Below are 113080 nucleotides of genomic sequence, written 5' to 3' on the forward strand. Positions count from 1 at the left end.
ACAGAGTTACGGCGGTCATGGCGAGAGGGAAACGCCCGGCAACATTCCGAACCCGGAAGCTAAGCCTCTCAGCGCCGATGGTACTGCCCTGGAGACGGGGTGGGAGAGTAGGACGCCGCCGGACAACCATTCGCGAAAGGCCCCCAGCCACCAGGCTGGGGGCCTTTCGTCGTTCCCGCACCAGGGCCACGATGGCCATGAGGCCCCTGGGGATCTCATGCTGTCGCGCACGGACCCAGCGCCTGCCCCGCGTCACAGTGACGGAACGGCGCGGAGTGGGCAGGGCGCGGGGGCATCGAGCGCTGCCGGACTCCGGCACGTCTTTGCGCACGAGGTCTTCGTCGCCTCCGCCACCGCGGCCGATACGGTGAGCCGTCGTGTCCACCGCAGGGAGCTCCGGGTCCCGCCGCGCAGCCGCCGCCCTCGGCGCCGCGGCGGTAGTGGCGCTGACCGCCTGCGGCACCGACCCGGCGACGGCGCTGCAGGTGGCCGCGGAGGCGGAGAGGGTGCTCGAGGAGCGGACCGGCGTCCCGGCCATGGTGTCCTGCCCGGGTGAGCTCGCTGCCGAGGCCGGCGCAGAGCTGCGCTGCGTCCTGACGCCCGAGGGGGAGCCCGTGGAGTACGGCGTCCTCGTCACGGTGACCGCCGTCGACGGCGACGTGCTGGAGCTCGACGTCCAGGTGGACGACGAACCGACCGGCTGAGGCCTCAGAGGGCCGCGGCCAGCGCCTCCAGGTCCTCGACCGCGGCGTCGAGGTGCGGGGAGACCCGCAGCACCGGGCCGGTCATCTCCCCCGGTGCCCGCTCCGGACCGATGGCGCTGAGCACGATGCCGTGCTCGGTCAGCAGCCGGGTGCGGGTCTCGACGACGTCGACGCCGTCCGGGGGTCGCAGCGTGGTGGTGGCGGTCGGCTCGTCGACCGGCTCGACCACCCGCCAACCGGCCACGCCGTCCAGGAGTTCGCGGGTGCACCGGCCCAGCGCGGCCAGCCGCTCGCGCACCGCCACCGGCCCGGCCGCCAGGTGCTCCCCGGTGGCGACCACCAGCCCGATGCGTCCGGCCACGTGGGCCTCGCCCGACTCGAACGCCCGCATCGGCGGGATCCCCTCGGGCTCCGGCAGCACCGGGACGAGCTGGGCGGCGAGCGCCGGCCGGACGAACAGCATGCCGACGCCGCGCGGACCGGCCAGCCACTTGCGCGAGGTGCCGTAGACGGCGTCGGCGCCCAGGTCGACGTCGACGTGCCCCAGGGACTGGGCGGCGTCCAGGACCAGCGGCACGCCGGCCTCGCGGCACAGGCCGGCGATCTCGGCGGCCGGCTGCAGCAGCCCGCGGTGGCTGCCGATGTGCGTCAGCAGCAGGAAACGCGGCGGGTCGGTGGCCAGCATCCGCGCCACGCCCTCGAGGTCGGCCCGGCCGAGACCGTCGACGGGCAGCGGTTCGGGGTGCAGCCCGGCCGCGCGCAGCTGCGCGATGTTGGGGGCGTACTCCCCCGGCACGCACGCGACCCGCGATCCGGCGGGGAGGCGCCACCCGCCGAGCAGCGCCACCAGCGCCGCCTGCGCGGACTCCACGAAGGCGACGTCCGCGGCGGCCATGCCCACCAGGCCGCCGAGGATCGAGCGTCCCTGCTGGAGCAGGTCGTCGGCGGTGGCCTCGGCGACGTACCCGCCCAGCTCGGCCTCGTGCCGCGCGTGGTGTGCCGCCGCCTCCAGCGCCCGGTGCGTCTGCCGGCTGGAGGCGGCGCTGTCCAGGTGCCGGCCCGCCGGCCGGGGACGGACGGAGCGCCAGTGGGCGCCCAGGTCCTCGTGGGGCAGGGCTGCGGGGGGCGGGGCGGTCACGGGGCCAACGCTAGGCGACGCAGGTGCGGGGTCAGCTGTCGAGCTGCCCGCGCGCGACCGACACCCCCGAGTGCGTCGGGTCCCCGTCGATCGGCTCCACCGAGACGTCGACGACCGGGTACTCGCCGAGGTCCAGGCCGGCGGGCAGCTCGAAGGTCTGCGTCCCGGGGCGCAGCACCCCGAGCGGCACCATGTCGACGACCTGGGGCTCGATCAGCCACAGCTCGTAGTACTCGCCGTCCAGCGCGGGGGCTTCCAGGTCGACCTGCAGCGCGCGGGAGCCGTCCTCGCGGACCACGACCTCGGCTCGGCCGCTCGCCTGCTCGTCGTTGAGCGGGTCGAGGGCGACTGCGGTCACGGACTCCGTCGCGTCGCCGCCCCGGAGCACGGCGGTGACGCCGGCGCCGAGCACGGCTCCGGCGACGGCCGCGGCGGCCACCAGGACCAAGCCGCGCCGTCGGCTGCGGAACGGGAGGACCTGGGCGCCGACCGGCTCCGGGGTGAGGGAGTCGGGTGCGACCGTCGTGCCGGTCGCGGCGGCGATCGCGGCCCAGACCGACGGCGGCGGCTCGACGGCAGGACCCGGCTCCGCGAGCTCGGGGACGGCGACGGCGTCCACCGCGCGGCGCAGCGAGGTCACCTCCCCCCGGCACCGGTCGCAGGCGGCCAGGTGGAGGGCGTCGTCGTCCGGCAGCGGCTCTCGCAGCGCGGCGAGGGCGAGCTGCTCAGGCAGGCAGTGCTGCACCGTCACCCTCCAATCGGCTCCTCAGGCGTTCCAGCGTGCGGCGGATGTGGGACTTCACGGTGCCCAGGGGAAGCCCCGTGCGTTCGGCGATCTGGGCGTGGGTCAGATCGGCGAAGAACGCCAGCTCGATGATCCCCCGCTGGGGCTGGCCGAGGCGGTCGAGCTCGTCGAGGACCAGCACCCGGTCGGCGACGACGCTGTCCACCCCCGGTCCGTAGCCGGCGACGGGTGCGGCCTGCGCCTGGCTCATCGCGGCGTCGGCCTCCCGGCGCTGGCGCTCGCGACGGGCCCAGGTGTCGGCGATCTTGTGCCGGCAGATGCCGACCAGCCAGGCCGGGAGCGGCGAGGCCTCGGGGCGGAAGCGGGCTCGTCCCGTCCACGCCGCGATGAAGGTCTGCTGGGTGACGTCCTCGGCGTCCGGCCCCGGGCCGAAGGCGCGCACCGCCATGCCGTGGACCTGGCCGGCCCAGCGCTCGTACGCCAGCGCGAGCGCGCACTCGTCGCCGGCGGCGAACCGGCGGCCGACCTCCACGTCGTCCAGGTTCGCGGCGCTGTGCCTCACCGACCCCTGGTCCACGGCCACGACGCTACCGAGAACCGGCCGTCGCAGGGCGACCGCCCCGCTCACGAGACGGGCTCCGCGACGACCACGACGTTGTCGCGGTAGCTCCGCAGCTCGGGGAGGAACGGTCCGCCGCAGGTCACCACCACCAGCCGCGGCGGCCCGTCGCGGCCGAAGATCCGGTCCACCGGCAGGGCCTGCTTGGTGATCGTCTCCCGGGACATGACCTGCCACCGGGTCGGGGTGCCGGTGGCGTCGGTGACGACGATCTCGTCGCCGACCTCGGCGTCCCGCAGGGGCGCCAGTGCGCCCGGGCCCTGCTCGCGGTCGTCGACGTGGCCGCCGAGGACGGCGGACCCGCTGGCCCCGGGAGGCGGTCCGAAGCGGTACCACCCCACGCGGGAGACGTCGTCCGGCAGCTCCATCTGCCCGTCGGCCGCAACCCCGAGTGCGTCGACCGGGGCGTCGATGCCGAGCTCCGGGACGGTGAGCCGGGTCGGAGCGGGCGCCGGCGTGGCAGCGACCGGCTGTGCTGGACGCGTGGGTACGGAGGGGAGCAGGCCCGCCCCGGCCCCGGGGGATGGGGGTGCGGGGAGGGCCTGCTCGACCGGGACGCCCGCCGCCGCCTCCGGCCCGGTCAGCGCCCAGGCGGTGGGGGCGCCGACGGCCAGGGCGAGGCCCAGGACGGCTGTGGCGGCGGCGGGTCGCACGGGATCTCCTCGATCAGCCGCGGGTGCGGGCGAGGCGGAGGGCGCCGGCACCGGCGGCGACGAGGCCCACCACCGAGAGCGCGGCCACGGCCGGGAGCGCGCCGTCCTGGTCGACCAGGCCGGCCGAGCCTCCGGGAACGCCGGTCGGCATCGAGTGCATGCCGCTGATCGTCTGGACGGCGAGCTCGTAGCCGGCGTCACCGTTGCCCCAGGCGTAGACGATGGTCGAGGTGCCCTCCGCCAGGGTCAGGTCGGCCGGGCCGATGGCGACGGTGTCGGTGCCCGCGAGGACGACGTCGGCAGTGATCGTGCCCGCGGGAACGGTGAGCGACGCCTCGTCGGGGTTGGTGAGCCCCTCGACGACCGGGGTGCCACCGGCGCGGACGTCGACGGCCGGGGCGGCGGCGGTGTGCCGGACGGTGACCCGCGCCTGACCGGCCGGGATGGCGGAGGTGTCGTTGACGAACGGCGTGAGGACCGGCGTGCCGTCCTCCTTCAGGTGCGCGACCACGGTGGCGTTGGCGCCCGCCGGGACTGCCACGCCGTTCGCCGACAGCAGCGGTGCGCCGGACCCGTCGGCGGCGTCGGCAGGGAAGATCGCCAGGTCGTAGGAGCCCGCAGGGAGCTGCAGGGGGTCGGTGAGGGTGCCCGGCTGGAAGTCGTCGATCAGACGCTCGCCGTCGGCGTAGACGTCGACCGGGGTGTCCGGGATGGCGTGCAGGACGGAGACGGTGGCGGTGTCGGCGGCGGTCGCCGGGGTGGCGACCAGGACCAGACCGCCGGTGATGGCAGCCGCGCCGGCGGCGCTGCCGAAGGTGCGCAGGGTGCTCACGAGATCTTCCTTCCGGAGGGGGGGACTGCCTTGTGACCACCTCTTCCAGGGGACCGTCCGGCGCGGATGCAGTTGAGTGTTGAACTTTTTCGTTCGCCGGGTCGGGGATCAGCCGACCGTCCGGCCTGGCCGGCGAGCCACCGGCCGGGCCGAACCGGCAGGATGGCCGGGTGCAGGACCGCGACCGTGACGCCGAGGGCAGGGCGCGCAACGCCCGGCCGCGTGACGCGCTGGGCCGGCCGCTGCCGCACGGCGCCGTCGGCGAGGACCGGGCGCCCGAGGGGATCGTCCGGGAGCCGCAGGTGGCGCTCGCCGAGGCGCAGGCGCTGCTCGACGCGGGCCGGCCCTTCCACGCCCACGAGGTGCTCGAGGACGCTTGGAAGTCCGCGCCGGAGGACGAGCGCCGGCTGTGGCGCGGGCTCGCCCAGCTCGCCGTCGGCCTGACGCACGCCGCACGCGGCAACGACCCGGGCGCGACGACGCTGCTCGAGCGGGGCGCGGGCAACATCGAGCCGTACGCCGATCGCCGTCCGCACGGGGTGGACGTGCCGGGACTGGTCACCTGGGCCCACCGGCTGGCCGCGGAGCCCGCCGGTGGGCGCGATCCCGCCGCGGGCGCGCCCCGGCTGCTGGGCTGACGGTCAGCCCGCGCGGACGCGGGCGTACCGGTCCAGGGCCACCTGCCGCTCGTGCGCGTGGTCGACGACCGGCTCGGGATAGCCGGCCGGGATCCCGCCGGGCGCCGTCCACGGCTCGTGGACGTGCTTCGGGTCGAGGTCGCGCAGCTCGGGCACCCACCGCTTCACGTAGGCGCCGTCCGGGTCGAACTTCTTGCCCTGGGTGATCGGGTTGAAGACGCGGTAGTACGGCGCGGCGTCGGTCCCGGTGCCGGCGACCCACTGCCAGCCGTGGTTGTTGCTGGCCAGGTCGCCGTCGACCAGGTGCTGCATGAAGTGGCGGGCGCCCAGCGTCCACTCCTGGTGCAGGTCCTTGACGAGGAAGGAGGCGACGATCATCCGCACCCGGTTGTGCACGTACGCCTCCCCCAGCAGCTGGCGCATGCCGGCGTCGACGATCGGGAAGCCGGTGCGGCCGGCCTGCCATGCCGCCACCAGCGCGTCGGCGTCCGGGCCGCTGTCGTAGCCCATGGCCTGCAGCTCCGGGCGCAGGTACTCCCGGGCCGACTCCGGCCGGTGCCACAGCACGTCGGCGTAGAAGTCCCGCCAGGCCAGCTCGTCGGTGTAGCGGCGCACGGACTCGGTCTGCTCCGCGGCGGCCAGGTCGGCCAGCAGCGTGCGGGGGTGGATGCAGCCGTACTTCAGGTAGGCCGACATCCGGCTGGTCCCCTGGCCGGCCGGCACGTTGCGCCCGTCGGCGTACCCGAGCAGCCGCTCGTCGCGGAAGCGCTCCCACGCCGCCAGCGCCGCGGCCTCGCCGGCCGCGGGCAGCTCGACGTCGCCGACGTCCGGGGCGGGTCGCAGGTCCTCGGAGCGGACGCCGGTGCGCCACCGGACGCCTCCGGGTGTGGACGCCGGCGCGCGCCAGCCGTGCTCGCGCCAGGCGCGGGCGAAGGGTGAGTAGACGCGGAACGGCGTCCCGTCGCGCTTGGTGATCCGGCCCGGCGTCACCGCGTAGGGCGAGCCGGTGCGGACCAGCGGCACGTCGCCCAGCGCGCGCTCCACCGCGTCGTCCCGCTGCCGCCCGTACGGACCGGCGTCCGCGCTGACGTGCACCGACGTCGCCCCGACCTCGTGGGCCAGCTCCGGCAGCACCCGCGACGGATCGCCGTTCCGCAGCACCAGGGCGCCGTCGAGGTCGGCGTCCAGCGCCCCCAGGCAGTCGAGCAGGAAGCGGCGGCGCGGCTCGCCGGACGGACCCCACAGCCGGTCGTCGAACACGAACACCGGGACGACGTCGCCGTCCGCGGCCGCCGCGAGCAGCGCGGGGTGGTCCCGCAGTCGCAGGTCCCGCCGGAACCAGAGCAGCGCGGTGGGCACCCGGCCGAGCGTATGGAGGTTCTGGGCAGCCCGCTCGCCGGAGAAGCACCCGATCGGGGACGGCGGGAGGGTCCGATCCGCGCGATCATGGTCGCCATGCCGGAGCTGCCCGAGGTGGAGGCGCTGGCGGCGTTCCTCCAGGAGAACGCCGTCGGCCACGTGCTCGCGCGCGCCGACCTGGCCGCCGTCCAGGCGATCAAGACCTTCGACCCGCCGCTGTCCGCGCTCGGCGGGCTGGAGATCACCGGCGCCGGGCGGCACGGCAAGTTCCTCGACCTCGACGTCTCCGGTGTGCACCTCGTCGTGCACCTGGCGCGGGCGGGCTGGCTGCACTGGCGGGAGAACCTGCCCACGGCACCGCCGAAGCCCGGCAAGGGGCCGCTGGCGCTGCGGGTGCACCTCGACTCTGTCGACTCCCCGCCCGCCCGAGGCTTCGACCTCACCGAGCAGGGCACCCGGAAGGGGCTGGCGATCTACGTCGTCCGGTCGCCGTCGGAGGTTCCCGGGATCACCCGGCTCGGGCCCGACGCCCTCCAGGTCGACCGGGAGGACTTCGCGCGGCTGATGGCCGGGCGCAGCGGCCAGCTCAAGGGCGCGCTCACCGACCAGACGCTGATCTCCGGCATCGGCAACGCCTACTCCGACGAGATCCTGCACGCCGCTCGGCTCTCGCCGTTCAAGGGTGCGGACAAGCTCAAGGACGACGAACTGGTCCGTCTCTTCGACGCGATGCGGACGACGCTGACCGAGGCGCTGGAGCGGCAGCGCGGGCAGAAGGCGGCCACGATGAAGGGCGAGAAGCGCTCGGGCCTGCAGGTGCACGCCCGCACCGGCCTGCCGTGCCCGGTCTGCGGCGACACCGTGCGCGAGGTCAGCTTCGCCGACACCTCGCTGCAGTACTGCCCGACCTGCCAGACCGGCGGCAAGCCGCTGGCCGACCGGCGGATGTCGAAGCTCCTCCGCTGAGGCGCAGCCCGGGTCCGGTCAGCCACCGGAACCGGCAGCGAGCCGGTGGAGGAGGTCCGCGGTGCCCGCTCCGTGCTCCCGCAGCAAGGCCTCCAGCTGTGCCGCCGTCCCGCGCCCGTTGACGTCGGCGGTCGCGCCGTCGGCGATGTCGTGCAGCGCCGTGCGGGCCTGGTCGGCGGGCAGGCCGAGGTGGTCGCCGGCCTGGTGCGCGGCATCGGCGGCGGCGTGGAACATGGCCTGGACCGCCCCGCTGAGCTGCTCCGGGCCCAGGTGCAGGTCGGTGGCCAGCGCGACCAGCCCGGCGACGGCCGGCGACACGCCCCCGTCCGCCGTCGGCCGGTCTCCCTCGAGGACGGGCGCCGCCGGCACGCCGGCTGGGTCGGCGGGCTGGGGGCGGTTCCAGAGACGGCGGAGACTGCGCATGCCGACAGTCTGGCCAGTTCCCCCGGGAGCGGCGCGCCGGTGCAGGGGCGGCTCAGGCGCCCGGGAGCAGCGCGACCAGGCGGGAGAGCGTGCGGGCGAGCACGCTGCTCCCCACGCCGGCGTCGGTGTTCGATCCCTCGGGAGCGGAGCCGACCGCTGTCCACCAGTCGCGCAGCGGCGGCGGGTCCAGCACGTCGATCCGCTCACCCGGCTGCGGGATCGCGACCTCGATGCCGCGGGGGCCGGCGGCCGCGAGCAGCCGCTGCACCGGCTCGGCCCAGCGGTGGAAGGCGAGGTTGAACGTCGCCCAGTGGATCGGCAGCAGGATGCCGCCGCCCAGGTCGCCGTGCGCCCGCACGGCCTCCTCCGGGTCCATGTGGATGGCGTGCCAGGCGTCGTTGTAGGCGCCGATCGGCAGCAGGGTCAGGTCGAAGGGGCCCAGCCGGGCGCCGATCTCGGCGAAGGCGGGCGTGTAGCCGGTGTCGCCGCCGAAGAAGACCCGGTGCCGCGGCCCGGTGACCGACCACGACGCCCAGAGCGTGGTGTCCCGGTGGAAGTAGCGCCCCGAGAAGTGCCGCGCCTCGGTGCAGGTGAGGGTCAGCCCGCCGATGCGGTGCTCGCCGTCCCAGTCGAGCTCGACGATCCGCTCGTCAGGGACGCCCCACTTGCGCAGGTGCTCGCCGATGCCCAGCGGGACGACCCACGGGGCGGTCTGCGTGCGCAGGAGCGCCTCGACGGTGGGCAGGTCGAGGTGGTCGTAGTGGTCGTGCGAGATGAGCACCGCGTCCACCGGCGGCAGCTGGTCGAGCTCGACGGGCGGCTCGTGCAGGCGGGTGGGCCCGAACACGGGGGACGGCGAGACGCGGTACCCCCAGACCGGGTCGAGCAGCACCCGCTGCCCGTCGACCTCCAGCAGCGCGCTGGCGTGCCCGAACCAGGTGACGGCGAGCTCCGCGGGCTCGGCCGGCAGCTCGGCGGTGGCCAGCGGGATGGGTCCGCCCGGCAGGCCGACGTGGCGTTCCTCGTGCCACTGCCGGAGGAGGCCGTCGCGCGTGTTGGCGGGGGAGAGCGCCGGCGTCGGCATCCGGTTGTGGAACTTGCCGTCGGAGAACTGCGGGGAGCCGGCCACCACGCGGCGCAGCCGGCGGCGATGGGCGCCGAGCGCTCGGGGGAGCCCCCAGGCGGCGGCGGTCACGAAGCCCACCGGCCCGGCGAGGACGGTGGCGACGGCGGCACGGCGGAGTGAACGGGACGGCACGGTTCCAGTGTCCCAGCCGCAGCGCCGAGCGCTCCTGTGGAGCCGACGACGTCCGCTTGATGATCAGGTCTCCTGGTCGTCGATGGTCCTCCCTCACGGTCGACGGTGAGGGAGGACCCAGAACGATCAGGAGACCTGATCACGACGGGTCAGGCGGCGATGGCGGCCACCGGGGCGGTGCGGGCGGCACGACGGGCCGGCAGGACCGAGGCCAGCAGCCCGGCCACGGTGGCGACGGCGACGATGACGGCGATCTGCACCCACGGGACGTCGAGCACGATCGTGCCGAGCTCGCCGAGCACCGAGGCGGCCCCGATCAGCCCGTAGGCCCCGCCGATCAGGACGCCGAGCACGGCCGCGACACCCGCCACGAGCACCGCCTCCCACGCCAGCAGGCCGCGCAGCTGGCCGCGGGTGAGCCCGAGAGCGCGCAGCAGACCGTTCTCCTGCCGCCGCTCGACCACCGACAGCGCCAGCGTGTTGCCCACCCCGATGAGCGCGATGACCACGGCCACGCCGAGCAGGCCCGTGACGACCAGCAGCAGGGCGTCGAGGATCTCGTCGATCTCGGCCCGCATCGTCACCAGGCCGGTCACCTGGGTCTCGGGCGACGCCTCGGCGACGACGTCGGTGATCCGGTCGACCACCTCCAGCTGCCGTTCCGGGTCGCTGTCGGCCAGGCGCAACCAGACCTGTCCGAGAGCGGCGTCCGGGGACAGCGCCCGGAGCTCGTCGGCGTCCAGCAGGAGCGGGTTGTCGGCGTCGATCACCCGCACGGTGAACTCCCGGACCGGGACCTGCGCGCCGGGGTCGCCCCCGCCGAGGGCGACCCGATCGCCGTCGCCCACGTCCCACACCTCGGCCAGCCACTCCGGCACCGACGCCTCTCCGGCGCCGGGCAGGACGAGGTCCTCGGTGGACCGCAGCGCGGCGGCGGCCTCGGCGCGGTCGACGCCGAAGGCGCCGGTCGGCTCGCCGTCCGGACCCGTGACGCTGCCGGCGAGGACCGAGGCGCTGCGCTCGACGCCCTCGGTGCCGGTCAACGTGCCCACCAGGGACGCCGGGAGCTCGCCGGCGAAGCCCTCGACCACGACGTCGGTCGGGAACTCCGCGGCCAGCCCGGCCTGGGCGGTGGCCCGCGTGGACGCCGCGCCCACGACGAAGGCGCTGGTCAGCGTGACGCCGATGAGGAGCGCCGTCGCGGTGGCCGCCGTCCGCCGGGGGTTGCGGGTGGCGTTGCCGGACGCGAGCCGGGCCGGGACCCCGCCGAGACGCCCGGCCAGCCGGCCGGCGGCCGCCACGACGGGCGGCACCCCGCGCTGCGCGAGCAGGACGACGCCCAGGAAGCTCAGCACGCCGCCCGGGAGCGCGATCAGCACGTCCCCGGCCGTCACGCCGACCGCCATGAGGCCGATGCCCGGCAGCAGGAGCAGCAGCCCCAGGACCAGTCGCAGGACGCCCGGCCGCGAGCGCAGCGGCGCCTGGTCGACGGGGCGCAGGGCGGCCAGCGGGGCGACGCGGGTGGCGGCGCGGGCGGGGGCCAGCGCGGCCAGGAACGTCACCAGCGTGCCGACCAGCACGCCGGCCAGCGGCGCGTACCAGGGGACCGAGAGGCCGGCGAGGGGGATCGGCGCCTCGGCGCCGCCCACGAGCGCGGAGACCAGTGCGGCCAGGCCGATGCCCGCGGCGGCGCCGATCGCCGAGGAGACCAGCCCGGTGACCAGGGCCTCGCCGAGCACGCCGCGGCGCACCTGCCGGGCGGTGGCGCCCACGCAGCGCAGCAGCGCGAGCTCCCGGGTCCGCTGGGCGAGGAGGACGGCGAAGGTGTTGGCGATGACCAGGCCGGCGACGACGACGGCGACCGTCCCGAAGACCAGCAGCACCGCGGTGAGCGCCATCGCGTTGCCGAGCATGTTCGCCGCGGCCTCGTCGGCGCGCTCGGCGCCGGTCAGCACCTCGACCTGCCGGGCGCCCAGCGCGGTCGCGGCGTCGGAACGGACCTGTTCGTCACCGGCACCGGGGGCGGCGGCGACCCGCAGCTCGACGGGGTCGACCGCCCCCCACTGCCGCGCCTGGTCCGGGGTCACGAAGGCCCGGCCGTACAGCCCGGCCTGGGGGTCCCCGCTGAGGTCGACGATCCCGGTGACGGTCGCCTCGGAGGCGATCTCCGCGCCGGTCTCGTCGAAGCTGGTCACGGTGAGGACGTCGCCCACCTCGGCACGGGCGCGCTCGCTGACGGCGACCTCGCCGGGTCCGTCGGGCAGGGTGCCCTCGGTCATCCGCTGCCAGCGCAGCGCGGCGTCGTCGGCCACCGATTCGACGAAGAGGTACTGGGCGCCGCCGCGGCCGGGGACCCCGGCCTGGACCGACGTCTCGTAGGACGGGGCGACGGCGGCGACCGAGTCCAGGCCGGTGAGGGTGTCGACGTCGTCGACCAGGGACGTGCCCTCGGTGGAGGTGACGACCGCCGCGGCACCGACGTACTGCGCGCCGACCGCGGCCAGCACGGTGCTGCGGGCGGTCGCGTTGAGCACGAGCGTGGCGACCACGAAGCCCACCGCGATGACGATGGCGAGGGTGGAGGCGACCAGGCGCGCGGCGTGCGCGCGCAGCTGGGCGAGCAGGACGGAGCGCATGGCGGTCAGGCCCCCAGCCCGCGCAGCGCGTCGAGCACCGTCTCGGCCGTGGGGTCGGTCAGCTCACCGGCGAGGCGGCCGTCGGCGAGCAGCACCACGCGGTCGGCGTAGGCGGCGGCCGACGGGTCGTGGGTGACCATGACGACGGTCTGGCCGGTCTCCCGGACGCTGGAGCGCAGCAGGCCCAGCACCTCGGCGCCCGAGCGCGAGTCGAGGTTGCCGGTCGGCTCGTCGGCGAAGACGACGTCGGGGCGGGGGAGCAGGGCGCGGGCGATGGCGACCCGCTGCTGCTGACCGCCGGAGAGCTCGTGCGGCCGGTGGCCCAGCCGCTCGCGCAGGCCGAGGCGGGCGACGACGTCGTCGAACCAGCCGGAGTCGGGCCGGGAGCCGGCCAGCTGCATGGGCAGCACGATGTTCTCCCTCGCGGGCAGCACCGGGAGCAGGTTGAAGGCCTGGAAGACGAAGCCGATCCGCTGGCGGCGCAGGGCCGTCAGGGCGTCGTCGCGCAGGCCGGTCAGCTCGGTGTCGCCGAGCCACACCTGGCCGGCGGTCGCGGTGTCGAGGCCGGCGAGGCAGTGCATGAGCGTGGACTTGCCGGAGCCCGAGGGGCCCATGATCGCGGTGAACCCGCCGCGGGCGAAGGCGACGTCGACCCCGGCCAGGGCCTGGACGGCGGTCTCGCCCTTCCCGTAGGTCTTGCGCAGCCCGGCGGCGCGCACGGCGACACCTGCCGGTGCGGCGGCCGGCGGCTCGCCGGGGACGGTCATGACGGGGACGGACACTGCGGACCTCCGCGGAGCAGGTGATCGGGACGTGATCACGCTGCCGCCCGACGCTGTCCTCGCGCGTCGGCGCCGGGGCTGATCTCCGCCGTCATCCCCTGGTAGGACGGGAGGCGCTGGAACGGCCCCGTCCAGAGGTGAGGGGGACGGGGTCCTTCGTCAGGCGTCGCGGAGCAGGTCCGCGGGGGCGACCAGGCCGGTCCGGTAGGCGAGGACGACGGCCTGCACCCGGTCCCGCGAGCCGGTCTTGGCCAGCACCCGCCCGACGTGCGTCTTCACCGTCGCCTCGCTGACGAAGAAGTGCGCCGCGATCTCGCTGTTCGACGCTCCCAGCGCCATCTGCTCCAGCACCTCGCGTTCACGGGGGGTGAGGTCGGCGAGGGTGCGGTCGTCCACCGGGGCCGCCGGCGTCGCGCCCCTCAGCATCGGCGCCACGTGCTGCAGCAGCCGCCTGGTGGAGCTGGCCGCGATCACGGAGTCCCCGGCGTGCACGGTGCGGACGGCGGCCAGCATCTCCTCCGGGGCGGCGTCCTTGAGCAGGAACCCGCTGGCCCCGGCGCCGATGGCGGCCACCACGTACTCGTCGAGGTCGAAGGTGGTGAGGACGACGACCCGCGGCGGCTCGGGCAGCGCCGTCACCTGCCGGGTCGCCTCGATGCCGTCGGTGCCGGGCATCCGGACGTCCATGAGGACGACGTCGGCGCGGGTGCCCGCCAGCAGCTCCACCGCGGCTGCGCCGTCGCCGGCCTCGCCCACCACGCTGAGGTCGGGCTGGGAGTCGATGACCATCCGGAACCCGGCCCGGACCATCTGCTGGTCGTCGACGAGGACGACGCGGATCGGCTCGCTCATCGACGGGAACCGTAGGGCAGTGCGGCGTGCACACCGAAACCGCCGCCGTGCCGGGGGCCGGCCTCCAGGCGCCCGCCGTGCAGCGCGGCCCGCTCCCGCATCCCGCGCACCCCCTGCCCCTGGCCGTCGGAGTCCACCATCGCCGCCGAGGCGCCCCGGCCGTCGTCGAGCACGGAGAGCTCGAGCGCGTCGGGCCGCCACTGCAGCCGCACCCAGGCGCGCGAGGCCGGGCCCGCGTGCTTGAGCACGTTGGTCAGCGACTCCTGCACGATCCGGTACGCGGCCAGCTGCGGGCCGGCGGGCAGCGGCTGCGGCTCGCCCTCGACGATCAGGTCGACGTCCAGGCCGCTGGCGCGCACGTCGTCGACCAGCGCCGGGATCGCGGCGACGTCGGGCTGCGGGGCGTACTCCTCGGTGCCCCCCTCGCGGAGCACGCCGAGCAGCGAGCGCATGTCGGTGAGCGCCTGGCGCCCGGTGGCGGCGATGGCCTCCAGGGCGCCGGTCGCGGCCTCGGGGTCGGCCTTCCCGGCGTACCGGCCGCCGTCGGCCTGGGCGATGACCACCGAGAGGGAGTGCGCGACGACGTCGTGCAGCTCGCGCGCGATGCGTGCCCGCTCGGTGCTGGCCGCCAAGCGCATCTCCTGGTCGCGCTCCAGCTCGAGCAGCCGGGCCCGCTCCTCCAGCGAGGCGAGCTGCTGCACCCGGGCGCGCCGCAGGCGGCCCAGCGACCAGGCCGCGACGACGGAGACGCCGATCGCGGCGGTCGTCGGCACCACCGACGAAGCCAGCCCGTAGTCGAAGAACCGCAGTGCGGCCAGGCCGGCGCCGAGCAGGCCGATGCCGAGCCCCGCCCGCGCCGCCCAGCGGGGTGCGTAGGCGGCCAGCGCGTAGATCATCAGCAGGACGGCGACGTTCGCGACCAGGAAGTCGGGGGCGATCATCAGCTCGAGCAGGCCCGCGGCCACGACGACGGCGGCGGCCGGCACCGGCGCCCTCCGCCGCCAGGCGAGCGGAGCGGTGAGCAGCACGCCCACGACGAAGGCGGCGGCGGTCCCGGACCAGTAGGTGTCCGCGGTGATCAGGACCGTGAGGAAGAAGACCGCCCCGGCGAAGGCGACGTCGACGGCGAACGGATGCGTGCGCGTCCACTGCGTCAGGCGGTCGAGGGGGCGCTCCACGGCGTCGACCCTAGGAGGAACGGCGTCCTTTCTCGTCGACCCGCAGGGGGAGATGCGGGTCCTACCGCGGGTGGAGGGGGTAGGACGGTGCCGTGACCTCCCCGGGACCCGAGGACGAGGGCGGCGACGCCGCCTGCTGGCTGCGGCGGGTCTGCCCCGCCTGCGGGCGGATCGCCGACGAGGACCCGCCCACGCGCTGCCCGGCCTGCGGTGAGGTGCTGCCGGCGGAGTGACGCTCGGGCGGCCGGGTGCAGCACATGTCCCGCACCCTGGTCGGACGACACGGCCCGATCGGGTGGCGGGTGCCGACGACCGGGCGTCTACCGTGCGCAGGGTCACCTTTCCCGCGTCCCCGGCGGGCACCGAGACGTGGGGGAGGAGGACCGGGAACCGGGTGCCAGCGCTCCCGGTGCCCCGACCGACGATGCGCGATCTCTGGCGGTGGCTGCGCCCCGGCCACCTGGGCACCGAGGCGGAGCTGGCGACCTTCCGCACGCTCCACTCCGCCTCCCGCAGCGCGCCCGAGCTGCGCGCCGGCCTGACGACGGAGTCCGCCGAGCGCGCCGTCCGGCACCTGCGCGACCTGCTCGGCGTCCCCGCCGTCGCCCTCACCGACACCGTGTCGATGCTGGCCTGGGACGGCCGGTTCGGGCACCACGAGCGCGACACCGCGGCCCTCGCCGCGTTCGTGCTCGAGTCCGGCAACACGGTGGTCCGCGATCGGAAGGACTTCGCCTGCACCGACGCCGGCTGCGGCCTGCGGCAGGTGGTGGTCAGCCCGCTCGTCGTGGAGGACCGGGTCGTCGGCACGCTGCAGGCCTTCACGTCGTCGGCGTCCGCCGGGCTCGTGCGGGCCGCGACGGAGGTCGCGCGCTGGGTCTCGGGGAACCTCGAGCTCGCCGAGCTCGACGCGTCCCGCACCCGGCTGATGGAGGCGGAGGTCCGGGCCCTGCGGGCGCAGATCAGCCCGCACTTCATCTACAACTCCCTCACCGCGATCGCCTCGTTCGTGCGGACCGATCCCGAGCGGGCGCGGGAGCTGCTGCTGGAGTTCGCCGACTTCACCCGGTACTCCTTCAGCCGGCACGGGGAGTACACGACGCTGGCGGAGGAGCTGCGGTCGATCGAGCGCTACCTGGTCCTGGAGAAGGCGCGGTTCGGCGACCGCCTGCAGGTCACCCTGCGGGTGGCCCAGGAGGTGCTGCCGGTCGCCGTCCCGTTCCTCTGCCTCCAGCCGCTGGTGGAGAACGCGGTCCGGCACGGCCTGGAGCGCAAACCCGGGACCGGGAGGGTCACCATCATCGCGGCCGACCAGGCCGGCGAGTGCCTGATCACGGTGGAGGACGACGGCGTGGGCGAGGATCCCGAGAAGGTGCGGCGGGCGCTCGCCGGTGACGTCTCCGTCGACTCGGTCGGCCTGGGCAACGTCGATGCCCGCCTGCGCACGGCCTTCGGCGACGAGTACGGGCTGGTGGTCGAGACCGCTCCCGCCGCGGGCACCAGGGTGATCGTGCGGGTGCCGAAGTTCGCCCCGGGGGTGCGACCGTGACCGGCGACCGGCTGACCGTGCTCGTGGTCGACGACGAGCGCCCCGCGCTCGAGGAGCTGCGCTGGCTGCTCGAGCGGGACGGCCGGATCGAGACCGTGCTGGCCAGCGACTCGGCCACCGAGGCGTTGCGGCTGCTCCAGGAGCGGAGCGTGGACGCCGTATTCCTGGACATCCGGATGCCCGGGCTCAGCGGTGTCGACCTGGCCGGGGTGCTCTCCCGGTTCAAGGTGCCGCCCGCGGTCGTGTTCGTCACCGCCCACGACGACTACGCCGTGGACGCCTTCGAGCTGGGCGCCGTCGACTACGTCCTCAAGCCGGTCCGCGACGACCGGCTGGCCGAGGCGGTCCGCCGGGTGGTCGGCGCGCGGGCCGGTGGCTCCGCGCCGGCCGACGACGACATCGCCGTGGAGCTGGGCGGGGTGACGAGGTTCGTGCCGCGCTCCAGCGTGGGCTACGTCGAGGCGCAGGGCGACTACGCCCGCCTGCACACCCCGACGGGCAGCCACCTGGTCCGGGTGCCGCTGACCACGCTCGAGGAGGCCTGGAAGGACGCGGGCTTCGTCCGCATCCACCGGTCGCTGCTGGTCGCGCTGCAGCACGTCGAGGAGGTGCGCATGGACGCCGGCCGGTGCACGGTGGTCGTCGGCGGGGTGGAGCTCGGGGTGAGCCGCCGGCACACCCGGGAGCTGCGCGACCTGCTGGTGCGCCGGGCGCGGCCGGGCACCTCGGGACGGGGGTGACAGGTGTCGGACAGCCCGCCCCGGCGGGTGCGCGTCACCAGCCCGCGCACCGTGGCCACCCGCGCCCAGCGGGTCCCGGCCGCCCGCGAGATCGACGCCCAGACGATGCTGGGCGAGGTCTACATGTCCTCCCTCCTGCGCTCCCAGCTGCGGCTGGCGCTGCTGGCCCTCGCCGCCGTCGGGGTGCTGGTGGGCGGCATCCCCCTGGTGTTCTGGCTGTTCCCCGACCTGACGAGCGTCGAGGTGCTCGCCGTGCCGCTCCCGTGGCTGCTCCTGGCGTTCGCGGTCTACCCGTTCCTGTTCGGGATCGGCTGGCTGTACGTGCGCGCGGCCGAGCGGAACGAGCGGGACTTCGCCGACGTGCTGGAACGGTCGTGACCCGCCTCCCCGGCCGGCGATGACCGCCGCGGGCTACAGCGTCCTCGGCGTGACGGCGGTCTTCGTCGCCACGCTGGCGGTCGGCGCCTACGGCTGGCGGTTCTCCCGCACCACCAGCGACTTCTTCGTCGCCTCCCGCACCGTGCGCCCAGGGCTCAACGCCTCGGCCATCGGCGGGGAGTACCTCTCCGCCGCGTCCTTCCTCGGGGTCGCCGGGCTGGTGCTCGCCTTCGGCACGGAGATGCTCTGGTACCCGGTCGGCTGGACCGCCGGCTACCTCGTCCTGCTGGTGCTCGTCGCCGCGCCGCTGCGCCGGTCCGGCGCCTACACGCTGCCCGACTTCGCCGAGAGCCGGCTCGAGTCGCGCGGGGTGCGGCGGCTGTCCGCGCTGCTCGTCGTCGCCATCGGCTGGCTGTACCTCATGCCGCAGTTCCAGGGGGCCGGCATCGCGCTCGCGTCCACCACGGGGACCGGCTCCTGGCTCGGCGGCGTGCTCGTCGCGACGGTGGTGCTGGTCAACGTGCTGTTCGGCGGCATGCGGAGCATCACCTTCGTCCAGGCCTTCCAGTACTGGCTGAAGCTCACCGCGCTGCTGTTCCCGCTGCTGTTCATGGTGGGGATCTGGATGGGTGACGGCGCCGTCTCCCCCGCCTCCGTCGACGTGGGCTCCGGGAGCACGCCCGGGGATGCCTGGGAGTCGCCGCTGGCCGGGCCGGGGGAGCACCAGCTCTACACGACGTACTCGATCATCGTCGCCACCTTCCTCGGGACGATGGGGCTCCCGCACGTGGTGGTGCGCTTCTACACCAACCCCGACGGCGGCGCGGCCCGGCGCACCACCCTGTTCGTCCTGGCCCTGCTGGGCGTCTTCTACCTCCTGCCGCCGGTGTACGGCGGCCTCGGCCGGCTCTACGCGCCGGACCTCATCGCCGACGGCCGCACCGACTCCGTGGTGCTGGAGCTCCCGGCCCGCATGCTCGACGGCACGCTGGGGGACCTGCTCTCCGCGCTGACCACGGCCGGGGCGTTCGCGGCGTTCCTGTCGACGTCGTCCGGGCTGACCGTGGCGGTGGCCGGCGTGATCAGCCAGGACGTGCTGGGGCGCCGGCTCGGCGGGGTGCGGGCCTTCCAGGCCGGTGCCGTCGTCGCCGTCCTCGTCCCGCTGGGTCTGGCCCTGGCGTCGCAGGGGCTGGGGGTGGCCCAGGCGGTCGGTCTGGCCTTCGCCTTCGCCGCGTCCACCTTCTGCCCGCTGCTGGTGCTGGGCATCTGGTGGCGCCGGCTCACCGGCGTCGGGGCGATCGCCGGCATGCTGGTGGGCGGCGGTTGCGCCGGCGGGGCGGTGATGGCCACGCTGCTCGGGGTGGCACCCGGCGGCTGGACCGGGGCGCTGCTCGGCCAGCCGGCCGCCTGGACCGTTCCCCTGGCCTCCCTGGTCATGGTGGGTGTCTCCCTCGCCACACCCCGGCGGCTCCCGCCGCACGCCGCGCGCACGATGGTCCGGCTGCACACGCCGGAAGCCGTGCAGCTGGATCGGGGCACCCTGCCCCGGTGACCCGGTGCGCTGCCCTGATCGCCGCGCCGCGGCCCTGACCGCTCGTCCCGCCGTACCTGCCGTACGGCGACGGCCGGTCACCTTTCGGCGCACACCGGGGTGAGGCAGCCCACTCCTGGCGTCGTCGCCCCTAACGTGACACCGCTCACACGCTGTCCGCAGGGCTGCGAGCGACCACCCCGATCCCGCCAGGAGGACGCACCTTGACCGAACCCACGGAACGGCGCCTGCTGACCCCGGAGGAGTACCTGCAAGCCCAGAACTCCCCCGAGTTCGCCGAACTGAAGAGCCGGTTCCGCCGGTTCGCGTTCCCGATGACCTTCGCGTTCCTCGCCTGGTACCTGCTCTACGTCCTGCTCTCGACGTACGCGCCGGACTTCATGTCCACCCCGGTCTTCGGGAACGTCAACCTCGGCATCCTGCTCGGCCTCGGCCAGTTCGTGTCGACGTTCGTGATCACCCACCTGTACGTCGCGCACGCGAACAAGCGCACCGACCCCATCGCCGACGAGATGCGCGAGCGGCTCGAGCGGCACGACTTCGCGCCGGGTGACGGAACCACGCCGCACGAGACCACCGGAGGGGCCACCCGTGCCTGACCTGCTCGCAGCCGACAGCACGATCGGCAACCCGACGATCAACATCGCCATCTTCGGCGCCTTCGTCCTCGTGACGCTGGCCATCACCTTCAAGGCCAGCCGCAACAACAAGAGCGCGGCGGACTACTACGCGGCCGGCCGGAACATCAGCGGCACCCAGAACGGCCTGGCCATCGCGGGTGACTACCTGTCGGCCGCCTCGTTCCTGGGCATCGCCGGTGCCATCGCCGTCTTCGGCTACGACGGCTTCCTGTACTCCATCGGCTTCCTCGTGGCGTGGCTGGTCGCGCTGCTGCTCGTCGCCGAGCTGATGCGCAACACCGCGCGGTTCACGATGGCCGACGTCCTGGCCTTCCGGATGCGGCAGCGGCCGGTCCGCATGGCTGCGGCGATCTCCACGCTGGCGGTCTCGCTCTTCTACCTGCTGGCGCAGATGGCCGGCGCCGGTGGCCTGGTCACCCTGCTGCTGGGCGTGACCGGCGAGGCCGCGCAGGCCGTCGTCGTCACCGTCGTCGGCGCGCTGATGATCTTCTACGTGCTCGTCGGCGGCATGCGCGGCACCACCTACGTGCAGATCATCAAGGCCACGCTGCTGATCCTCGGTGCGCTGGTCATGACCATCTGGGTGCTCGGCAAGTACGGGTTCAACCTGTCCGCGCTGCTCGGTGGGGCGCAGGACCTGGCCGTCGAGGGCCGCGAGGTCACCAAGCCCGGCGCCCAGTACGGCGCGACGGAGGTCTCGAAGCTGGACTTCGTCTCGCTCGGCCTGGCCCTGGTGCTGGGCACCGCGGGCCTGCCGCACGTGCTGATGCGCTTCTACACGGTGCCCACGGCCAAGGACGCCCGGAAGTCGGTCGTCTGGGCCATCTGGCTGATCGGCATCTTCTACCTGTTCAGCCTGGTCATCGGCTACGGCGCCGGTGCGCTGGTCGGCCCGGAGCGCATCCTCGGCGCCCCCGGTGCGGTCAACGCCGCGGCCCCGCTGCTGGCCTTCGAGCTGGGTGGCACGGTGCTGCTGGGCATCATCGCCGGCGTCGCGTTCGCCACGATCCTCGCGGTGGTCGCGGGTCTGACCATCACGGCGTCGGCGTCCTTCGCGCACGACGTGTACGCCTCGGTGATCAAGAAGGGTCAGGTGAGCGGCAACGGCGAGGTCAAGGTCGCCCGCATCACCGCCATCGTGATCGGCGCGATCTCGATCGGGCTGGGCATCCTGGCCCTGCAGGCGGGCCTGAACATCGCCTTCCTCGTGGCGCTGGCCTTCGCCATCGCGGCGTCGGCGAACCTGCCCACGATCATCTACACGCTGTTCTGGAAGAAGTTCACCACCCAGGGCGCGCTGTGGTCGATCTACGGCGGGCTCATCGCGTGCCTGACGCTGATCATCTTCTCCCCCGTGGTCTCCGGTGCGCCGGTGAACCCGGTGACCGGGAAGAGCCCGTCGCTGTTCCAGGACGTGGACTTCTCCTGGTTCCCGCTGAACAACCCGGGTCTGGTGTCCATCCCGCTGTCGTTCTTCCTCGGCTGGCTGGGCAGCAAGCTGTCGAAGGACCGCGGCGACGAGCTCAAGAACGCCGAGCTCGAGGTGCGTGCCTTCACCGGCATCGGGGCGGAGAAGGCCGTCGCTCACTGAGTGCGTTCGTCCGCTGGGGGCCCATTCCTCGATCCGTCGGGGGGTGGGCCCCTTCGCGTGTCGTGGGTGCCGCGGTGCGGTCGCCACCGCCGCGCTGCAGCGCGGCGGTCGTGGCGCTCAGGCGGCGGCCGCGGGGGCGGGTTCGGGCGCGACGACGGCGGGGGCGACGACGACGGCGGCGCGCTGCCGGTGCCGCAGCGCCCAGCGGGCGGTGAGACCGGCGAGGACGACGACGCCGCCCAGCGTGGGGCGCCCGGGATGGGCGAGGGCCACGGCGATGGCGGCCGCGTAGACCACCGACAGCAGGACCGCGGGCAGCGGCAGGTGGGGCAGGCGGAGGTGCGCGAACGGGTGCACGGCGATGACCTTCCGGGAGGGACGGGCCCGCCGGGCCGGCGGCCGCACCCGCGAGGGGCGGCCACCGGCACGGCGACGGCGCGGTGAGGAGCAGCTCGGTGCCTAGGTGAGCAGGTCCTTGGCCTTCTGGAGCACGTTCTTGGTGTCCGACTGCGGCGTCCCGAACAGGCGCGGGTCGCCCGGGGGCAGGATCGGGGCGTCGGCGGTGGCCTCGATCGGGCGGGCCGAGAAGGTGCCCCGACCGTCGATCGAGGGACCGGAGGCCCAGCGGCCGGCAGCGGCGTCGGGACCGTCCGAGGCGTCGATGAAGACGTAGCCGAGGTCGCCGACCTCCTCCTCCAGCGGGAAGGCCTCGGGCACCGGGACGTTCTCCAGCCCGTCGGCCTTGAGCTCCTCGAGGGCCGCGAGCCACTGCTGCTGGTGGTAGTGGTCCCGGGTGACGAGGAACCGGAGCATGTCCTTCACGCCCGGGTCGTCGGTCATGTTGTAGAGCCGCGCCACCTGCAGCCGGCCCTGCATCTCGGCCGTGGCGTTGTACATGAAGTCCGCGTACAGGTTGCCGCTGGCGGTCACGTACGCGCCGGTCCACGGGTTGCCCATGCTGTCCATGTACGAGGCGCCGGCCCCGTTGGCGATGGCGTGCTGCGGGTTGTGCTGCCCGTAGCCGGCGGCGGCCTCCTTGGTGCGGTCGGCCGAGTCCGGCTTCAGCGGGATGTGGTCGAGCAGCCGGTCGATCATCGTCACGATCATCTCGACGTGGGCGAGCTCCTCGGTGCCGATGGCGAGGAGCAGGTCCTTGTACTTGCCGGGGAGCCGGCAGTTCCAGCCCTGCAGCAGGTACTGGGTGGCGACCGTCATCTCGCCCCACTGGCCGCCGAGGACCTCCTGCATCTTGCGGGCGAAGTCCGGGTCGGGGCCGTCGGGCTTGGCCTCGTACTGCAGAGCGTGGGTGTGCGTGAACATCTCGTGCTCCCTGCTGCGTCGTCGCGCCGCCGCTGCTGCGGTGACACCAGGGAGATGCCCCCGCCCGCTGGCCCGCCCGTGCCGACCCCTGGCCCGCGGGGGCCTACCTGTCGGGGAGCTGGATCGTGAGCGTGAACGCCGCGCGGCTGCCGGCCCACACGATCCGGCCGCCGAGCTCGCGGGTCTGCCGGCGCACCGACCAGAGCCCCAGCCCGGTCAGGTCCAGCGGCGGCTCGGGCCTGCTGAGGTGGCCCACCACCCGGCCGGTCGGGACGCCGGCCTGCGTCAGGGACAGGTCGACCCAGCCGCGGCGCCGGCCCACCCGCAGCAGCACGGGGCGCCCGGCGCCGTGCCGGTGCGCGTTCTCCAGCAGGTTGGTGAGGATCCGGCCGACCCGGGCATCCGCGACCCCGACCTCGTCGGCGCCGTCGGCCATCTCGACGGACAGCAGCGCCCGCGGCAGCCCGGCACTGGCGACCGCCGCCTGGAGCACGTCGCGGAGCAGCCGTGTTCCCGCCCGGGGTGGAGCGCCCGCCGTGGCGTCGGCCGTGCGCAGCATCGAGGAGAGGTGCGCCGTCTGGGCCCGGGCCAGGTCGAGCAGCTCCCGGCCGCCGTCCGGCAGGCGGTCGAGGCTGCCCAGGACCGCCTCCAGGGAGGCCAGCGGGCTGCGCATGTCGTGGCACAGCGCGCGCAGGACGGCGTCCTCGGTGCTGGGCGGCGGGGTGGGCGTCCCGCCGCGCCGGGGGCGCGGAAGATGCGCGCGGAGCACGCGGGCGAGATCGTTGAGCAGTCCGTGGCTGGGCTTCGACGTCGGGACGTCAGGAGCGAGGGTCACGGGCACCTCCTCACGAGGACCGGTCAGCAACGCCGGGGGACGACGGGCGACAGGGGAGAAGTGTCGGAGACCGACGGCGCGCTCACTGCTGAACGCGGAACACCGGTGGACGTCGTGGTCGTGGACGACCACCCGCTGTTCACACGGGGCCTGACCCTGCTGCTGCCGGGACTGAGCGGCGGCAGGGTGCGCGTGGTGGGGACGACGGACGACGCCTCGGCGGCGGCCGCGCTCGTGCGGCGCCACCACGCGGACGTGGCGATCGTGGACCTGCACATGCCGCCTCCCGGGGGGACCAGGGCGATCGCGGCGATCCGGCGGGCCGACCCGATGGTGCGGGTGGTGGCGCTGTCGGGGCTGGCCGAGGCCGACGCGGCGATCGAGGCGCTGCGGGCCGGGGCCGCGGGCTTCCTGCCGAAGACCGCCGACCCCGAGCACCTGGTGCTCCCGCTGCTCGCCGTCCTCGACGGCTGGTCGGTGGTCCCCGAGGCGCTGCTGCGGCAGCTGCTGGCCGACGCGACCCCGGCCGGGGACAGCGTCGCGGACAGGCTCACCGCGGACGAGCGGCGGCTGTGGCGGCTGATCGCCGAGGGCACCAGCACGGTGGACATCGCCACGACGCTGCACGTCTCGGAGCGGACGACGAAGCGGCTGGTGGCGCACCTGCTGCGCCGGCTGGACGTGGCCACCCGGGTGGAGGCGGCCGCGCTGGCCGGACGGGAGGGGCTGGGGAAGGACAGCGGTCCGGGGCGGCAGGCCGGTGGCCTGGCGGGGTGACCGGCACGCGATGTCATCGCCGCCCCGCTACCCGGGCCGGTGATCGTCACGCGCGGAGGAAGGAAAGGTTCACCTACCTCTGGTTCGCCGGGTCCAGGGCGCGGGCCCAGGACCCGCTGGCTGCCGCGGTGAAGGACGGCGTCTCGGCCGCGGCCATGTCCACCGCCGCGTAGCCGCCGCTACCCGCGCCCACGCACGCGGTGACCGTGGCCAGGCCGGCGCGGCGCTGGAACCACGACTGCCTGACCTGCCAGCCGATGACCGCGCGGCGCTCGAGCACGATCTGCTCGCGCACCAGCCAGCCGCGCCGGACGCTGAACGAGCGCGGTCCCGCGGCGTGCCCGAGCGCGGCGTAGAGGCTCCGGGCCAGCAGCACGCCGAGCACGGTGACGACGGCGCCGGCGATCGCGAGCTCCCAGTGGCCCGTCCTCGCGCCCAGCACGAGCCCACCCGCCGTGACGGCGAGGCCGGTGACCAGGGCCCGGATGATGCGTCGTCGTCGGGCCGCGGCGGGGTGGGCTCGCAGCGGGCCAGGGTCCGCGACCAGCAGGGAGGCCAGCGACCACGCCTCGTCCCGCGGGCCGAGCGGCAGCAGCTGACCGCGCCGTGCGGCGTCGGCGAGACCGGTGACCAGGGCGGTCGCCCTCCCGGCGCCGACCAGCCGCATGCCGAGGCCCTCGGAGACGCTGACCCCACGGACCCGGTCGATCTCCAGCTCGGTGTGCCGGCGGGTGAACAACCCGCGGACGGCCACGAGCGAGCTCCCGCGCCGGGTCAGCCGGAAACCCCAGTTGACGATCGCCGCGCCGATGACCGATCCGGCGACCAGGAGCAGCAGCGCGCCTCCGACGACGCCCGCCGCCACGGCCCAGGCCGCCGCGGGGAGCTCGACGTCGAAGAGGTCGCCCACCGGGTCGCCGGGGACGTCGTCGAGCACGCGCGAGAGCGCACCCAGGGCGGCAGCGGGGAGAGCGAGGTAGCTGCCCACCAGCGGCGCGTAGAGCAGCCAGCGGTTGTCCCAGCGGGAGAGCTCCTCCTCGACGGGCTCCGGGGAGGGCTCGTCGGCGGGCGTTCCGCGGTGGGTGAGGACGGCGACCCGCAGCCGGTCCCCTTCTGCGCGGGAGACGCCGTCGACCACGACCTCCTCGTCCTCGCCCGCGGCGCCGGCGGCGGCGTCGACGCGCACCCGCACCAGGCCGAACAGCCGGTGCAGGAGCGGGGCCTCGACCTCCACGCCGCGGATGCGGTCGTTCGGCACGGTGCGCACCGAGCGGGAGAGCAGCCCCCGGGTGATGACGACGGAGCTCGGCCCGTCGGCGTAGGAGAACCGCCACCAGGACAGCGCCGCGGCGGCCAGCGAGAGCACGGTGATGCCGACCGCCATCAGCGCGATCGTCGTCAGCCCGCCGCCGAAGCCGAAGCCCGCCACGATCGGGATGAGGATCGGGACCAGCTGCCGGGCCTGCTTGAACGTGACGGTGTGCACCAGCACGATCCGCGACGACGTGCGGCGGATGCCGGGCGCGACGAGCGGCGGCGTCACGTCGCCTGGTCGCGGACCAGCTCGGCCCGGCGGGCGAGGTCGTCGGCGACGCGCTGCGCCATGCCGTGCTCCAGGTGCCAGATGCGCACGGTGCCCTGGCTGGACGCGGTGAGGACCGCGACGGTGGCCAGCCCGAACATCTGCTGCAGCACGCCGCGGGTCACGTCGACGGTCTGGATGCGGCTGATGGGCACCAGCGTCCAGGTCTGGGTGAGCCAGCCGGTGCGCGTGTAGGCGGCCTCGGCGGTGATCTCCCAGCGGTAGACCCGGTGCTTGACCCACGGGCGGATGCCCACGGCGACCACCGTGTGCAGGGCGGCGGCGATCGGCAGCACCCAGCGCAGGACCGGCACCGGGCCGCCCGCCGATGCGGGGACGAACAGCAGGAAGGCCCCGGCGCCGAGCCAGAGGATCACCGTGCTGATGGCGCTCTCGACCGTCCACAGGCCGATCGCCGAGCGCGGGAGCTCCCAGGCGGGCTCGCGGACGGCCGGAGCCGGGACGGTGGTCATCGACTCCCATGCTGCCAGTCGCGGGTGGGCGCCGGTGTGGCTCCGTCCGGGTGGTGGTGCGGCACTCGACTGGCCGACGGTGGCCCGTTCTGGCTGGGTGGAGCCGTGAGTGGCAGCGTTCTCGCGGTCCCGGCCGGCGACTTCCAGCCCGTCGTCGGCATCCCGGTCATCGTGGTCTGCGTTCTGGTCATCGGCTACAAGATCTGGAAGTACCTCCGGGAGTAGCGCGTCGACGCCGGGCGGGATGGCAGTCGGACCCGTGAGGTCCGGTCGGCGCCGTGGAACCATGGGAGGCGTGATGCCGCACCAGATCCCGACCGTGTCCGCCGCCGAACTGCCCCAGGACGCCGTCGTCCTCGACGTGCGCGAGGACGACGAGTGGGTGCACGGACACATCGAGGGCGCCACCCACATCTCGATGGGCGAGGTCCCGGCCAAGCTCGACGAGCTGCCCGAGGGCGACCCGCTCTACGTGGTCTGCCGCAGCGGCGGCCGGTCGGCGCGGGTGGCCGCATGGCTCAACCAGAACGGCTTCGACGCGGTGAACGTCGGCGACGGCATGGGTGCGTGGGAGGCGGCCGGTCGGCCCATGGTGAGCGAGACCGGCCAGCCCCCCTTCGTGCGCTAGTCCCCAGGGCCGAGATGGCCATTTCGGCCCCTGAGGGACATCAGCTCGGGAGCTGATACTCCGCGAACTTCGTGCGCAGGTCCTTCTTCGAGAACTTGCCGACGCTGGTCTTGGGCACCTCGTCGATGAACTCGACGGCGTCGGGCATCCACCACTTGGCGATCAGCGGCTTGAGGTGCTCGAGGATGTCCTCCTCGGTCGCCGTCTCGCCCTCGACCAGGACGACGGCGGCCAGCGGGCGCTCGTCCCACTTCGGGTGCGGGACGCCGATGACCGCGGCCTCCTTCACCTTCGGGTGGCTCATGATCGCGTTCTCCAGGTCGACCGAGCTGATCCACTCGCCGCCGGACTTGATCAGGTCCTTGGTGCGGTCGGCGATCCGGATCGAGCCGAAGGAGTCCATCGCGGCGACGTCGCCGGTCTTCATCCAGCCGTCGGCGGTGGAGAGCTCCACGCCGGCGTCGGGGTTGTAGTAGTCCTGGGCGCACCACGGCCCGCGCACCTGCAGCTCGCCGGTGGCCTTGTCGTCCCAGGGCTGCGGCTCCAGCGTCTCGGAGTCCACGATCCGGGCCTCGACGCCGAGGAACGGGATGCCGGCGCGGGCGCGCTGCGCGGCCTTGGTCTCGTCGTCGGCGTCCTCGTAGCGCTTCGGCAGCACGCCGGAGGAGGCGACCGGGTGGGTCTCGGTCATGCCCCACGCCTGCAGGATCGGGATGCCGACCTGCTCCCGGTAGGCCTCGCTGAGCGCCTTGGGCACCGCGGAGCCGCCGCAGCCGATGTCGCGCAGCTTGTGCGGCTTGCCGGCGAGGTGGGGGAGCACGCCCTGCCAGATGGTCGGCACACCGGCGGTGAAGGTGACGCCCTCGTCGACGATCAGCTTGGCGATCGCCTCGGGCTGCATCAGCGCGCCCGGCATCACCAGCGAGGCACCCGCGGCGGGCCCGGCCTGCGCGATGCCCCAGGCGTTGGCGTGGAACATCGGCACGACCGGCATGGCGACGTCGTTGATGCCCAGGCCGAAGGCGTTCGGGGCCATCACGCCCATCGTGTGCAGGAACGTCGAGCGGTGCGAGTAGACGACGCCCTTCGGGTTCCCGGTGGTGCCGCTCGTGTAGCACATCGAGGCGGCGCGGTACTCGTCCTCGACGTGGAACTCGACCGGCTGGGCCTCGGCCAGCAGCGTCTCGTAGTCGAGGACCCGGGCGTCGTCGGGGATCTCGTTGTCGCCGCCGTCGTCCATGACGACGACGTGCTTCACGGTCTCCATCGTGTCGATGAGCGGCCACAGCAGCGGCAGGACCGTGCGGTCGACGAAGACGACCTCGTCCTCGGCGTGGTTGGCGATGTACGTGAGCTGCTCGGGGAACAGGCGCACGTTGAGCGTGTGCAGAACCCGGCCCGTGCAGGGGGCGGCGAAGTAGAGCTCGAGGTGGCGCTGGCTGTTCCAGCCGAAGGTGCCGACCCGGCCGTCGGCGCTGATGCCGAGGGTGTCCAGGACGCCGCCCAGCCTGCGCGTGCGCTCCGCCCACTCGGCGTAGGTGGCGCGGGTGACTCCGCTCGGGTTGTTGGTGACGATCGTGCCGTCGCCGTAGTGCTGCTCCACGTGCCGGAAGATCGCGTCGATAGTGAGGGGGTAGTCCTGCATCAAGCCGCGCATGGCCGCATCGTGCCAGTGACCGCGCTCACCTTCCAGGCGAGGCGCTGCGGCTCACGCGGTGAGGACGACGGGCAGCGTCTGCAGCCCGCGGATCACGAACTCGGGACGCCGCTGCGGCTCTCCGCCCAGCTCGATCGCCGACGTCCGGTCCAGCAGCGCGCCGAACGTGGCCTGCAGCTCGACGCGGGCCAGCGGGGCGCCGATGCAGAAGTGCACGCCCGCGCCGAAGGAGATGTGCGCATTGGGCGTGCGGCCCACGTCGAGCGCGTCCGGGTCGGCGAAGACGGCGGGATCGCGGTTGGCGCTGCCGAGCAGGGCGGCGATCTTCTGCCCCTCCCGCACGGTGATCCCGCCGATCTCGACGTCCTCGGTGGCGGTGCGTTCGAACAGCTGCAGCGGCGAGTCGAAGCGCATCAGCTCCTCTATCGCCGTGGGCAGCAGGGTCCGGTCCTCCCGCAGCCGGGACAGCTCGTCCGGGTGCTGCAGGAGGGCGGCCAGCCCGTTGCCCGAGACGTTCACCGTCGCCTCGTGGCCGGCGTTGAGCAGCAGGATGCAGGTGGTGACCAGCTCGTCCTCGGTGAGCCGGTCGCCCTCGGCGTCGCGGACGCTCACCAGGTGGCTGACCAGGTCCTCACCCGGGTTCGATCGCCGCTCGGCCGCCAGCTCGCGCAGGTAGGCGACGAACTCCGCGGCGGCGCGCTCGGCGGACTCCTCGACCTCCGCCGTCCGGCCGTACTCGTACATCTTCACGATCGCGTTGGACCACGGCCGCAGCAGCGGGCGATCGGCCGCGGGCACACCCAGCAACTCGGCGATGACGGCGACGGGCAGCTCCTCGGCCATGCCGGAGAGGAAGTCGACCGGCTGCGTGCCGCTGGAGCGCTCCACCAGCCCGTCGGCCAGCTCGCGGGCGAGCTCCTCCACCCAGGGCCGCAGCCGCTCGACGTGCCCGCGGGCGAACGCGCTGGTGATCAGGCGCCGCAGCCGGGTGTGGTCCGGCGGCTCCATCTCCAGGATCGCGTTGCGGTGGATCAGGTTGAAGCTCTCGAACCGCTGGGCCGGCTGCTTGTCCGACCAGATGCGGCCCAGGCGTCGGTCCCGGAGCACGGCGTTGGCCTCGGCGTGGGTGAACGCCAGCCACAGTCCCAGCTCCTCGTGCCACTGCACGGGCGCCTCGGCCCGCGCCTCGGCGAAGGCGGGATACGGGTCCGCGACGAAGGAGGCGGCCCGGAGGTCGAGAGGAGGCACGCACCCGACCCTAGTGAGAGGGCGCCCTCGCCCCCGCCGCTCGCACGCGCGCAGCGGGCCCCTGCGAGGGGGCCGCCTACGCTGCATCCCATGGCTTCCCGCAAGCGAACGTCCGCCCCGGCCGCGACCGAGGGCGTCAACCCGAAGGCGCCGTGCCCCTGTGGCTCGGGTCGCCGGTACAAGCACTGCCACGGCTCGGGCTACGCCCCGCCGGTCACCCGGCCGTTCGAGGGCCTGCCCGGCGAGGCCGACTGGGTGGCGCTGCGGGAGCTGGTCCCGGCGGCGACGGCGACGCTGAAGACGACGGACGGCCGCGAGATCACCCTCGCCAGCGTGCTGCCCGGCGGTGCACCGGCGCTGGTGCGGGCCAACGGCGAGATCCTCGTCGGCGCCCAGCTGGCGGCGTCGTCCGACGACGTGAGCCGGGACCTCGGCACGGCGGTCGCCGCCGCGCTCGAGGCGCCCAAGGGCGCTCCCGTCGAGCCCGGCCCCATCGGCGGCGCCGGATCGGCCGGTCCGCGGCTGCAGGAGGTGCTCGACCTCTCCGCCCCGCTCGAGGTGCAGGTGCACGACAGCTTCGACTTCTGGCTGGAGGGCACCGAGCCCGGCGCCGCGGCGCGGGCGGGCCTGAGCCAGGCCAACGAGGCGATCCTGCCGACCGTCCGGCTCGAGGGGCTGGAGGCCGCCTACTGGGTGCGCCCCGGCAACGAGCGCGCGCACCTGCGCTGGGTCCGTCCGGAGAAGGAGGAGCAGCTCCTCGACGCGCTGGCCCGCCTCTCCGCCGCCGAGCAGATCCTCCTCGGCGAGGGCACCCGGTACGCCGGTGCCTTCCGCGCCCACGGCCTCGTCGTCCCGGTGTGGGACCTGCCGGCCGACGTCCCGGCCGAGGACTGGGTCGGTCCGGCCACGGAGTTCCAGACGCGGCTGGAGAAGGCGCTGGCCACCACCACCCCGCTGAACTCCGACGAGCGCCGTGCGCGGGCCGGGCTGCTGTCCCGGCAGATCACCCTGCGCTGACCGCACCTCGAACGCGATCGGCCTCTGCCCACCGTGGTGGGCAGAGGCCGATCGCATCAGGGGGAGGTCTCCCCCCGGGTCAGCTCTCGCGGCGGGCGACACCGATCACGGTCAGGGTGCCCAGGGCGACCAGCGCAGCCCCGGCCACGATGAACGGCTCCGCCTCGAAGCCGGTGTAGGCCAGCTTCGGAGCGGCGGTGGGCGTGTGGCTCACCAGCGCGGTCTCCTGCTCGCACCCGACGCCGTCGTTGTCGTGGTCGAGGTGCGAGCCGTAGCCGGGCTGGCCGGCGTAGACCGGCGCGGCGCCGCGGGCTCGGGCGTCGTCGCAGTTCGCATAGTGCGTGGCGGCCGGCTGGGTCACCGGCTTGGGCTGCTCCTGCGGCGGCGTGGGCTTCGGCTCCTCCTCGGCGGGGGGCCGGAGACCCTCGAGGCAGGCGGCGATGCCTTCCGCGACACCGGGCAGGAGCTCCTCGAACTCGGCGGCGAGCCCGGGGGCCGAGCTCTCGATCAGGGCAGGCAGCCCCTCGAGGAAGGTCGGCAGGTTCGCGAGGTTGTCCGGGTCGAGACCCTCCTCGATCGCGGCCTGCAGCTCCGCGGCGCCCTCGTCCAGCGACTCCTGGAGGCCCTCGACCAGGAGCGCGAGCTCCTCGCCGATGCACTCGCCCACGGCCTCGAAGTCCGGTGCGCCACCGCCGCCGCCACCGGGCGGGGCGGGAGCCTGCTGCGCGGACGGACCGCCGGCTCCGGACTCCCCGCCCCCGGTCTCGGTGGACGCGACGGGCTCGGAGGACCGCTGCTCGGTCAGGGCCTGGGGGCCGGTGTAGGCCGGGATGGCCTCGCTCGCCTCGAGCTGCTCGTCGACGGAGTGCGCGGGCGGGGCCGGGGGTTCCGGCGTCGTCTCCCGCTGCGGCTGGCAGTCGGGGAGCAGGGGGATCGAGTCGCAGCCGGTGGCTGACGGCACGGCCTCCGGTCCGTCGCCCTCCGCGGAGGCGACCCCGGTCCAGAGGAGGAGCATCGCCAGTGCAGTGAGCAGGGCGAACGGCAACTTCGACAACTTCGACACGGACGTCCCCCGCACGATCGGCTACCAGGCGAGTGCAGTGGACCACCGTTCACAGGTACCGCGAAGGTCCTGCTGGTAGCGGAACCGGGCAGACCCGTGTGCCGTGACGGAGTGTGACGGAGCGGTCCGCCCTCCGTTCAGAGGTGCGCGATCAGGTGCCGGAAGAACCCCGCTCCGCGGTGCAGCGTCGCCACCGAGATGCGCTCGTCGGCGGCGTGCAGCGCGGCCAGCTCGTCGCGGCTCAGGTCGAAGGGCATGAACCGGTAGACGCTGTCGCAGATCTGGCTGAAGTGGCGCGCGTCGCTGGCCTGCACCATCAGGTACGGGGCGACGGCGGCATCCGGGTAGGCGGCCCGCGCCGCCGCGCTGAGCAGCGCGAACGCGTCGTTGTCCGCCCGCGACACCGGCGAGGGGTCGCTGCCCGACACCACGCGCACCTCGACCGCCGGATCGCCGATCACCCGCCGCAGCCGGTCCACCGTCGTCTGCACCGTCTCGCCGAGCGCGATGCGGATGTTCAGGTGCGCCAGCGCCCGGGTGGCCAGCACGTTCGCGGCCGGGCTCCCCTCCAGCCGCGTCACCGCGACCGTGGTCCGCACGAGCGCGTTCGCCTCCCGGCCGGCCCGCGACAGCACCTGCGCCAGCGCCGGCCGCAGGCGCCCGGCGTGCGCGAACAGCGCGCGGTACGGGGCGTCCGCGTACCGGCCGACGGCGTCGACCATGCCGAGGACGACGTCGTGCAGGCGGGCGGGGAACGGGTGCTCCTCGATCCGGAGGATCGCCCTCGCCAGCCGGGCCGGGGCGCCACCGCGCGTGGGCGCCGAGGCGTGCCCACCGGCGTCGCTGGTGACGAGCTCGACGTCCAGCACGCCCTTCTCCGCCAGCCCGACGACCGCGACGCGGCCCGGGACGCCCGGGAACATGCCGGTCACCACCGCGCCGCCCTCGTCGAGCACCGCCCACGGCCGGATGCCGCGCTCGGTGAGGGTCGCGACGGCGAGCTGCGCGCCCACGCCGAGGACCTCCTCGTCGTTGCCGAAGGAGAGGTAGACGTCGCGCCGCGGGGTGACTCCGGCGGCGACCAGGGCCTCGACCGCCTCCAGGATCGCCACCATCGAGCCCTTGTCGTCGATGGCGCCGCGGCCGTGCACGTAGCCGTCCTCGACCAGCCCGGAGAACGGGTCGCGCGTCCAGCCCTGCCCCTCCACGGGGACGACGTCGTAGTGCGCCATCAGCACCAGCGGCGGTTCGTCGGTCGACCCGCGCCAGCGGTAGAGCAGCGCGCCGTCGCCCAGCACCTCCCGCTCCAGGACGGCGTGGGTGCGCGGGTACAGCTCGGTCAGCCGCTCCCGGTACCGCTCGAAGACGGCGGCGTCGCTCGCGCCCGGGACGCGGGAGGAGACGGTGGGGATGCGGATCAGCTCGGCGAGCCGGTTCGCGGCGCCCTCGGCGTCCAGGCCGGTCAGGTCGAGCGCGACCGGCTGGTCCTGGGGAGGGCGGAAGCGGGCCACCCGGCGGGCGCTCGTGCCCACCGCGGCCGCGGTCGCGGCCAGCGCGATCAGGCGTCTCATGCGCGGGACTCCTCCGCGATCTCGGGAACGGCCGGGTCGGAGAAGGCCAGCCGGGGGACGAACACCAGGGCCACGGCGGCGGCCAGCGCCGTCGTCCCGCAGATGATCCACACGGTCAGGTAGCCCGACAGCGAGCCCGCCGTGCCCTCCGCGCCGCCGGCGAGGACCGGGGCGCCGGAGGCCAGCGCGATGGCGAAGGCCGCGGAGGCGAAGGAGCCGCCGACGACCTTGGTGGTGTTGGTCAGCCCGGTGGCCACCGCCGTCCGGCCCACCGGTGCGGCAGCCGCGGCGGCCGCCGGCAGCGCCGCCACCAGCGCCCCGGAGCCCAGCCCGGCGATCGAGACGCACGCCAGCGTCTGGGCGAGGGTGTCGTGGAACGGCACCAGCAGCAGGTACCCCGATCCCACGAGGGTTGCCGCGCCGATCAGGGTCGTGCGCGGCGAGGTGCACCGGGTGACCCGGGCGAACTGGCTCGCACCGAGGAGCATCGAGATCACGTAGGCGCCGATGACGACGGACACCTCGCTGGTCGAGAGCCCCAGCCCGTAGCCGTAGACCTCGGGGTCGGTGCGGGCGTAGGTGGACAGCGGCCCCTGCGCGCCGAGCACGCTGACGCCGAAGAGCCCGGCGGTGAGCTGCACCGGCCACATCTCCGGCCGGCGCAGCACGCGCACGTCGACCAGCGGGTCGTCCTGGCGCAGCTCGTAGGCGACGAAGGGGACGACGAGCAGCACACCGAGCGCGATGACCGCCCAGGGCCACGCGGCGCCCTCGTTGAGGCGCACGAAGCTCAGCCCGCCCGTGACCACCAGCAGGATCACGGTCAGCAGGGCGGCGCCGGTGGCGTCGACGGTGCCGCCGGTGCGGTCCTCGCTCTCGGGCACCCGGAACGCCACGACCAGGCAGACCCCGACCACGAGCACCGCCGGGAGCACGAGGACCAGGCCCAGCGAGTCGCCCAGGTTCTGCCCGATCTGCCCGCCGCCGAGCGCGCCGACGATGGCTCCGGCCTGCAGCGCGGCGACGATCAGCCCGGTCGCCCGGCGGGTCTGGCCGGCCGCCCCGGGGGTGCGGCGGGAACGGCTCCAGATCAGCGCCACCTGCAGCGGCAGCCAGACGACGTAGAGCCCCTGCAGCGCCCAGGCGACCAGGAACACCGGGAAGCTGGTGGCCAGGGCCAGCGAGACGGTGGCCAGGGCGGTGGCGACGGCGGACCACAGCAGCACGCGGCGGTGCCCGTAGAGGTCGCCGAGCTTCGCCAGCACGGGCACCGCGATCGCCGAGAGCACCAGCTGGGCGGCCTCGAGCCAGTTGACGTCGGCGTCGTTCACGCCGAGGTAGCGGGCGATGTCGGTGAGCAGCGGGACGTAGTAGCCCTGCAGCACGCCGCTGGTGAACTCGACGAAGACCAGCCAGCCGACGAGCCCGCCACCGATCCCGGCGATCCGGCCGGTCCTCCGTGCCGTCTCCGTCACGCCTGCTCCTCCCGGTGCGGCGCGACCCTGGGCGACGCGCGGTGGCCGAGCGTAGTGGTCGCCGTCACCCCGCCGGGAGGGTCGACGGCGACGTTCCCCTCGCGTGGGTCGCCCCGTCGGCGCCGCCGGACCGCCTGGTTAGGGTGCCCGCGGGGCCGGTGCGGCACCCGTTCGGCTACTCCCGGAGGTACCCGTGGACCTGTTCGACCTGACCGGCAAGGTGGCCGTGGTCACCGGCGGCACCCGCGGCATCGGCCTGATGATGGCCCGCGGCCTGCTGCAGGCGGGGGCGAAGGTCTACATCAGCTCGCGCAAGGCCGAGGCCGGCGACGCCGCCGTCGCCGAGCTGCAGGAGTTCGGCACCGTCGTCTCCGTTCCCGCGGACCTCTCCACCGAGGCCGAGTGCCTGCGCCTGGCCGAGGAGGTCGGGAAGTCCGAGCAGCGGATCGACATCCTGGTCAACAACGCCGGCGCCAACTGGGGCGAGGCCTTCGAGACCTTCCCCGCCTCGGCCTGGGACAAGGTGCTCGACCTGAACCTGAAGTCGCCGTTCTTCCTCACCCGCGCGTTCCTGCCGCTGCTGGAGGCGGCCGGGGCCCCGGGCGAGCCGGCCCGCGTGGTCAACGTCGGCAGCATCGACGGCCTGCACGTGCCCGGCCTGCCCACCTACTCGTACTCCTCGAGCAAGGCGGCGCTGCACCACCTCACCCGCGTGCTGGCGCAGGAGCTGGGCCGCCGCCACATCACGGTCAACGCCGTCGCCCCGGGGCCGTTCGAGTCCAAGATGATGGCCGCCACGCTGGAGGCCTTCGGCGACGCGATCGCCGAGAAGGCACCGCTGGGCCGCATCGGGCGCCCCGACGACATGGCCGGCGTCGTCGTCTACCTGTCCTCGCGGGCCGGCTCCTACGTGACCGGCGCCGTCATCCCGGTCGACGGCGGCATCGCCACGACCCTGTAACCGCCTGGAACGGCCCTCGTGCAGGGGCCCGCCGCGAGCGTGCGAGCGGTGGGGGGCACGAGGGTCCTTCCTCAGTCGGGGAGCAGGACGCCGGGGTTGCAGATGCCCTTCGGGTCCAGCTCGGCCTTCACCGCGCGCAGCACCTTCACGCCGAGCGGCCCGATCTCGCGCTCCAGCCAGGGGCGGTGGTCGGCGCCGACCGCGTGGTGGTGGGTGAGCGTGCCGCCGGCGGCCAGCAGCGCGTCGGTGGCCGCGCGCTTCGCGGTCAGCCACTGCTGGATCGGCAGCGCGTCGTCCCGGTCGGCGATCACGGTCAGGTAGAGCGAGGCGCCGGTCGGGTAGCCGTGCGAGACGTGGCTCATCACCAGCGGCTGGTGACCGCCGCGGGTGAGCGACTCCCGCAGCGCACGGCGCGTGGCGTCGTAGACGGTGGGCAGCGCCGACCAGGTGGCCGCGGTCTCCAGCGTCTCGACCAGCAGGCCGCCGTCCATCAGCTTGTCGCGGGTGTACGGCGCCCCGAAGCGGTGCGACCGCCACGACTCGGCGACCCGGCGGCCCAACCGCACCGCGCCACCGTCGCGCAGCAGCGACGACGCGGCGCGCTTGCGGGCCCGCACGAGGTCGGGCAGCCCCTCCCAGCCGACCAGCAGCAGGCAGCCCTCGCCGTGCCCGCGCACCTTGAGGCTGCCGCGCAGCGCCTTGGCGCCGGAGCCACCGGCCATGAGCAGGTTGGCGCGGGTCTCGTCGGGGTCCGACAGCCGCACGACGTCGGGCAGCAGGTCGTGCCGGGCCAGGTTCTGCAGCGCAGCGAGCCCGGCCGGCCAGGTGCGGAAGGACCAGCCCTCGTAGGCGGCGACCGCCGGCTTCGGGCGCACCCGCAGCGTCACCTCGGTGATGACGCCGAGGGTCCCCTCCGAGCCCAGCGCCAGGCCGAGCAGGTCGGGGCCGGCCGCGGTCGCCGGCGGGGAACCGAGCTCCAGCACGCCCGTGGGCGTGGCGAGGGTCAGCCCGGCGACCAGCTCGTCGAACCGACCGACGCCGGTGGAGGCCTGGCCGGCCGAGCGGGTCGCGGCGTAGCCGCCCATGGTGGCGAACTCCCAGCTCTGCGGCAGGTGGCCGAAGGTCAGCCCCTCGCGGCCCAGCGCCTGCTCCAGCGCCGGTCCCCGCATGCCGGGGCCGACGGTGACCATCGACGACGGCACGTCCAGGGCCTGCACCGACGACATGCGCCCGAGGTCGACCGCGACCGCCGGTCGGTCGTCCGGGTCCACCCCGGCAAGCCCGCCGACGACGCTGGTCCCGCCGCCGAAGGGGACGACGACGATGCCGTGCTCGCTGCAGAGGGCCAGCAGTGCCGCCGTCTCCTCCGTGGTGCCCGGCAGGACGACGGCGCAGGGCGCGTCGGAGGCGTCGCCCTCGCGGCGGCGCAGCAGGTCCAGGTAGCTCTTGCCGCCCGCGCGGCGCAGCCGCGACTCCCGGTCGGTGCGAACGTTGTCGGCACCGAGGAGGCCCACCAGGGCGGCGTGCGCGTCGGCCGGCAGCCGGCTCGGGGCCAGCCGGATCTCCTCGACGGGCACCGGCGGGGTGGACCGCGGCGTCCAGCCCAGTTCGCGGACCAGGTGGCGGCGGGCGGCCTTGGTGAGCGCCCCGTCGAGGCCGTCGGGGTCCCGCTCAGCGGGTCCGGTGGGGGCAGGGCCCCATCCCTGGATCGTCAGTTCCGGCTGCTCGGGCACGGCTACAGTCTGCCGGTGCATCTCAGGGAGGTGGCCAGGTGATCGGGTCCCTGTCGCCCGAGCGGCGTACCCGGGACCTCGTGCAGCTGGCCGGTGCAGAGATCGACGTCGTGGTCGTCGGCGGCGGTGTCACCGGCGCCGGGGTCGCCCTGGACGCCGCCTCGCGCGGGCTCTCGGTGGCGCTGTTCGAGCGCGCCGACCTCGCCGCCGGCACCAGCCGCTGGTCGTCGAAGCTCGTCCACGGCGGCCTGCGCTACCTGGCCCACGGCGAGATCGGCCTGGCGCGGGAGAGCGCCCGCGAGCGCGCCGTCCTCATGGGCACGACCGCGCCGCACCTGGTCCGGCCCCTGCCGTTCCTCGTCCCCGACGCCGCCGGCCGCGACGTGAGCGCGCTGGCCGGGCTCGGCGGCCGGCTGGGCGACGCGGTGCGCCTGTCGGTGCCCGGCGGCCGGGGCTCGCTGCCCGCGACGCGCCGCGTGCGGGCCGACGACGTGGCGCGGATGACGCCCGGTGTGCGGCCGGGCGCGGGCGGCGTCGTCTTCTGGGACGGGCAGCTGACCGACGACGCCCGGCTGGTGGTCGCCCTGGCCCGAACGGCGGCCGCCCACGGTGCACGCATCGTGACCGGCGCCGAGGGCGTCGCCGTCGACGGCGCGGACGTGCACGTGCGGGTGGACGGGGGAGAGCTGCGGCTGCGCGCCGGTGTGGTGGTCAACGCCGCCGGCGTCTGGTCCCAGCAGCTGGCCCCCGGCATCCGGCTGGTGCCCTCGCGCGGCTCGCACCTGGTGGTGCCGGCCGACCGGCTCGGCTCGCCGTCCGCGACGCTGACCGTCCCGCTGCCCGGCTCCCGGTCCCGGTACGTGTTCGCGCTGCCGCAGCGCGAGGGCCTGGTCTACCTGGGGCTCACCGACGAGCCGGTCGAGGGACCCGTGCCCGGGGACGACCCGCAGCCCTCCGACGCCGAGGTGCAGCAGCTCCTCGACACGGTGAACCAGGTGCTCACCGAGCCGCTGGGCCGCGGCGACCTCGTCGGCGCCTACGCCGGCTACCGGCCGCTGGTGCTGCCCGAGTCCGCGGGCACCGGCCCGGGCGACGCCACCGCCGACCTCTCCCGCAAGCACCTGCTCCGGTGGGACGGACCGGTCCTCTCGGTCGTCGGCGGGAAGCTCACGACCTACCGGGCCATGGCCGAGGAGACCGTGGACGCCGTCGTGGCGCGGCTGGGCCGAGGGGCGGCACGGACGACGACGGACCGACTGCCACTGGTCGGTGCCGCACCGCGGCTGGTGCTGGACCGGGTGGGAGCGCCCGAGCGGCTGGTCGCCCGCTACGGCACCGAGGCGCCGCTGGTCGAGGCGCTCGGGCCGGCGCTCGTCGTGGCCGGGCGCCCGGAGACGGTGGGGGAGCTGCGGTTCGCCGTCCGGCACGAGGGGGCGCGGACGGTGGCGGACCTGCTCGACCGGCGCACCCGGATCGGCCTGGTGCCGGCCGACCGCGAGCGCGCGGTGCCCGTCGCGGAGCAGGTGCTCGCCGAGGCCTGATCCCAGCGCATGGGAAAGGTGTTCCACTGGGTGGACCCTGCGGAGCACGATCCCCGTCGTGGACACCTACACGCACGGGCACGCCGAGCCGGTCCTGCAGTCGCACCGCTGGCGCACGGCGGAGAACTCGGCGGCCTACCTGCTGCCGGCGCTGCGCCCGGGCCTCGACCTGCTCGACGTGGGCTGCGGTCCCGGCACGATCACCGTCGACCTCGCCGCGCGGGTGGCGCCGGGCCGGGTCCTCGGCCTGGACGTGTCGGCCGATCCGCTGGCCGAGGCCCGGGAGGCCGCCGCCCGGGCCGGCGTGGAGGTGACCTTCGCGGTCGGCGACGGCTACGCCCTCGACCTGCCCGACGCCTCGTTCGACGTGGTGCACGCCCACCAGGTGCTCCAGCACCTCACCGATCCGGTCGCGGCGCTGCGCGAGATGGCCCGCGTCTGCCGCCCCGGCGGGGTGATCGCCGTCCGGGACGTGGACTACGCGGCGACCACCTGGTTCCCGCTGGACGACGGCCTCGACCGCTGGCTGGAGCTGTACGCGCAGGTGGCGCGGGCGAACGACGCCGAGCCCGACGCCGGCCGGCGGCTGCTCTCCTGGGCGCACGCCGCCGGCCTGCGCGAGGTCACCGCGACGACGTCGTCCTGGTGCTTCGCCACACCCGACGAGCGGGCGTGGTGGGGGAACTCGTGGGCCGGCCGTGCGACGGCGTCGTCCTTCGCCGAGCAGGCCGTCGCCTACGGGCTGGCCGACGCCGCGGAGCTCGACGCGATCGCCGCCGCCTGGCTGCGGTGGCGCGACGCCGACGACGGCTGGCTCGGCATGCTGCACGGCGAGCTGCTCATCCGCCGCTGAGAGGGGCCGACATGGCCACGTCGGCCCCTCTCGGACGGCGTCAGGCCCCGTGGCGGGCGGCGTTCGCCTGGATCGCGGCGCTCACGAACTGCGCGAGCCCGGGCGCGATCCGCTCGTAGTACGCGGTGAAGCGCTCGTCCTCGAGGTACATCCGGCCCAGCCCGGCGTGCATCTCGTACCCGCAGTCGTAGAAGTTCCGGCTGATCTGCTGCCGGTGCTCCTCGGCCAGGTCCATCGCCTGCTCCGAGTCGGCCGCGACGCCCGACCGCAGCGCCCCGGCGAACCGGGCCTCCACGTCGTCGCCCTCGGCCTTGACCCGCAGCCAGTCGTCCTTGGTCATGGCGCGGGTCCGCTGCTGGGACTGCGCCCAGGCCTCGGTCTCGCCCCACTTCTCCTCGGCCTCGGCCGCGTACTCCTCGGGCAGCCAGTCGCCGAACACCTCGAACCGCTCCTCCGGCGTGAGCGAGATCCCCATGGATCGTGCCTCCATCTCCTTCTCGACGGCCGCGACCATCGCCGTCGTCCGCTCCAGCCGGTCCCGGAGCAGCCGGTGCTGCCGGCGCAGGTGCTCGGCGGGATCGGCGTCCCCGGACAGCAGGGTCGCGACCTCCTCGAGGGGGAACCCGAGCTCGCGGTAGAGCAGCACGCGGTGCAGCCGCTCCAGATCGGCCGGCGCGTACTGCCGGTAACCGGCCGCCGTCCGCCCGGACGGCTGCAGCAGCCCGATCCGGTCGTAGTGGTGCAGGGTGCGCACCGTGACGCCGGCCAGCGCGGCGACCTCTCCCACGTTCATCGGGATCCCTCCTCCCTTGACGACGACGAGCCTGGGGCCTGACGCAGCGTCGGGGTCAAGCACCTTGTACGGCTTACGCCCCGGGCAGTGGCAATCTCGTGCGGTTAGATACCTGCTGTGACCCGCGCCGCAGATGACTCGGAGATGACTTCCCCCGAGACCAGCATGGGTGCGGCACTGAAACGCTTCCGCGATGCTCAAGCAGAACTCGTCCTTCAGAACAACGACCTGGCCCTGCGAACTGTGGCGGACATGGTCCAGAGTGGCGCCATCGACGTCGCGCCCCAGTTCCAGCGTCGCGACCGCTGGGGCACCGACCAGCAGTCAGCTCTGGTCGAGTCTTTCCTGATGAATATCCCCGTCCCGCCGGTGTACCTGGCCGAGGAGTCGCTTGGTAGGTACGCCGTCATTGACGGTAAGCAACGGATTACCGCGGTGAGCGACTACCTCACTGGCAAGTTCCCGCTCCGCGGTCTGCGTGAGATACCGGGCATCAACGGGTTGAGGGCCGAGTCGCTTCCCCCCGAGATGCTGCGGACGCTGGAGATGCGCCCCCTCCGCGCGGTGGCGTTACTGAGGCAGTCTGCCGACCACCTGAAGTATGTGGTGTTTCACCGCCTCAATACGGGAGGCGAAGTTCTGAATGCGCAGGAGCTCCGTAATGTCGTGTTCCGGGGTCCGCTTAACGACTTGGTGTACGAACTTGCGGGGAATGCCTTCTTTCTCAGGCAGATCAAAGCTCAGGACTCTAAGTCTCCCGCGTACAAGAATATGCAAGACGCAGACTGGGTTCTTCGCTTCTTAACTCTCTCCGAGGAGTGGCAGGCGTTTAGTGGGGACCTAAGTCGATCGATGGACGACTTCATGGCGAGGAATCAGTTTGCCGCACCGGAGAAGTTGCATGAACTGCGCGAAAGGTTTGATCACGCGATAGCCACTTGCGAGCTACTCTGGGGGGACCTCTCCTTCAAGAGGCCCGTCGGCGCTGGGTGGCGTGATCAGGCGCTGGCGGGAATGTTCGATGCCCAGATGGTCAGCGTTGCTGAGCTCGGGCCTCGACGCCTTGCGCGCCTGGCGGGCACTGAAAAGCCGGCAAGGATTGTTGCCGCCCTATTTAAGAGTTCACGATTCGACGAGGCGGTCCGACAAGCCACGAACACGCCGAGTCGAGTGCAGTACCGGATTAGTGAACTGAAGGCGGCTCTCCTAGCTGCTGTGGGCTTGAGCTAACGTGTCGAGCGCCGCCCGAACAACGCTCTGGAATCGCATCAGAGCAATTCGTGAGGCTGTGGATAATCCTGCGTTCGTCTCAACCAGTACCACTACTGTCGCAGCCGACGCTTCCTCACTACTACGCAACGGATTGGCCGTGCAGGTCTATACGGTACTTGAGGAATTCGTTCGAGCGAGGAGCCTTGAGGCGCTTAATCACATCAGCGCAGGTTACGGGGGGTGGGCGCAGCTGCCTGAGGGACTTCTGCGGCGGTCGACGATGGGCGTGGCATCGATGCTCGGTGGTGAGGCGGCGCGCCTGAATAAGACCAACGGGACCGCGGCAGCGCTCGCCTTGCTCGAGGACACCGCGGTATCGTGGATCACGAGGCGTAATGGCGGAATGCAGCTCTCCGAACTAACATTCCGGTGGGCGGGGTCGAATATGCAGGCCGAAGATCTGGTGGACATTCTGCAGGCCGTTACTATAGAGAAGCCGTTTGAGTCGATGACTAGCATCATCAAGAGGTTCGGACTTCCGCTGCAGGGGACTGTGAAAGAGCTGCTTCAATCCTTGGCTAGAAATAGGCACAGCGCGGCTCATGCGCCGAGTCCGGGGATTCCTGCGGTATCACTACGATCGATGCCCAACGATCTGGTGACGCTTGCTCTAGCCTTCGACGTGCTGATTAGCCGTGGTGCGGCGGCGGGGCACCGCTCCGATGCTGATTTCAGGCAGGGAAAGGCTGTCAAGGTGTCGTCTATTGGACTGCGCACTGTGACTAGATTGCACGGAGACGAGTGGCGCGAGCTGAAGGTGGGAAATCAGCGCGGTACCAGACCTGTAGGCTCATTGGTGGATGTGAAGGCCGCGCTGCTAAGCAAGCGGGCAAAGACGGGGGATGTTCTCCTGTTCTTGGAAAGAGATGGGTCGGTCTCCGACTGGACAACGACCGATCTTCCGTGACTTGACAGGGCCAACAGCCCGATCCGGTCGTAGTGGTGCAGGGTGCGCACCGTGACGCCGGCCAGCGCGGCGACCTCTCCCACGTTCATCGGGATCCCTCCTCCCTTGACGCGGTGAGCCTGCGGCCTCACGTTGCGTCAGGGTCAAGCGCGTTCGGTCGCCCTTCCGGGGGACCGTTGCCGAACCGTCACGATCTTCGACCCTCCACGCCTCGCCGGTCTGTGCAACGGTCGAGGACCGGAGCACTGGTGGCGCGACCCGACCGGATCGCCCCCACCCCCGTACCGACCACCGACGACGACCGGACGGCCCGCCGTGGCCAGGAGAGGTGGCGGCTGCATGGTCGACTACGTGATCGAGCGCTGGGGGCTGATCGCCTACCAGGCGTTCCAGCACCTGAGCCTGGTGGTCCAGTGCGTGCTGCTGGGGTCGGCGATCGGCGTCGGGGTCGCCGTGCTGGTGTACCGGAACCGGTCGGCGACGGCGCTGGCCAACGGCGTCTCGGCGGTGGGGCTCACGATCCCGGCCTTCGCGCTGCTGGGCATCCTGCTGGCCCCGTTCGGTTTCGGGATCACCCCCGCGGTGATCGCCGTGACCTTCTACGCCGCGCTGCCGGTGCTGCGGAACGCCGTGGTGGGCCTGGCCGGCGTCGACCGGGCCACCGTCGAGTCCGCCCGGGGGATCGGGATGACCCGCGCGGCCACCCTGCTGCGCGTGGAGCTCCCGCTCGCCTGGCCGGTCATCCTCGCCGGCGTCCGCGTGTCCACGCAGATGGTCATGGGCATCGCCGCGATCGCCGCCTACGTGCTCGGCCCGGGGCTCGGCGGCTTCATCTTCTCGGGCCTGTCCCGCCTGGGCGGCGCCAACGCCCTCAACTCCGCGCTCACCGGGACGATCGCCATCGTCCTGCTGGCCCTCGTCCTCGACCTGCTGCTCGTGCTGCTGGGTCGGCTCACCACCCCCAGGGGGATCCGTGTCTGAGACAACGTCCGTGCCGTCGCCCGGTGCCACCGGCGACCGGAACATCAGCGGGGTCTCCATCCGCCTCGAGGGCGTGACGAAGCGCTACCCCGGCCAGGACCGCGCCGCGGTCGACGACGTGAGCTTCGAGATCGCGGCGGGCGAGACGGTGATGTTCGTGGGCCCGTCGGGCTGCGGCAAGACCACCCTGCTGAAGATGCTCAACCGCCTGATCGAGCCCACCAGCGGCCGGATCCACCTCGGCGACGAGGACGTCACCGACCAGGACGCCGACCAGCTGCGCCGGCGGATCGGCTACGTCATCCAGGCCGGTGGCCTGTTCCCGCACATGACGGTCGCGGCGAACGTGGGCATTGTCCCGCGGATGCTCAAGTGGGACCGGCAGCGGATCACCGAGCGGGTCGACGAGCTGCTGGACCTGGTGGGCCTGGACCCGGCCGTCTACCGCGACCGGTACCCGCGGGAGCTCTCCGGCGGCCAGCAGCAGCGCGTCGGCGTCGCCCGGGCGCTGGCCGCGGACCCGCCGGTCCTGCTCATGGACGAGCCGTTCGGCGCCGTCGACCCGATCACCCGCCAGCGCCTGCAGGACGAGCTGCTCCGCATCCAGGAGGAGCTGGGCAAGACCATCGTCTTCGTCACCCACGACTTCGACGAGGCCCTGAAGCTCGGCGACAAGATCGCGATCTTCGACGTGGGCGCCCGCGTCGTGCAGTACGACACCCCCGAGCGGATCCTCGCCGAGCCGGCCGGGGACTACGTGGCCGACTTCGTCGGCGCCGGCGCCACGCTGAAGCAGCTCTCGCTCACCCGGGTGGCCGACGTGCAGCTCGAGCCGGTGACGACGGCGCTCGCGGGTGCGGACTCGACCGCGGTCGTGGCCGCGGCGCAGGCCGCCGGCGACGACTTCGTGGTGGTGCTGGACGGCCGGGGCCGGCCGATCAGCTGGCCGACCGTCGCCGAGCTGTCCCGGACGACGACGGTGCCGGTCACCGTCGACGAGCGGCTGCCCGTCGTGGGGCTGCAGTCCACCCTCAACGACGCGCTGGACACCATGCTCGCGGCCAGCCAGGGCGGCGTCGTCGTCACCGGCCGGCGAGACAGCCTGGCCGGCGTGGTGACGGTGGAGACGGTCATGGCCGTCATCCAGCAGGCCCGGGCCGAGGTGGCCCGGTGACCGCGGCGACGGAGGCACGCCCGGACGGGGCGCCGGACGGCGTCCCCGCCGAGGAGACCGCGCGTCAGGCGGACGACTCCGCGGCCCGGGACGGCGGCTGGCGGGCCCTGGCGCTGCAGCCGGCGCTGATCGGCCTCGGGGTGCTGGCCTTCCTCGTCTGGCGGGCCACCGCCGAGCTGAGCGAGACCGAGGACCGCCAGCTGGGTGCGACCGTGCTGTGGAACAGCATCCGAGAGCACGTGTACCTGACCGTGGTCGCGGCGGTCGTCGTGCTGCTGATCGCCATCCCGCTGGGCATCGCGCTGACCCGCCCGCGGCTGCGCCGCTTCAGCCCGCTGGTGATCGGCGTGGCCAACACCGGGCAGGCAGCACCCGCGATCGGCCTGTTCGTGCTGCTGGCGACCTGGCTCGGCTTCGGGTTCCGGACGACGGTGATCGCGCTGGTGATCTACGCGGCGCTGCCGGTGCTGCGCAACACGATGGTGGGCCTGCAGGGTGTCGACGCGCGGCTGGTGGAGGCCGGGCGCGGCATGGGCATGAGCGCGCGGTCGGTCCTGCTGCGCGTGGAGCTGCCGCTGGCCGTCCCCGTGCTGCTCGCGGGCGTGCGGACGGCGCTGGTGCTGCTCGTCGGCACCGCGACGCTGGCCACCTTCATCGACGGCGGCGGGCTGGGCGTGCTGATCAACACCGGCATCACTCTGTCGCTGGACTCCCTGCTGATCAGCGGCGCGGTGCTCGTCGCGCTGCTCGCGCTCGCGGCGGACTGGCTCGGCCGGGTCGTCGAGCACGTCGCCCGGCCGAAGGGGCTGTGATGCGTACCCCGACCACCGCCGCGGCGGCGCTGTTGTCGTCGCTGGCGCTGCTCACCGGCTGCGGCCTGCAGAGCGCCAACACCTTCGTCCCCGATGCAGGTCCCGCAGCGATCGAGCCGATCGCCGGCGAGGGCGCGGCCGTCACCGTCGGCACCAAGAACTTCACCGAGGCGCTGATCCTCGGCAAGATCGCCGTCATCGCGCTGCAGGTCGCCGGCTTCGACGTGACCGACCGCAGCGGCATCCCCGGTGCAGCCCCCGCCCGTGCGGCGATGCTCGGCGGCGAGGTCGAGATGCAGTGGGAGTACACCGGCACGGGCTGGCTGAACTACCTGGGGATGTCCGAGGGCATCCCGGACCAGCAGGAGCAGTTCGAGGCGGTCCGGGACGCCGACGCGGCCAACGGGCTCACCTGGCTGCCGCCGGCACCCATGAACAACACCTACGCCTTCGCCGTCCGCAGCGAGGCGGTGGAGGACCTGGGCGGCGTCGCCACGCTGTCCGACGTCGCCGGCCTGCCGGTGGAGGAGCGGACGTTCTGCGTGGAGTCGGAGTTCGCCACCCGCAGCGACGGCTTCGAGCCGATGCTGGAGGCCTACGGCATCCCGCTCGGCGATCCGCAGGGCGTGCCGCGGGACAACGTCCGCATCCTCGACACCGGGGCGGTCTACACCGCGACCGACGCCGCGGCGTGCAACTTCGGCGAGGTGTTCACGACCGACGGCCGCATCGAGTCCCTCGACCTGACGGTGCTCGAGGACGACCGCGGCTACTTCCCGGCCTACAACGCCTCCCCGGTGGTCCTCACCGAGGTGCTCGAGCGGAACCCGGAGATCGCCGACGTCTTCGCGCAGGTCAGCCCGTTGCTCACCGACGAGGTGATGATCGAGCTCAACCGGCGGGTCGACGTCGGCGGCGAGCAGCCGGAGGACGTGGCCCTGGACTGGATGGTGTCCGAGGGGCTGGTCACGCGCGGCTAGGGTCGCTCGCGATGGACGACGACGGACCGCGCGGCTGGGGCGCGCCCCTGCACTCCGCCGTGCTGGACGTCGCCGCGGTCGGGCCGGGCACGCGCCTGCTCGACCTGGGCTGCGGTACGGGTCGGCTCGCCCGGGCGGCGGTGGACCGCGGAGCAGCGGTGACCGGCGTCGATCTCGATGCCGATGCGGTGGCGCAGGCTGCCGCGGACGTGCCCGGGGCGACCTTCGCCGTGCGGCACGCGCAGGATCCGCCGCCCGGGCCGTTCGACGTCGTGACCGCGGTCCAGCTCCTGATGCACGTGGCCGATCCGGTCGCGGTCCTGCGCCGGGCCGGCCGGGTGGGCGGCGTCGTGGTCGCGACCGTGTGGGGCCGCGATGCCGAGTGCGACCTGCGCGTGCTGCAGGAGGCCCTGGCGGCGCGCCGGCCGGGGCGGGGGCCGGCGGTGAGCGAGCCGGCCCGCCTGCGGGCGATGGCCGAGCGCGCGGGCCTGGCCGTGGAGCGCCTCGACGAGGTGCTCGTTCCCTTCTCCTACGCCGACGAGGACGAGCTGCTCCAGCCGCTGCTGGCCACGCCCGTCGGGCGGGCGGCCGCGCGGCGGGCCGACCCGGAGGGCCTGCGCTCGACCGTCCTCGAGACGCTCGAGCCCTACCGCACCGGCGACGGCGGCTACCGGCTGGAGAACCTGTTCCGGGTGCTGGTGGCCCGGCCCGCCTGACGCTCAGACGAGCGCGCGGACGGTCTCCACGACGGCGACGACGGCGAACACCAGGAACAGGGCGGCGGCCACCCGGCGGATCAGCGGGATCGGCAGCCGGTCGGCGAGCTTCTTGCCCAGGAACACCGCCAGCCCGGAGACGACGAGCAGCGCGGCCCAGGCGCCGACGAACACCGACAGCGGCTCCTCGTAGCGGGCGGCCAGGCCCGCGGTCGCCAGCTGCGACAGGTCGCCCCACTCCGCGGCGAACAGCACGCCGAACGAGATCGCCGCCGCGCGCAGGAACGACGTCTCCTCGCGGGTGTCCGCCGCCTCCCCGCCGTCCTCGACGTCGCCGGCGCTGCGCCAGAGGATGACCGCGCCGACCAGGAACAGCAGCGCCACGACGCCGGTGACCAGCGCCTCGGGCAGCAGCGAGAGCAGGGACCCCGCGGTGACGGCGATCGCGACCTGCAGGCCGAACGCCGTGCCGACGCCGACGAAGACCGGCAGCGGGGCGAACCGGGTGGCCAGCACGAGGCTGGCGAACAGCGTCTTGTCGGGCAGCTCGACCGGGAGCACCAGCACGAACGCGGCCAGGACGACCGACCAGATCACGACGAACCCTCCTCCGCGCGGCGCTGCCGGGCGGGGCTCGGGCAGACGATCTCTCGGCCGACCACGGTAGCGGGCCGGTTCCGGGGCCCGCCGCGGGCTAGCGCTTCCGGGTCGCCTTCACCCGGTACATGGCGGCGTCGGAGGTGGCCAGGGCCGTGTCCGCGGTGTCGCCCGGGCCGCAGAGGGCGACCCCGATGCTGATGCCGACGGCGTGCTCCGCGCCGTTCGTGCGGCGCAGCGGCTGCTCGAACGCGGCGGTGATGCGGTCGGCGATGACCTGCGCGGCCTGCTCGCTGCCCACCTCGGGGCAGAGGACGACGAACTCGTCGCCGCCGATGCGCGCCACCGTGTCGCCGGGGCGGATCGCCGCGGCCAGCCGGCGGGACGCCTCCACGAGGACCTCGTCACCGGCGGCGTGGCCGGCGGAGTCGTTGACCGGCTTGAAGCCGTCCAGGTCGCAGTAGAGGACCGCCATCCGGCGCTGGGCGCGCTCGGCCGCGGCCAGGCTCTGGTCCAGCCGGTCCAGGAGCAGGTTGCGGTTGGGCAGCCCGGTCAGCGGGTCGTGCAGCGCCGCCTCGCGCAGCGCGGCCTCCAGCGCCCGCTGCTCCGTGACGTCGGTGAGGGCGACGACGATGCCGGTCATGCGGCCCTCGTCGTCGTGCACCTGGACCCCGGAGCCCGAGACGCGGCGCAGCGGCCGGCCCGGGAGGGCGATGCCCATCTCGGCGTCGTCCACGCGGCCTTCGGTGTAGACGCGGCTGAACGGGACGTCCTGGTAGGCGAGCGGGGCGCCGTCCACGTCGGTGAGCCCGAACGCGCCCGGGATGTCCTCGACGGCCACGGTCGGGTCCGCGTCGAGGCCGTGCCAGTCGCGGGCGGCAGCGTTGAAGAGGGTGACGCGCCCGTCGGCGTCGCCGCCGATGACGCCGACGGGCAGCACCTCGAGCAGTGCGCGGGTGAAGGCGGTGGACCTGGACAGCTCGTCGTGGGCCCGGGCGGTCTCGGCGCGGGCGAGCTGGCTGGCCGCGGCCAGGTCGGCGAGCTGCCGCGCCTGCTGGTGCGCCCGCAGCAGGGAGGCGACCGCGGTGCCGACCTCGGCCAGCCGCTCCCGGTCGGCGTCGGTGAAGGTGTGCGGCTCGTGGTCGAACACGCAGAGCGCGGCGACGGTGCGGCCGTCGACGTCGACGGGGGCGCAGGCGAAGGCGCGGATACCGCCGCGGCGGCCGTCCACCCAGGGGCTGAGCGCGAACCGGGAGTCCTCGGTCACGTCGTCGGCGGTCTGCACGCCGGGGCCGCGGAGCATCAGCGTCTCGACCATCGAGCCCTTGCGCGGCCAGGACGCCCCGCGGAAACCGTGCACGGCCAGCACGTGCATGACCGCGGTGTCCATGGTGATGACCGAGGCGCGCGTCATGCCGGTGACCGCGGCGGCCACCCGCACGAGCCCTTCGAGCGCGGGGTCGGCGTCCGTGGCGGGCAGGTCGAGGTCCGGGAGGTCGGCAGCAGGACGGCCGAGCACCGGTGCGGGCTCCGTCGTGCTGCTCATCCTGACGTCCTTCCGGGGTGGGGCGGTCCGTTCAGTTCCGCAACGGCCGTTGCGGTTCCGATGTTGAGCATCTGCGGCCGGTCTCCCCCGGAGGGGTAACTGGCCGGGCCGGTCTCCGGGTTCCCGGGGCCGCAGGGCTGCCCGAGCCCGCCCCGGAGGGCTAGCCTCCGACCGTGCACCGACATTGATCCGCACCGCCGCCGCTGCCCGGGGCGGCCAGGCCCTTCGCGCGCCTGGCCGTGTGCTGGGCCGCGCTCTCCGAGCTGGTTCCGCTCTACCCCCTGTACGCCCTGCTGTTCCTGGACACGGGGGTGTCGGCGGCCCAGCTGTCGCTGCTGTTCGGCCTGTGGTCGGTGACCGGGTTGCTGGCCGAGGTGCCGGCGGGCCTGCTGGCCGACCGGTGGTCGCGGCGAGGCGTGCTGGTCCTGTCCGGGGTGCTGCAGGCGGCCGCGTTCGCGCTGTGGACCGCAGTGCCCTCGCCCCCCGCCTTCGCCGTCGGCCTCGTGGTGTGGGGCATCGGTGGGGCGTGCTCGTCGGGCACGGCGGAGGCGCTGGTGCACGACGGGCTGGCCGAGCGCGGCGCCGCCGACCGCTTCGGCCGGGTGCACGGCTGGATGACCGCCGCCGAGCTGCTGGTGCAGGTGCCCACGGCGCTCCTGGCGACCGGGTTGCACGCGCTCGGTGGGTACCGCCTGGTCGGCTGGGTCAGCGTCGCCGCCTGCCTGGCCGCGGCTCTCCTCGCCCTGCGGTTCCCCGAACCGGCGCGGGACGACGGCGAGGAGGAGGTGCCGCCGCGGCGCGAGGTGGTCGCCGTGCTGCGCCGTCCGGCCCTGCTGGCGGTCGTCGCCGCCGTCGCCCTGGTCGGCGGCCTCGACGGCATGGAGGAGTACTTCCCGGTCCTGGCCGCCGGGTACGGGCTGCCCACCGCCGCCGTGCCCCTGGCCGTGCTCGTGGTGTCGCTGGCCGGGGCCGCCGGGGCTGCGGCCGGGGGCCGGATGAGGCGGCCGGGCGGCCGGCTGCCGGCGGTGCTGCTCGCCGGAGCCGGCGCCGGCCTGCTGGGCTCGGTCGTCCTCCCCGCGCCGGTCGCGCTCGTCGTCCTCGCCGGCGCCTACGGTCTGCACCTCGCGGTGCTCGTGGCGGCGGAGGCGGAGCTGCAGCGCCGGATCACCGGCCCGTACCGGGCGACGGTCACGTCGGTGGCCGGCGTGGGCGTCGAGCTCGGCTCGCTGCTGGTGTTCCTCGCCTGGGCCGTGGGCGGGCCGTCCGGCCTCGGCCTGCTGGTGCTCGCCGTCGTCCCGGTGGCAGCGGGCGGCCTGCGGTCGCGGACCTGAGCCCGGTCACTCCCATAGCGGCGGGGCGTCCCCGAGGCGGGATGCCGGGTCGGCCGGGTAGGCGGCCTCCGCGGCGGCGGTGGCCGCGCGCAGGACCTCCTTGACCGGCAGGTCCCGCTCGCCGGCGAGGGCGACGACGTCGTCGAACTCCACGCCGACGTTGACCACCCGGTCGCCGGCGAGGGCCACCCTGACGCCCACCTGCCCGCCGAGCACCTCGACGGCGGCCTGCGTCCGCTCCAGGGCGACCTTGCGCGCCTCGACCACCCGCATCCCGGTCGTCGAGGTGGTGGAGAAGACGGCGGACTGCACGGCGTTGAGCACGTCGGGGCGGCAGAGCGCCGACAACATGTGCGCCGGCCGGCCCTGCTGCACGAGGATCGGGGTCAGCCAGGCCTCGGTGGCGCCGGCCGCGAGCAGCGCCTCGAGCACGCCGGGCCACAGCCGCGGATCGAGGTCGTCGACGTTGGCCTCTACGACGACCGGCAGGAGCGGCGCCGGCCGGGAGCGCTCCCCCAGGACCAGCCGGACGACGTTCGGCAGCTCCTCGGGGTCCTCCGCGCCGGCGCCGGTGCCCACCCGGTGCGGGCGCAGCGCCGGCAGCGGCGCCCATTCGTCGACCCGGGCGGCCAGCAGCGCCGCGCCGATCGGGGTGCACGTCTCGCCGGGCAGGACGCCGGCGTGCACCGGGACGCCGGTCAGCAGCTCGAGGACCACCGGACCGGGAACGGGCGCGACGCCGACCGGGCCGCTGCCCAGCGCCACGGGGGAGGCGGTCAGCCGTTCCAGCTCCAGGTACTCCAGGCAGGCGACGACGGCGACGATCCCGGCCAGCGCGCCGGCCGTGCCCAGCACGCCCAGCTCGAGCTCGCCGGGCTCCACCCTGCGCGCCCGCGCAGCCGCGACGACGAGCCGCTCGACGACGGCGAGGGCGCCGTCGCGGACCGCCGGGGGCAGCGTGGAGGCGTCCAGCAGGGCGCGGACCTCGCCCCAGGTGCGGTCCTCGTCCGGCTCCGCCGCGTGCACGACCGCGCAGGTGCCGCCCACGCCCTGCCGCGACACCTGCGCGGTCTCCAGGCGCAGGTGTTCCACGTGCAACGCCGCGACGGCGTCCGCGGGGACGTCGATCGGGACGCCGGCGTCGAGCAGGGCCGCGAGCAGCATCTCGCCGGTCGCGCCGGCGGACAGGTCGAGCCAGCCGATCACGAGGGCACTTCCCGCCCGCGCCTCACCGGGTCCTGCCGCTCCTCCTGGCGACCCGGGCGGCGAAGACCCCCGCGGAGTACCCGTTGTCGATGTTGCTCACCGTCATGCCGGGCGTCGCCGCCGTCAGCATGGTCATGAGCGCGCCGAGCCCGCCGAACGCGCTGGGCTGGCCGGTCGAGGTCGGCACCGCCACCACCGGGACGTCGGTGAGCGAGCCGACCATGGTGGCCAGCGAGGCCTCCATGCCGGCGACGACGACCAGGCAGTCGGTGTCGTCGAAGACGGTGCGATCGGCGAACAGGTTGCGGGTCCGGCTGCCGGCGACGTCGTCGATGCGGACGACCTCCGTGCCGGCGATCCGGGCCACGAAGGCGGCCTCCGCGGCCACCGGGGTGTCGGCGCCACCGCTGCACAGCACGGTGACCCGGCCGGAGGGCTCGGGCACCGGACCCACGGCGGCGGCCGACGCGGCGGCGTCCATGGTGGTCTCGCCGCCGTGCTCGGTCGCCAGCGCCACCAGGGTCTCGGGAACGGCCCGCAGCACCAGGACGGGACGGTCCGGGTGCTCCCGGCGCGCCTCCCGGACCAGCGTCAGGACCTGCTCGGTGCTGCGTCCGGTGGCCCAGACGACGTCGGTCTCCACCGCGCCCGCCACGGTGCCGAGCACCACCGGCTCGGCGTCCTCGACCACGACGTCCTCGAGCACGGCGTCCTCGATCACGGCGTCCTCGACGACCCCCGGCTCGGCGTCCTCGACCGCGGGGGTCCCCGGCAGCGGGCCGAGCAGGGGCTCGGCGGGTCGCTCGGCGCCCAGCGGGGCGTGCGGGCGGTCGAGCAGCGAGGCGAAGCCCGGCTCCTCCTCGCGCACGGCGGTGACGGCGCGGAGCGCGTCGTCGAGGGGGGACGGCGGCACGGGGGCCAGGGCGGCCGCCTCCTGCTGCGGGCCGTCCTCGGTCCGGCGGTCCGGGGCGGGGCCGAAGTGGGCGTCCAGCGGGCTGGCCGGGGCGCGGGTCTGGGTCACGGCCGACAGCCGGACCACCCGGTCGCGCCCGCTGCGCTTGGCGTCGTAGAGCACGCCGTCGGCCGCGGCGAAGAGGGTCTTGCGGTCGTCGCCGCGGGTGGCCGAGGCGATGCCCGCGCTGATGGTCACCGGCACGTCGAGGCCCAGCTCGGACCACGGGTAGCCGACGACCGAGGCCCGGATGCGCTCCAGGGCCCGCTCGGCCTGCTCGGACGTCGTCTCCGGCAGCAGGATGACGAACTCGTCGCCGGCCCAGCGGCACACCTCGTCGGTGTCGCGGACGCCGGCCACCAGCAGCTCGCCGACGACGCGCAGCACGGCGTCGCCGCCGGGGTGCCCGATCGCGTCGTTGATCGACTTGAACCGGTCGACGTCGACCACGGCCAGGGCGGGGACGTCACCGGCGGCCAGCAGGCCGTCGAGGCGGGCCTCGGCGTAGCGCCGGTTGGGCAGGTGGGTGAGCGGGTCCTCGTAGGCCTGCCGGCGCAGCTGCCCGGCGGCGCGCTCGGTCTCCAGGAGGCTCTTGCGGCGGCCGAACAGCTCGACCCAGCGGGTTCGCCGCTCGTCGACCCGGTCCAGCTCGTCGGAGAGGTACGCCTGCAGGTAGGGGAGCGCCCGCTCGGCGTCGTTGAGGTCGGCGTGCAGGGTGCACAGCTCGCGCAGGGAGGCGCGGCGCACCCGCGGGAGGCCGTGCTCGGTCGCCAGGTCCAGGGCGGCGACCAGGTGCTCGTCGGCGGCGCGGCCGTCGCCCTGGCGGCGCAGCGCGCGGCCCAGGGCCAGCTGCGCCGAGGCCAGCCGGGCCCGGTCCGCGGCGGCGCAGGACAGCCGGACGGCGGCGCGCAGCGGGCCGATGGCGGCCGCCTGCTCACCCATGCCGACCAGCGCCCAGCCGTGCACGATCTGCGCCGGCACGATGCCGGAGGCGTCCGGCGGCAGCTGGACCAGGGCCTGCTCGGCGAGCTGCCGGGCCTCGGCGAAGTAGGGCGCGGCCGACTCGGGGGCGCCGTCGTCGAGCAGCCCCTCGCCGAGCTCGGCGCACAGCTCGCCGAGCCGGGTCGCGGCCACGGCGACGAGCACGTCGGGGTCGGCGGCGTCGGGCTCCAGCACCTCGGGGTCCGCGGCGGCGGCCAGCGCCGTCTCGTGCGCGCGCCGCTGGTAGTCCAGCGCCAGGGGCATGAGCTCCAGGTCGGCCAGGACGCCGGCGAGGGTGCTGAGCGTGTCGACCAGCAGGACGCCGGGGGGCAGGGCCGGGTCGAGCAGGCTGGCGGCTTCCACGGCCTCGTCCATGGCCGCGTCGATCCGCCGGGAGAGCAGCTCGATGCGGGCGTGCCGGGCGAGCCCCGCGGCCCGCTGCAGGTCGTCGTCGGCGGCGTCGAAGGCGGCCTTGGCCGAGCGGACCAGCGCAATCGCCAGCGCCGCGCGGGAGGCCTGCTCCGAGCGCGGGTCGGCCTCGACGCCGGTGCCGTCCAGCAGCTCCGCGACGCCGGCGTGCAGGTCGAGCGCGGGCTCGGTGGAGGAGTCGGAGGAGACCGGGTCGCCGACGAGGGTGAAGCCCGCGAGGCGCAGCCGGCGCACCAGCAGCTCGGCGCGCAGCGTGTCGGCCCAGGCCCGGCCCAGCGAGTGGGGGGCGTCCTCCATCGCGTCGTCAGCCGGAACGGCTGCGACGTAGGGCGACGGATCCCGCTCCACACCCTGCAGCAGCTGCTCGGCGTCGTCGAGCTGCCAGTTGCTGAGGGCGGCGGTCACCCGGTGGTGCAGGGTTCCCGGTGGCACTACCGCACTGTGCATGTCGGTACCGACGGTGTCGAGAACCGGTCCCGGAACGCGCCGTCCCCCGTCCGTCGCGTCCCTCCCGTCCCACGCGTGCGGGAAGCTCACGCGCTCTCGCCCTGGTCCACGCCGGCGGGCGGGAGGGCGTCGGGCGGGGCGTGCGCGCGCACCCGGTTGCGCCCACCGCGCTTGGCGGAGAAGAGGTGCAGGTCGGCGGTGTCGAACAGCGCCTTCCAGCCGAGGACGGGGTTGGGCTGGCCGGCCGGGACGGCGGGCGCCGTGGCCACCCCGATGCTCACGGTGACCGCTTCGGAGAGCGCGAGGTCGCTCCAGTCGGCCTCGGCGACCGCCGAGCGCAGCCGCTCCATGACCGCCATCGCCTGCGGCTCGGCCGCCGTCGGCAGCACGACGAGGAACTCGTCGCCCGCCCAGCGGTAGACCTCGTCGCCGGTGCGGCTGTGCTCGCGCAGCAGGTCGGCCACCCGGCGGAGGACGGCGTCGCCCTGGGTGTGCGAGGCCTCGTCGTTGACCTCCTTGAACCTGTCGACGTCGACGACGGCCAGCGAGAGCGGCTCCTCGCCGAGGCGGAGCGCGCCCAGCCGGCGCTCGGCGCTGCGCCGGTTGCCCAGCCCGGTGAGCGGGTCCTCGAGCGCGTGCCGCCGCAGCACCGCCGCCTGGCGCTCGGCCTCGCGCAGCCGGCTGCGGCGGACGAACATCTCCGCCCACATCTCGCGCCCGCGGGCGTGCGCCCGGCCGGTGTCGGCGCGGTAGGCCTCCAGCCAGTGCAGCGCCTCGGCGGGCCGGCCGAGGTCGGCGTTGTCCTGCCCCAGCTCGAGCAGCGCCTGCCGGTACCGGCGCCGGTCGCCGGTCGCGGCGAAGGCGCCCGAGGCGTCGACCAGCAGGTCGATCGCCTCCTCGCCGAGGACGACGTCGCCGTCCCGCTTGGCGACGGCGGTCAGCAGCCGGGCGAGGACGAGGTCGGTGTAGCCGCGCAGCCAGACGCCGGCCTCGCGCTGCACCGAGCGGCGGACGCGGCGCAGCGGGCCCAGGGCGTCGTCCAGGTCGCCGCCGCACATCAGGGCCCACGCCTGGACGACGTCGAGCAGGTCGGCCTCGGCCTGCTCCGGCCGCCAGTCCAGCTCGCGGGCCGCCGACGCCCGCACCAGCGCCTCGCCGGCCAGCTCCTCGGCCCGCTCGGAGTCACCCCGGCGGCGCAGCGTCTGGGCGAGCTCGACGTGCTGGCGGGCCGAGAGCAGCAGCAGCCGCCCGTGGTCGCCGACGTCGGGCAGCGCGGCGGCGACCTGGTGGCCGAGGGCGGCGTGCGCGACCGCGAGCTCCTCCAGGTCGAGGCCGGAGAGCGTGAGCGACAGCCAGCGGTGCGCCTGCAGCAGCGCGCGGGAGGGCTGGGCGGCCTGGCCGTCGGTGAGCAGGCTGGCGTCGACGGCCAGGAGCATGGCGTGGTCGAGGTGGTCGGCGACCACCTCGACGTGCGCCAGGTAGGCCATGAGCAGGGCGGTCTCCGACGACACCGGGCAGCGGTCCAGCAGGTCGCGGGCGGCGGAGACCTCCTCGGCGCTGCGCTCGGGCTCGCAGGCCAGCTGGGCGCGCCGGGCGGCGAGCGCGTGCCGCCAGGCGGTCCAGGACGGGTCGTCGGTGCCGGCGAGGACGGGGGCGGACTCGTCGAGCAGGTCCAGGAAGCGGGCGGGGTCCTCGGCCTCGCTCGCGTCGAGCAGGCGCCAGAGCGCGGCCTGGAGGACGCCGGGGGCGACGCGGGCCGGGCCGGTGGTCACCTGCTCCTCCACTCGCGGGTCGGCGGCCGTCGAGGGCCGGGTGTGCCGGTGGCGAGGGCGGTGCGCCGGGCGGGACGTGCGCCTCGTCCCGTGCGCACTACCCTCGTCGGATGCCCGGGAAGCCACCCAGCTCGTCTCCGACGCGGTACGTCTACCTCGGACCCGAGGGTACCTTCGCCGAAGCGGCCCTGAGCAGGGCGATTGCCACGGAGGAGGGACCCCGCTCCCCCCGCCCGAGTGTCGCCGCCGCGCTCGCCGCCGTCCGGTCGGGTGACGCCGACGCGGCGCTGGTCCCGCTGGAGAACTCCGTCGAGGGCTCGGTGCCCGCGACCATGGACGGGCTGGCCGATGGCGAGCCCCTGGTGATCACCCGCGAGGTGTTCCTCGAGGTGGCGTTCGTGCTCGCCGTGCGGCCGGGCACCGCGCTCGCCGACGTCCGCTCGCTGGGCAGCCACCCGCACGCGCTGGCGCAGACCGGCCGGCGGCTGGCCGAGCTGCTGCCCGACGTCGCCCCCATGCCGATGACGTCGACGGCGGCGGCCGCGGCCGCGGTGGCCGCGGGCGAGGTGGACGCAGCCGTGTGCGCGGCGATCGCGGCCGCCCGCTACGGGCTGGAGTGCCTCGTCGACGACGTCGCCGACACCGCCGGTGCCGTCACCCGCTTCGTGGTGGTCGAACGGCCGGCCCCGCTGCCCGCGCCGACCGGGAACGACAAGACCTCGCTGGTCGCGGTGGTGGGCGACCGCACCGGCGCCCTGCTGGACCTGCTGCGCGAGTTCGCCGTCCGCGGCATCAGCCTGACCCGCATCGAGTCGCGGCCCACCCGGCAGCGGCTCGGCGTCTACTCGTTCTCCATGGACTGCGAGGGCCACGTCGCCGAACCGCGCGTGGGCGAGGCGCTGGCCGCGTTGCACCGGATCTGCGACGACGTGCGCTTCCTCGGCTCCTACCCGCGCGCCGACGACCGGGAGAACCGGCCGGTACCGGCGGAGTCGACCGACGCCGCCTTCGCCGACGCCGAGCAGTGGCTGGTGCGCCTGCGCGCCGGCGATCTCTGACCCCGACGGCCCGGGAACGCCCACCGGAGGGGCGGCGCCGCTACGCTCCGCCGCCGTGACCGCCCTCCCTCTCTCGCCCCCGCCGTCCGTCCTGCAGCAGGACCCGGCGGCCCGTCGTCGCGCGGCGATCGAGCTGGGCGTGCTGCAGGGGGTCTACCTGCTCTTCCTCGTCCCGTGGTTCGGCATCGTCGTCGCCGGCGCCATGGGGGCCGGGAGCTCGGGCTCGCTGCTCGCGGTGCTGCTCTTCTTCGTCTGGGCCGGCTACCCGCTCGTGGCGCTGATCACCACGGTGGCCGCCTGGGTGCTGTTCGCCACCGGCCGCACGGCTCCGGCCCGGTGGGTGAACCGGGTGCCGCTGCTGTGGGTCGTCCTCGGCAGCGGGCTGCTGACCTGGGTGTTCCTCGCGTCCTGATCAGCCGAGGCGGGCGCGCAGCTCCTCGACGACCGCCCGTGTGACCGGGACGTCGACCCCGTGCCGGTCGGCGGCCCGCAGCACCGCGCCGCCGATCGCCTCCAGCTCCGTCGGGTTGCCCTCGTCGGCGTCCCGCTCCATCGAGGAGCGCATCCCGTCCGGGAGCGACCAGGCGAAGTCGCGGGTGGCGGCTGGGTCGGGCGCGGCGCCCTCGGCCGCCGCGACCGCGGCCACTTCGGTGATGACGGCGGTGAGCTCGGCGCCGTGCTCCGCCCGCACAGTTCCCAGCGGCGCCCCGGCGCGCGTGGTCAGCAGGGCCATCGGCGCCAGGAAGCAGAGCTTGTCCCACAGCAGGCCGGCCTCGTCGGGGCGGACGGCGGCGTCCACCCCCGCTGCGGAGAGGGCGCCGGCCAGCTCCTCGGCGCCCGGTGCCAGCTGCACGGCGACGAGCTGCCCGTCGTGCCGGATCACGCCGGGGGTGGGACGCGAGGCGAACACCCGGATCGTGCCGGCCACGACCCGGGCGGCCGGGTAGCGCGTGTGGAGCGCGGCCATGTGCTCGACCCCGTTGAGCAGCGGGACCACGACCGCGCCGCCGAGCACGTCGGCCGGCACGCGGTCGAGCGCCTCGTCCAGCGAGGTGGCCTTCGTGGTCACGAGCAGGACGTCGACCGGCTCGGTCAGCCGCTCGGCGCCGCGGACCTCGGCGGTCAGCTCGCCGAAGCGGTCGCTGGTCAGCCGCAGGCCGTGCGCGTCGACGTGCCGCGCGGTCTCCTCGCGGGCCAGGCAGGTGACGGTGTGCCCCTGCCGGGCGAGGAGGACGGCGAGCAGCCCGCCGACGCCACCGGGTCCGAGCACGGCGATCCGCAGAGAGGTCACGACGGCATCCTCCCCCCTGGCGGGGGCGGTGCTTGCCCGGCCGGGTGCCGGACCGGATGCTCTGCGGCATGAGCCGCTCGCGCCCGGTGCTGCTGCTGATCGGTGCCCTGGTCGGCGCGGGGATCGTGTGGGCCGCAGGGCAGGTGGCCGGCTACGACGGCCGGAAGCACATCGACCTCGCCGGGTGGGCGGAGGCCGACGACGCCTGGACGCGGGAGATGATGCCCGGCGCCCGGTGGGCCACCGACGAGCTGTGCAGCGACGAGCTGCCCTGCGACCAGGCGGTCACGTCGGAGACCCTCACCATGTACCGCTTCGACGACCACGCCGACGCCGTCGCCGCCGCTCGGGAGTTCGCCGGCGAGGCCTACAAGTCCGGCTGGATCGTCGTCCGCTTCGAGCCGGGTGCCTTGAGCCGCGAGGAGCGGCAGGCCTTCGTCGGCGGCCTGGACTGCATCAACGTCGGCGTCACCGAGGACGGCGTGGAGTGCTGATCAGCTCACCGTCGCGCCGCTGAGCTCGCGCTCGCGCGGCTGCTCGACCGGCCCCTTCGCCAGCGTGCTCGGCCACCAGATCCGGTCGCCGATCAGGTGCACCAGGGCGGGCACGAGCAGCGACCGGACGACGAAGGTGTCCAGCAGCACGCCGAAACCGACCAGGAACCCGAGCTGGGTGAGGATCACAAGCGGCAGCACGGTGAGCGCGCCGAAGGTCGCCGCGAGCACGAGGCCGGCGCTGGTGATGACCCCGCCGGTCACGGCCAGCGCCCGCAGCACGCCGTCCTTCGTGCCGTGCCGGAGGGACTCCTCGCGGGCGCGGGTCATGAGGAAGATGTTGTAGTCGATCCCGAGCGCCACCAGGAAGACGAACCCGATCAGCAGCACCTGCGGATCGCTGCCGGGGAACTGGAACAGGTGGTCGAAGACCAGGGCGCCGACGCCGACGGTCGACAGCACGCTCACCGCGACGGTGGCGACCAGCAGCACCGGCGCGACCACGGCCCGGAGCAGCAGCGCCAGGACGATCGTGATGACCAGCAGCACCAGCGGCACGATCACCAGCAGGTCCCGGGCCGCGGTGTCCTGGGTGTCCAGGTCGCTCGCCGTCGAGCCGCCGACCAGCGCCTCGGGGTCGACCTCGCGCACCGCGGTCCGGAGGTCGGCCACGGTCTCCTGCGCCTCGGTGCTGTCGGGGGCGTCGGCGAGGGTGGCGTCGAGGCGGACCAGTCCGTCCACCTCGACCGGCTCGCCGGCCCGGCCGGGCGGGCCCTCGCCGGTGAACGGCGCTACCTCGCTGACGCCGTCCACCCGGCCGGCCGCCTGGGCGACGGCCTCCCAGTCGCCGGCCGGCGTGATGATGACCGCAGGGCTGGCGCCGCCGGCGTCGAAGTGCCGCTCCAGCGCCTCCTGGCCGGTGGCCGAGGGGGAGCCGCCGCGGACGGCGTCGGAGAGCGCGAGGCCGTCGGCGTCGAAGGTGGGGGCGAAGGCCGCCATGACGGCGAGCAGGCCGAGGCTGCCCACGAGCACCCGTCCGGGGCGGCGGCCGACCGTGGTCGCCACCCGCTCCCAGCCGCGGCCGTGCGCGTGCTCCGAGCCGTGCTTCGGGCGGAAGGGCCAGAAGGCGGCCCGGCCGAACAGCACCAGCACGGCGGGCAGGAAGGTGAGCGCGGCCAGCACGGCGAAGCCGATGCTCACCGCCGAGATCGGGCCGAGCCCGCGGTTGCTGCCGAGGTCGGAGAAGAGCAGGCAGAGGACGCCGAGGACGACCGTGGCGCCCGAGGCGACGATCGGCTCCCACGACTGCCGCAGCGCGATCCGCATCGCGGTGAAGCGCGACTCCTCCAGGCGCAGCTCCTCGCGGTAGCGGGCGACGAGCAGCAGGCCGTAGTCGGTGGCCGCGCCGACGACGAGGATCGAGGCGATGCCCTGGCTCTGCCCGTTGACCGAGATCCAGCCCTCGCGCGCCAGGAAGTAGGCGATCGCGGTGGAGGCGACCAGCGCCATGCCGGCGGTCCCGATCACCAGCAACGGCAGGATCGGGCTGCGGTAGACGACCAGCAGGATGACCAGGACGACGCCGAACGCGGCGAGCAGCAGCAGGCCGTCGATGCCCTCGAAGCCCCCGGCGAAGTCGGCGAACGTGGCGCCCGGTCCGGTGACGTGCGCCGTCGTGCCCTCCACGGCCGGGACGCCGCGGAGCTCCTCGACCAGCGCGGGCAGCTCGTCACCGAGGCCGGGGTCGAGGGGGAGGAGGACCTGTGCTGCCTCGCCGTCCTGCGAGGGGATCGGAGGGGAGGCCTCACCGAGGAGCGCGTCGGCGCCCTCGGCGATCCGCACCGCCTCCGCCGTCCGGTCGGCGATCTCGCCCAGCTGCCCCTGGTCGAGGGCGCCGTCCTCGCTCTCCCAGAGCAGCACCACCGGGAGGCTGCGCTCGGTGGCGAACCCGCGCTGGAGCTCGGTGACCTGCGTCGACTCCGCGCTGTCGGGCAGGAACGCCGTCGAGTCGTTCTCCTGGACCGAGCTGAGCTTGCCGCTGAACCCGCCCAGCGGACCGGCGAGCCCGAGCCAGAGCAGGGCGACGATCGCCGGGAGGAGCCAGCGGAGGGCGGAGGAGCGGCGAGGCATGATGTCCCTTGGTGGTCGAATATCTCGATCGTCGAGAGATTACCCCGTGCCGGGGTCCGGCGTGGAGGGAGGAGCTGCATGTCCGACGAGGGAGACCTCGAGCGGCGGGAACTGGCACTCCTCCTTCGCCGGCTGAACGTCGAACTGGATGCGGTCACGGCGAGGTTCGCCGAGGTGCACGGCCTGAACCGCACCGACGTCCGGGCGCTCGTGGCAATCATGGACGCCGCCCGGCGCGGGGAGGCGCTCACCGCCGGCCGGCTGGGCGAGGCCGTGGACCTGCGCTCGGCCTCGGTCACCGCGCTGGTCGACCGGCTGGAGAAGGTCGGCCACGTGCGCCGGGTGCGCGACCCCGAGGACCGCCGGCGGGTGGGCCTGGAGATGTCGGAGTCCGCGATGGTCGCCGGAGCGGAGCACTTCGGCGGCCTGGCGCGCGACCTCACCGCCGCGATGGACGGCTACACCGACGAGGAGCTGGCCGTCGTGCGCCGCTGGCTGGAGGACATGACCGCGGTGATCACCCGCCACAACCGCGCCTGATCGCCGTGCCCGGCGCGTGGGTGTGCGCTGATCGGGGTGATGTGGGCGGGATGAGCGCACAGTCGCGGCAGGGCGCCTGCGCGCTACAGGTAGAGGCCGGTCGATTCCTCGATGCGCTCGGCGGCGACGGCGTGCACGTCGCGCTCGCGCAGGATGATCAGGTCCTCGCCGTGCACCTCGACCTCGTGCTGGTCCTCGGGGGAGAAGAGCACCTGGTCGCCGAGCTTCACCTGACGCACGCTCGGGCCCACGCCCTTCGCCTCGCCCCACACCAGCCGCTTGGCCACCTGGGCGGTCGCGGGGATGAGGATGCCGCCGCTGGAGCGCCGGTCGCCGTCCTCCTTGCGGAGCGCGACCAGGATGCGGTCGTGCAGCATCTTGATCGGCAGCCTGCCGGCGTTGTCCTCGGGCACGTCGGTCAACGCTACCCGGGCCCGCTCGCCCCTCAGGCGCCCGGCGGCAGCAGCGGGCGACCGTCGGCCTCCCAGGCCACCATCCCGCCCTCGAGGTCCACGACGTCGGTGTAGCCGAGCTCGGCGAGCGTGACCGCGGCGTCGGCGCTCATGTTCCCCGACCGGCAGTAGAGCGCCAGCGGCGTGCTGCGGTCGGCCGGCAGCTGCGCCTGCTGCTGCTCGATCCGGTCGAAGGGGATGGCGGCGTCGGTGCCCTCGATCGACCCCTCGTCGGGCACGTGCACGTTGACGACGAACGCCTCGTCGCCCGCGATGACGTCGGCGAACGCGGCCGGGTCCAGCAGGGTGGCGGGGCCCGCCGACGAGGGGGCCGCCTCGGTGCTCCGCGGGTCGCCTGCGCAGCCGCCGGCCAGCAGAGCCGTCGCGAGCAGGGCGAGGGTCGTGCGTCGCAACCGGGGCATCCGCCGAGCGTAGGCGCGCACGGTCAGCCCCAGCCCAGTTCGTGGAGGCGGTCCTCCTCGATCCCGAAGTGGTGCGCGATCTCGTGCACCACGGTGATCGTGACCTCCTCCACCACGTCCTCGGCCGTCTCGCAGATGTCGCAGATGGCCTCGCGGTAGATCATGATCCGGTCCGGCAGCGCCCCGCCGTACTCCCAGCCGCGCTCGGTCAGCGCGTAGCCCTCGTAGAGCCCGAGCAGCTCGGGCTCCTCGGGGTTCCGGTCCTCGACCAGGACGACGACGTTGTCCAGCAGCGCCATCAGCTCGGCCGGCACCTCGTCGAGGGCGTCGGCGACGAGCCCCTCGAACACCGGCAGCGGCAGGGGGTTCACCAGCTGGTCGGCAGCGGCCGGCCCTCTTCGTAGCCCGCCGAGCTCTGCACGCCCAGGACGGCCCGCTCGTGCAGCTCGTCGACGGTGCGCGCGCCCGCGTAGGTGCACGACGACCGCACGCCGGCCACGATCTGGTCGATCAGGTCCTCGACGCCCGGGCGGGCGGGGTCCAGGTACATCCGGGACGACGAGATGCCCTCCTCGAACAGCCCCGCGCGCGCCCGCTCGAAGCCGCTCTGCGTCGCCGTCCGGGCCTTGACCGCGCGGGCCGACGCCATGCCGAAGGACTCCTTGTAGAGCCGGCCCGTGCCGTCCTCGTGCACGTCGCCGGCGCTCTCGTAGGTGCCGGCGAACCAGGAGCCCACCATCACGTTCGCCGCACCGGCGGCCAGGGCGAGGGCGATGTCGCGCGGGTGCCGCACCCCGCCGTCGGCCCACACGTGCCTGCCCATCGAGCGGGCCTCCGCGGCGCACTCCTCGACGGCGGAGAACTGGGGCCGGCCGACGCCGGTCATCATCCGGGTGGTGCACATGGCGCCCGGGCCGACACCGACCTTGACGACGTCGGCACCGGCCTCGATCAGGTCGCGGGTGCCCTGCGCGGTCACCACGTTGCCGGCCACGACCGGCGCGGAGCCGGCCACCGAGCGCACCGCGCGCAGCGCCTCGATCGCCTTGTCCTGGTGCCCGTGCGCGGTGTCGACGACCAGCACGTCGACGCCCGCGGCGAGCAAGGCCGACGCCTTGCCCGCGACGTCGCCGTTGATGCCGACGGCGGCGGAGGTGAGCAGGTGCCCGTCCGCGTTGACCGCCGGGGTGTAGATCGCCGAGCGCAGCGCGCCCTTCTTCGTGATGACGCCGACCAGCCGGTCGCCCTCGACCACCGGGGCCGCGCTCACCCGCTCGCCGGAGAGCACGTCGAAGATCTTGGGCAGGTCGGTGCCGGCCGGGATCGTCAGCGGCTCCCGCGTCATCACCTCGGACAGCTGGGTGAACCGGTCCACGCCCTGGCACTGGCCGTCGGTGACGACGCCGACGGGGGAGTCGCCCTCGACGACCACCACGATCCCGTGCGCGCGCTTGGTGAGCAGCGACAGCGCCTCGCCCACGGTGGAGGTGGGGGAGAGGGTGATCGGGGTGTCGTAGACCGGGTGGCGGGTCTTGACCCAGGAGACGACCTCGGAGACGACGTCGACCGGGATGTCCTGCGGCAGGACCGCCAGGCCGCCCCGGCGCGCGGCGGTCTCGGCCATGCGCCGGCCGGAGATCGCCGTCATGTTGGCGACGACGATGGGGATGGTCGTGCCCACCCGGTCCGGCGTGGTCAGGTCGACCTCGAGCCGGGAGCCGACGGTGGAGTGCGCCGGGACCATGAAGACGTCGGAGTACGTCAGGTCGTGCGCCGGACGCGAGCCCTCGAGAAACCGCATGGGGCCCATTGTCCCCGACACCGCCACCTCCGCCGAGCCCGCGCCACCTCGGCACCCCGGGGCCGCGGAGAAGCCGAGAGGGCGCGAAGCCGGCGCCCGAGGTTCGGCAACTCCTGCCCGGGCGGGACGAACGGTCGTGCACGATCGGATCGCTAGCGTCCCCGGCATGAGGAGTCGTGCGGTCCTGGTCGCCGCCCTGGGGGCGCTGCTGGCCGGCTCCCTGGGAGCGGCCCCCACCGCGACGGCCGACGTCGACAAGACCGGCGCCCGGGCGCTCACCACGCAGACCGCGCCGATGGTCCCCGGGCAGTCGGCCTGGCTGTCGGTCGTGTGGACCGCCGACCGGAACGCAAGCAATTGGTCGACCACGGTCACCGCGCCGCCCGGCGTCACGGTCACCTACCCGACCACCCGCGGCGGCTCGGACACCTCGCTGTACGGCTCGGACACCCTCGTCGGCAGCACGCGCGACTTCACCGCCTTCAAGCTCTCGGTGCCCTACTCGCAGACGTCGTCCTTCCCGATCACGCTGACCTCGACCTACACCGACACCTGCGGTGACAACGGGCAGTGCAAGGAACAGGGCATCGGCAACGACGACAAGGCCCGCGACCACAGCACGACGGCGACGGTCACCGTCCCCGTGCAGCCGGCGACCGGGCCCGCCTTCACCCAGGCGACGTCGACCCTGACGGTCGCCGCGGGCAGCAACGACTTCTCCGACATCGCCTTCACCGGCGGGCAGGCCGACCTGGCCGACTTCACCGTGCGGTTCGGCGCCCTGCCCCCGGGGCTGGCCGTGGCCTACCCGGGCGACGCGCCCGCCAGCCGGCCCTCGCGGGGCGCCGCGCTGACCGGCGGCACCACCGACCACGTCTCCGTCCGACTCGACGCCACCGCGCTGCCCCCGGGGAGCTACACCGTGCCGCTCGTCATCACCTACACCGCGGCGGCCCCGCGGACCGTCCCGGGGACGGTGACCCTTGTCGTCCGCTGAGCGCGCCCGGATCGGGGTCGCCGCGGCGCTGCTGGCGCTCGTCGCGGGCTGCGCCGGTCAGGCGGAGGCCGAGGCGCCTGCCGCGGCGAGCAGCAGCCCGGCGCGGGCCGCCGACGACACCACCCGGCGGATCGCCGAGGTGGAGTTCGTGCGCCAGTGCACGATCGCCTCGACCAGCTTCGTGGACGAGGCCGACATCACCACCGACCTCGACGCGCGCCTCGCGGCCGCCGGGTTCAGCCACCAGGAGTGGAAGGACTGGCACGACGCGCTGGTCGACTCCCCGGAGCTGGTGGAGCAGTTCGCCGAGATCAGCGCCCCGGGGTGCCCGGGGGCCTGACTCAGCCGGCGGCGAGCGCCGGCTGCTCGTCGGTCGTGAAGCCCACCCGCGGCATCACCGTCCAGCGCGGGGTGCGGCGGGCCAGCGCCGCGACCAGCCCGCGCAGCCGGAACCAGGCGTGCACCTGCCGGTACCCGATGTTCTCCACCACCGCGGCCACGACGAGCGCGACCAGGTCCCGGCCCCGCCGGTAGCGCCGGTAGGTGAGCACCTCGACCGCGATCGCCGTCGTCGACAGCAGCGTGCCGACGGCGAGGGCCAGCCCGATCATCACCGCGGCCACGCCGAGGTCCAGGATGCCGAGCCCGGCGGCCAGCGCGACCGACGCGAGGCCGAGCACCTCCACGACCGGGCCGAGCAGCTCGAACACGAGGAAGAACGGCAGCGCCATCGTGCCGACCGCGCCGTGCCGCGGGTTGCCGATCATCCGGCGGTGCTTCCACAGCAGCTGGGCCAGGCCGTGGGACCAGCGCCGGCGCTGACGGCCCAGCACGCCCAGGGTCTCGGGCACCTCGGTCCAGCACACCGGCTCGGGCACGAAGACGACGCGGTGCGGCGCCCCGACCCGCTGCTGGTGGGCCAGCATGCTCACGACCAGGTCGGCGTCCTCGCCCAGCGACCGGTGGTCCAGGCCGCCGATCTCCACCACGAGGTCGCGGCGGAACAGCCCGAAGGCGCCGGAGATGATCAGCAGGGCGTTGGCATCGGCCCAGCCGGTGCGGCCGAGCAGGAACGAGCGCAGGTACTCGACGGCCTGGATCCGGACCAGCCACTTCTTCGACAGGCGGGGCTCCACCACGGTCCCGCGGTCGACGAGCGCACCGTTGGCGGCGCGGATCACGCCACCGGCGGCGATGACGTTGGCCGGGTCCTCCACGAACGGCCGGGCGACCCGCAGGAGGGCGTCCTCCTCCAGCAGTGAGTCGGCGTCGAGCATGCACACCAGCGGGTGGCGGGCGTGGTTGAGCGCGGCGTTCAGGGCGTCGGACTTCTTCCCGACGCTGGTCTTGCGGATGACCACGAGCGGATCGCCGGTGGTCGCCCGGTGGACCGACAGGATCTCGCCGTCCACCGGCAGGTCCGCCGTGCGCCGCGGGTTGATCGGGGCGAGCCGGTAGCGCTCGGCCACCAGCTCGAACGTCCGGTCGGTGGACCCGTCGTCGACGAGCACCACCTCGAGGGCCGGGTACCGCTGGCCGAGCGCGGCACGCAGGGTGTCGAGGATCCCGGCCTCCTCGTCGTGCGCGGGGATCAGCAGCGAGACGGCGGGGGTGATCGGGCTGGCGAAGATCTCGCCGTGCCCCTCGGCGCCCTTCCAGTGCCGCGCCTCGGCGACCCGGCGGGCGCCCAGCAGGACCAGGGTGAACATGACCGCGTCCAGCAGCAGCGTGTAGCCGAGCACGGTCCAGCTCGCGCCGAGCACGATGTCGGTGAAGAGCTCGTTCACGCGGCACCCACCGGCTCGGCGCGGCGCACGGCCGGGCCCAGCTCGTCGAGGGCCGCGCGGGCCACGGGTGCGGCGGCGCCGGGACCGGTGGCCACCGCCTCCAGCGAGGCGCGCCCGTCGGCCCCCAGCGCGGCCAGGGCGTCGGCGCACGCCGCGCGGACGGCGATGTCCTCGGCGGCGAGGCCGGCGAGCAGCGGGATCGTGGCGAGCGGGTGGCCGATGCGGCCCAGGGCCTCGGCGCTGGTGCGCTGGAGTCCGGGGTCGGGGGAGTTGGAGAGCGCGTCGACCAGGGGCTCGGTCGACGTCGGCGAGCCGATGCGACCCAGCGCGGCGGCAGCGGACCGGCGCACGCCCAGGTCCTCGCCGGCATCGCGCACCAGGGCCTCCAGCAGCGGGGCGGCCGAGGGGTCGCCGTGCACGCCCAGCAGCTCGGCGACCAGCCCGCGGGCGACCTGGTTCCGGCCGGTCAGGGAGTCGCGGAGCACCGGCAGCGCGGTCGTGCCGAGGTCGAGCAGCGCCATGCCCAGGACGCCGGAGGGCAGGGCCCGCTCGCCGTGGGTGGCGCGCAGCAGGGGGCCGACGGCAGCGGGGTCGCCGGCCTTGCCCAGGGCGCGCGCGGCGGCGCAGCGCACCTCCAGCGACCGGTCGTCCAGGAGCTCGACCATCGCGGCGATGTGGTCGGTGCCGGCGGCGGACCCGAGCAGGGCGACGGCCCGGCCGCGCCGCCAGGACTTGCGCGCCGTGAGGTCGGCCACCGCGCGGGAGACGACGCCGCGCTCGGCGAGCAGGTCGCGGAGCGTCTGGCGGTCGCTGCCGCGCAGCTGGGGCAGGAGCTCGAGCACGATCTCGTCGAGGTCGGCGGGGGCGCCGACGACGTCGGGCAGGGGGGCGCCGTCGACGGGGTCGTCGTCGAGGACGGCGTGCACCAGCGGCATGAGCTCGCGCTTGCGGCGGTCGTCGCGCGCCGACCGGCGACCGCGCAGCAGGTGGGCGGTGGCGACCATGAGCAGCAGCGCGATGATCAGGGCGGTCACCGCCGCTCCTGCGAGCAGCACGCCGCCGACCGGCCCGGTCATCCGGAGACGCTGCCCGGCGGGAGGGCGGCGGTGACGCGGCTGACCAGCTCGCGGGTGCTGAAGGGCTTGGCGACGAAGTCGGTGGCCCCGGCGGCGAAACCGCGCTCGAGGTCGGGCTCCTGCGCCTTGGCGGTCAGCAGCAGGACCGGGGTCCGGGCGAGGTCGGCGTCGATGTCCTCGCGGAGCGCGCGGCACACCTCCAGGCCGTTCATCCGCGGCATCATCCAGTCCAGGACGACCAGGTCGGGGCGCAGCTGGCGGGCGGCGGCCAGACCGGCCTCGCCGTCGCGCTCGACCGACACCTCCAGGCCCAGGCGGCCGAGGCGGAACGCGACGAGGTCGGCGATGACGGGGTCGTCGTCGACGACGAGCACGTGGGTCATGGGGCTCCGATCAGAGGGGTGGACCCTCCCGAGATCGGCATCGGACGCACACAACTGAAGTGCCGACCTGCGACGCGACTATCGCGGCCCCGATCCGACCGGAATACCCCTCAAGAGTGAGAGCTCCGGAGCCGACAACTCTGTCGTGCCCCGCCTGTCGTCCCGTCCCGCAGCCCGCGACCCCCGCCCGCTGCGCGTGCTGCTGCGCCGCCCCCTGGTCGTGGGGATGGCGGCGCTCATCACCGTCGCGGTGACGACGTTCGGCCTGGCCATCGCCGTGGTCACCGTGCTGGGCGGTCGCGTCGACCGGGCCAACGACATGATCGGTGCCCTGCAGGACGGGCACATCGCGATGATCAACCAGGAGACGTCGCTGCGCGGCTTCCTGGTGACCCGCGAGGCGCGCTTCCTCGAGCCCTACCGCAAGGGCGCCGCCGACCTCGCCGAGGCCGACGCGGTGCTGAGCCGGCTCATCGCCGGCGACCCGGAGCTCGAGGAGACGTTCGCCGCGCTGGAGGCGGCCGAGAACCGGTTCATCGACGAGTGGCTCCAGCCGGTGCTGGCCGAGCAGCCCGCCCTGGGCGACGTCGCCGCGCTGAGCGAGCTGCTCCGCCGGGACAAGGCGCTGTTCGACCGCTACCGCAGTCTCGAGGGCGAGATGAGCAGTCTGCTGGAGGAGCGCCGAGAGCGCGCCTACGACCAGCAGTACCTCGTGCTCCTCGGTGGGGCGTTCGGCGGCCTCGTGCTGACCGGTGTCGTGGCGTTCGCCGTCCGCCGGGCCAACCGCCGGCTGGCCGCGGAGATCCTGCCGCCGACCCAGCAGGTGCGCGAGACCCTGGCCGCGCTGTCCGCCGGCGACGTCGGTGCCCGGGCCACCGAGGCCGGCCCGGCCGAGCTGCGCGACATCGCCGGCGACGTCAACGCCCTCGGCGAGGCGCTGCACGAGCGCGACGAGAAGGTCGCCGCCCGCGAGACCGAGCTGGTGGCCGCCCGCGACGAGGCCGAGCGCGCCGGGCAGGCCAAGACCGCCTTCCTCGCGACGATGAGCCACGAGATCAGGACGCCGCTCAACGCCGTCCTGGGCCTGACCGACCTGCTGCTGACCACCGAGCTCACCGACGAGCAGCGCAGCCACCTGGACACCGTCTCCCGCAGCGGCGACAGCCTGCTGAGCCTGATCAACGACATCCTCGACTTCTCCAAGATCGAGGCCGGCGAGCTCGACCTCGAGCGCGCGCCGTTCCAGCTCGACGACGTCGTCTACGACGTCGCCCAGCTGCTGGCCCCCCAGGCGGCCGGCAAGGGTCTGGACCTGCTGGTCGACATCGACGCCGAGCACCGCTGGGCCCTGATGGGCGATGGCTCCCGGCTCCGCCAGGTGCTGACCAACCTCGTCGGCAACGCGCTCAAGTTCACCGCCGTCGGCCAGGTCTTCGTCCAGGTCACCGGGCGCCTCGTGGACGGGCGCATGCACTGCACGCTGGCGGTCAGCGACACCGGCATCGGCATCTCGCAGGAGCAGCGCCGCCGGCTGTTCCGCTCCTTCAGCCAGGGCGACGCCTCGATCACGCGTTCCTACGGCGGCACCGGGCTGGGCCTGGCGATCAGCCAGCGGATCGCGGCCGCCATGGGCGGGGACATCGAGGTCACCAGCGAGGCGGGCCTCGGCTCGACGTTCACCGTGCGCGTCGTGCTGGACCAGGCGCCGCTGGACGACGACGACCGCGGCCTGGCGGGGGCCCTCGCCGGGCGCCGGCTGCTGGTCGTGGACGACAACGAGACCAACCTGCGCATCCTGGAGCACCAGCTCAGCCGGGCCGGGGCGACCTGCGTGCTGGCCGCCGACGGCCCCGCGGCCCTGGTCGCGGCCGCGGACGGCGGGTTCGACGCCTGCCTCACCGACCTGCACATGCCGGGCATGGACGGCGAGGAGGTGGCGCGCCGGCTGCGCGAGCTGCCGGGCACCGCCGACGTCCCCCTCGTCCTGCTGAGCAGCTCGACCAGCCTGGCCGACGCCACCGCCGGCACCTTCGCCGCCCGGCTGCACAAGCCGGTGCGCCCGGAGCGGCTCGTGCAGACGCTGCGCTCGGTCCTGCAGCCCTCGGCCAAGGCGTCCGCGCCGCGCGCCGTCCCCGGGGCGGGCCCCGCCGGCACCGGGTTGCGCGTGCTGGTGGCCGAGGACCACGAGGTCAACGCCCACCTGATCAAGCTCTACCTGCGCCAGCTCGGCCACGAGTGCGTGCACGTGCCCAACGGCCACGCCGCCGTCGAGGCCGTCCGGCAGGACCGCTACGACGTCGTGCTGATGGACGCGCAGATGCCGGTCATGGGCGGGGTGGAGGCCACCACCGCCATCCGCGCCCTGGACATCGAGCAGCCGCGCATCTTCGCCGTCACCGCCAGCGTGCTGACCAGCGACCGCACCGCGTTCCTGGACGCCGGCGCCGACGAGTTCCTCACCAAGCCCGTCCGGCTGAACACGCTCGACACCGCCCTGTCCCGGGTGGTCGGGGGGCTCCCCGTGCCGCCGGCCCCCGCGGGAGAGGAGGCCCCCGCCACCGCGCCGCTGGACCCGGAGACCGTCGAGGAGCTGCGCGACCTGGGCGAGGACGCCTTCGCCCACCTCTACCGGCAGTACGTCGAGGGCCTGGAGACGACGGTCGCGGCGCTGCTGGCCGCCGACATCTCCGTGGACGTCGAGGACGAGAGCAGCCTGCCCAGGCTCGCGCACCGCCTCAAGGGCAGCAGCGCGGCCATGGGTGCCCTGCGGCTGGCCGACGTCTGCCGCCGTCTCGAGGACGCCGTGGAGCCCTCCGCGGACCGGGACGACGTGCTGTCGGCCCTGCGCGAGGAGAGCCGGTTGGTGCGCGCCGCCGTGGACAGCCTGCTCGACGCTCCCTGACGAGCCGGCGGGTGCCGGCGGGCGGCTCCGTACGATCGACGGCGTGATCGACCTCCGGCTCCTGCGCGAGAACCCCGACCTCGTCCGTGCCAGCCAGCGGGCCCGGGGAGCCGACGAGTCCCTGGTCGACTCCCTCCTCGCCGCCGACACCGCCCGCCGGGAGGCGGTCCGGCGGGCCGACGACCTGCGCGCCGAGCAGAAGAACGCCTCGCAGGCGGTCAAGAAGGCCACCCCGGAGGAGCGGCCCGCCGTCCTCGAGCGGGCCAAGGCGCTGGCCGCCGAGGTCAAGGACGCCGAGGAGGCGCAGCGCGCCGCCGACGCCGCCCTGCGCGCCGCTCACACCAAGATCCCGAACGTCGTCGCCGACGAGGTGCCCCCGGGCGGTGAGGACGACGCCGTCACCATCCGCACCGTCGGCGAGGTGCCCACCTACGACTTCGAGGTGCGCGACCACATCGAGATCGGCGAGCTGCTCGGTGCCATCGACATGGAGCGCGGCGCCAAGGTGTCGGGCTCGCGCTTCTACTTCCTCACCGGCCCGGGTGCGCTGCTGGAGTTCGCGCTCGCCCAGCTCGCCATCAGCCGCGCCGTGGCCGCCGGCTTCACCCCGGTCATCGCACCGGCGCTGGTCCGCCCCGAGGCCATGGAGGGCACCGGCTTCCTCGGTGAGCACGACGAGGAGGTGTACCGGATCGAGCGCGACGACCTGTACCTCGTCGGCACCTCGGAGGTCGCGCTGGCCGGCATGCACTCCGGCGAGGTGCTGGACCTCTCGGCGGGGCCCAAGCGCTACGCCGGCTGGTCCTCCTGCTTCCGCCGCGAGGCGGGCTCCTACGGCAAGGACACCCGCGGCATCATCCGCGTGCACTGGTTCGACAAGGTCGAGATGTTCAGCTTCGCCCGTCCCCAGGACACCGAGGCCGAGCACCTGCGCCTGCTGGCGTGGGAGGAGGAGTTCCTCGCCGCCCTCGAGCTCCCTTACCGCGTCGTCGACATCGCCGCCGGCGACCTCGGCACCAGCGCCACCCGCAAGTACGACATCGAGGCCTGGTTCCCGACGCAGGGCACCTACCGCGAGCTCACCTCGACCTCGGACTGCACGACCTTCCAGGCCCGCCGGCTCAACATCCGGTACCGCGACGAGGACGGGAAGACGCAGACGGCGGCCACGCTGAACGGCACGCTCTGCGCGATCGCCCGCACCATCGCCTGCCTGCTCGAGGTCCACCAGCGCGCCGACGGCTCGGTGCACGTGCCGGTGGCCCTGCGCCCGTGGCTGGGCGGCGTCGAGGCCCTCACCCCCGGCATGACGCTGGCGGCGCCGGTGCCCCCCGCATGAGCCAGGAGCGGCCGCGCGCGCTCAAGGCCTACGGCGTCCTGCCCGATGCCGACCGGGTGATCGAACTCGGGACCCTCGGCGGCTGGCGGCCCAAGCTCGTCGCCACCGACCTCGACGGCACGCTGCTGGACTCCGCGGGCGAGGTCTCACCGCGCACGCGCACGGCGCTGGGCGCCTGCTGGGACGCCGGCATCCCGGTGGTCGGTGTGACCGGCCGGGGACCGCGGCTGCTGGACAGCGTCCGCGACGCCCTCGGTGGTCGCGGGATCGCCGCCCTCTCCCAGGGCGGCTTCGTCGTCGACCTCGAGCGCGACGAGGTGCTCCGCGCCGTCGCCCTCCCGCGCGAGCAGGCCGAGCGGGTGATCCGGCAGATCGAGGAGGTCGCCGGCGACCTGGTCCTCGCCGTCGAGGACGCCGCCGAGCAGGGCGAGGCGCACGACGCCCGGCTGCGGGTCCAGCACGGCTTCGGGTGGCCCTATCCCGAGCCGTCCTCCGTGCTGCCGCGGAACGAGGTGCTGCCCCCGGGCCCGGTGCTCAAGGCGTTCCTGCGGTCGTCGTCGCTGGGCCAGGACGAGCTGCTCGCCCGGGCGCGGAGCGTCGTCGACCCCGCGGACGCCGAGGTCACGCACGCGGGGCTGGGCTTCATCGAGGTCCTGCCGCCCGGCGTCACCAAGGAGACCGGGCTGGCCGTGGCGCTGGAGCGGTACGGCGTCGGGCTCGGCGACGTCCTCGCGTTCGGGGACATGCCGAACGACCTGCCGATGCTCACCGCGGTGGCCCGGGCCGGTGGCCGGGCGATCGCCGTCGCCAACGCCCACCCCGACGTGCACGCCGTCGTCCAGGGCGTCACGAGCGGCCACGAGGCCGATGGCGTCGCCCGGTACCTGGAGGCGGTCCTCGATGTCTGACCGGGTGCGCGATGTCTGACTGGAGGCCCCGGCTCATCGCCAGCGACATGGACGGCACGCTGCTGCGCTCCGACGAGTCGGTCGGCCCGGCCACCGTCGAGGAGCTGGAGCGCTGGCACGCCGACGGCGTCCCGCTGGTCCTGGCCACCGGCCGGCCCCCGCGCTGGATGCACGGCATCCGCGAGGTGGTGCGGCACGGCACCGCCGTCTGCTGCAACGGCGCGGTGCTCCTGGACCTCGGGCCGATGGAGATCGTCGACGAGGACCCGCTGGAGCCCGACGCGCTGGAGGCGATCACCGCCGGGCTGCGCCGGCACGAGCCGACGATGTGGTTCGCCGTCGAGTACGGCTGGGAGTTCCGCCACGAGCCGGTGTACCGGCCGCGCTGGGACGTCGACGCGCCCGGTGTCGCCGCGGCGGGCCTGGACGAGCTGACCGCCGTGCCGGTGGCCAAGCTGCTCGCCCGTCACGAGTCGATGAGCCGGGACGCCTTCGTCCGGCTGGTCGAGGACGTCGTCGGGGACCGCGGGACGGTCACGAACTCCTCCACCGACGCGCTGGCCGAGATCTCCGCGCCCGGGGTCACCAAGGCCAGCGGCCTGGCCAAGGTCGCCGCCCGGCACGGGCTCGGGCCGGAGGACGTCGTCGTCTTCGGGGACATGCCGAACGACATCGCCGCCTTCGAGTGGGTCCGCGCCGGCGGGGGCCGTGCGGTGGCCATGGCGCACGCGCACCCCGACCTGCTCGCCGTCGCCACGGACGTCACCGACGGCAACGACGAGGACGGCGTCGCGGCCTTCCTGAGCACACTCCGGAACTGACCCGGGTCAAACTGCGACCGAGGACTGCCGAGAAACCGGGTGAACATCGGAACCGGTACAGGGAGACACAGTCCATGGAGCACGTGCACGAGGCGGATGGCGAGCGCGCCACCACCGTTGAAGGGCGGTCGTCCGGCGTCGGTCTCCGCAGCCGGCTCCTCGGGGCCATCCTGGTCGTCGCGCTGAGCACCGTCGCCGTCGGCGCGTTCGGCATCAACCGGATGTCGACGCTCAGCGAGCAGGCGGAGAACGTCTACAACGAGGGCACCGTCCCCGTCGACGGCCTGCGGCAGCTGCAGTCGGACTGGTGGGCCTACTCGGCGTACTTCGCCCGGGCCAACGTGACGACCCTGCCGCCCGAGACCCGTCAGACCAACCAGAAGAAGGCGACCGAGACCGTCGGTCTGCTGAACGAGCACATCGCCGCGGTGAGCGAGATGGAGCTCTCGGCGGAGGCCGAGGCCGCCTTCGCGCAGTTCGCCACCAGCATCGAGACCTACCAGGGTCTGCTGGCGCAGCTGGTCACCATGACCGGCGGCGGCCCCGCGGCGATGGCCCAGATGGCGCCGCTGCTCAAGCAGATGACCGAGCTCGAGGCCGTGATCGGCGAGTCGCTGCTCACCGCCACGGCCGCCGCCACGGACGCCGCCCAGGCCACCGTGGCCGACGCGAAGGACGCCTACGAGTCCGCCCGCACGCTGGCGATCGTGATCATGGCGGTCGGCCTGGCCGTCGCCGTCGTGCTCGCCGTCGTCGTCGCCCGCGGCGTGACCGGCCCCGTGCAGCGCATCCGCGAGGTGCTGGGCCAGGTCGCCGCCGGTGACCTGAGCGTGCGCGCCGGCCGCACCGGCGGTGGCGAGCTGGACGACATGGCCGCCTCGCTGGACGAGACCCTGGACTCGATCGGCAACGTGCTGACCCTGGTCAGCGACTCCTCGACCCGCCTGGCCGCTGCCTCGCAGCAGCTCAACGGCGCGGCCGAGGGCATGCGGCAGAACGCGCGGATCGCCGCCGGTCAGGCCGACGAGGTCGTCGCGTCCGCGGGTGCCGTGGCCTCCAGCGTCGACACCGTCGCCACGGGCTCCGCGCAGATGGAGTCGGCGATCCGGGAGATCTCGCAGAACGCCTCGCAGGCCTCGCGCGTGGCCGGTCAGGCCGTCGACGTCGCCGAGGACACCACGCGCACCGTCGGCAAGCTGGGCGACTCGTCGGCCGAGATCGCCACGGTCATCAAGCTGATCAACGGCATCGCCGAGCAGACCAACCTGCTGGCGCTGAACGCCACGATCGAGGCGGCGCGGGCGGGCGAGGCCGGCAAGGGCTTCGCCGTCGTGGCCAGCGAGGTCAAGGAGCTGGCGCAGGAGACCGCCCGGGCGACCGAGGACATCTCGAAGCGGGTCGAGGCCATCCAGGCCGACACCGCCGGCGCGGTCGACGCGATCAGCCGGATCAGCACCGTCATCGGCGAGATCAACGACTTCCAGGCGACCATCGCCGCGGCGGTCGAGGAGCAGACGGCGACCACGAACGAGATGAACCGCAACGTGGCCGAGGCCGCCAGCGGCTCGCAGGGGATCGCCGCGGCGATCACCGGCCTGGCCGCGGGCACGGCCGAGACCAACCAGCGGGTCGAGGAGGCGCAGCGCGCTGCGTCCGAGCTGGCCCGCATGAGCGGCGAGCTCCAGGACGCGGTCAGCCGCTTCCGCGTCTGAGAACGCACGACGGCGCCGTCCCCCGGGTCCGGGGGGCGGCGCCGTCGGCGTTCGCGGGGATCAGGTGAGCATGTTGTAGGCGATCACCATGTTCACGATCGAGCCGACGATCGCCACGACGCCGAGCACCAGGCCGGCGGTCGCCTGCCCGTTCTGCTTGCCGTTGCGGCGGGCCACCGCACCCAGCGCGACCGCCACGATGCCGAACGCGAGGCCGATGATCGCGAACAGGAAGGCGAAGACGACGCCCACGATGCCGGTGATGAGCGAGGCGATCGCCAGCCCGTTCTGGTTCTTCACGGACGGGGTGGTCGAGTGCTGAGTGGTCACGGGGTCCTCCCGGGATAGGGCCAGGTGGTCCCGGCCTCAGGCCCCGGAGTTGCCCCGGCGGACGCCGAGTTGATCATGGTTCACCCGGTCAGGGGAACCGGTTGGTTCCGGTCTGATCGCGCCCTACAGGTACTGGCCCCCGCCGGGGCGGTAGTCCTGCGCGGGACCGGCCTGCTGCTGACCACTGGGCAGGGCCTTGCGGCGCATCTCCTCCAGCTGGGCTCGCGCCGCCATCTGCTGGGCGAACATCGCCGTCTGGATGCCGTGGAACACGCCCTCCAGCCAGCCCACCAGCTGGGCCTGGGCGATCCGGAGCTCGGCGTCCGACGGCGTCTCGCCCTCGGTGAAGGGCAGCGTGATGCGGGCCAGCTCCTCGCGCAGCTCCGGCGCGAGCCCCTGCTCCAGCTCCCGGATGGAGGAGGCGTGGATGTCGCGCAGCCGGTTGCGGCTGGCGTCGTCCAGCGGAGCGGCCCGGACCTCCTCGAGCAGCTGCTTGATCATGGTGCCGATCCGCATGACCTTCGCCGGCTGCTCCACCAGGTCGCCGACGTCCGTGGCGCCGTCGCCGTCCTGCTCGCCGTCCTGGGGCATGGGGACGGTGCCCATCGGGCGGCCGTCGGGCCCGACCACGACGACCTGGTGCGGGCGCTCGGTGCCGTTCTCCGGTGCTGTCATGCGCACCATCCTGCCCCGTGCCGGGGACAGGACCCGCCGGGGTGGGCGACCCTCGCGACGCGACCCGCCACCGCGCGTTCCGGGCAGGCGCAGGAACTAGGGTGCGGCCATGTCGAACGGGGGGCTGGACGTCGCGCGCGTCCGCGGTCTCTTCCCGGCCCTCGCCGACGGGTACGTGCACGCCGACGGCCCGGCCGGCTCCCTCACCCCGGAGACCGTCGCGCACGCCGTCGGCACGGCCATGCGGATGCCGGTGGCGAACCGCGGCGGGGTCTTCCCCGCGTCGGGGCGCTCCGAGGCGCTGGTGACCGGCGCCCGCGCCGCCGTCGCCGACCTCGTGGGAGGCCGGCCCGGCGGGGTGGTCCTCGGCGCGAACATGACCACGCTGACCTACGCCTTCGCCCGGGCGCTCGCCCGCACGTGGCGCCCCGGCGACGAGATCGTCGTCAGCCGCCTCGACCACGACGCGAACGTCCGGCCGTGGGTGCAGCTGGCCGCGACGGTGGGCGCCGAGGTGCGCTGGGCGGAGGTGGACATCGAGACCGGCGAGCTGCCCGCGTGGCAGTACGCCGACCTGATCACCCGCCGGACCCGGCTCGTGGCGGTCACCGCGGCCAGCAACGCCCTCGGCACCCGGCCCGACGTCGCGGGCATCGCGGCCCAGGCGCACGCCGTGGGGGCCCTGGTCTACGTCGACGCCGTCCACGCCGCCCCGCACGTATTCCTGGACAAGCGCTCGCTGGGCGCGGACTTCGTGGCCGTCTCGGCCTACAAGTGGTGCGGCCCGCACGTCGGCGCGGTGGTCGCGGACCCGGAGCTGCTGGAGTACCTGCGCCCGGACAAGCTGGCGCCGTCCTCGGACAAGGTCCCCGAGCGGTTCGAGACCGGCACCCCGCCGTTCGAGCTGTTCGCGGGGGTGACCGCCGCCGTCGACCACCTGGCCACCCTGTGCGGCGAGGCGACCGGGTCGCGGCGGGAACGGCTGCGCACCTCGATGGCCGCGGTGGCCCGGCACGAGGGCGACCTGTTCGAGTGGCTGGACCAGGCGCTGCGCGTGATGCGGCACGTGCAGGTGCTGGGCAGCCCCGAGCGCGCCACCCCGACGCTGTCGTTCACCGTGGCCGGCATGCGCCCGCGCCAGGTGGCCGCCGAGCTCGCCCGGTCCGGGATCTGCGCCTGGGACGGCGACTTCTACGCCCGCGAGTTGTTCGACGCCCTCGGCGTGAACGAGACCGGGGGAGCGGTGCGGCTGGGCCTCATGCACTACAACACCGGCGACGAGGTGGGCCGCATCATCGACGCGGTGGCGGCGCTGCGCCCGCGCTAGTCCGCCGGCAGCAGCAGGACCTTGCCGATGTGCTCGCTGGACTCGACGACGCGGTGCGCCTCGGCCGCGCGGGACATCGGCAGCCGCCGGTCCACGATCGGCCGCACCACGCCGCGCTCGACGTCGGGCCACACGTCGTGCAGGACCGCGGCGACGATCTCGGCCTTGCTGCCGCGGCCGGTGGCCGGACGGGAGCGCAGCGTCGTCGCGTGGACGGCGGCGCGCTTGCCCAGCAGCGTGCCGAGGTCCAGCTCGGCCCTGGTGCCGCCCTGCATGCCGATGACCACCAGCCGGCCGCCGACGGCGAGGGCGTCGACGTTGCGGGCCAGGTACTTGGCGCCCATGTTGTCCAGGACGACGTCGGCCCCGCCGGTCGCGGCCTTCACGCGCTCGACGAAGTCCTCGTCGCGGTAGTTGACCAGCACCTCGGCGCCCAGCTCGCGGCAGAAGTCGAGCTTGGCCTGCGTGCCGGCGGTGGTGGCGACGCGGGCGTCGGCGCGGGCGGCCAGCTGGATGGCCATGGTGCCGATGCCGCTGGAGCCGCCGTGCACGAGGAACGTCTCGCCGGAGCGCAGGCCCGCCAGCATGAACACGTTCGACCAGACGGTGCAGACCACCTCGGGCAGCGCCGCCGCGGTCGCCAGCTCGACGCCGGCCGGCTTGGGCAGCAGCTGCCCGGCGGGGACGGCGACCCGCTCGGCGTACCCGCCGCCGGAGAGCAGCGCGCACACCTCGTCGCCGACCGACCAGCCGGTCACGCCCTCGCCGATCTCGCTGATGATCCCGCTGCACTCCAGCCCGAGGATCTCGCTGGCGCCCTTCGGGGGCGGGTAGAAGCCCTGGCGCTGCAGCAGGTCGGCCCGGTTCACCGCGGTGGCGGCGACGTCGACGACCACCTCGCCGGGACCGCAGACCGGGTCGGGCACCTCGGCCCAGGTCAGGACGTCGGGGCCGCCGGGCTCGCTGATCGTCACCGCACGCATGGGCCGACCTTACGAACGCCGACGGCGCCGCGCCCCCGGGGTGGGGGGCACGGCGCCGTCGGGGTGCGGCGTCAGCGGGCCTTGAGGTCCTTGCGCAGGATCTTGCCGGCCGCGGACTTCGGGACCTGCTCGATGAACTCCACGAAGCGGATCTTCTTGTGCGGGGCGACCTTCTCGGCCATGTAGGCCATGACGCCGTCCTCGGTGAGCTCGGAGCCGGCCGCCCGGACGACGAACGCCTTGGGCAGCTCCTCGCCGCTCTCCTTGTCCGGCACGCCGATGACGGCGGCGTCGGCGATCTCCGGGTGGTTGATCAGCACGGCCTCGAGCTCGGCCGGGGCCACCTGGTAGCCCTTGTACTTGATCAGCTCCTTGACGCGGTCCACGACCGTGTAGGCGCCGTTGTCGTCGACGATGGCGACGTCGCCGGTGTGCAGCCAGCCCTCGGCGTCGATCGTGCCCCGGGTGGCCTCCTCGTTGTTGAGGTAGCCCTTCATGACCTGCGGCCCGCGGACCCACAGCTCGCCGCGCTCGCCCGGGGCGGCGTCCTCACCGGTGGAGGGGTCGATCAGCCGGCACTCGGTGTTGGGCACCGCGTAGCCGACCGAGCCCTTGGGGGGCTGCCCGGCGCCACCGGGCTCCTGGCCGAGGTCCGGCGTGGTGTGCGAGACCGGCGACAGCTCGGTCATGCCGTAGCCCTGGCCCACGCTGACGCCGTCCGGGTTGCCCTTGCGCAGCCGCTCCTGGGCGGCGAGCGCCAGCTGCTCGTCCAGCGGGGCGGCGCCCGACAGGATCGAGGTCAGCGAGGAGAGGTCGTACTGGTCGACCAGCGGGTGCTTGGCCATCGCCAGCAGGATGGGGGGCGCCACGAACGCGCGGGTGATCTTGTGGTCCTGGATGGTGCGGAGGAAGTCCTCCAGGTCGAACCGCGGCAGGGTGACGACGGCGCCGCCCCAGGCCAGGCCCTGGTTCATCAGGACGGTCAGGCCGTAGATGTGGAAGAACGGCAGGACGGCGATGATCCGCTCGTCCTCGCCGAGGCTGATCAGCGGACGGCACTGCGCGACGTTGGCCACCAGGTTGCGGTGGGTGAGCATGACGCCCTTGGGCAGGCCGGTCGTGCCGCTGGAGTAGGGCAGGGTGACCAGGTCGTTGGCCGGGTCGATGTCCACCTGCACGCTCGGGGCGTCCTCGCCGAGCAGGTCGAACAGGTTGGCCTTGCCCTCGAACCCGTCGAGGACGATCACCTCGTCGACCGGGGACTTCTCCACGGCGACCTGCGCGCGGTCCATGAACAGCGAGATGGTGATCAGCATCTTCGCGCCCGAGTCCTTGAGCTGGAACGCGATCTCGTCGGGCGTGTAGAGCGAGTTGATCGGGCTCATCACGCAGCCGGCGGCGGCGATGCCGTGGAAGACCACCGGGAACCACGGGGTGTTCGGGCAGAAGACGGCGACGACGTCGCCCTTGCGCAGGCCGCGGGCGTGCAGGTTGGCGGCGACGCGGTCGACGTACTTCGCCAGCTGGCCGTGGGTGATCACGTCACCCTTGAGGCCGTCGATCAGGGCGGGGGCGTCGGGGCGGTCCTTGCCGGCGGCCAGGACGAACTCCGGGACGGAGAGGTTCGGGATCTCGACGTCGGGATAAGGGCTGGCCAGCGCCACGGTTGTGCCTCCTCGGAATGGGTCTGTGGCCGTAGTCTCACATCCGGCGTGTCCCCGCTCACAAGGGGGGATGGCTGATCAGCGGGGCCAGAGCACCGACTGCGTGCAGCGGAACAGCGCGATCGTCTTCCCCGACCCCGCGTTCGTGACCACGGCGTCCCACACCTGGGTCGTGCGCCCGGCGTGCACGTTGGTGGCGGTGCAGGCGATGCGGCCCTCCCGCGCGGTGCCGAGGTGGTTGCTCTTCAGCTCGATGGTGGTGAAGCCGCTGGACCCCTCCGGCAGCAGCGCCCGGGTGGGCAGCCCGCAGCTGGTGTCGGCCAGCGTCACGACGGTGCCGGCGTGCAGGTAGCCGTTGGGCGCGAGCAGCTCGGGCCGGATGTCGAGGTGGGAGGTCAGCAGCCCGGGCTCGTGGCTGTCGACGACGATGCCGAGCAGCCCGGGGAAGGTGCCCGGCAGCAGGTCGTTGAGCTCGTCGGCGGTGTGGAACCCGGTGGCGGCCATGGCTCGGACGTTAGCGGGGTGCCGGGCCCGCCTCCGCGACGTCCTCCCTCACCGTTCCGGGTCCTCCCTCACGGTCGACCACGAGGGAGGACCCGTGATGATCAGGAGACCTGATCATCAGGCGAGGCCGCGGACGGTGCGGGCGGGCGGGCGGGTGCCCTGGATGGAGGCGACCATGTCCAGCGTCTGCCGGGTCGCCGCCACGTCGTGCACGCGGAACACCCGCGCGCCGAGCCAGGCGCTCACCGCCGTCGCCGCCAGCGTGCCGGTGAGCCGCTCCTCGAGGGGGACGTCGAGGGTCTCGCCGACGAAGTCCTTGTTCGACAGCGCCATCAGCACCGGCCAGCCGGTCGCCACCAGCTCGCCGAGGCGCCGGGTGGCCTCCAGCGAGTGCCGGGTGTTCTTCCCGAAGTCGTGGCCCGGGTCGACCATCACCCGCTCGCGGTCCACGCCCGCGGCGACGGCGGCCTCGGCCAGCGCCGTCGTGCGGGTGACGATGTCGGCGACGACGTCGTCGTAGGTGACCCGGTGCGGCCGGGTGCGCGGGGGCAGCCCGCCGGCGTGCGTGCACACGAGCCCCGCACCCGCCTCGGCGGCGACGGACGCCAGCTCCGGGTCCACCCCGCCCCAGGCGTCGTTCACGATGTCGGCTCCGGCGGCCAGCACCTCGCGCGCGACGGAGGCCCGCCAGGTGTCGATCGAGATCGGCAGCGCGGGGTGCGCGGCGCGGATGGCGGCCACCAGGTCGACGGTGCGGCGCACCTCCTCGGCGGGGGAGACCTCCTCGCCGGGCGCGGCCTTCACGCCGCCGACGTCGACCATGTCCGCGCCCTCGGCCACCACCTGGTCCACCCGGTCGACGGCGGCGGCCAGCTCGAAGGTGGCGCCGCGGTCGTAGAACGAGTCGGGGGTGCGGTTGACGATCGCCATGACCACGAACCGGCCGTCGGGCACGTCGAGGGCCCCCAGTCGCAGCAACCCGTTCCCCGTCCGATCGTGGTGTGTGGTGGAGTCAGCCAACCAGACCGTGCACGAGGAGGCAGAGCTGATGGCGCAGACGACGGCGGACGGCGTCGAGGGGGTCCAGGGCCTGGTCGGCCAGCACCTGGGCTACAGCGACTGGGTCGAGGTGACCCAGGAGCAGGTGGACCAGTTCGCCGAGGCGACCGGTGACCACCAGTGGATCCACGTGGACCCGGAGCGCGCGAAGAAGGAGAGCCCGTTCGGCGGCCCGATCGCCCACGGCTACCTGACGCTGTCGCTGCTGCCGTCGCTGGTGCCGCAGATCGTGGAGATCAGCGGGTTCCGGATGGGCGTCAACTACGGCACCGAGAAGGTGCGCTTCCCCTCGCCGGTGCCCGTGGGCGCCCGGGTGCGGGCCGGCGCCACGATGGAGGCCGCGACCCCGTTCGAGGGCGGCGTCCAGATGAGCCTGACGGTGACCGTGGAGATCGAGGGCGGCAGCAAGCCGGCGATGGTCGCCACCGTCGTCTACCGCCGCTACCTGTAGCCACCCGAGGGGCCAAAATGGCCATTTTGGCCCCTCGGGGGCGGGTTCAGGTGACGATGGCCTGGTTGACCAGCTGGCGCAGGTAGTTGCGCACCGGCAGCGTGCTCGAGGGCAGCAGCTGCGTGTAGAAGGTGACGGTCAGGTCTTCGACCGGGTCCACGTAGAACGCCGTCGACGCCGCCCCGCCCCAGCTGTAGTCGCCCACGTTCGTGACGACGCCGTAGCGCACCGGGTCGATGACCATCGAGAACCCCAGCCCGAAGCCCACACCGCGCAGCGGGGTCTCGGCGAACAGCGGCCGGCCCGAGGTCTCCAGGTCCTGGCCGCCGGGCAGGTGGTTGCGCAGCATGTGCGCCAGCGTGCGCGGGCCCAGCAGCCGGCCGCCGTCGTAGGAGCCGCCGCGGCGCAGCATCTCCACGAAGCGCAGGTAGTCCCCGGCGGTGGAGACCAGCCCGCCGCCGCCGGACAGGAACGCCGGCTTGCCGTGCGCGGCCTCGCCCATGGCGTCGAGCGGCGCGAAACCGGTCGCCGCGCCCCCGGGCTGCCCGGGCACGGCGGCGTAGAGCCGGGCGAGGGAGTCGACGTCGTCGTCGGGCCGGAGCCCGAAGGACGTGTCGGTCATGCCGAGCGGACCGAAGATCCGGTCGGCGAAGAACTCGTCCAGCGGCTGCCCGGAGACGACCTCGACCAGCCGGCCCAGGACGTCGGTGGAGACGCCGTAGTTCCACTCGCTGCCCGGCTGGAACAGCAGCGGCATCGAGGCCCACTGGCGGCAGACCTCGGCGGAGTCGGCGCCCGGGGGCGTGCCCCACTCGTGGCCACGTGCGCGGTAGATCGCGTCGGGCACGGTCGCCCGGTGGAAGCCGTAGGTCAGCCCCGACATGTGGCTGAGCAGGTGCCAGACCCGGATCGGCTCCATCAGCGGCTCGGTGATCGGCTTCTGGTCCGAGCCGGCCACGTAGACGCGGGTCTCGGCGAACTCCGGGAGCCAGCGGGAGATCGGGTCGGTGAGCTGGAAGGCGCCCTCCTCGTACAGCATCATCGCCGCGACCGAGGTGACCGGCTTGGTCATCGAGTAGATGCGCCAGCGGGTGTCGAGCTCGACCGGACGGCCGTTCTCGACGTCCCGGGAGCCACCGGAGCCGACGTGCACGAGCCGGCCTCGCCGGGCCACGGTGACCAGGAAACCGGGGAGCTGGCCGTCGTCGACGTAGCGGGTCAGCCGCCGGTCGATCCGGGCCAGCCGGCCGGCGTCCATGCCCACCTCGGCCGGGTCGGTGCTCACCTGCAGAACGCTGCCCACGTCCACCACTCCGTCCGTTCGATGTCCCGGACGCCGTCCGCCGCCGGGCGACGCCTCGACCGGCATCCTGACTCACGCCGTTGTGAGCCCGGACACACGGGGTCGGGGCGTCCGCCCGGCGGCGGACGAGGTGGTGCGTGATCAGACGGTGCTGATCAGGTGCTGAAGATCAGACCGGGACGGAGCTCGCGGCCTTCTTCAGGTTCGAGCCCGCGGTCACCTTGACGGTGTTGGCGGCCGGGATGTCGATCGACTCACCGGTCTGCGGGTTGCGGCCGGTCCGCGCCGAGCGCTGCGTGCGCTCGACGGTGAGGAGGCCGGAGACGGCGACCTTCTCGCCGCGGGTGATGGCGTCGACGAGCTCGTCCTGCAGCCCGGCGAGGACGGAGTCCACCGTCGAGGCGGGGACATCGGCGCGCTTGGCGATGGCGGAGACCAGTTCGGCCTTGTTCATGTGCTTCCTCTCGTAGGCGGTGGCGGTGCCAACGTTTCGGCACTCAGCCGGCTCGTTCCCCCCGGTGCGCGGAGCGCCGGTAGGGGCCCGGGTCGGCGCGCGGGGCGCGCCACGGGCCGGGCATCCAGCCCCCGCGAGGGGGCCGAATCGGGAGGAACGCTGCCATGTCGCCCGGTCATCTGGCCAGCGGGGGGTCTGCCAGGGGCCGCGGAACACCACGGAGGTCACACGCGTCTCACCCCGGGCGACGCCCGGCCCTGCTGCAGGGGCCCGCCGCGAGCGTGCGAGCGGAGGGGGGCAGCAGGGTCCTTTCACCTACGGTGGGCGGCATGCCGCTGGTCCCTCGCACCGACCTCACCGTCAGCGAGCTCTGCCTGGGCGGCAACGTCTTCGGCTGGACGGCCGACGAGCCGACGTCCTTCGCGATCCTCGACCGCTACCTGGACGCGACCCCGAGCACGGGAGCGCCGTTCGTCGACACCGCCGAGATGTACGGCGACGGCCGGTCGGAGCAGATCCTCGGCGCCTGGATGGCCGAGCGCGGCGTCCGCGACCGGTTCGTGGTGGCGACCAAGGCCTCGCCAGGGGAGAAGGAGCACCCGCTGTCGGCGGCCGAGATCCGCACCGCCGCGGAGCGGTCGCTGCGGAACCTGCGCACCGACGTCATCGACCTCTACTACGCGCACTACGACGACGACTCGACGCCGCTGGAGGAGACCCTCACCGCGTTCGACGAGCTGGTGCAGGCCGGCAAGGTGCGGCACGTGGCGGCGTCGAACTACTCGGCGGCACGGCTGACCGAGGCGCTGGGGACGGCGGAGCGCGCGGGCGTCACGGGCTACGTGGCCCTGCAGACGCACTACAACCTGGTCGAGCGCCCGGCCTTCGAGGCGGAGCTGCGCGACGTCGTCACCACCGCGGGCATGGGCGTGCTGCCCTACTTCGCGCTCGCCAAGGGGTTCCTGACCGGCAAGTACCGGCGAGGAGAGCGGATCGACTCACCGCGGGCCCAGGGGGCGGCGGCCTACGTCGGGGAGCGCGGCGACCGGGTGCTGGCCGCGCTGGGGGAGGTGGCCGCCGACCTGGGCGTGCCGATGGCCGCCGTGGCGCTGCGCTGGCTGGCCGACCAGCCGGCCGTCGTCGCCCCGATCGCCAGCGGGCGCTCGGTGGAGCAGCTGGCCGACCTGCTGCCGATGCAGGACCTGGTGCTCACCGACGAGCAGCGCCGGCGCCTGGACGGGGCCAGCGACAGCTGAGAGCACCCCGGCCCCCGAGGGGGCCGGGGTGAGCTCACGCGGGGCGGATGAGGCTGCGGACGGCGGCCTGCAGCTCCGGGGTGACCTCGGTGACGCCGTGCGCGTGGGCGGCGTGCGGGCCGACCTGGGCGAAGATGCCGCCCTCGTCGGGGGCGGTGAAGGTGGCGTCGCAGCCGGGGATGACGTCGCCGCAGGCGAAGTGCTTCATGGGTTCTCCTCGGGGAGTGGCCGGCGACCGGGCGGTCGCCGGGGTCGGGGGGTCAGCGAGCGGCCCGGGCGGCCGTCGCCAGGTCCTCGATGCGCACCAGGCCCAGCACGTGGCCGGTCGGGTCGGTGCAGAGGACGGGATCGAAGCGCTGCGCCGGCGGCCGGACGAGGGCCCGCTGCAGCGCGTCACCGATGTCGGTGGAGGGGTGGACCCGCAGGGACACCGGCGCGGTGTAGACCTCGAGGGTCCGGGGGTCGGAGAGCAGCAGCGCCGTCGGCTCGCCCTGCGGACCGACCAGGACCGCGGGCGGCACGCCGGGGGCGTCGTGCTCGCCCACCACGCACTGGCGCACCGGGCGCAGCAGGCTGGCCACGCTGTCGGTCAGGCGGGCACGGGCCACCTGGGTCCGCACCAGCGTCTCGACCTCGGGGGCCAGCGGGAGGAAGTCGGGGGAGGGGCGGCCGAACAGCCAGCCCTGGGCCAGCGGGACGCCGAGACGGCTGAACGCGGCCAGCTCCGCGGGGGTCTCGATGCCCTCGGCCAGCAGCCAGGCGTCGATCTTGCCGGCGAACTCGCCGACCATCTCGGCGAGCGCCACCCGCACCGGGTCGCTGTCGACGTCGGCCACGAGGGCGCGGTCGAGCTTCACCAGCTGCGGGCGGACGAAGGCCATCTGCTGGAGCCCGGAGTAGCCGCTGCCGGTGTCGTCGAGCGCGATGAGCGCCCCCCGCGCGCGCAGCGCCTCGGTCTGCCGGCGCAGCGCGTGCAGGTCGTCGACCGGCGTGTGCTCGGTCAGCTCGACGACGACGCGGCGCAGGTCCTGGCGGCTGGCCAGGGCCTGCTGGACGACGTCGGCACCCAGCAGGTGGGGGCTGACGTTGACGGTCAGGAACGTGTTGCGGGGGAGCCGGTCGACGACGGCCAGCGCCTTGTGGATGGCGAGGGCCTCGAGCTCCGGGGCGATGCCGGCGTCGGCGGCGGCGGCGAACCAGACGTCAGGGCCGGCGGCACCGGGGAAGCGCGCCAGCGCCTCGTACCCGGCGATGCTGGCGTTGGCGAGGTCGACGATCGGCTGGAAGACCAGGGTGAGGTCGTCGGCGTCGGCGAGCAGGGGTCGGCAGTCGGGGAGCCGGGCCGTCCGCGTGCCGATCATGGGGAAGGCATCGGCCGGCTCCGCCAGGTCCTTGAACCCCCACTTCCGGGCTCCCCCGGCGGGGTGGGCCCGCCGTGCCGCGCCCGCCGTTCGGGGAGGCGGCCGGTCTCGTGCCAGCATGGAGGCCGACCGCGCCCACCCCGGGAGCGCGAGCCGGTGGAGGGAGCGTCCGTGTCCGCAGCCGATCGCCCCGCCCAGCCGGCGGCCGATCCGCTCACCGACGCGCTGCGCATCGCCGCCGCACGACGGCTGCTGCTGGAGGTGCCGGGGCCCGCGGCGTTCGACCGGCTGTCCGCGCTGACCGCCCGCGTGCTGGGGGTCGGGCACGCGAAGGTCACGCTCTTCACCGACCACGACGTCGTCGTCGGCGGCCACGGGCTGCCCGCGGGCGTCGTGGGCGGACCGGCGCTGCTGACCGGCGCGCTGTCGGCCATCATCGTGCGCCAGGGCGCGCCCCTGGTGATCCCGGCGGCCGCCGAGGACGAGCGGGTCCACGAGCTGCCCGCGGTCACCTCGGGTCAGGTGCTGTCCTACCTCGGTGCGCCGCTGGTCGCGGCGTCCGGCCAGGTCGTCGGCGCGCTGGCGGTCTACGACCCCGAGCCGCGCGACTGGTCGGCCGACGCCGCGCAGCTGCTGGAGCAGCTGGCCGCGTCGGTGGTGGCGGAGCTCGAGCTGTCCGCCGCGCAGTCGGCGGTCGGCACCTCCCGCACCTGGCTGGAGGTGGCCCTCGAGGCCAGCTCCGTCGGCATCTGGGAGCGCGACCTGCGCACCGAGGTCATCCACTGGGACGACCGGTGCGCCGCCATCTTCGGCCTCGCCTCGGCCGTCGAGCTCAACTCGCTGGACGACGTGCTCGCCACGCACGTGCACCCCGACGACCACGCCGCGATCGCCGAGGCGATGCGCGTCGCGGTCGAGGAGCGCGGGGACTACACCGTCGAGTTCCGGGCCCTCCGGGAGGACGGCGCCGTGCGCTGGGTGCTGGGCCGCGGGCGCGTGGTGGCCGACGCGACCGGTGCGCCGGCGCGGGTGCTGGGCACGGCCCTCGACATCACCGAGGCCCGCGGGAACGCCGAGCAGCGGCTCACCGCCGTCCAGCGCGCCGCCGCCGTCGCCGAGGTGGCCGCGGAGCTGGCGAACGCCGCCCGCATGGGAGACCTGGCCGAGGTCGTGCTGCGCGGGGCCCAGGTGCTCGGTGCGCAGTCCAGCGCCCTGTCCATCTTCGACGCCCCCGGCGGCCCGCTGCGCCTGCACATGACCCTCAACCTCCTCGCGGCGGTGCGGGAGGAGGACCCGGACCGGCAGGACCTGGCCGACGGCGTCGTCCTCCCGCTGGACGACGCCCTGCCCGCCCAGCACGTGGCGCGGCACGGCCGCCGGCTGCTGCTCAGCGACATGGCCGCGGCGACCGTGCGCTTCCCCGCGCTGGAGCCGATCGTGGCGCTGCTCGGCCTGCGCGCCATGGCGGCCATGCCGCTGCGCGTCGAGGGGCGGGTGCTCGGCACCTTCCTCGCCGTGTGGACCGAGGAGCACGAGTTCGTCGGTGACGACATCGAGGTGCTGGAGGCCCTGGCCGCGCAGATCGCGCTGACCGTCTCGCGGCTGCAGGCCGACGCCGAGCGCGACGCCGCCGTCTCGGCCATGGCCGAGGCCAACCAGCGGCTGCGGCTGCTGGCCGAGGCCGGCCGCGTGCTCTCCGGCACGCTGGAGATCGACCAGCAGATCGAGGAGCTCGCCTCGCTCGTCGTCCCCGACCTCGGGGACTGGTGCTGGATCGTCGTCACCGACGAGGCGGGCCGGCTGCGCGACGTCGCCACCGGCCACCGCGACCCCGCCCGCCGAGCCGAGGTGGAGGAGTACGTGCGGGCCATGGTCGCGGGGATGACCGAGGACGCCGCCGCCCGCACCGTCACGGCGACCGGCCGGCCGGTGCTCATGCCGGAGATCGACTGGGACCACGTGACCAGGGCGCTGCCGGACCCCGCCGTCCGCGAGCGGTTCGCCCGGCTGGGCGCCGGCTCCAGCGTGGTGGTGCCGCTGGTCGCCCGCGGGCAGGCGCTCGGGGCCATGGGCCTGTTCGCCCGGGAGGATCGCGGCCCGCTCGGCGCGGCCGAGATCGACACCGCCGTCGAGATCGGCCGCCGCGCCGGGTTGGCGCTGCACCAGGCCCGCCTCTACAGCCAGCAGCGCGACCTCGCCGACGCGCTGCAGCGCAGCATGCTCACCGACCCGCCGCAGCCGGAGCACAGCGAGATCGTCGTCCGCTACGTGCCGGCCGCGGAGGGCGCCGAGATCGGCGGCGACTGGTACGACGCGTTCCTGCAGCGCGGCGGGACGACCGTCCTGGCGATCGGCGACGTGGTCGGGCACGACACCCGCGCCGCCGCGGCCATGGGCCAGGTGCGCGGGCTGCTCCGGGGCATCAGCTACTCCAGCGGCGGCTCACCGGCCGAGGTGCTCGCCGAGCTCGACCGCGCCGTCCAGGGCCTGGCCCTGAACACGATGGCGACGGCGCTGGTGGCGCAGCTGGAACCCGACCCCGACGACGAGGCGGGCCGGATGCGGCTGCGCTGGGCGAACGCCGGCCACCCGCCACCGGTCCTGCTGGCCTCCGACGGCAGCGTGGTGCTGCTCGACGGCAAGCAGGCCGACCTGCTGCTGGGCGTGGCCCCGGAGACCGTCCGCGAGGACCACGTGGCCGTGCTGGCACCCGGGTCGACGGTGCTGCTGCACACCGACGGGCTGGTGGAGCGGCGCGACCGCGACATCGACGCCGGCACCGAGCAGCTGCTGCAGGTGCTGGGCCAGTGCGCCGGCCTGCCGCTCGGCGAGCTGTGCGACCGCGTGCTGGACCAGATGTTCCTGCCCGGCGCGGAGGACGACGTCGCGATCCTCGCCGTCCGCCTCCACCCGGAGGGCTGAGGGCTCAGCCCCGGCGGCGGAACAGCGCCGATCCCGGGCGGCGCCGGGGCGTGCCGTGCTCCCGACGGCGGACGAGGCGCCCGCGGGCCCGCTGCGGGAGGTCGACCGCGACCGGCGCCTCCCAGCCGCGCCACACCGAGAGCACCCGCAGCGTCGCCACCAGCACGATGACGGCGGCGGCCACGGGCAGCGGGGCCAGCCCGACCGGCCCGGCGAGCACCGCCAGCAGCGAGGCGCCGATCATCGCGGCGACGGCGTTGTACGGGCCCGGCTGGACGATGTCGGCCCGCTGCGCGAGGAGCACGTCGCGGATGACCGCCCCGCCGACCGCCGTCGCCGTCCCGATGAACACGACCGACGCGGCGGGCAGGCCGGCGATCTGCGCCTTCTGGGCGCCGATGACGGTGAAGAAGCCCAGCGTGACGGCGTCGAGGACGACCAGCAGCCCGGTGAGCCGGGACAGCCAGCCGGAGAAGAAGAACGTGACCGCGGCGGCGATGGAGACCGTCGGCAGGTAGGCCGGGTTGGTCATGGCCACGGGCGGGAGGTCGCCGAGCAGGACGTCGCGGATCAGCCCGCCGCCGAGGCCGCCGCTGACCGCCAGCAGCAGCACCCCGGAGACGGCGAACCCCTCACGGGCGGCCAGGAGACCGCCGGTGAGGGCGCCGATGACGATCGCCGTGAGGTCGACGGCGGCCGGTACGCGCAGCGCTTCGGCCGCCGCCAGGATCTCCACGACGGGTCATCCTCCCAGGCGAGGCCCTCGTCGCCGCCCCTCGCCGCCGCGCGGCTACTGGCCCGGCGGGACGTCCACGGCGGTCGCGGTGCCCTCGACGTTGCCCGCCCGCCCGTCCTCGCCGTTGATGCGGCGCAGCTCGGCGTCGCGCGCGGCCATCGCCTCCTGGCGGTCGGCCTCCTCGAGGAGGATCTCCGCGGCCTTCCAGTCCTCCGGGATGGCGAAGCCGTCGACCAGCGTGATCATGTGCGGCCGCAGCTCGGCGAGCAGCTGGTTCACCGTCGAGGTGAGCGTCTTGGCGCGGGCCGGGGTGAGCTGGCCGTGCTCCATGAACCACGCCTTGTCGGCCTCGAGGGTCGAGAGCGCGTACAGGTCGCAGAGCTTGTCGAGCAGCTCCTTGCCCGCCGCGTCCTCGGTGCGGTCGACGCCGGCGATGAACGCCTCGAGCACGATCCGCTCGATGTGCGTCTGCGCCGACTTCAGCACGTGGTCCTGGACCGAGTTGAACATGTCGAACGGCGCCATGCCCTCGGTCGTCGAGTTCTTCCGCAGCCGGCGGATCGCGCCCTCGAGGCTGTGCTTCTCGCGGAACTCGAACATCTTGATCTGCCAGCCGCGCTCCAGCATCGGCGTCTCGTCGTCCCGGCCGGGGACGGCGTCGACGAGCCGCTGGATGAGGGCGCGCGCCGCCGTCCGCTCCAGGACGGTCTCCCGGACCATGTCGGCGACGAAGCCGACCCGGCCCCAGCCGTCCAGGGAGCCGAAGTTGTCCCGGTAGCCGGTCAGCAGGCCCTTGGCCACGAGCTGCAGCAGGACGGTGTTGTCGCCCTCGAACGTGGTGAACACGTCGGTGTCGGCCTTGAGGTGCGGCAGGCGGTTCTCCTGCAGGTAGCCGGCACCTCCGCACGCCTCGCGGCACATCTGGATGGTGGCCGTGGCGTGCGCCGTCTGGGCCACCTTGAGCCCGGCGGCGCGGGACTCCAGCTCCCGCTGCGCCTGCTCGTCGATCTCCTGGCCGTGCACGTGCACCGCCGTCTGGACGTCGTGCATGGTCGAGACCAGCTCGCCCTGCGCGAAGTGCAGCGCGTAGGTCTTCGCGAGGGCGGGGAGCAGCTTGCGCTGGTGCACGAGGTAGTCGTTGATGACGATCTCGCGGTCCTCGCCCGGGGCGGCGAACTGGCGGCGCACGTCGCCGTACCGGACGGCGATGTCGAGGGCCATCTTGGTGGCCGAGGCCGCCGAGCCACCGACGCTCACCCGGCCGCGCACCAGCGTGCCCAGCGTGGTGAAGAAGCGGCGGGTCTCGTTGTCGATGCTCGAGGTGTAGGTGCCGTCCTCGGCGACCTGGCCGTAGCGGTCCAGCAGCATGTCGAGGGGGACCTGCACGTGGTCGAAGGACAGCCGGCCGTTGTCCACGCCGGGCAGCCCCGCCTTCGGTCCGTCGTCGCCGATTGTGACGCCGGGCATGGGGTTGCCCTGCTCGTCGCGGATCGGGACCAGCCAGGCGTGCACGCCGTGGTTCTTCCCCTGCGTGATCAGCTGCGCGAAGACGACGGCCATGCGGCCGTCCTTGGCCGCGTTGCCGATGTAGTCCTTGCGGGCGGCCTGGTGCGGGGTGTTCAGGTCGAAGCACTGCGTCTCGGGGTCGTACGTGCACGTCGTGCGCAGCTGCTGGACGTCGGACCCGTGGCCGGTCTCGGTCATCGCGAAGCAGCCGGGCAGGTCGAAGGTCATCGCGTCGCGCAGGTACCTGTCGTGCTGCCGCTGGGTGCCCAGCAGCTGCATGGCCCCGCCGAACAGACCCCACTGGACGCCGGCCTTCACCATGAGCGAGAGGTCGACGAAGGCGAGCATCTCGATCGAGGTGACCGAGGCGCCCATGTCGTCCTCGCCGCCGTACTGCTTGGGGAAGCCGTAGCCCACGCGGCCGGAGTCGGCCAGCGTCTTGGCGGCGCGGGTGACCCGCTCGCGGGCCTCCTGCATGGTCTCGCCGTAGGTCGGGAGGAAGTCGGGGTCGTGCAGGTTCTCGCGGGCGTCGCGCCGGATGTGCGCCCATCGGCCGTCCAGGGTCTCCTGGAGCACCTTCGGGTCGACCGACGCGGGCAGGGTGCTGGTCACTGTTCCTCCTTGGTGCGGCTGCGGGGAGTCCCGGTTGAGGGGTGCTGGTTCTCGGGGTGCTGGGTGACGACGCCGGACACTCCGGCCCAGGCGAGATCGGTCAGGTGTGCGGCGAGCTCGGTGCGGAGCATGGAGCGCCCGGAGCGAAGCCACCAGTCGGCGGCCGAGCGGACCAGGCCGACGACGCCGTGTCCCCACGCCCCCGCGGCGGCCGGGTCGCGGCCGGCCCGCTCCAGGGCGACGGCCATGAGCCGCGCCGCCTGGTCGCCGACGAGGTCGGCGAGGGTGCCGGCCGGATCGACGTCGTCGCCCCCGGGCTGGGGGGTGACGACGAAGCGGTAGACCTCCGGGTCGGCCTCGAGGAAGGCCAGGTAGGTCTCGATCGCCGCAGCGGTCCTCTCGCGCGGTTGGTCGCTGCTGTCCATCGCCTCGCGCAGGCGCGGGAGGAGCTGGGCGGCGACCCGGCCGCAGACGGCCACGTGCAGGTCCGACCGGTCGGTGAAGTGCCGGTAGACGACGGTCTTGCTGGTGCCGGCCTCGGCCGCGATCTCCTCCATGCCCACGCCCGAGCCGTGCCGGCTGACCGCGGACAGGGCCGCCTCGACCAGCTGCTCGCGGCGGGCGCGACGGTGCTCGTCCCAGCGTGAGTTCCGCCGATCGCGGGTACCGGCGGCCCTCGAGTCGCGCCGGTCGTCGACCTGCGCGATCTTGTCGTGCGGGGCACCGACCTGCGACGTACGTCTCACCGCCTCGGCTTTCATGTGACCCACAGTACCGCGTACTCTCGGTACCGGCCAACCCCACCGAACTCGGAGGACCTCATGGCGAGCAACTCGAAGCCGGCGACCCGCAAGGCCGCGATCGTCGGCGGGAACCGGATCCCGTTCGCGCGGTCCAACTCCACGTACGCGCAGGCGTCCAACCAGGACATGCTGACCGCGACCATCGACGGGCTCGTCGCCCGCTTCGGTCTGCAGGGCGCGCAGGTGGGCGAGGTCGTCGCCGGCGCCGTGCTCAAGCACGCCCGCGACTTCAACCTCACCCGCGAGGCGGTGCTGGGCTCCAAGCTCGACGCGAGCACCCCGGCCTACGACGTCCAGCAGGCGTGCGGGACCGGCCTGGAGGCCGCGATCCTGGTCGCCAACAAGATCGCCCTCGGGCAGATCGAGTCCGGCATCGCCGGTGGTGTGGACACCACGTCCGACGCCCCGCTCGCCGTCGGCGACGACCTGCGCCGCATCCTCATCTCGCTCAACAGCGCCAAGACGATGCAGGACCGGCTCAAGGCGATCGCGAAGATCCGCCCGGGCATGATCGCCCCGGAGATCCCGCGCAACGCCGAGCCCCGCACCGGCCTGGCCATGGGCGAGCACGCCCAGCTCACCGCCCACGAGTGGGAGATCGGCCGCGAGGAGCAGGACGAGCTCACCGTCCGCTCGCACCAGAACATGGCCGCCGCCTACGACGCAGGCTTCTTCGACGACCTGGTGACGCCGTTCCTCGGCCTGACCCGGGACCAGAACCTGCGCCCGGACTCCTCGCTGGAGAAGCTGGCCAAGCTCAAGCCGGTCTTCGACAAGGCCCTCCCCGAGGGTGCCGAGGGCACGATGACCGCCGGCAACTCCACGCCCCTGACCGACGGCGCCTCGGCGGTGCTGCTGGCCTCCGACGAGTGGGCCGCCGAGCAGGGCCTGCCGGTGCTCGCCCACCTCGTCGACGCGCAGACCGCCGCCGTCGACTACGTGCACGGCGGCGAGGGCCTGCTCATGGCGCCGGTGTACGCGGTGCCGCGGATGCTGGCGCGCAACGGCCTGACCCTGCAGGACTTCGACTTCTACGAGATCCACGAGGCGTTCGCCTCCACGGTGCTCGCGACGATGAAGGCCTGGGAGGACCCGGCGTACTGCAAGGAGAAGCTGGGCCTCGACGCCCCGCTCGGCTCGATCGACCGGTCGAAGCTCAACGTGCACGGCTCGTCGCTCGCCGCCGGGCACCCGTTCGCCGCGACCGGTGGCCGGATCGTGGCCTCGCTGGCCAAGACCCTGCACGCCGCGGGCCCGGGCAAGCGCGGCCTCATCTCCATCTGCGCCGCCGGCGGCCAGGGCGTCGTCGCCATCCTCGAGTCCTGATCCGCCCCCGAGGGGCCAAAATGGCCATTTCGGCCCCTCGGACGGCACCCCGATCGAAGGGAACAGCTCCCCGTGGCTGACTGGTACACGAACTTCGCGAACTCCGGCTTCGGCACCACGCTCGTCAAGCAGCTGGGCCTCCCGCGCCCGGCCGTGCTGCGCCGCTACGAGCCCGGTGAGCCGCTGCTCCCGGGCCCGGTGGTCATCGGCTCGGCCGGCGCCGGCCGCCTGCGCGACACCGTCGCCGCCGTCCTCAAGGACGCCGGTGCGACCGTCGTGTCGCCGGTGGCGGCCGACGGCTCGACCGACGGCGAGAAGCTCGGCGCCGTCGTCCTCGACGCCACGGGCCTCACCTCGCCCGGTGACCTGGCCAGCGCGCACGACTTCCTGGCCCCGGCGATCAAGCGGCTGCGCCCCAGCGGCCGGGTGCTGATCCTGGCCGACCCGCCGCAGGCCACCGACTCCCCGGCCGAGGCCGCGGCGCGCCAGGCCATCGACGGACTGGTCCGTTCCATCGGCAAGGAGCTGCTCAACGGCTCCACGGCCAACGCCGTGTACGTGCCCGAGGGCGCCGAGACCTCCGTCGCGAGCCCGCTGAAGTTCTTCCTGTCCGGCCGCTCGGCCTACGTCGACGGGCAGCTGCTCACGCTGTCGCCGGCCGACGTGCCCACCGGTGAGGACGCCGAGAAGCCACTGGCCGGCAAGGTCGCGGTCGTGACCGGCGCCGCGCGCGGCATCGGTGCCTCCATCGCGAAGGTCATGGCCCGCGACGGCGCCCACGTCGTCGCCGTCGACATCCCGGCCGCCGGTGACAGCCTGGCGCAGGTCGCCAACGAGATCGGCGGGACCGCGCTCCAGCTCGACATCACCGCCGCGGACGCCCCGCAGCGGCTGGTCGAGCACCTGCGCGAGCGGCACGGCGGCGTGGACGTCGTCGTGCACAACGCCGGCATCACCCGCGACAAGCTGCTGGTCAACATGGACGCCGCCCGCTGGAACACGGTCATGGCGGTCAACCTGCAGGCTCAGCTCGACATCACCCAGGCCCTGCTCGACGACGGCGACGTGCTCAAGGACGGCGCCCGCATCGTCTGCGTCTCCTCGCAGTCGGGCATCGCCGGCAACCGCGGTCAGACCAACTACGCGGCGTCCAAGGCCGGCGTCATCGGCATGGTGCGCGCCTGGGCGCCGCAGTTCGCCGAGCGCAAGGCGACGATCAACGCCGTCGCGCCGGGCTTCATCATCACCGAGATGACGGCGAAGATGCCGGTGGGCACCCGCGAGATCGGCTCGCGCATCAACTCGCTGCAGCAGGGCGGTCTGCCGGTCGACGTCGCCGAGACGATCGCCTGGCTGTCGCAGCCCGGCAGCGCCGGCGTGAACGGCCAGACCGTGCGGGTGTGCGGCCAGTCGATGCTGGGCGCCTGACGTGGCGACGACGGTCCTGGACGCGCCGCCGAACATGGCGGCGCTGTTCGCGAAGGCCGCGCTCACCGCGCGCGGCCGCGGCGGCGACCTGCCGGACACCCGGCTGGCCCGCACCGGCGTGACCGTGGACCCGGCGAACCTGGCCGGCTACGCCCGGGTGTGCCGGTTCCCGCTGGGGAACGCGCTGCCGGCGACGTACCCGCACATGCTCACGTTCCCGCTGCAGATGGCGCTGATGAGCGACCGCGCGTTCCCGCTGGCCCTCCCCGGGCTGGTGCACGTGCGCAACCGCATCGACGTCGTCCGGCCGGTCGCCGCGACCGAGAGCCTCGACCTCGAGGTGTGGGCGGAGCGGTTCGCCACCCACCGCAGCGGCGCGACCGTCGACCTCTGCGCCTCGGTCTCGGCCGGGGGAGGCGAGGTGTGGCGGAGTCGGTCCACCTACCTGGCGCGTAGCGCGAAGGCGCCGGCGGGCGCACCGGATTCCGATGTGACGGTGGAGGTCGGCGAGCTGGGCTCCCCGGTGGCCACTTGGCGGATCCCCGACGACGCCGGTCGCCGCTACGCCGCGGTCTCCGGTGACGTGAACCCGATCCACCTGTCCGGCCTCACGGCGAAGGCGTTCGGCTTCAAGCGGGCGATCGCGCACGGCATGTGGGTCAAGGCCCGCGTGCTCGCGGCGGTGGGCAACCGGCTGCCGGAGGCGTTCACCGTCGACGTCGGGTTCCGCAAGCCGCTGTTCCTGCCCTCGACCGTGACCCTGTCGACGGCGGCGACCGGCGGCGGGTGGGACGCTGCTGTGCGCAACGCGAAGAGCGGCACCGAGCACGTCGTCGCCACCGTCCGCCCCAGCTGACCGGAGAACCCGCATGCCCGTCTCGTTCGACCTCACCGAGGACCAGCTGGAGCTGCAGAAGTGGGTGCACGAGTTCGCGGCGAACGTCGTCCGCCCGGCCGCGCACGAGTACGACGAGCGGGAGGACTTCCCGTGGCCGGTGCTGCAGGAGGCCGCCAAGATCGGGCTCTACTCGCTGGACTTCTTCGCCACCCAGTGGTTCGACGAGTCCGGGCTCGGCATCCCGATCACCATGGAGGAGCTCTTCTGGGGTGACGCCGGGATCGGCCTGGCGATCGTCGGCACCACGCTGGCCGCGGCGAGCGTGCGCGCCAACGGCACCGACGAGCAGGTCGGTCAGTGGATCCCGGCGATGTTCGGCACCGAGTCCGAGCCCAAGGTCGCCGCGTTCTGCTCGTCCGAGCCCGACGCCGGCTCCGACGTCGGTGCGATGCGCACCCGCGCGGTCTACGACGAGAAGACCGACGAGTGGGTGCTCAACGGCGCCAAGACCTGGGCCACCAACGGCGGCATCGCCGACATCCACGTGGTCAACGCCGTCGTCGACCCGGAGCTCAAGGCCCGCGGGCACGCCAGCTTCGTGATCCCGCCGGGCACGAAGGGCATCGCGCAGGGGCAGAAGTTCCTCAAGCACGGCATCCGCGCCTCGCACACGGCCGAGGTCGTGCTCGAGGACTGCCGCATCCCCGGCGATTGCCTGCTCGGCGGCAAGGAGAAGCTCGAGCAGCGGCTGGCGCGCGCCCGCGAGGGGCAGAAGAGCGGCCGCACCCAGCCGTCGATGGCCACCTTCGAGCGCACGCGTCCGGCGGTCGGCGCCCAGGCGGTCGGCGTCGCCCGGGCCGCCTACGACTACGCGCTGGAGTACGCGAAGACCCGCGTCCAGTTCGGCCGCCCGATCATCGAGAACCAGTCGATCGCGTTCATGCTCGCCGACATGAAGACGTCGATCGACGCCGCCCGGCTGCTGGTGTGGCGCGCGGCGTGGATGGCGCGGGTCGGCCAGCAGTTCACCGCCGCCGAGGGTTCGATGTCCAAGCTGGTCGCTGGCGAGACCGCGGTGCGGGTCACCGAGAAGGCCATGCAGATCCTGGGCGGGAACGGCTACACCCGCGAGTACCCGGTCGAGCGCATGGCGCGCGACGCGAAGATCTACACGATCTTCGAGGGGACGTCGGAGATCCAGCGGCTGGTCATCGCGCGCACGATCTCCGGCGTGCACGTCCGCTGATCCGCGACCGCGCAACGACGCTGTCGCCCACCGGGCGCCGCCTCGCCTAGCATCGGGCCCGGCCGGATCCGACCTGGCCGCCAGGAGACGACCCGGGGGAGCGGCATGGGGGACCCGGACGGGTATCCGGACCAGGACCGGACGGAGCACCGGGAACGCGTACCCGAGCTGGTCGGGGCGTCGCGGCCGGCGGTGGCCCCGCGCCCCACGGGCGCGCACCGCGCGCCCGACGAGCCCGACGAGGAGCCGGCCGCGGCGCCGCCCGCCCGCGAGCCGTTGTGGCGCGGCGTCGTCCGCGGGACCGGCGAGCTGCTGATCACCGCCGGCCTCGTGCTGCTGCTGTTCGTCGTCTACGAGCTGTACGTCACCGACTACCTCACCGGTCAGCGGCAGGACGAGCTCACCCAGGAGCTGCGCGAGGAGTGGGCGCAGCCGCCGGCCCCCGGTGAGGCCCCGCAGCTGCGCCAGGTCGAGATCGGCGACGCGTTCGGCGTGCTGCGGATCCCCCGGCTCGGCGAGGACTACGCGCGGGTGATCCTCGAGGGGACCAGCGAGACCGAGCTGTCGCAGGGCCCCGGCCACTACGAGGGGACGGCGATGCCCGGCGAGCCCGGGAACGTGGCGCTGGCCGGCCACCGCGTCGGCAAGGGCTCGCCCTTCCTGGAGCTCGACGCGATGCAGCCCGGCGACCCGATCGTCGTGGAGACCGCCGACAGCTGGTTCGTCTACCGGGTGCTCGGCGACCCGGCCACCGGCGACCTGGACGCCGACCCCAGCGGCATCCCCGGGCTGCAGATCGTCCGGCCCACCGACATCGACGTCATCGCGCCGACCCCGAACCAGGCGGCCTCCGCGCCGACCGGGTCCTACCTGACCCTGACCACCTGCCACCCGCGGTTCTCCGCCCGGGAGCGGCTGATCATCCACGCCCGGCTCGAGGGCACGGCGCTGGCCAAGGCCGAGCTGCCCGACGGCCCGCCGGCGCTGTTCGAGGGCTGAGAGGAGCACACGTGTACGGCTGGATCTGGCGGCACCTGCCCGGGTCGACCGGGCTCAAGGCGCTGCAGGCGCTGGTGCTGGTCGCGGCGGTCTGCGCGCTGCTGCTCTTCGTCGTGTTCCCGTGGGTGGAGCCGCACCTGCCCTTCAACGACGTCACCGTCGACTGAGCCGACCCCGTCAGACGGCGGGGCCCACCAGGCGGGGCCGGGCCGCGGCGAGGCCCACGACCAGCTGCGCGGCGACGACGACCAGCAGCAGCACCAGGCCGGGTTCCCAGCCGCCGGTCGCCTCGTGCAGCAGTCCCACGCCCAGCGGCCCGGTCGCGGCCAGCAGGTAGCCGACGCTCTGCGCCGACGCCGAGAGCCGCCCGGTCTGCCCGACGTCCCGGGTGCGCTTCAGGATCATGGTCATCGCCAGCGGGAACGACACCCCGGTGCCCAGCCCGTAGAGGAACGCCCACAGCAGCGGTGCCGCCGCCGGGGCGAGCAGCAGGCCCGCGAGCCCGACGAGCACCGGCAGCGTGCCCACCAGCACCCAGGCGCGCTGGCCGGGGCGGCGGGCCGCCAGCGGGGGGACGACGAGCGACGCCGGCAGCCCCAGCGCGGTGGCCAGCGCCAGGATCCCGCCGGCCGCCACCGCCGAGGTGCCGGACTGCGCCTCGAGGATCTCGGCCAGCCAGGTCAGCATCGCGTAGAACGCCAGCGACTGGAACCCGAAGAACAGCGTGACCGCCAGCGCCACGCGGTCGCGGAGCACGGCGGTGCGGGCGCCGCTGGGCGCGGCCGGCGGGCGGGGGACGTCGCGTCGCGCCCGGGCCAGCGCGGCCATGGCGACCAGGGCGGCGACCACGAGCACTCCCCACAGGACCAGGCCGGCGACGGCGCTGCCCGCGACGTCGGCCAGCGGCTGGGCGAGGCCGGCGCCGATGCTCGCCGAGGCGGCCATCGAGGCGACGACCATGCCCAGCACGAGGGCGCTGCGGTCGCCGTAGTCCGCGCGGGCGGCGGCGGGCAGCAGCACGTTGGCGATGGCGATCCCGCTGGTGAGCAGCACCGTGCCCGCGTAGAGCCCGGGCGCCCCGGCCAGGCGCAGCAGCACGCCCACTGCGATCACGACGACGCCGACGAGCACCGCCCGGTGCACCCCCAGCCGGCTGGCCAGCGCCGGCGCGAACGGCGACACCAGACCGAAGCAGACCAGCGGCAGCGCGGTGACGACGGCCAGCGCACCGGTGGACAGCGACAGCTCGTCGCCCAGCTCGCCGAGCAGCGGACCGACGGCGGCGAACGGCGCGCGCAGGCAGAGCGCGACCAGCACCAGGACGACGGCGGGCAGGACGAGGAACCGGCTCCGGCGACGGCGATCGGTGGCGGCGTCCTCGTGCTGTGTCCCGGCCCCCGTCATGGCTCCATGCTCACCCCCGGCCCGGGATGCGGCACCGGCGGGTCGGCAACAGAGCGTTCGCGCAGATGGAGAGGAAGTTCGCACTTCAGGACTGCGCCCTACGTGTCGATCATCCGGTCGAGTGAGGAACCGGGCGGTCCGCCCGGGGCATCTGGTCGACAGGAAGAGACCATGGCAGGGAAGTCCGTTGTGGCCGTCGGGGCCCACCCCGACGACATCGAGCTGGGGTGCGGCGCGACGCTGCTCGCGCACGCCGCCGCCGGTGACCGCGTCACCATGCTGGTGATGACCGGCGGGGAGAGCGGCCCCGGTACGGCCAACCGGCACCTCGAGCAGCGCTCCGCCGCCGCCGTGCTCGGCGCGGGCCTGCGCTGGGGCGGGCTGGTCGACTGCCGGATGACCGCCGACAGCGGCACGGTGCAGGTCATCGAGCAGGTCCTCGCCGAGACCTCGGCCGACCTGGTCTACGTGCACGCTCCCGAGGACAGCCACCAGGACCACCGGGCCGCCGCCGCGGCCACCCTCTCCGCGGCCCGCCGGCTCGCCCGCGTCCTGCACTACCAGAGCCCCTCCACCCTCACCTTCACCCCGACCGTGTTCGTCGACGTCACCGCCCACCTGTCGGGCAAGCTCGCGGCGCTGGCGGCCCACTCCTCGCAGGTCGAGAACTCGCCGATGGTCGAGCCCGACGCGGTGCAGGCCTCCGCCCGCCACTGGGGCGCCCAGGCCCGGATCGGCTACGCCGAGGCCTTCCAGCCCACCCGCATGGTCCTCGACCTCGCCCCGGCGGCTCCGGTCGCCGACCGCCGGCGCTCGTCCACCCGCATCGTCCCGGCGCCCCACCGCACGGCGGCTGCCGCGCGATGAGCCCCGTCCCGGCGGTCGTCCCCGACGGCCGTGCCCCCGCTGCCCCGCTCGCCGGCTCCGTGCCGGCGAGCGGGTCGGCGCACGGTGCACGGCCCGACGGGCGACGGCTGGTGCTGGTCGGCTACGTCGTCGCGCTCGTCGCGGCGATCGTCGCCTTCGGGACCGACCCGGTGTTCGGCGTCATCGCCGGCGCCCTGAACGTCGTCTTCGCCGTCTTCTTCTTCCGGCACCTGGCGTTCGCCGTCGCGGCCGCGCGCTGGGCCGAGGCCGACCTGCTGGCCCCCGACGTGGACCTGGACGGGTACACGCCCGAGGTCGCGGTCTTCGTCGGCTGCAAGAACGAGGAACTCGTCGTCGACGGGATGATCACCGCCCTCCTCGGGCTCGAGTACCCGCCGGACAAGCTGACCCTCGTCGTCGTCAACGACGGATCCGACGACGGCACCGGGGCGCGGCTGGACGCCCGGGCCGCCCTCGAGCCGCGGCTCCGCGTGCTGCACCGGGCCCCGAACTCCGGCGGCGGCAAGTCCGGCGCGCTCAACGACGCCCTGGCCACCGTCGACGCCGAGATCGTCCTCGTCTTCGACGCCGACCACGAGCCCGACCCCAACGCGCTGCGCCGCCTGGTCCGGCACTTCCGCGACCCCTCGGTGGGCGCCGTCATGGGCCGCTGCGTGATCCGCAACGGCCAGGAGTCGACGATGGCCACCACGGTCTTCGTCGACTTCCTGTCCGGTTACCTGGTCAACGAGTACGGCCGGCAGGCGCTGTTCGAGCTGCCCGCCTACGGCGGCGCCAACTGCGCCGTCCGGATGACGACGCTGCGGGCGCTGGGCGGCTGGAACACCGAGACGGTCACCGAGGACACCGACCTCACGCTGCGGGTGCTGCTCTCCGGGCAGCGGGTCCGCTACGACGTCTCGGCGATCGACTACGAGGAGGCGGTGGTCACCGCCCAGCGCTTCTGGACGCAGCGCTACCGCTGGGCCCGCGGCCACCAGAAGTGCTTCCGCGACTACACGTGGTCCATGCTCCGCTCGCCCCACCTCACGGTGGTGGAGAAGGCGGAGTCGCTGCTGTTCCTGCTCGGCTACCACGTGCCGGTGCTCAGCGGGATCGGCGTGCTGCTCACCGTCCTGCGGGCGTTCGGCGTCGGCGACGAGCCGATCATCGGCCTGCTGCCGCTGTCGATGCTGCTGTTCGTCGGTCCGCTGGCCGAACTCACCGTCGGCCTGCTCGTGGGCCGGGTCGAGCGGCGGGCCGCCTGGTCGCTGCTGGGCTTCATCCCGGCGTTCGCGCTGTCCATCTGGATCACCACCCGCGCCTACCTCGACGGCATGCTCGGGCGGCAGTACACCTGGGTGAAGACGACCCGGTCCGGCGGCACCTCCACGGTGGCGCCGTCCCCGGCGGGTGGGCAGGCATGAGCGCCTCCTCGTCGCTGCCCCGCTCGATCCGCGGCCGCGTCGTCGTGCGCGGTGGCGCCCGGCGCCGCGTGACCGTGCTGGTCGAGCTGTGCATCACCGTCGCCATCTGCCTGCTGGGCTACACCTTCGGCGCGACCTGGTTCAAGGAGCACGAGGCCCGCTGGACCGTCGCGATCCTGCACTTCTTCGGCGAGGACCGGGTCTCCGACGTCTTCCCGGGCCACATCCTGATGTTCCGGGACGGCGAGGTGCTCGACGGCGAGGTGACGACGTCCTGCTCGTCGATCCTCACCGTCATCGGCCTCACCGCGCTGACCTTCGCGGTGCTGCGCCGGCGGCGCTGGCACGCGGTGCTCGGGCTGGCCATCGGCCTGGTCTCCGTGGTGGTCGCCAACGACCTCCGGCTGGTCGCCTCGGCGCTGGCCGGCGTGCACTGGGGCCAGCCGGCCATGGTGCTGTTCCACGACTGGGTCGGCACGGTGTGGACTCTCGCCGCCACCCTGGGCGGCTTCCTCGTGATGGTCCACTTCACGCTGCCGATCGCCGAGCGCGCGGAGCAGGACGTCGCCGGGCGGCACACCGCCGGGCGGCCGACGACCTGGGCGCGCCCGGGCCTGGGCTACCGCGTCGAGGACGTCGAGCCGTCGACCGGCGGCCGGCGGGCCTCGCTGACCGGCTACCTGCACCGCTACGTGCTGCCCCGGTGGGTGTCCCGCCGCCTGGCCGCCCGCCGCGAGGCCGGCCGGATCGACTACCGCATCGGGCACCAGCCGCCGCAGCAGCGGATCGAGACCGTGCGCGCGCTGGTGGCCGACGGCCTCGGCGCGCACATCGCGTCGCTGCTGGCGATCGCCACGTACGAGGAGGACCTCGACGTGCTGGACGCCCTCGCCGACGCGATCGCCGCGCGCCAGTGGGAACCGGTGACGAACGACCGCATCGCCGCCGTGCGGCTGTGGGCCCGTGGCTGGCTGTCCGCCCGCCGGACCGGTGCCCCGACCCCGACCCCGATCCCGGTCCCGAAGCCGGCCCTGGTCCCGGTGCCGGCCCCCGTTCCGGTCCCTGCTCCGGTCCCGGTGCCGATCGACGACGTGTTCGACGACCTGATCGACGACGAGTTCGACGACGTGATCGACGTGGTCGACGACGACATCGTCTTCCGGGCCGCCGGCCCCCCGCCGCCGGTGCCGGCCCCGGCGCGCTCTCCGGAGCCCGCCCCGCCGGCCCGGCTCCCGCACCCCCGAAGCTTCGCCCGACCCCCGCTCCACCCGGAGGACCCCCGATGACCCGCCCGCCGCTCCCCTCGCCGCGCAACCCGCTCGACGTGCAGCTGTCCTCGCCCGACCTGTGGGCCGAGGTCCCCGCTCCCGCTCCCGCCCCGGCTCCTCTGCCGGCCCGGGCGACGGTGCTGGTCACCGGAGCCGGTGGGCCGGCCGGGATCTCCGTCGTCCGCCGGCTGGTGGCCCTCGGGCACCGGGTCGTGGCCGCCGACGCCGATCCGACCGCCGCGGGCGGCGCGCTCGCCTCGGTGGCCGTGACCCTGCCGCCGGGCGACCACCCCCGCTTCCTCGACGCGCTGCTCGGTGCCGTCGCGGTCTACGGCGTGGACGCGCTCATCGGCACCGTCGCCGAGGAGCTGCCCACGCTCACCGCCGGCGTCGACCGGCTGACCGCGGCCGGGGTGGCCACCTGGCTGCCCGACCTCGCCGCGGTCGACCTGTGCTGCGACAAGGGCGCCTTCGCCGAGCGCATGGACCAGGCCGGGGTGCCCTCCCCGCCGACGGCGACGACCGCCGAGGGCGCCGGCTCCCTGCCCGGGCCGTGGATCGTCAAGCCCAACTCGGGGCGCGGCAGCCGCGGGCTGCAGCTGCTCGACGACCGCGACGCCGTCGTCGCCGCCCTGTCGGCCGATCCGGGGCTCATCGCCCAGACGCGGCTGAGCGGGCGCGAGTTCACCGCCGACGCGCTCGTGGACCGCGACGGCCGCCTGCTCACCGTCGTCCCCCGCTGGCGGGACGAGACCAAGGCCGGCATCTCGGTCAAGGGCACCACCTTCGCCTCCCCGGCCGTCACCGACCTGGTGTCCGACGCGCTGGCCGCGGTGGGCCTGACCGGCCCGGCCAACGTGCAGGGCTTCGTCGCCGACGACGGGACCGCCACGGTCGTGGAGATCAACCCGCGGTTCTCCGGTGGCCTGCCGCTCACGCTGGCGGCCGGCGCCGACGTCGTCTCGGCCTACCTGTCCGGCATCCGCGACCCGCAGGCGGAGCTGCCGTTCCTCTGGTTCACCCCGGGTGTGCGGATGAGCCGCTACTTCGCCGAGACGTACACGGCCGCCGACGGAACGCCCGTCGCCGACCCGTGCGCGCCCGCCGCGGTCCAGGTCGAGGTGCCGGCATGACCCGCCGCCGGCACGTGCTGGTGCCCTTCGGCACCCGCCCCGAGGTCGTGAAGCTCGCCCCGGTCGTCCATGCCCTGACCGCCGCCGGTCACGAGGTGGCCGTCGTCGACACCGGGCAGCACACCGACCCCGCCCTGAGCTCGGAGCTCCAGGACGCCCTCGGGCTCGCCCCCACCCTGCGGTTCTCGCTGCCGACCGAGCAGCCCGCCCGCACCGGCGCCCTGCACGCCGACGCGGCCGCCGCGGTGGCGAAGTTCTCCCCCGACCTCGTGCTCGCCCTCGGCGACACCAACACCGTGCCCGCCTACGCGCTGGCCGCCCGCGGGGCGGGGGTGCCGTTCGGTCACGTCGAGGCCGGGCTGCGCAGCCTCAACCAGCGCAGCATCGAGGAGGTCAACCGCAAGGTGGCCGCCGCCTCGGCGCAGGTGCACTTCGCGCCCACCGCCCGCGCCGCGGCCTTCCTCGCCGCGGAGGGCGTTCCCCAGGAACGCATCTTCGTCGTCGGCAACCCGGTGATCGACACGCTCGTGGCGCGCGGCGTCGCGCCCCGTCCGGTCGCCGACCGCGCCGGCGTCCTGGTCACCGCGCACCGGCCCACCAACGTCGACGACCCGGCCCGCCTGGCCCGGCTGGTCACCGTCGTCCGCGGCCTGGCCGACACGATCGGCCCGGTCACCTTCCCGGTGCACCCGCGCACCGCCCGGCGGCTGGAGGAGACCGGGCTGGCCGCCGACCTGGCGCACCCGGGCGTCACGCTGACGGCGCCGCTGGACTACGACACGCTGCTGGCGACGCTCGCCTCCTCACGGCTGGCGGTCACCGACTCCGGTGGCATCCAGGAGGAGGCCGCCTACCTCGGTGTCCCCGTGGTGGTGCTGCGGGCCTCGACCCCCCGCTGGGAGGGCGTGGAGGCCGGGACGACGACGCTGGCCGGCCTGGCCGACGACGACGCCGCGGCCCGCGTGATGGCCGCCGCGACGGCGCACAGCTCCGCCGCCGGGCAGGAGCGCGCCGCCACGCTGCCGTGCCCCTACGGCGACGGCACGACCGGCGTGCGCATCGCCCAGATCCTGGCCGACGAGCGCACCGACGCCCTGCTCGCGCTCACCGAGCCGGACTTCACCGACGGGCACCTGCCGTGGTGACCCCGGGCTGGGACGGCCCTCCGCCGCTGGGCGTCGTCGTGGACCTCGACGACACGCTCTACCCGCAGGCCGACTACCTCGCCGGGGCCGCGGTCTCGGTGGGCCGGGCCGCCGGCGACCTGGGCCTGGACGGGGACGCCGTCACGAGGGCGCTGGCCGCCTGCCTGGCCACCGGCTCCGACACCGGCGGCACCATCGACCGGGCGCTGCTCGCCGTCGGCGTGCCCGAGGCGGCGCTGCCCGGCCTCGTGCCGCCGCTGGTCGCCGCGTTCACCGGGCACACCCCCGACCGGCTGGACCCGTACCCGGGTGCCGAGGACGCGCTTCGGTCGCTGCTCGCCCACGTGCCGGTCGGCTGCATCACCGACGGCCACCCCACCATCCAGGCGGCCAAGCTCGCCGCGACCGGTCTCTCGCCGCTGCTGCCCGCCGTCGTCATCACCGACGACCTCGGCGGCCGCGCCATGCGCAAGCCGCACCCGGCCGGGCTGACCGTGCTGGCGGAGCGGATGGACGTGCCCGCCGACCGGCTGCTCGTCATCGGCGACCGGCCCGGCAAGGACGTCGCCGTCGCCGCCGCCGTCGGTGCCCGCGCCATCCGGATCCGGCAGGGGGAGTACGCCTCCGCGCCGGACACCCCGCCGGCCTGGGCCGTCGTCGACTCGTTCCCCGAGGCGGCCGAGCTGGCGCTGCGCGTGCTCGCGCCCGCTCACTCCTTCGGGTGAGGTCGGCCGCCGAGGGCTCCAGTCAGGAGCCCAGGGAGCCGATGGCGGTCTCATGGGTGGGTCAGCCACCCCCGATCCGAGGTGTGTGCATGAGGACCAAGACGACCGGCCGCTCCCGAATGCTCGGCGTCCTCGTGGCCGTCTGCGTCGCCGTCGGGCTGTCTGCCGTCCCCGGCGTGGCCGCGGCGGCGCCTGCCCAGGTCGCCCCGTTCGTCGACTGCTACCGGGAGAACACCGACGGGACCTACACCGTCGTCTTCGGCTACTCGAACACGTACAAGGCGTCGACGACGATCCGGTACGGGGTGGACAACCGGATCTCCCCTACGGCCTACCAGGGCGCGCAGCCGCAGTCGTTCTCGGTCGGCACGCACCGGGGCGTGTTCTCGCTGACCGTGAAGGCGGCGGACGTGAGCACGTTCCGGTGGGAGCTGGACCGGACCACGCTGACGTACTGGTCGGCGTCCTCGGCGCCGCAGTGCGCGCCGTCGACCCCGCTGCCCCTGCTGGGCAACGGGACCGGGCTGGCGATCGCGCTCGTGGCCGGAGGAGTGTTCGGCGTGCTCTTCGTGCGCCGCATGATCCGCCGGGCCGCCGTCCGCGCCTGATCCCGCCCGACCGAGAGCCCCTCCCCGACCGGGGCGGGGCTCTCGGTCGTCCTCGTGCCCGCCCCGGTCCGAGCGGCGCCGTAGCATGCGCGCAGTGCTGGGAGGGCTCGCATAGCGGCCTAGTGCGGCGGTCTTGAAAACCGCTAAGAGGTGATCCCTCTTCGTGGGTTCGAATCCCACGCCCTCCGCTCCTCGTCCGGGGAGGAGACCGTCCGTCGACGACCCCTCCGCGGGAGCGACGGCGCGCGCGGCCGGGACCGAGCTGCCTACGATCTGTGCGCACGGGGGAGCGGGCTGGGAGGAGCGCCTGTGATCCGGTCCGGCGGCGGCCCGCGCCACGCCGCGCCCGGCGACCGCGGAGACGCGCCGCGGCCGCCCACGACGTCAGGCGGCGCTCGTCGAGCCGCCCACCGTCGCGCCGGGGGCACGCGCCGGCGGACCGTGGCACGGGCCCGCGGCCGGTGGCTGCTCCTCGTCGCCGCCCTGGCCGCGGTCGCCGCCGTCGTCGTGGTCGTGGTCGTGCGGCGCGACGCCGCTCCCGGCGCCGACGGCCCTCCGGACGTCGAGGTCGCCGTCCCCGAGACGCTGATCGCCTGGCTGGACGCCGGTCTGCCCGAGGGCGCGTCCGTCGCGGCCCCTCCCGGACTGCGGGACGACCTCCTCGGGGCGGGAGCCGATGCCGCCCTGCTGCGGGACCCGGTGCCGGAGGCCGCAGGGAACTCCGCCACCCCCGCCCTGGTCCTGGCGGAGACCGCGCCCGAGGGCAGCCGGCTGCTCGCGCGCTTCGAGCGGGAGGGGGACGCCCCCCTGCTCCTGGTCGACCCCGCGCCCGTCGAGCCGACGCCGGACCAGCGACGGCAGCGGGAGACCCTCGCCGCCGCGATCCTGACCAACCCGGGCACGCGCACCGGGGGGAACGCCCGCGAGGTGCTGTCCGCGGCCGACGTCGACGCCCGCCTGCTGGCGCTCATCGGCGCGGCGACCGCGCAGCAGGGTCTCGGGCTGGCGGCCTTCCCCCGTCTGCCCGGCGAGGAACCGGGCACCGCGCCCGCCCGCCGGGTCCTCGTGGACGCGTACGGCGGACGCCCAGTGCCGGACGACGACGCCGCGACGCGCCGACTGGTCTCGTGGCTGGACGCGCAGCTGCCTCCCTTCGCCCCCGCAACGGTCGAGGTCAGCGACGAGGGCGTGCTGATCGCGTTCGACTACGCGCCCGGACCCGACGCCGTCGTCGGCGAGGCCACCCGCTGACGGAGCCGTCCTGGACGTGCGGAACCGCCGTTCGACGGGTACTCGTAGTACTCGGTAGCGCACGTCGCGTGCGGCACCGTCGGTTCGCGGGGGTCGGAGAACTCTGGGGGAACACATCGTGCGGACCATCTGTGCCGTCCTCGTCGCGCTGCTCGTGACGCTGACGACGGCGTTGCTCTCCCCGGCGCAGGCCGCGGAGACCGGGCTGCTGCGCCTGGCTCACCTGTCGCCGGACACCCCCGCGGTCGACGTGTACGTCGACTCGGTCGCCGATCCGGGGAACGGGACCGCGCTGCTGACCGTGCCGGGCGTCAACTACGGCACGATCTCCGACTACCAGGCCGTGCCGCCGGGCGTCTACGCGATCAGCATGCGCGAGGCGGGAGCCGCTCCGGACAGCCCGCCGGCGCTGTCGACGACGGTCGAGATCGCCGCCGGCAGCGCGCGCACGGTCGCCGGCGTCGGACCCGCGGCGGACCTCGGCCTGGAGGTCCTGCAGGACGACCTCACCCCGCCGGCCGGCGGACAGGCGCGCGTGCGGGTCGTCGCCGCCGCGGCCACGGCACCGAACCTGGACGCCGTGGCCGGCGACGCGTCACTGGCCACCGACCTGGCTTTCGCCCGGACCGGCGAGTACGCCGCCCTCCCCGCCGGCACCGACCGCTTGACGCTCACCGCGCAGGGCACGTCCACGGAGGTGCCCATCGAGGTGGCCGCCGGCTCGGTGTACAGCCTGTTCGTCCTCGACCGTCCCGGAGGCGGGCTCACCGTCCGCACGGTGCTCGACGCCGCGGGCGCGGGTGCGGTTCCGGTCGGCGGCGTGGAGGCCGGCGCCGGCGGGGCGGCCGGCGGCTCGTCGCCGTCCGGGCTCCCGGTCGCCGCCGCGCTCGGCGCCGGTCTCGTCGGCCTCGTCGCCGTCGGAGTCGGCCGGCGGTCGACGGCCGGCCGGCACAGCCCGTCCGCCTGATCCGGTGCGCCACCGCGCCGGGCGCCGCCGGGCGCCGAGGGGACACGGTCCGCCGAGCCGGCTGCTCGGCGGGCGGGTCGTGCTCGCCGGCGTCGTGGGAGCTGTGCTCGTCCTCGGCCCCGCGGCCCCTCCTCCTCCGTCCCCCGCCGGCCCGGCGGCCGACCAGGGCTCCTCGGTCGTCGCCGAGGCCGGCGCCCTGCGGGCGACCCCGGAACCGGTGCGGGTGCGTGTGCCGCGGATCGACGTCGACAGCACGCTGGACCGGCTGGGGCTGCTGGCCGACGGGTCGTTGGAGACGCCGGCCGACTTCGGGCAGGCCGGCTGGTACGGCGGCGGGCCGGCACCGGGGGACGTCGGCCCGGCGGTGCTGGCCGGACACGTGGACTCCACCGCGGGCCCGGCCGTCTTCTGGCGGCTGCGCGAGGTCGTCGCCGGCGACGAGGTGCTGGTCGACCGCGCGGACGGGTCGACGGCCCGGTTCACGGTGACCCGGGTCGCGCGCCACCCCAAGGACGCGTTCCCCACGGACGAGGTCTACGGCCCGACACCCGACGCGCAACTGCGGCTGATCACCTGCGGTGGTGAGTTCGACAGCTCGCGGCGCAGCTACGAGGACAACGTCGTCGTCTTCGCGCGCTCGGCGTGAGCCCTGACACGCAGCCGGGTCGCGACGACCGGTGGTGTCCTGCAGCCCTGAGGGGCGCGTTTCCGCAGGTCAGCGCCGCCGATGTCGACATGGCGGCGCCCCGGGCGAGGGGTCACCACCGGATCGGGGAGCCCGTCGCAACGATCCGGTGACGGGGCGGTCCGGGGTGGTCCGGAACCGGTCGGTCGGGGCCCCGGGGAGCCGTAACTTCTGCACCACACCGCGGTACTTCCCGCCGCGGTCAGGGCGTCGAGGAGTCTCCCCGTGAGCATGGGCACGTTGCTGTTGTGGCCGACCACCGCACTGCTGGGTTTTCTCCTGTCCACAGCGGTGGTGGTGCTCCTCGGTTCCAGCTCGACCGCCCGGTACGAGTTCGAGCGCAACGGTGCCCGCACCGCCGAGGCCGCGATCGCCCGCAGCATGAGCAACCACCCCGCGGGTCGTCGGGTCGCCGGTGGCACCCCCGCCGGCGGCGGCGCCGAGGCGCAGGCGCGACCGCAGGCGGTCGCCGTGGCCGAGCGCCCGGAGCCCGCTCCGGCCCCGGCCGCCCCGACCTGGTGGCTGGTCGGCGAGAACGCGGAGGTGCTCAGCGGTCCGTTCGACGACCGGCTCGACGCCGACTGGGCGCTGCTGGACTCCGACGTCCCCGCCGTGGCCGTGTTCGGTGCCCGCCGCGCGGACGGGACCGTCGCGCCCCGCCCCACGCCCGAGGACCGGGCCTGGCTGACCGAGCTGGGCGACCAGCTGGACCGGCTGCCCGAGGACTGGGACGCCCTGCTGTCGGACACCGACCCGCTGACGACGCTGGTCGTGGAGATCGCCTCCGCGCTCCTCGAGGCCGGCCTGCCGCTCTACGACGCCGCGCAGGAGACGCCGTCC

At 74.4% G+C, this 113080-nt stretch carries 108 protein-coding genes, 1 tRNA gene, 1 rRNA gene and 1 pseudogene (1 of these 111 cut by a window edge); 58 read left to right on the forward strand and 53 right to left on the reverse strand.

Annotated elements, in window-relative coordinates; genetic code table 11:
- Window positions 1-7 precede the first annotated feature (7 nt).
- Both rrf and DQ244_RS00010 read left to right on the forward strand, forming a co-directional pair.
- Window positions 8-124: ribosomal RNA gene (gene rrf / locus DQ244_RS00005) — 5S ribosomal RNA — on the forward strand.
- Window positions 125-377: 253 nt separating this feature from the next.
- Entirely contained in the window at window positions 378-704 is a 327-nt protein-coding gene (locus DQ244_RS00010; RefSeq protein ID WP_113809464.1) for a DUF4333 domain-containing protein, read from the forward strand.
- Between the two features lie 4 nt (window positions 705-708).
- Here the strand turns inward: DQ244_RS00010 and egtE are convergent, their stop codons facing one another.
- Genes egtE through DQ244_RS00035 form a run of 5 tightly spaced genes read right to left on the reverse strand, consistent with a single transcriptional unit; the run spans window position 709 to window position 4691 of the window.
- Entirely contained in the window at window positions 709-1842 is a 1134-nt protein-coding gene (gene egtE, locus DQ244_RS00015; RefSeq protein WP_113809465.1) for an ergothioneine biosynthesis PLP-dependent enzyme EgtE, read from the reverse strand.
- 31 nt (window positions 1843-1873) lie between these two features.
- A complete protein-coding gene (locus tag DQ244_RS00020; protein WP_233491066.1) occupies window positions 1874-2593 on the reverse strand; it encodes an anti-sigma factor in 720 nt (239 codons plus the stop codon).
- Entirely contained in the window at window positions 2568-3164 is a 597-nt protein-coding gene (locus DQ244_RS00025) for an RNA polymerase sigma factor (RefSeq protein WP_233491067.1), read from the reverse strand. Before DQ244_RS00025 ends, DQ244_RS00020 begins: the two co-directional genes overlap by 26 nt.
- A 47-nt stretch (window positions 3165-3211) precedes the next feature.
- Complete coding sequence (locus tag DQ244_RS00030) at window positions 3212-3859, reverse strand: class F sortase (RefSeq protein WP_113809467.1); 648 nt, start codon at window positions 3857-3859, stop codon at window positions 3212-3214.
- 13 nt (window positions 3860-3872) lie between these two features.
- Window positions 3873-4691: a DUF4397 domain-containing protein gene (locus tag DQ244_RS00035; protein ID WP_113809468.1), complete on the reverse strand. Its 819-nt coding sequence runs from the start codon at window positions 4689-4691 to the stop codon at window positions 3873-3875.
- A gap of 170 nt (window positions 4692-4861) precedes the next feature.
- On the opposite strand from DQ244_RS00035, the gene DQ244_RS00040 reads away from it, so the two are divergent.
- Window positions 4862-5329 (forward strand): DUF309 domain-containing protein, encoded by a 468-nt coding sequence (locus DQ244_RS00040; RefSeq protein WP_113809469.1) that lies wholly within the window; start codon window positions 4862-4864, stop codon window positions 5327-5329.
- 3 nt (window positions 5330-5332) lie between these two features.
- Here DQ244_RS00040 and DQ244_RS00045 read toward each other — a convergent pair whose 3' ends face one another.
- Window positions 5333-6688 (reverse strand): deoxyribodipyrimidine photo-lyase, encoded by a 1356-nt coding sequence (locus tag DQ244_RS00045; RefSeq protein ID WP_113809470.1) that lies wholly within the window; start codon window positions 6686-6688, stop codon window positions 5333-5335.
- Window positions 6689-6784: 96 nt separating this feature from the next.
- Between DQ244_RS00045 and DQ244_RS00050 the strand changes: the two genes are divergently transcribed.
- Window positions 6785-7654, forward strand: coding sequence for an Fpg/Nei family DNA glycosylase (locus DQ244_RS00050; protein WP_113810540.1), 870 nt, complete (start codon window positions 6785-6787; stop codon window positions 7652-7654).
- A gap of 18 nt (window positions 7655-7672) precedes the next feature.
- On the opposite strand, the gene DQ244_RS00055 is transcribed toward DQ244_RS00050, so the two are convergent.
- The 6 genes from DQ244_RS00055 to DQ244_RS00080 all read right to left on the reverse strand — a co-directional run bounded on the left by DQ244_RS00055 (window position 7673) and on the right by DQ244_RS00080 (window position 14783).
- Entirely contained in the window at window positions 7673-8077 is a 405-nt protein-coding gene (locus DQ244_RS00055; RefSeq protein WP_147251428.1) for a hypothetical protein, read from the reverse strand.
- Between the two features lie 52 nt (window positions 8078-8129).
- Window positions 8130-9335: an MBL fold metallo-hydrolase gene (locus DQ244_RS00060; RefSeq protein ID WP_113809472.1), complete on the reverse strand. Its 1206-nt coding sequence runs from the start codon at window positions 9333-9335 to the stop codon at window positions 8130-8132.
- A 149-nt stretch (window positions 9336-9484) separates the two neighbouring features.
- Window positions 9485-11971, reverse strand: a complete 2487-nt coding sequence (locus DQ244_RS00065; RefSeq protein ID WP_113809473.1) for an ABC transporter permease — start codon at window positions 11969-11971, stop codon at window positions 9485-9487.
- A gap of 5 nt (window positions 11972-11976) precedes the next feature.
- On the reverse strand, window positions 11977-12738 hold the full coding sequence (locus tag DQ244_RS00070) for an ABC transporter ATP-binding protein (RefSeq protein WP_113810541.1): 762 nt from the start codon (window positions 12736-12738) through the stop codon (window positions 11977-11979).
- 174 nt (window positions 12739-12912) lie between these two features.
- A complete protein-coding gene (locus DQ244_RS00075; protein WP_113809474.1) occupies window positions 12913-13605 on the reverse strand; it encodes a response regulator transcription factor in 693 nt (230 codons plus the stop codon).
- Complete coding sequence (locus DQ244_RS00080) at window positions 13602-14783, reverse strand: sensor histidine kinase (RefSeq protein ID WP_113809475.1); 1182 nt, start codon at window positions 14781-14783, stop codon at window positions 13602-13604. The genes DQ244_RS00075 and DQ244_RS00080 overlap by 4 nt, the downstream gene beginning before the upstream one ends.
- Before the next feature lie 92 nt (window positions 14784-14875).
- Here DQ244_RS00080 and DQ244_RS19500 point away from each other — a divergent pair, with 92 nt between their 5' ends.
- The 7 genes from DQ244_RS19500 to DQ244_RS00110 all read left to right on the forward strand — a co-directional run bounded on the left by DQ244_RS19500 (window position 14876) and on the right by DQ244_RS00110 (window position 21234).
- Entirely contained in the window at window positions 14876-15016 is a 141-nt protein-coding gene (locus DQ244_RS19500) for a hypothetical protein (RefSeq protein WP_199580083.1), read from the forward strand.
- Between the two features lie 161 nt (window positions 15017-15177).
- On the forward strand, window positions 15178-16332 hold the full coding sequence (locus tag DQ244_RS00085) for a sensor histidine kinase (RefSeq protein WP_233491069.1): 1155 nt from the start codon (window positions 15178-15180) through the stop codon (window positions 16330-16332).
- Complete coding sequence (locus DQ244_RS00090; RefSeq protein ID WP_113809476.1) at window positions 16329-17072, forward strand: LytTR family DNA-binding domain-containing protein; 744 nt, start codon at window positions 16329-16331, stop codon at window positions 17070-17072. The genes DQ244_RS00085 and DQ244_RS00090 overlap by 4 nt, the downstream gene beginning before the upstream one ends.
- A gap of 3 nt (window positions 17073-17075) precedes the next feature.
- Window positions 17076-17450 carry a hypothetical protein gene (locus DQ244_RS00095; protein ID WP_113809477.1) on the forward strand — a complete coding sequence of 125 codons (375 nt, stop codon included), beginning with the start codon at window positions 17076-17078 and terminating at the stop codon, window positions 17448-17450.
- 19 nt (window positions 17451-17469) lie between these two features.
- On the forward strand, window positions 17470-19002 hold the full coding sequence (locus DQ244_RS00100) for a cation acetate symporter (RefSeq protein ID WP_113809478.1): 1533 nt from the start codon (window positions 17470-17472) through the stop codon (window positions 19000-19002).
- Between the two features lie 203 nt (window positions 19003-19205).
- Window positions 19206-19601, forward strand: coding sequence for a DUF485 domain-containing protein (locus DQ244_RS00105; protein WP_113809479.1), 396 nt, complete (start codon window positions 19206-19208; stop codon window positions 19599-19601).
- On the forward strand, window positions 19594-21234 hold the full coding sequence (locus DQ244_RS00110; RefSeq protein ID WP_113809480.1) for a cation acetate symporter: 1641 nt from the start codon (window positions 19594-19596) through the stop codon (window positions 21232-21234). Before DQ244_RS00105 ends, DQ244_RS00110 begins: the two co-directional genes overlap by 8 nt.
- A gap of 117 nt (window positions 21235-21351) precedes the next feature.
- Here the strand turns inward: DQ244_RS00110 and DQ244_RS00115 are convergent, their stop codons facing one another.
- The 3 genes from DQ244_RS00115 to DQ244_RS00125 all read right to left on the reverse strand — a co-directional run bounded on the left by DQ244_RS00115 (window position 21352) and on the right by DQ244_RS00125 (window position 23389).
- On the reverse strand, window positions 21352-21591 hold the full coding sequence (locus DQ244_RS00115) for a hypothetical protein (RefSeq protein WP_233491070.1): 240 nt from the start codon (window positions 21589-21591) through the stop codon (window positions 21352-21354).
- Between the two features lie 102 nt (window positions 21592-21693).
- Window positions 21694-22554, reverse strand: coding sequence for a manganese catalase family protein (locus DQ244_RS00120; RefSeq protein WP_113809481.1), 861 nt, complete (start codon window positions 22552-22554; stop codon window positions 21694-21696).
- A 103-nt stretch (window positions 22555-22657) separates the two neighbouring features.
- On the reverse strand, window positions 22658-23389 hold the full coding sequence (locus tag DQ244_RS00125; RefSeq protein ID WP_113809482.1) for a sensor histidine kinase KdpD: 732 nt from the start codon (window positions 23387-23389) through the stop codon (window positions 22658-22660).
- 60 nt (window positions 23390-23449) lie between these two features.
- Here DQ244_RS00125 and DQ244_RS00130 point away from each other — a divergent pair, with 60 nt between their 5' ends.
- On the forward strand, window positions 23450-24166 hold the full coding sequence (locus DQ244_RS00130) for a response regulator transcription factor (RefSeq protein WP_233491071.1): 717 nt from the start codon (window positions 23450-23452) through the stop codon (window positions 24164-24166).
- Between the two features lie 73 nt (window positions 24167-24239).
- On the opposite strand, the gene DQ244_RS00135 is transcribed toward DQ244_RS00130, so the two are convergent.
- Entirely contained in the window at window positions 24240-25709 is a 1470-nt protein-coding gene (locus tag DQ244_RS00135) for a PH domain-containing protein (protein ID WP_113809484.1), read from the reverse strand.
- Window positions 25706-26221: a PH domain-containing protein gene (locus tag DQ244_RS00140; RefSeq protein WP_113809485.1), complete on the reverse strand. Its 516-nt coding sequence runs from the start codon at window positions 26219-26221 to the stop codon at window positions 25706-25708. The genes DQ244_RS00135 and DQ244_RS00140 overlap by 4 nt, the downstream gene beginning before the upstream one ends.
- Before the next feature lie 298 nt (window positions 26222-26519).
- Between DQ244_RS00140 and DQ244_RS00145 the strand changes: the two genes are divergently transcribed.
- On the forward strand, window positions 26520-26849 hold the full coding sequence (locus DQ244_RS00145; protein ID WP_233491072.1) for a rhodanese-like domain-containing protein: 330 nt from the start codon (window positions 26520-26522) through the stop codon (window positions 26847-26849).
- A gap of 40 nt (window positions 26850-26889) precedes the next feature.
- On the opposite strand, the gene DQ244_RS00150 is transcribed toward DQ244_RS00145, so the two are convergent.
- Window positions 26890-28506 (reverse strand): long-chain fatty acid--CoA ligase, encoded by a 1617-nt coding sequence (locus DQ244_RS00150; RefSeq protein ID WP_113809487.1) that lies wholly within the window; start codon window positions 28504-28506, stop codon window positions 26890-26892.
- A gap of 51 nt (window positions 28507-28557) precedes the next feature.
- Window positions 28558-29754 (reverse strand): cytochrome P450, encoded by a 1197-nt coding sequence (locus DQ244_RS00155; protein ID WP_233491073.1) that lies wholly within the window; start codon window positions 29752-29754, stop codon window positions 28558-28560.
- A gap of 90 nt (window positions 29755-29844) precedes the next feature.
- On the opposite strand from DQ244_RS00155, the gene DQ244_RS00160 reads away from it, so the two are divergent.
- On the forward strand, window positions 29845-30771 hold the full coding sequence (locus tag DQ244_RS00160) for a DUF5926 family protein (protein WP_113809489.1): 927 nt from the start codon (window positions 29845-29847) through the stop codon (window positions 30769-30771).
- Between the two features lie 79 nt (window positions 30772-30850).
- Here DQ244_RS00160 and DQ244_RS19505 read toward each other — a convergent pair whose 3' ends face one another.
- The 3 genes from DQ244_RS19505 to DQ244_RS00175 all read right to left on the reverse strand — a co-directional run bounded on the left by DQ244_RS19505 (window position 30851) and on the right by DQ244_RS00175 (window position 34880).
- On the reverse strand, window positions 30851-31834 hold the full coding sequence (locus DQ244_RS19505) for an excalibur calcium-binding domain-containing protein (RefSeq protein ID WP_233491074.1): 984 nt from the start codon (window positions 31832-31834) through the stop codon (window positions 30851-30853).
- Between the two features lie 137 nt (window positions 31835-31971).
- Entirely contained in the window at window positions 31972-33405 is a 1434-nt protein-coding gene (locus DQ244_RS00170) for a M20/M25/M40 family metallo-hydrolase (RefSeq protein WP_199580084.1), read from the reverse strand.
- Window positions 33402-34880 carry an MFS transporter gene (locus tag DQ244_RS00175; RefSeq protein ID WP_113809490.1) on the reverse strand — a complete coding sequence of 493 codons (1479 nt, stop codon included), beginning with the start codon at window positions 34878-34880 and terminating at the stop codon, window positions 33402-33404. Before DQ244_RS00175 ends, DQ244_RS00170 begins: the two co-directional genes overlap by 4 nt.
- A gap of 193 nt (window positions 34881-35073) precedes the next feature.
- Here DQ244_RS00175 and DQ244_RS00180 point away from each other — a divergent pair, with 193 nt between their 5' ends.
- The gene (locus tag DQ244_RS00180) at window positions 35074-35841 is read left to right on the forward strand and encodes an SDR family oxidoreductase (protein ID WP_113809491.1); all 768 of its coding nucleotides are present in this window, start codon (window positions 35074-35076) and stop codon (window positions 35839-35841) included.
- A gap of 71 nt (window positions 35842-35912) precedes the next feature.
- Here DQ244_RS00180 and DQ244_RS00185 read toward each other — a convergent pair whose 3' ends face one another.
- The gene (locus DQ244_RS00185) at window positions 35913-37574 is read right to left on the reverse strand and encodes an FAD-binding oxidoreductase (RefSeq protein ID WP_113809492.1); all 1662 of its coding nucleotides are present in this window, start codon (window positions 37572-37574) and stop codon (window positions 35913-35915) included.
- 38 nt (window positions 37575-37612) lie between these two features.
- Between DQ244_RS00185 and DQ244_RS00190 the strand changes: the two genes are divergently transcribed.
- Window positions 37613-39115: a glycerol-3-phosphate dehydrogenase/oxidase gene (locus DQ244_RS00190; protein WP_113809493.1), complete on the forward strand. Its 1503-nt coding sequence runs from the start codon at window positions 37613-37615 to the stop codon at window positions 39113-39115.
- Between the two features lie 58 nt (window positions 39116-39173).
- On the forward strand, window positions 39174-39968 hold the full coding sequence (locus DQ244_RS00195; RefSeq protein ID WP_113809494.1) for a methyltransferase domain-containing protein: 795 nt from the start codon (window positions 39174-39176) through the stop codon (window positions 39966-39968).
- 40 nt (window positions 39969-40008) lie between these two features.
- Here DQ244_RS00195 and DQ244_RS00200 read toward each other — a convergent pair whose 3' ends face one another.
- Entirely contained in the window at window positions 40009-40761 is a 753-nt protein-coding gene (locus DQ244_RS00200) for a MerR family transcriptional regulator (protein ID WP_199580085.1), read from the reverse strand.
- 117 nt (window positions 40762-40878) lie between these two features.
- Here DQ244_RS00200 and DQ244_RS00205 point away from each other — a divergent pair, with 117 nt between their 5' ends.
- Together DQ244_RS00205 and DQ244_RS19510 are read left to right on the forward strand one after the other, a co-directional pair.
- Window positions 40879-41991, forward strand: a complete 1113-nt coding sequence (locus DQ244_RS00205) for a DUF262 domain-containing protein (RefSeq protein WP_199580086.1) — start codon at window positions 40879-40881, stop codon at window positions 41989-41991.
- Window positions 41992-42130: 139 nt separating this feature from the next.
- The gene (locus DQ244_RS19510) at window positions 42131-42940 is read left to right on the forward strand and encodes a hypothetical protein (protein ID WP_199580254.1); all 810 of its coding nucleotides are present in this window, start codon (window positions 42131-42133) and stop codon (window positions 42938-42940) included.
- Window positions 42941-42951: 11 nt separating this feature from the next.
- Here the strand turns inward: DQ244_RS19510 and DQ244_RS20015 are convergent.
- A pseudogene (locus DQ244_RS20015) lies at window positions 42952-43029 on the reverse strand (MerR family DNA-binding transcriptional regulator); the annotation flags it as partial.
- Between the two features lie 250 nt (window positions 43030-43279).
- Between DQ244_RS20015 and DQ244_RS00215 the strand changes: the two are divergent.
- From DQ244_RS00215 to DQ244_RS00235, 5 genes are read left to right on the forward strand one after another with little or no spacing between them, the layout of a single operon-like run.
- Window positions 43280-43921 carry an ABC transporter permease gene (locus DQ244_RS00215; RefSeq protein ID WP_113809495.1) on the forward strand — a complete coding sequence of 214 codons (642 nt, stop codon included), beginning with the start codon at window positions 43280-43282 and terminating at the stop codon, window positions 43919-43921.
- Window positions 43914-45095: an ABC transporter ATP-binding protein gene (locus DQ244_RS00220; RefSeq protein ID WP_113809496.1), complete on the forward strand. Its 1182-nt coding sequence runs from the start codon at window positions 43914-43916 to the stop codon at window positions 45093-45095. The genes DQ244_RS00215 and DQ244_RS00220 overlap by 8 nt, the downstream gene beginning before the upstream one ends.
- A complete protein-coding gene (locus DQ244_RS00225; protein WP_113809497.1) occupies window positions 45092-45907 on the forward strand; it encodes an ABC transporter permease in 816 nt (271 codons plus the stop codon). Before DQ244_RS00220 ends, DQ244_RS00225 begins: the two co-directional genes overlap by 4 nt.
- Window positions 45907-46887 carry a glycine betaine ABC transporter substrate-binding protein gene (locus DQ244_RS00230; RefSeq protein WP_113810548.1) on the forward strand — a complete coding sequence of 327 codons (981 nt, stop codon included), beginning with the start codon at window positions 45907-45909 and terminating at the stop codon, window positions 46885-46887. Before DQ244_RS00225 ends, DQ244_RS00230 begins: the two co-directional genes overlap by 1 nt.
- 11 nt (window positions 46888-46898) lie before the next feature.
- Window positions 46899-47603 (forward strand): class I SAM-dependent methyltransferase, encoded by a 705-nt coding sequence (locus DQ244_RS00235; RefSeq protein WP_113809498.1) that lies wholly within the window; start codon window positions 46899-46901, stop codon window positions 47601-47603.
- A gap of 3 nt (window positions 47604-47606) precedes the next feature.
- Here DQ244_RS00235 and DQ244_RS00240 read toward each other — a convergent pair whose 3' ends face one another.
- Together DQ244_RS00240 and DQ244_RS00245 are read right to left on the reverse strand one after the other, a co-directional pair.
- Complete coding sequence (locus DQ244_RS00240; protein ID WP_113809499.1) at window positions 47607-48200, reverse strand: TMEM165/GDT1 family protein; 594 nt, start codon at window positions 48198-48200, stop codon at window positions 47607-47609.
- 97 nt (window positions 48201-48297) lie between these two features.
- Window positions 48298-49746: a sensor domain-containing diguanylate cyclase gene (locus DQ244_RS00245; RefSeq protein ID WP_113809500.1), complete on the reverse strand. Its 1449-nt coding sequence runs from the start codon at window positions 49744-49746 to the stop codon at window positions 48298-48300.
- Between the two features lie 239 nt (window positions 49747-49985).
- On the opposite strand from DQ244_RS00245, the gene DQ244_RS00250 reads away from it, so the two are divergent.
- Complete coding sequence (locus DQ244_RS00250; RefSeq protein WP_113809501.1) at window positions 49986-51077, forward strand: MFS transporter; 1092 nt, start codon at window positions 49986-49988, stop codon at window positions 51075-51077.
- A 6-nt stretch (window positions 51078-51083) separates the two neighbouring features.
- Here DQ244_RS00250 and DQ244_RS00255 read toward each other — a convergent pair whose 3' ends face one another.
- The 3 genes from DQ244_RS00255 to DQ244_RS00265 form a co-directional block, all read right to left on the reverse strand.
- Window positions 51084-52283 carry a LarC family nickel insertion protein gene (locus DQ244_RS00255; RefSeq protein WP_113809502.1) on the reverse strand — a complete coding sequence of 400 codons (1200 nt, stop codon included), beginning with the start codon at window positions 52281-52283 and terminating at the stop codon, window positions 51084-51086.
- 22 nt (window positions 52284-52305) lie between these two features.
- Complete coding sequence (locus DQ244_RS00260; protein WP_233491075.1) at window positions 52306-55077, reverse strand: diguanylate cyclase domain-containing protein; 2772 nt, start codon at window positions 55075-55077, stop codon at window positions 52306-52308.
- Between the two features lie 101 nt (window positions 55078-55178).
- On the reverse strand, window positions 55179-56864 hold the full coding sequence (locus DQ244_RS00265) for a diguanylate cyclase (RefSeq protein WP_113810549.1): 1686 nt from the start codon (window positions 56862-56864) through the stop codon (window positions 55179-55181).
- A gap of 110 nt (window positions 56865-56974) precedes the next feature.
- Between DQ244_RS00265 and pheA the strand changes: the two genes are divergently transcribed.
- Together pheA and DQ244_RS00275 are read left to right on the forward strand one after the other, a co-directional pair.
- Window positions 56975-57922 (forward strand): prephenate dehydratase, encoded by a 948-nt coding sequence (pheA, locus tag DQ244_RS00270; RefSeq protein WP_113809504.1) that lies wholly within the window; start codon window positions 56975-56977, stop codon window positions 57920-57922.
- Between the two features lie 55 nt (window positions 57923-57977).
- Entirely contained in the window at window positions 57978-58334 is a 357-nt protein-coding gene (locus DQ244_RS00275; RefSeq protein ID WP_113809505.1) for a hypothetical protein, read from the forward strand.
- Here DQ244_RS00275 and DQ244_RS00280 read toward each other — a convergent pair whose 3' ends face one another.
- Window positions 58335-59213, reverse strand: a complete 879-nt coding sequence (locus DQ244_RS00280) for a ketopantoate reductase family protein (RefSeq protein WP_199580087.1) — start codon at window positions 59211-59213, stop codon at window positions 58335-58337.
- 68 nt (window positions 59214-59281) lie between these two features.
- On the opposite strand from DQ244_RS00280, the gene DQ244_RS00285 reads away from it, so the two are divergent.
- A complete protein-coding gene (locus DQ244_RS00285) occupies window positions 59282-59707 on the forward strand; it encodes a hypothetical protein (RefSeq protein ID WP_147251429.1) in 426 nt (141 codons plus the stop codon).
- On the opposite strand, the gene DQ244_RS00290 is transcribed toward DQ244_RS00285, so the two are convergent.
- Window positions 59708-61837 carry an MMPL family transporter gene (locus DQ244_RS00290; protein ID WP_113809507.1) on the reverse strand — a complete coding sequence of 710 codons (2130 nt, stop codon included), beginning with the start codon at window positions 61835-61837 and terminating at the stop codon, window positions 59708-59710. It lies immediately after the preceding gene.
- A 78-nt stretch (window positions 61838-61915) separates the two neighbouring features.
- Between DQ244_RS00290 and DQ244_RS00295 the strand changes: the two genes are divergently transcribed.
- Window positions 61916-62377, forward strand: coding sequence for a MarR family winged helix-turn-helix transcriptional regulator (locus tag DQ244_RS00295; protein ID WP_113809508.1), 462 nt, complete (start codon window positions 61916-61918; stop codon window positions 62375-62377).
- 83 nt (window positions 62378-62460) lie between these two features.
- On the opposite strand, the gene DQ244_RS00300 is transcribed toward DQ244_RS00295, so the two are convergent.
- Genes DQ244_RS00300 through DQ244_RS00315 form a run of 4 tightly spaced genes read right to left on the reverse strand, consistent with a single transcriptional unit; the run spans window position 62461 to window position 65052 of the window.
- Window positions 62461-62790 carry a co-chaperone GroES gene (locus DQ244_RS00300; RefSeq protein WP_233491076.1) on the reverse strand — a complete coding sequence of 110 codons (330 nt, stop codon included), beginning with the start codon at window positions 62788-62790 and terminating at the stop codon, window positions 62461-62463.
- Between the two features lie 32 nt (window positions 62791-62822).
- Window positions 62823-63251, reverse strand: a complete 429-nt coding sequence (locus DQ244_RS00305) for a rhodanese-like domain-containing protein (protein WP_113810551.1) — start codon at window positions 63249-63251, stop codon at window positions 62823-62825.
- A 23-nt stretch (window positions 63252-63274) separates the two neighbouring features.
- On the reverse strand, window positions 63275-63622 hold the full coding sequence (locus tag DQ244_RS00310) for a metallopeptidase family protein (protein WP_113809509.1): 348 nt from the start codon (window positions 63620-63622) through the stop codon (window positions 63275-63277).
- A complete protein-coding gene (locus DQ244_RS00315; RefSeq protein WP_113809510.1) occupies window positions 63619-65052 on the reverse strand; it encodes a GuaB1 family IMP dehydrogenase-related protein in 1434 nt (477 codons plus the stop codon). The genes DQ244_RS00310 and DQ244_RS00315 overlap by 4 nt, the downstream gene beginning before the upstream one ends.
- 166 nt (window positions 65053-65218) lie before the next feature.
- Here DQ244_RS00315 and DQ244_RS00320 point away from each other — a divergent pair, with 166 nt between their 5' ends.
- Window positions 65219-66049, forward strand: coding sequence for a hypothetical protein (locus tag DQ244_RS00320; RefSeq protein WP_113809511.1), 831 nt, complete (start codon window positions 65219-65221; stop codon window positions 66047-66049).
- Window positions 66036-66389: a hypothetical protein gene (locus tag DQ244_RS00325; RefSeq protein ID WP_113809512.1), complete on the forward strand. Its 354-nt coding sequence runs from the start codon at window positions 66036-66038 to the stop codon at window positions 66387-66389. Before DQ244_RS00320 ends, DQ244_RS00325 begins: the two co-directional genes overlap by 14 nt.
- A gap of 1 nt (window position 66390) precedes the next feature.
- On the opposite strand, the gene DQ244_RS00330 is transcribed toward DQ244_RS00325, so the two are convergent.
- From DQ244_RS00330 to DQ244_RS00340, 3 genes are read right to left on the reverse strand one after another with little or no spacing between them, the layout of a single operon-like run.
- Window positions 66391-67836, reverse strand: a complete 1446-nt coding sequence (locus DQ244_RS00330; protein ID WP_113809513.1) for a glycosyltransferase — start codon at window positions 67834-67836, stop codon at window positions 66391-66393.
- Window positions 67833-68912 (reverse strand): HEAT repeat domain-containing protein, encoded by a 1080-nt coding sequence (locus DQ244_RS00335; protein ID WP_113809514.1) that lies wholly within the window; start codon window positions 68910-68912, stop codon window positions 67833-67835. The genes DQ244_RS00330 and DQ244_RS00335 overlap by 4 nt, the downstream gene beginning before the upstream one ends.
- Window positions 68909-69295 (reverse strand): response regulator transcription factor, encoded by a 387-nt coding sequence (locus DQ244_RS00340; protein ID WP_113809515.1) that lies wholly within the window; start codon window positions 69293-69295, stop codon window positions 68909-68911. The genes DQ244_RS00335 and DQ244_RS00340 overlap by 4 nt, the downstream gene beginning before the upstream one ends.
- A gap of 145 nt (window positions 69296-69440) precedes the next feature.
- Between DQ244_RS00340 and DQ244_RS00345 the strand changes: the two genes are divergently transcribed.
- The 5 genes from DQ244_RS00345 to DQ244_RS00365 all read left to right on the forward strand — a co-directional run bounded on the left by DQ244_RS00345 (window position 69441) and on the right by DQ244_RS00365 (window position 76977).
- A complete protein-coding gene (locus tag DQ244_RS00345; RefSeq protein ID WP_113809516.1) occupies window positions 69441-72197 on the forward strand; it encodes a response regulator in 2757 nt (918 codons plus the stop codon).
- A 43-nt stretch (window positions 72198-72240) separates the two neighbouring features.
- Entirely contained in the window at window positions 72241-73536 is a 1296-nt protein-coding gene (serS, locus tag DQ244_RS00350) for a serine--tRNA ligase (protein WP_113809517.1), read from the forward strand.
- Window positions 73533-74444 carry an HAD family hydrolase gene (locus DQ244_RS00355; protein ID WP_113809518.1) on the forward strand — a complete coding sequence of 304 codons (912 nt, stop codon included), beginning with the start codon at window positions 73533-73535 and terminating at the stop codon, window positions 74442-74444. The genes serS and DQ244_RS00355 overlap by 4 nt, the downstream gene beginning before the upstream one ends.
- An 11-nt stretch (window positions 74445-74455) precedes the next feature.
- The gene (locus DQ244_RS00360) at window positions 74456-75265 is read left to right on the forward strand and encodes an HAD family hydrolase (protein ID WP_113809519.1); all 810 of its coding nucleotides are present in this window, start codon (window positions 74456-74458) and stop codon (window positions 75263-75265) included.
- 74 nt (window positions 75266-75339) lie between these two features.
- Window positions 75340-76977: a methyl-accepting chemotaxis protein gene (locus tag DQ244_RS00365; protein ID WP_113809520.1), complete on the forward strand. Its 1638-nt coding sequence runs from the start codon at window positions 75340-75342 to the stop codon at window positions 76975-76977.
- 60 nt (window positions 76978-77037) lie between these two features.
- On the opposite strand, the gene DQ244_RS00370 is transcribed toward DQ244_RS00365, so the two are convergent.
- Both DQ244_RS00370 and DQ244_RS00375 read right to left on the reverse strand, forming a co-directional pair.
- A complete protein-coding gene (locus DQ244_RS00370) occupies window positions 77038-77307 on the reverse strand; it encodes a DUF4190 domain-containing protein (RefSeq protein WP_158544426.1) in 270 nt (89 codons plus the stop codon).
- 123 nt (window positions 77308-77430) lie between these two features.
- Complete coding sequence (locus DQ244_RS00375) at window positions 77431-77982, reverse strand: bacterial proteasome activator family protein (RefSeq protein WP_113809522.1); 552 nt, start codon at window positions 77980-77982, stop codon at window positions 77431-77433.
- Window positions 77983-78091: 109 nt separating this feature from the next.
- Between DQ244_RS00375 and DQ244_RS00380 the strand changes: the two genes are divergently transcribed.
- Window positions 78092-79309, forward strand: a complete 1218-nt coding sequence (locus tag DQ244_RS00380; RefSeq protein WP_113809523.1) for a cysteine desulfurase-like protein — start codon at window positions 78092-78094, stop codon at window positions 79307-79309.
- Here the strand turns inward: DQ244_RS00380 and DQ244_RS00385 are convergent.
- The 4 genes from DQ244_RS00385 to folP form a co-directional block, all read right to left on the reverse strand.
- Window positions 79306-80292, reverse strand: coding sequence for an NAD(P)H-quinone oxidoreductase (locus tag DQ244_RS00385; protein ID WP_113809524.1), 987 nt, complete (start codon window positions 80290-80292; stop codon window positions 79306-79308). The genes DQ244_RS00380 and DQ244_RS00385 overlap by 4 nt on opposite strands.
- 71 nt (window positions 80293-80363) lie before the next feature.
- Entirely contained in the window at window positions 80364-81956 is a 1593-nt protein-coding gene (locus tag DQ244_RS00390; protein ID WP_113809525.1) for a 4-coumarate--CoA ligase family protein, read from the reverse strand.
- A 78-nt stretch (window positions 81957-82034) separates the two neighbouring features.
- Window positions 82035-82460: a PaaI family thioesterase gene (locus DQ244_RS00395; protein ID WP_113809526.1), complete on the reverse strand. Its 426-nt coding sequence runs from the start codon at window positions 82458-82460 to the stop codon at window positions 82035-82037.
- Window positions 82461-82577: 117 nt separating this feature from the next.
- Complete coding sequence (gene folP, locus DQ244_RS00400; protein WP_113809527.1) at window positions 82578-83438, reverse strand: dihydropteroate synthase; 861 nt, start codon at window positions 83436-83438, stop codon at window positions 82578-82580.
- A gap of 28 nt (window positions 83439-83466) precedes the next feature.
- On the opposite strand from folP, the gene DQ244_RS00405 reads away from it, so the two are divergent.
- Window positions 83467-83970 carry a MaoC family dehydratase gene (locus tag DQ244_RS00405; RefSeq protein WP_369832080.1) on the forward strand — a complete coding sequence of 168 codons (504 nt, stop codon included), beginning with the start codon at window positions 83467-83469 and terminating at the stop codon, window positions 83968-83970.
- A 46-nt stretch (window positions 83971-84016) separates the two neighbouring features.
- On the opposite strand, the gene DQ244_RS00410 is transcribed toward DQ244_RS00405, so the two are convergent.
- Together DQ244_RS00410 and DQ244_RS20020 are read right to left on the reverse strand one after the other, a co-directional pair.
- Entirely contained in the window at window positions 84017-85255 is a 1239-nt protein-coding gene (locus DQ244_RS00410) for a serine hydrolase (protein WP_233491077.1), read from the reverse strand.
- 187 nt (window positions 85256-85442) lie between these two features.
- Window positions 85443-86042 (reverse strand): HU family DNA-binding protein, encoded by a 600-nt coding sequence (locus tag DQ244_RS20020; protein WP_369832081.1) that lies wholly within the window; start codon window positions 86040-86042, stop codon window positions 85443-85445.
- 14 nt (window positions 86043-86056) lie between these two features.
- Here DQ244_RS20020 and DQ244_RS00420 point away from each other — a divergent pair, with 14 nt between their 5' ends.
- Window positions 86057-86983: an aldo/keto reductase gene (locus DQ244_RS00420; RefSeq protein WP_113810553.1), complete on the forward strand. Its 927-nt coding sequence runs from the start codon at window positions 86057-86059 to the stop codon at window positions 86981-86983.
- 34 nt (window positions 86984-87017) lie between these two features.
- Here the strand turns inward: DQ244_RS00420 and DQ244_RS00425 are convergent, their stop codons facing one another.
- Together DQ244_RS00425 and DQ244_RS00430 are read right to left on the reverse strand one after the other, a co-directional pair.
- Window positions 87018-87191 carry a DUF1059 domain-containing protein gene (locus DQ244_RS00425; RefSeq protein WP_113809529.1) on the reverse strand — a complete coding sequence of 58 codons (174 nt, stop codon included), beginning with the start codon at window positions 87189-87191 and terminating at the stop codon, window positions 87018-87020.
- Between the two features lie 52 nt (window positions 87192-87243).
- Complete coding sequence (locus DQ244_RS00430) at window positions 87244-88344, reverse strand: EAL domain-containing protein (protein WP_113809530.1); 1101 nt, start codon at window positions 88342-88344, stop codon at window positions 87244-87246.
- Window positions 88345-88515: 171 nt separating this feature from the next.
- Between DQ244_RS00430 and DQ244_RS00435 the strand changes: the two genes are divergently transcribed.
- Window positions 88516-91266 (forward strand): SpoIIE family protein phosphatase, encoded by a 2751-nt coding sequence (locus DQ244_RS00435; protein WP_233491078.1) that lies wholly within the window; start codon window positions 88516-88518, stop codon window positions 91264-91266.
- A gap of 4 nt (window positions 91267-91270) precedes the next feature.
- Here the strand turns inward: DQ244_RS00435 and DQ244_RS00440 are convergent, their stop codons facing one another.
- Genes DQ244_RS00440 through DQ244_RS00450 form a run of 3 tightly spaced genes read right to left on the reverse strand, consistent with a single transcriptional unit; the run spans window position 91271 to window position 94881 of the window.
- A complete protein-coding gene (locus DQ244_RS00440) occupies window positions 91271-92002 on the reverse strand; it encodes a trimeric intracellular cation channel family protein (protein WP_113809531.1) in 732 nt (243 codons plus the stop codon).
- Window positions 92003-92056: 54 nt separating this feature from the next.
- Window positions 92057-94120 (reverse strand): acyl-CoA dehydrogenase, encoded by a 2064-nt coding sequence (locus DQ244_RS00445; RefSeq protein WP_113809532.1) that lies wholly within the window; start codon window positions 94118-94120, stop codon window positions 92057-92059.
- Entirely contained in the window at window positions 94117-94881 is a 765-nt protein-coding gene (locus DQ244_RS00450; RefSeq protein ID WP_113809533.1) for a TetR family transcriptional regulator, read from the reverse strand. The genes DQ244_RS00445 and DQ244_RS00450 overlap by 4 nt, the downstream gene beginning before the upstream one ends.
- A 60-nt stretch (window positions 94882-94941) precedes the next feature.
- On the opposite strand from DQ244_RS00450, the gene DQ244_RS00455 reads away from it, so the two are divergent.
- The 6 genes from DQ244_RS00455 to DQ244_RS19515 all read left to right on the forward strand — a co-directional run bounded on the left by DQ244_RS00455 (window position 94942) and on the right by DQ244_RS19515 (window position 100927).
- The gene (locus DQ244_RS00455) at window positions 94942-96249 is read left to right on the forward strand and encodes an acetyl-CoA C-acetyltransferase (protein WP_113809534.1); all 1308 of its coding nucleotides are present in this window, start codon (window positions 94942-94944) and stop codon (window positions 96247-96249) included.
- Between the two features lie 72 nt (window positions 96250-96321).
- Window positions 96322-97677 carry a 3-oxoacyl-ACP reductase gene (locus DQ244_RS00460; protein WP_113809535.1) on the forward strand — a complete coding sequence of 452 codons (1356 nt, stop codon included), beginning with the start codon at window positions 96322-96324 and terminating at the stop codon, window positions 97675-97677.
- Between the two features lies 1 nt (window position 97678).
- On the forward strand, window positions 97679-98533 hold the full coding sequence (locus tag DQ244_RS00465) for a MaoC/PaaZ C-terminal domain-containing protein (RefSeq protein ID WP_113809536.1): 855 nt from the start codon (window positions 97679-97681) through the stop codon (window positions 98531-98533).
- A gap of 13 nt (window positions 98534-98546) precedes the next feature.
- Window positions 98547-99761, forward strand: a complete 1215-nt coding sequence (locus DQ244_RS00470) for an acyl-CoA dehydrogenase family protein (protein WP_113809537.1) — start codon at window positions 98547-98549, stop codon at window positions 99759-99761.
- 105 nt (window positions 99762-99866) lie between these two features.
- Complete coding sequence (locus DQ244_RS00475; protein ID WP_113809538.1) at window positions 99867-100760, forward strand: class E sortase; 894 nt, start codon at window positions 99867-99869, stop codon at window positions 100758-100760.
- 11 nt (window positions 100761-100771) lie between these two features.
- Window positions 100772-100927, forward strand: a complete 156-nt coding sequence (locus DQ244_RS19515; RefSeq protein WP_199580089.1) for a hypothetical protein — start codon at window positions 100772-100774, stop codon at window positions 100925-100927.
- A 10-nt stretch (window positions 100928-100937) separates the two neighbouring features.
- Here the strand turns inward: DQ244_RS19515 and DQ244_RS00480 are convergent, their stop codons facing one another.
- Complete coding sequence (locus tag DQ244_RS00480) at window positions 100938-102164, reverse strand: MFS transporter (protein ID WP_113809539.1); 1227 nt, start codon at window positions 102162-102164, stop codon at window positions 100938-100940.
- A gap of 171 nt (window positions 102165-102335) precedes the next feature.
- Between DQ244_RS00480 and DQ244_RS00485 the strand changes: the two genes are divergently transcribed.
- From DQ244_RS00485 to DQ244_RS00540, 12 genes are all read left to right on the forward strand, one after another.
- Entirely contained in the window at window positions 102336-103031 is a 696-nt protein-coding gene (locus DQ244_RS00485; RefSeq protein WP_113809540.1) for a PIG-L deacetylase family protein, read from the forward strand.
- Entirely contained in the window at window positions 103028-104458 is a 1431-nt protein-coding gene (locus DQ244_RS00490; protein ID WP_113809541.1) for a glycosyltransferase family 2 protein, read from the forward strand. The genes DQ244_RS00485 and DQ244_RS00490 overlap by 4 nt, the downstream gene beginning before the upstream one ends.
- Window positions 104455-105744 (forward strand): exosortase/archaeosortase family protein, encoded by a 1290-nt coding sequence (locus DQ244_RS00495; RefSeq protein WP_113809542.1) that lies wholly within the window; start codon window positions 104455-104457, stop codon window positions 105742-105744. The genes DQ244_RS00490 and DQ244_RS00495 overlap by 4 nt, the downstream gene beginning before the upstream one ends.
- Window positions 105741-106859: an ATP-grasp domain-containing protein gene (locus DQ244_RS00500; RefSeq protein WP_113809543.1), complete on the forward strand. Its 1119-nt coding sequence runs from the start codon at window positions 105741-105743 to the stop codon at window positions 106857-106859. The genes DQ244_RS00495 and DQ244_RS00500 overlap by 4 nt, the downstream gene beginning before the upstream one ends.
- The gene (gene wecB, locus DQ244_RS00505; protein WP_113809544.1) at window positions 106856-108004 is read left to right on the forward strand and encodes a non-hydrolyzing UDP-N-acetylglucosamine 2-epimerase; all 1149 of its coding nucleotides are present in this window, start codon (window positions 106856-106858) and stop codon (window positions 108002-108004) included. Before DQ244_RS00500 ends, wecB begins: the two co-directional genes overlap by 4 nt.
- Entirely contained in the window at window positions 107998-108729 is a 732-nt protein-coding gene (locus tag DQ244_RS00510; protein WP_233491079.1) for an HAD family hydrolase, read from the forward strand. The genes wecB and DQ244_RS00510 overlap by 7 nt, the downstream gene beginning before the upstream one ends.
- A gap of 89 nt (window positions 108730-108818) precedes the next feature.
- A complete protein-coding gene (locus DQ244_RS00515) occupies window positions 108819-109337 on the forward strand; it encodes a hypothetical protein (RefSeq protein ID WP_147251430.1) in 519 nt (172 codons plus the stop codon).
- A 100-nt stretch (window positions 109338-109437) separates the two neighbouring features.
- Window positions 109438-109525 (forward strand) — tRNA-Ser (locus DQ244_RS00520).
- Between the two features lie 253 nt (window positions 109526-109778).
- Window positions 109779-110588 (forward strand): hypothetical protein, encoded by an 810-nt coding sequence (locus tag DQ244_RS00525; RefSeq protein ID WP_113809546.1) that lies wholly within the window; start codon window positions 109779-109781, stop codon window positions 110586-110588.
- A gap of 118 nt (window positions 110589-110706) precedes the next feature.
- Window positions 110707-111555, forward strand: coding sequence for a DUF4397 domain-containing protein (locus DQ244_RS00530; protein WP_233491080.1), 849 nt, complete (start codon window positions 110707-110709; stop codon window positions 111553-111555).
- A gap of 4 nt (window positions 111556-111559) precedes the next feature.
- On the forward strand, window positions 111560-112201 hold the full coding sequence (locus DQ244_RS00535; RefSeq protein ID WP_233491081.1) for a class F sortase: 642 nt from the start codon (window positions 111560-111562) through the stop codon (window positions 112199-112201).
- A gap of 264 nt (window positions 112202-112465) precedes the next feature.
- Window positions 112466-113080, forward strand: partial view of a hypothetical protein gene (locus tag DQ244_RS00540; RefSeq protein WP_113809547.1) — the 5' portion only. Its footprint extends 219 nt past the window's final position; only the first 615 of its 834 coding nucleotides appear in the window; its start codon is at window positions 112466-112468; its stop codon lies off the right edge, out of view.

Source organism: Blastococcus sp. TBT05-19 (assembly GCF_003319095.1).
Lineage (GTDB): Bacteria > Actinomycetota > Actinomycetes > Mycobacteriales > Geodermatophilaceae > Blastococcus.

Coding starts and splice junctions, on each gene's coding strand:
- DQ244_RS00335 (WP_113809514.1), bottom strand. CDS start 68,912: ATGACCGGGCCGGTCGGCGGCGTGCTGCTCGCAGGAGCGGCGGTGACC.
- DQ244_RS00470 (WP_113809537.1), top strand. CDS start 98,547: ATGCCCGTCTCGTTCGACCTCACCGAGGACCAGCTGGAGCTGCAGAAG.
- DQ244_RS00320 (WP_113809511.1), top strand. CDS start 65,219: ATGAGGAGTCGTGCGGTCCTGGTCGCCGCCCTGGGGGCGCTGCTGGCC.
- DQ244_RS00065 (WP_113809473.1), bottom strand. CDS start 11,971: ATGCGCTCCGTCCTGCTCGCCCAGCTGCGCGCGCACGCCGCGCGCCTG.
- DQ244_RS00355 (WP_113809518.1), top strand. CDS start 73,533: ATGAGCCAGGAGCGGCCGCGCGCGCTCAAGGCCTACGGCGTCCTGCCC.
- pheA (WP_113809504.1), top strand. CDS start 56,975: ATGCCCGGGAAGCCACCCAGCTCGTCTCCGACGCGGTACGTCTACCTC.
- DQ244_RS00425 (WP_113809529.1), bottom strand. CDS start 87,191: ATGAAGCACTTCGCCTGCGGCGACGTCATCCCCGGCTGCGACGCCACC.
- DQ244_RS00385 (WP_113809524.1), bottom strand. CDS start 80,292: ATGCGTGCGGTGACGATCAGCGAGCCCGGCGGCCCCGACGTCCTGACC.
- DQ244_RS00490 (WP_113809541.1), top strand. CDS start 103,028: ATGAGCCCCGTCCCGGCGGTCGTCCCCGACGGCCGTGCCCCCGCTGCC.
- DQ244_RS00145 (WP_233491072.1), top strand. CDS start 26,520: ATGCCGCACCAGATCCCGACCGTGTCCGCCGCCGAACTGCCCCAGGAC.
- DQ244_RS00070 (WP_113810541.1), bottom strand. CDS start 12,738: ATGACCGTCCCCGGCGAGCCGCCGGCCGCCGCACCGGCAGGTGTCGCC.
- DQ244_RS00235 (WP_113809498.1), top strand. CDS start 46,899: ATGGACGACGACGGACCGCGCGGCTGGGGCGCGCCCCTGCACTCCGCC.
- DQ244_RS00285 (WP_147251429.1), top strand. CDS start 59,282: ATGAGCCGCTCGCGCCCGGTGCTGCTGCTGATCGGTGCCCTGGTCGGC.
- DQ244_RS00365 (WP_113809520.1), top strand. CDS start 75,340: ATGGAGCACGTGCACGAGGCGGATGGCGAGCGCGCCACCACCGTTGAA.
- DQ244_RS00245 (WP_113809500.1), bottom strand. CDS start 49,746: ATGAGCAGCACGACGGAGCCCGCACCGGTGCTCGGCCGTCCTGCTGCC.
- DQ244_RS00430 (WP_113809530.1), bottom strand. CDS start 88,344: ATGATCGGCACGCGGACGGCCCGGCTCCCCGACTGCCGACCCCTGCTC.
- DQ244_RS00455 (WP_113809534.1), top strand. CDS start 94,942: ATGGCGAGCAACTCGAAGCCGGCGACCCGCAAGGCCGCGATCGTCGGC.
- DQ244_RS00340 (WP_113809515.1), bottom strand. CDS start 69,295: ATGACCCACGTGCTCGTCGTCGACGACGACCCCGTCATCGCCGACCTC.
- DQ244_RS00230 (WP_113810548.1), top strand. CDS start 45,907: ATGCGTACCCCGACCACCGCCGCGGCGGCGCTGTTGTCGTCGCTGGCG.
- DQ244_RS00420 (WP_113810553.1), top strand. CDS start 86,057: ATGCCGCTGGTCCCTCGCACCGACCTCACCGTCAGCGAGCTCTGCCTG.
- DQ244_RS00120 (WP_113809481.1), bottom strand. CDS start 22,554: ATGTTCACGCACACCCACGCTCTGCAGTACGAGGCCAAGCCCGACGGC.
- DQ244_RS00200 (WP_199580085.1), bottom strand. CDS start 40,761: ATGAACGTGGGAGAGGTCGCCGCGCTGGCCGGCGTCACGGTGCGCACC.
- DQ244_RS00360 (WP_113809519.1), top strand. CDS start 74,456: ATGTCTGACTGGAGGCCCCGGCTCATCGCCAGCGACATGGACGGCACG.
- DQ244_RS00485 (WP_113809540.1), top strand. CDS start 102,336: ATGGCAGGGAAGTCCGTTGTGGCCGTCGGGGCCCACCCCGACGACATC.
- DQ244_RS00480 (WP_113809539.1), bottom strand. CDS start 102,164: ATGACGGGGGCCGGGACACAGCACGAGGACGCCGCCACCGATCGCCGT.
- DQ244_RS00500 (WP_113809543.1), top strand. CDS start 105,741: ATGACCCGCCCGCCGCTCCCCTCGCCGCGCAACCCGCTCGACGTGCAG.
- DQ244_RS00380 (WP_113809523.1), top strand. CDS start 78,092: ATGTCGAACGGGGGGCTGGACGTCGCGCGCGTCCGCGGTCTCTTCCCG.
- DQ244_RS00160 (WP_113809489.1), top strand. CDS start 29,845: ATGGCTTCCCGCAAGCGAACGTCCGCCCCGGCCGCGACCGAGGGCGTC.
- DQ244_RS00495 (WP_113809542.1), top strand. CDS start 104,455: ATGAGCGCCTCCTCGTCGCTGCCCCGCTCGATCCGCGGCCGCGTCGTC.
- DQ244_RS00100 (WP_113809478.1), top strand. CDS start 17,470: ATGACCGCCGCGGGCTACAGCGTCCTCGGCGTGACGGCGGTCTTCGTC.
- DQ244_RS00295 (WP_113809508.1), top strand. CDS start 61,916: ATGTCCGACGAGGGAGACCTCGAGCGGCGGGAACTGGCACTCCTCCTT.
- DQ244_RS00395 (WP_113809526.1), bottom strand. CDS start 82,460: ATGGCCGCCACCGGGTTCCACACCGCCGACGAGCTCAACGACCTGCTG.
- DQ244_RS00450 (WP_113809533.1), bottom strand. CDS start 94,881: ATGAAAGCCGAGGCGGTGAGACGTACGTCGCAGGTCGGTGCCCCGCAC.
- DQ244_RS00305 (WP_113810551.1), bottom strand. CDS start 63,251: ATGCCCCGGTTGCGACGCACGACCCTCGCCCTGCTCGCGACGGCTCTG.
- DQ244_RS00475 (WP_113809538.1), top strand. CDS start 99,867: ATGGGGGACCCGGACGGGTATCCGGACCAGGACCGGACGGAGCACCGG.
- DQ244_RS00140 (WP_113809485.1), bottom strand. CDS start 26,221: ATGACCACCGTCCCGGCTCCGGCCGTCCGCGAGCCCGCCTGGGAGCTC.
- DQ244_RS00290 (WP_113809507.1), bottom strand. CDS start 61,837: ATGCCTCGCCGCTCCTCCGCCCTCCGCTGGCTCCTCCCGGCGATCGTC.
- wecB (WP_113809544.1), top strand. CDS start 106,856: ATGACCCGCCGCCGGCACGTGCTGGTGCCCTTCGGCACCCGCCCCGAG.
- DQ244_RS00075 (WP_113809474.1), bottom strand. CDS start 13,605: ATGAGCGAGCCGATCCGCGTCGTCCTCGTCGACGACCAGCAGATGGTC.
- DQ244_RS00515 (WP_147251430.1), top strand. CDS start 108,819: ATGAGGACCAAGACGACCGGCCGCTCCCGAATGCTCGGCGTCCTCGTG.
- DQ244_RS00050 (WP_113810540.1), top strand. CDS start 6,785: ATGCCGGAGCTGCCCGAGGTGGAGGCGCTGGCGGCGTTCCTCCAGGAG.
- DQ244_RS00055 (WP_147251428.1), bottom strand. CDS start 8,077: ATGCGCAGTCTCCGCCGTCTCTGGAACCGCCCCCAGCCCGCCGACCCA.
- DQ244_RS00170 (WP_199580084.1), bottom strand. CDS start 33,405: ATGAGACGCCTGATCGCGCTGGCCGCGACCGCGGCCGCGGTGGGCACG.
- DQ244_RS00150 (WP_113809487.1), bottom strand. CDS start 28,506: ATGCGCGGCTTGATGCAGGACTACCCCCTCACTATCGACGCGATCTTC.
- DQ244_RS00315 (WP_113809510.1), bottom strand. CDS start 65,052: ATGCGGTTTCTCGAGGGCTCGCGTCCGGCGCACGACCTGACGTACTCC.
- DQ244_RS00375 (WP_113809522.1), bottom strand. CDS start 77,982: ATGACAGCACCGGAGAACGGCACCGAGCGCCCGCACCAGGTCGTCGTG.
- DQ244_RS00215 (WP_113809495.1), top strand. CDS start 43,280: ATGGTCGACTACGTGATCGAGCGCTGGGGGCTGATCGCCTACCAGGCG.